Origin of the sequence: Desulfobacter hydrogenophilus (genome assembly GCF_004319545.1) — a bacterium.
In the GTDB taxonomy this organism is placed as follows: Bacteria; Desulfobacterota; Desulfobacteria; order Desulfobacterales; family Desulfobacteraceae; genus Desulfobacter; species Desulfobacter hydrogenophilus.
On record NZ_CP036313.1, the window covers coordinates 4,721,608 to 4,836,950 of the forward strand.

Sequence of the window (115,343 nt, forward strand, 5' to 3'; positions counted from 1 at the left end):
CAGCTCCCGAGTCGCGCTTGGGTCAAGATTGGCCGAAGGTTCATCCAGGATAACGATATCCGGGGCAATGCACATAATACCAGCCAAAGCCAGTTTCTGTTTTTCCCCCTGGGACAGGTCAAAAATCATGTTGTCCATAAGGTGGGTGATGCCGAATCTGTCAGCCTCATGATGGGTGATATTTTCGATCTTTTCAACGGATTGGCCCCGGCATTCCAGGGCAAACGTGAGTTCATCCCGGGCTCTGAGGGCGAAGAACTGGCTTTCCGGGTCCTGGAACATGGTGCCCACATGAGATGACAGCGCCTTGACCGGGGTTTGTGCCGTATCTTTTCCCGCCACCCGGACCCGGCCGGACAACGTGCCTTTGTGAAAATGGGGGGCAAGCCCGTTGATCAGGCGTATCAGTGTGGATTTGCCTGATCCGCTGGCCCCGGTACAGACAACCGTCTCTGCGTTGGAAACAGAAAATGATATATCCGCCACAGCCGGTTTTTCCTGGAACGGGTAGGTGTAAAATACATGATCAAATTCAATCAAAACAGTTTCTCCGCGGCAATGCTGCCAAAGGTAAGCACCAGCACACAGGCCGTCGCAACGATGTCCCAGGCACCGGGCTTGGGCGACGGCATTTTTGTCATGGGTGTATTTGCATCCATGCCCTTGAGTTCTGCGGCCACGGATAACGTATCAGCCGAGCGCAGGGCGCGAATGGTTAACGGTACCACAAGAAGGCGGACAACCAGGAAAGGATGCAGGGTGACAAATTGAATGCCCGGATTAAACCCCTTGATCCGCATGCTTTCACGGATAAGTTTTACGTCGTTTATAAATTCAGGGATAAACCGGATCATTACCGATGCCGGCAGATAAATAACAAAAGGCAGGCCAAGGGTTTTAAGGCCGGTCATAACATCCTGGATCCGGCTGGACACGGCCAGGGCAAAAACTGTGTTCACCAGGACCAGGACCCGTAGAAAAGGGTTGAAAAATGCGCCCGGGCCGGCTTCGCCGATTTCCGGCCAGAATATCAGCATGATGCGGATACAGCCCATGGCAATGGCAAACATGACACCCACACCGCACCATGTCACGGCCAAAACCCTGACCCGGCCATGGGCCAGGGCATAGATAAGGCTGGCCAGGGCCAGAACCCCAAGGGCCGGAGATGACTGGATAAATATGATGCCTGCGGAACAGACGAGGCAGATCAGCATCCGGGTCCGTACATCTATAAAATTTTTGGGCAGAAGGCTTGCAGAATTATTCACGGATAATGCCGGCATGGCGAAGCTCCTTAACAAATATAATGCCTGTACCAAGCCCCATGAGACAGCCAACGTAGCCTAATGCCACCACCATAACCCCCATGATAAACATGCCCATCTGTTCCTGGTACAGAAAATAGGAATATCCAAGGGAAACGGCCCGGGACAGAAAATCAAACAGGGCAATACCAAGGATCAGGCGTATGGGTTTGTGGAACCCGTTCCATGGCGCAATGAACAGATCGCACACAAAGCCTGAAATGATTACCCCTGCAATGCTCATGGGGTTGCCGCCCATCAGCAGTAGGGATACCAGGGTGCTGATGACTGAAAACAGGGTGAGTACACCAAATTTTCTGATTTTGTATACCAGGATGATGAGCAGGGATGTGGCCACTGTATTTTTAAGTACAAGGGTCACCGGGTTCATTCCACCGCCGGCCAGGGCGATGAGCATGGTTGAAATTTTGATCAGTCCTGTGAAGGTGCCGATGAGTATGAGTTCGGAAGGATCCCAGTAATCCGACGCAAACAGGTTCATGACGAAGCGGTGCTTATTTGTTTATAATAGTCAATCATGCCCTGGGCCAGGTTGATCTGCCAGAACTGTCCGGCCAGGGTCAAGGTGATCCAACCCTGGTCCAATGTGATGAGTCCGGCGCGTTCCCACTGGTCCGTCAGGGGGACAAAAATGGTTTCAAGGTCCAGTCCCAGGGTTTTTCCGGCACCCCGCAGGTCCATATATCCCAGTTCCAGGCTGCCTGAAATCAGGCGGATTAAGTTGGCATGGGCCGGCGGGCTCATGATGCGTGTCACGGGCTTGGTTTTCCCTGCTGTTGCAAGGTAGGTCCCAAGATTTCCGTCCAGAAAAATCATATGTCCGTTTACACTGCCACCTGCCCCGGAACCATAGGCCAGGCAGTCTGCCTTTTCCTTCATGGCCAGGTTATAGAGATTTCGCTCCCTGAATTTTCGACCCCAGTGGCTGATGGACAGCCTCCGGTATCTGGCAAGGTTCATGCGGTTCACGCCCGCTTCAAACATCAACGCCCGCTGGGCCTGGTCTGCCAATGTTTTGAATCGGCCGGCCCTGGCTGCCTTATCAAGGCCGCTGCCGGGGAAACGGATAAGTTGATAAAGATCCACGCCGTCCAGTTCCAGTTTCAAAAAGGTGTCAACGTCCTTTTCCCAGATTGTCATGGTTTGATCGGGCAGCCCGAAAATCAGATCAATGATGATGGCGGCATGGTTGGTCTGTTTAAGGCGTAAAAGGCTTTCCATGACGGTTTGTCTGTCGGCCAAACGGCCTAAGCTTGTACGGATGTTGGTATCAAAGCTCTGGACCCCGATGGAAAACCGGTTGGCCCCGCCTTCAATGCAGGCTTCAATTTTTTCATCCGTAAGGTCACTGGCCCTGCCCTCCACAGTGATTTCGCAGTCATTGGCCAAGGGCAGGCAGCGGTGCACGGTGTCAAGCACCTGTTTTAGATGATTACTTTCAAGGGCTATCGGCGTACCGCCGCCCAGATAGACGGAATTAACAGGATGGCTTTGCACCAAATCCAAATCCTGGTCAGCTTCAAGTTCCCGAATCAGGGCTTTGGCATATGCCTGCATTTTGTCTTGTTGGGCAAAGTTGGCAAAAAAACCGCAATAGAGGCAATGGGTGCGGCAGAAGGGAATGTGGATATATGCACTGGTTTTGCCCCGACGCTGTGTCTTTGAAAGGGTGTGCCATACCCCGGCAGTCTTTTCCTGTGGCACGGGCGTGCCCCCAAGACCGGCATGCACCACGGTTTTTTTCTTAAATGCGCCGGTGAGCGGATTATCACAGATTTCAGCAAAATAATGGTGGTCAAAAGAAGTGTTGCCAAAGGTCTCCAGCAGTTTGAGTTTTGCGTTGGCGTCCTGGTGAGCGGTGCTGATTTCCTGTTTCATGGATAGGGCCAAACTCCTTTTCAGGGTGTCGTTGGAAGGAATATCTCTTGATTTTTTTATTTCATGTGACTTCTAAAGTTATCTATATAAAACTATTTATCATGTCAAGAATGTTTTTGTGATAGAATTTATAAATTCACCCCAGCTGAATATCTTAGATATACAAGAACCCCCCTGGACATCAAGCATGAATATTTTATATGATGAAATTTTTGCCATGGTCGAAGCAAGAAAAAAACATGCCCACATAAAATGGGTGAAAAGTGGAGCGACCGAATTCGTACTTGAGCCTCAATACCTCTTAATTCTGACAACCACAGGACTGCCGGACAATTAATCTGCTTTTCAGAGTAACCTGTCGAGTAGAGCGATTCGGATTCTGAATTCTTTTGATGAGTAATTCGGTAGCCGTTCGGCCGATTTCATGGGTGGGCTGCTCGATTACGGTTAGGGCCGGTACGACAAGTTTGGCCCAGGTGGTTTCGTCAAAACTGGCAAAGGCGATTTCTTCAGGAATCGCTTTTTTGCTTTCTCGAAGTGCACGCAGCGCGCCAGCGGCCAGCAGACTGTTGCTGGTGAAAATAGCATCGGGCGGTTCAGGTAGCTGAATCAACTTTATGGTCGTGTTAAATCCGTCTTCTTCTCGGGGATTGGTGTATTTAATCAAATCGGATGATTGCTGGATATTGTGATCTTTTAGCGCCGATAGGAGGCCCTCCCTTCGTTCGCGGCCGGTGGTGCTGCCGATACCGAAGATAGCGCCAATGCGACGATGACCATGTTCGATCAGGTGGCTTATTATGGTGTAAGCCGACTGCACATTGTCAATCAAAATATTGTCAACCGCACCATTGTTCACCCTCCGGTCAATCACAACCATCGGGATATCAAGCTCGGATATTTTGGTAAAATTGTCAGCGGTTTGGCGTGTTGCAGATAAAATGATGCCGGCTACGTTTTCATCCCGGAGAAGATGCAGATAAAGAATCTCTTTTTCGGGATTTTCATCATTGTTGCAGAGTATTACGCTATAGCCTTGTTCGTAGGCGGCATCCTCAACGGCCCGGCTGATTTGTTGAAAAAATGGATTTTCAATATCGGAAACAATTAACCCGATCACCTTTGATGTCCTGGATCGAAGATTTCGAGCAATCCGATTCGGGCTATAATTCAATTCTTTAACCACTGCCTTCACGCGATCCCTGACTTCCCGACGCACATAGGGTTTCTCGGCAAGCACGCGTGACACGGTTGCCGTTGATACGCCGGCTGATATAGCTACATCTTTAATGCTTACCATTTTCCTTTGAGCCCCTTGCGCAAATAAAGTCGAGATTCCAGTTTTATTTGTCCTCTACACTTAATTTATGTAAACGTTATCATTAAATTTGTCAAGACAGATCTTTTGCCCTGCCGGTTGTTTCAGGCTTGTACGACGTCCATTGTTATGTAAAGTTATAATATACTATATTTATTATATTTATATCAGCCCCAAATATCTTTGATCGTTTTCTGTGACAAATAGTGGTCTATATTTTTTGGGGTTTTGTGGTTGTGGATTGGAATTTAACCAATACGATCTGTTAGACTTTACAAAAACATAATCGGCTGATAACGACTATAAAAAAACCATAAACAACTAAATATTTAGTATAATTTACTTATCTTAAATCATACTAAAAAAATATTTATTTTTTTCTTGACATCATTACTGCAAACGATTACATAAAAAAGACACGATTATAATTAGTGCGAATGACGGCTTTGTATATTTTCCATTTAAAACCTAAGGAAACTAGGAGGTACGTTTATGTCTGGAAACACTTTAAAGGTAGGTGTCCAGTCCTTTGGACGGTTTTTAAGTGGTATGGTAATGCCAAACATTGGAGCATTTATCGCATGGGGATTGATTACTGCGTTGTTTATACCGGCGGGTTGGTTGCCTAATGAAAAATTAGCGTCACTGGTTGGTCCTATTATTACGTACTTGCTGCCGCTTTTGATTGGTTATACCGGCGGTAAGATGGTTGGTGGTGACCGTGGTGCGGTAGCAGGAGCAGTTACGACAATGGGGGTCATTGTCGGCAGTGATATTCCCATGTTCATGGGGGCCATGATTGCCGGTCCACTGGGAGGTTTGGCTGTAACAAGATTTGACAAGAAGGTTCACGGTAAAATCAAACCTGGGTTTGAGATGTTGGTTAACAATTTTTCTCTCGGCATTATCTCCATGATAGTGGCCTTAATTGCCTACGCAATAATTGGCCCGCTCGTTTCTGCACTTACAAAGGCACTGGCGGCGGGTGTGGGTTGGATTGTGAACATGTCTCTCTTGCCTCTGGTGTCAATCATTGTGGAACCTGCAAAAATTCTGTTTTTAAACAATGCCATCAACCATGGTGTTTTCACGCCCTTGGGCGCAGAACAGGCAGCTAAGTTCGGCGCATCCATCTATTATATGATTGAAACCAATCCAGGTCCTGGTCTGGGAATTCTCCTGGCTTATATGGTGGCAGGTAAAGGCACGGCACAAAAATCAGCCTACGGCGCAGCTATCATTCATTTTTTTGGTGGTATTCATGAAATTTATTTCCCCTATATTTTAATGAAGCCAAGATTGATAATAGCCGTGATCGCCGGCGGTATGGTGGGTGTTGGTTTTAACATGATTACAAGTAACGCCCTGGTTGGTCCGCCATCTCCGGGTTCTGTATTTGCGTTGACCCTGATGTCCACGAAGGGAATGGGTATTGTCTTAACCTTAAGTTCCATTGCGGTTTCCACCGTCACTTCGTTTCTGATTGGATCGGTAATCGTTCGCAAAGACGCTTCGGAAAGTGATGACCTGGAAGCCGCCACAGCTGCTGTTGCCGCAAGTAAGGCTAGTGCAAAAGGTCAGGCGGCCCCCATCGCAGCAGGAAGTGTTCGATCAATTATTGTGGCTTGCGATGCGGGTATGGGATCCTCAGCCATGGGAGCAACGGTATTGCGCGGCAAAGTGAAAGATGCCGGCTTAACCATTGAGGTTACCAACGCTGCCATCAATGATCTGAAAGAAGCGGACATGGTTATTACCCAAAAGGAATTGACTGACCGCGCCCGGGCTAAATTGCCAAGTGCACAGCATTTCAGCATTGACAACTTCATGGACGCCAGCTTTTATGATGAGTTGGTGGCCAAGATCGTTCAGGCACCAGTAGAGCAAAGTGATCAAGCTGTCGCGGAAGAACCGTTAACGGTCAGTCCCCAACAGATTTTAGTCACTCCCCAACAGATTTTATTAAACGCTCAAGTCACGACGAAAGATGAGGTACTCGAACTGATTGCTCAACACTTGTCCTCTCTGGGTCTCGTCAGTGGAGACTATTTGGATGCACTCACTGCGCGTGAAGAAAAAGTCAGCACCTATCTGATTAATGGGGCAGCTATCCCACACGGTGTCAATGAAGCAAAAGAGCAGGTTGTTCAAACCGGTGTTTTTATTGTGCAGGTACCGCAAGGTGTGGTCTGGAATGACAAGGGAGACGTGGCTCGATTGATCGTCGGTATTGCAGCAAAAGGCAAGGATCATTTGAACCTGCTTCAGCGGCTGACCAATGTGGTCATGGATGAGGCAGTCGCCGAAAAATTGGCTACCACAACCAATAAAAACGATATTTTGGATGCGCTCAATGCAAAGGAGCAGACTGCACCGCTACAACAGCCGGATCAACAAGAAGATTATTCAGTTGTGACAGAGGCAACGGTAGTTGATGCCCAGGGTATGCATGCCCGCCCCGCCGGCTTGATTTCAGAACAGGCTGTAAAATTTTCAGAAACGGATATCCGCATTCGAAACAATCAGAGGACAGCAACTGCTAAATCCATGGCATCACTTTTGTCCATGGGCGCCAATCAAGGCGATGTTTTGACCATTTCGGCTCAAGGGCCTGAGGCGGAACAGGCCGTTCACGTTCTGGCTGCAATGATTGGTGAGGGGCTGGACAATGAGGCGGAACAGGCGAATGCGTCTTATAATCCACTGACCGTTTTATCGGCTCTGCCCGATGTTCAGTGCCGTTTAACATTAAAAGGTTCCGCCGCATCACCTGGTATTACGATGGCACCTGCATTTCGATTGCAGGGGAGAACGATGAGATATGAGGAGGAAGCACAAGATCCCAAAGCGGAGGCCAAACTGTTTAGCACTGCTCTGACCGAGGCCGCCCTGCAACTGGATAAACTGAAAGCCAACCTGCAAAGCAGGGCGCCAAATGAAGCCGCCATTTTACATGCTCAAAAGCAATTGCTGCAGGATGAACTGGTGTTAATCGACAGTGAAAAGTTTATTGTAAATGGTAAGACTGCCGCATGGTCTTTTAATCAAGCGATTGAAAAGCAGGTTGGGTCACTTAAAACAGTTGACAATGAGCGCTTGAGAGCAAGGATTGCAGACCTCATCGATGTCCGTGATCGGGTAGTGGCGTTGATGGTACCCGCTGTTTCAGCAGTTGAATATCCGCAAACTGATTTCATTTTATTGGCAAAAGATCTAACGCCTTCTCAAACTGCCGGATTGTATGGTCTGAAAGTTCGCGGCATTTGTACCGAGCTTGGCGGACCCAACAGTCATATGGCGATACTTGCCCGCGCCCTGGGGATTCCTGCCGTGGTTGGCCTGGGTGAGGGGGCGCTTGCTAACATTGAGGACGGTGAATTGATTGTTGTCGATCCACAGGCATCGTCCATTTACCTTGATCCGGATGAAGCAACGCAGAAAAATGGAAAAAAATGGATTGAGCAGTGGGAACAGATCCGCACAGCAGAAGATGCTCAAAGACATAAGGCCGCTGAAACGCTGGATGGTCGACACATTGATGTCGTATGCAATATCGCCAAACCGGAAGACGCAAAACTTGTTTTAGACGATGGTGGCGAAGGTGTGGGGTTGTTGAGGACTGAGTTTCTTTTTGAGTCTTCAGTAACAGAACCCTCCATTGAGACACAATGCAATGCCTTAAAAGCCATAATAAAGGAACTTGGCAGCCGTCAGTTGGTCGTGCGTACGGCGGATATTGGCGGAGACAAGCCTGTGTCCTGGCTGCATATGCCTCATGAAGACAACCCATTTTTGGGTATGCGGGGGATTCGTCTGTCGTTTAAATATGAAGACATATTCAAACGACAACTGGAGGCCATTTACCAGACAGCGATCTGGCAAAAAGAGACAACCGGCCTGACCGGGCTGCACATCATGTTTCCCATGATCGGTAGAATGTCGGAGTGGCGAAAAGCGCGGGATATTGCCGAAAAAATTCGGTTGCAGTTAAACGCACCTCAGTTGCCCCTTGGTATTATGATCGAGATACCATCCGCAGTGATGGTTGCGGAGCATTTGGCCAAAGAAGTGGATTTCTTCTCCATCGGTTCAAATGACTTAACGCAGTACACCTTGGCCATCGATCGTCTGCATCCTGATCTTTGCTCTGACGCTGACAGTTACCATCCTGCATTGGTGAAAATGGTTGAGCTGACGGTTAAAGCCGCACAGGCGCATGGTAAATGGGTTGGGGTGTGCGGTAATGCGGCTTCGAATCCTGGCCTTGCGACTCTGCTGGTCGGGTTGGGTGTGACGGAACTGTCGGTCAGCCCAGCCAATGTAGGGGCGGTGAAAAATATTATTCGTGCAGTGAGTTATAAAAAATTACAAGAGAAAGCGCATAAAGCATTACAACTGGAAAGTTCGGAAGCCGTTATGGCGTTATATAAAACAAACGACGATCTGTTGTAGCATCTATTATTAAATAGACCATCACAAACACCAAATTTTTCAATTTAACACCCTTAGGAGGTGTAACCATGACATCACAATACAACCGATACCGCGCGGCCAACCTCACCTTACCGGAAAAAACCTGGGCCTGGAATGTGTATGGCGCGGGCGAAGAGAACATCGGCCGGGATGATCAACCCGAACTTCTTCCCATCCCCAAACCCAATGCCGACCAGATGTTGGTCCGCATCGACAGTGTGGGGCTCTGCTTTTCCGATGTGAAAATCATCCGCATGGGCAGCAGCCACCCGAAACTCTACAATCGTGATCTGTCCCAGGAACCCACCCGGCTGGGACATGAGGCGAGCCTGACAGTCATCGAAGTGGGAGAAGATCTAAAGGGCCAGTACCACCCCGGCCAGCGACTGGCCGTACAGCCCGATATCTATCAAAATGGTAAAAGCACGGCCTACGGCTATACCATTCCCGGAGGGCTGATCCAGTACCACCTGATCGGCCCGGAAGTACTTGACACCGACGAGGGCGCGTGTCTGCTGCCCGTCGGCGAAAGCATGGGGTATGCCGAAGCCGCCCTCCTGGAGCCTTGGGGCTGTGTATTGGCGGCCTATACCCAACGCCGCCGTCTGGAGCCCAAATCCGGCGGCATCATGTGGATCACGGGTCAGCCGGGAGATGATCAGGCATATCTCTTCTCCTCTGGCCTGGACGCCCCGGCCACCATTGTGATAACGGATGTACCGGCCTCGGTGCAAAAGCTGGTGGAGCAAACCTCGGCCAAGAAAATCGTTCGTAATGGCATCGGCCCCGATGACTATCAGGCCCTGGTGGATGAGCTGACCGACGGCATAGGCTTTGACGATATTGTCATGCTCGATCCCCGTTCCGCGGCGACGGTGGGGTCTGTGGCCAAGCACATCGCCCGGCGTGGCACCCTCAACCTGGTGGGCCAAACCGCCCTGGACGGCCTGGTGGAGACCGATGTGGGCCGCCTGCACTACGACTACACCGCCTATCTGGGCGGTCAGGGACCGGACATCGCCGCCTCCTATGGGGAAGCGCGCAACCGCTGTGATTTACGACCCAAGGGCACCACCGTTTTCGTAGGCGCCGGCGGCCCCATGGGGATGATGCATGTTCAGCGGGCCATTCAGCAACCCGATGGCCCCCACAAGATTATCGCCACCGAAGTGAGCGATCTGCGCCTGAAGACACTCCATGACCGTTTGACTCCCCTGGCAGAACGTAACGGGTGTGAGCTATTGACCTTCAATCCCCAATCCCAAAACCAATCTCTGTATGATTTTGTGATGGAAGCCACCGGTGGACAAGGGGCGGACGACGTTGTGGTCAGTGTCCCCATTGCCGATGTGATGGCTGAGGCCGCCACAGTAATGAACCCCAATGGCATGCTGGTCTTTTTTGCCGGTGTGCCCAACGGCACCCTGGCGCCTTTGAATCTGAGCACGGTTTACCTCAACAATACCCAATACACGGGGACTTCCGGGTTGACTATGAACGATCAGCAGCAGGTCCAGGAACTGTCCAATAAAGGAGATCTATCTCCGGGGTGCAGCGTAGGAGCCATCGGCGGCATGCGGGCGGCCAAGGAAGGAATTCAAGCCATGATCGAAGGTCGCTACTCCGGTAAGATCATTATCTTCCCCCAAATTCATGACCTTCCCCTGATGGGACTCAACGAATTGAAAGAAAAGCTGCCGGATATCGCCGAGAAACTGGAGCCCGGGGATATGTGGACCGTTGAGGCGGAAAAAGCGCTCTTTGAAAAATATTGGAGAGGTTAAAAATGATTTACACCGTTACACTCAATCCCGCGGTTGATCGTGAGATGACAGTTGACACCATTGCGTTTGATACTGTCCTGCGAGCCTTGGAGTGGCGGGTAGACTGCGGAGGGAAAGGTTTTAATGTCGCACGTATGCTGAAGTCACTTGGTACTTCGAGTGTAGCCCTGGGGTTTGCTGCCGGTAAAAGTGGGGAGATGCTGAATGATAAGCTCCAGTCCCTTGGCATTGAGACAGAGTTTGTCTGGGTCGATGGAGAAACCCGGACGAATGTCTCCATTGTAAGCGCAGAAAATGGACAATACGTGAAGGTCAATGAGCCGGGTCCGACTATTAATGGGGCAGATCTTGCGCAGCTGGCACAAAAGATACGCGATCGGGTACAGGCCGGGGACTGGTGGGTACTGGCCGGCAGTCTGCCTCCGGGAGTTGAGCCAAGCTACTATACTGAGCTCATTACCATCATCCAGTCAGCTGGAGCAAAAGTCTTTCTGGATACCAGCGATGAGGCCCTGCGTCAAAACTGCAGTGCCAAACCCTTGCTGGTCAAACCGAATGATGAAGAAGCACATAAGCTTACTGGATTACCTGTCAACACGCCCGCTGAGATAGTAGCGGTTGGTATGGCAATTTCTGCCATGGGTCCTGTCAGCGTGATTATCTCCCTTGGAAAAGTGGGCGCAGTGCTGGTTGATAAAGGTAAGGCGTGGCTGGCTACCAGCCCCAAAATAGTTGCGGCCAACCCTATTGGCGCTGGAGATTCAATGGTTGCCGGTATTGTCTGGGGTCTCAGCCAGGGGGACAGCATGCAGGATGCATTGTGCAAAGGGATTGCCTGCGGTGCTGCGACCGCCAGCCAAAAAGGCACATCGGTTGGTTCCCGTGAGCAGGTGAACGATTTGTTATCACAGGTTCAGATACGAGAAGTGAAATAGGAGCATTGCATTTTAATCTGCGGTCCTAAGCAGGCCATCGTGATCGGCTGTGCACAATCCGATTCTCCGATGAGCCTGCAGGGCTCAGGCAGTGCCGAAAGGCCTGATCCGACCGGCAACGTCTATCCCGGACTTCACTTTGCTTAATAATGTTCCCGATCAGCCTGTCTATACCAATGCTCGCTTCTTCATACAGAGTAGTGCCCAAATTCACGGTATATTCATGGCTAAAGGGAAATTTATTGCCGGAATAGTCGTTGGTCCCGTCATTAAACGAATCAAACTCATACTCAAACATGTACCCGGGCCTCAATCTCCATGCCGCTGCTGTGGGCCTCAGCGGCATTGGCCTTTTCGTAAAAAGTGGTGCCTGGAATCCCAGGGTTGCAATCTGAAAATTAAGGAAGTTGTGTGAAAAACAAAAGCATACCACCCAAAGTATTGCTTGTCTTACTTTTTAAGGGTATACACGATTATAATATAGGATTTAACCCTGGATTTGATCACGGGATAATTGCAAGTCTAAAAGGAGCAGATATGCGTTTCAAACAAATAAGTCATGACCCCCAGTGAAACTGGGGGCTTGATTGTTAACCGCTCAAAGCGGTCTTTTAAAAGCGCCTAAAGGCGCGGTTTAATCAAACAAGTTCATCTGTTCGCAACGTTGATCCTCTTTTTCTTGATGCCGGATATATGCTCGAACAATTTGTTCGTCGATTCCTACTGTTGATGCAAAATAACCTCTGGCCCAAAATTTTTCACCATTATAGTTCCTTTTTTTACCACAAAACTGACGTGCTATCTGAATAGCACTTTTCCCCTTGATGAACCCAACTACCTGAGCCACGGCAAATTTGGGTGGAATGGAGATCAGCATATGAACATGGTCTGTCATCAAATGTCCTTCTTCGATCTCGCATTCTTTTTGTTTTGCCAAACCATGTAGTATTGACCCCAGTTCCCGACGTAATTGCCCGTAAATAACTTTCTTCCGATATTTTGGAATCCAAACCACATGATACTTGCAATACCACTTTGAATGCTTTAAACTTTTATAATCTTTCATACAACCTTCCTTTAATAGCTTTGAGCGGCTAACTTAAGGAAGGTTGTTTATTTTCAACTCCCGGAACTGTCAAACTTTTCGAGTCCTCCACCGGAGGTGGAGGTTTACCCAATAGAATTATGTTTTGTTCGCTTTTATGGTGCTGTTGTGCATATCCGGTTGCGCAGGTATTATATCAAAAAATATTCAGAATCAGGTGGAAAAAAATCTCAGTCTCAAAATGGTTCTTGAGGATACCCGGGACTATGCCGGAAAAATGGTTTTGTGGTCTGGAGAAATCATCAACACCGACAACGAAAAACAGGGTACCATGATGGAAATAATCCAAAAGCCTGCTGATATCAACGGCAGGCCCAAGGATGTCGATAAAAGCCAGGGCCGGTTCCTTGCGTTAAATAAAACCTATCTTGACGCAGCCATCTATGAAAAAGGAAGAAAGGTCACAGTTGCCGGCCGCATAAAAGAGAAACGAACACGGCCCCTCGGTGGCATCCAATATACCTATCCTCTGATTATGGTCGAAGAAATTTATTTGTGGCCCAGAACTGATCTGGACGGGCACGACAGGTATTATCATGGGTCCTTTATGGCACCATCCTTATTGGTGGTATTGACATGTCCTTTTACTCTCGATGATCGAGTTACAAGTATCCTACGGTAGATTGAATAAACACGAAAAGAGCAATGACTGCAAAAATATTTATCATTAGAACCATTATCGCCCTGGGCGCGGTGATCGGCCTTGCCATAGGCGGATTAAACGGCCTGGCATGGGTGAAGTGGCCGGGCTTTTTGCTTTACCTGGCCTGTTTTGCCATGTATGTAAGCGCCCTTTATCAGGCCCTGTTTAAAATGAAAACCGTGACGGCCGATCTGCTGGTTGTCACGGTCATGACCGTGTCCCTTTTTGCCGGCCAGCCCCTGAGCGGTGCTCTGGTGGCTTGGTTCATCAGCATGGGGCTTGCCATCTCCTTTACCATTATTGAGCGGACCGGCCGGAAAATCAACGCCCTGACCAGGCAGGGCCGCAGTACCGTCCGGATAATAAAGGATAATCAGATCGTATCATTGCCCGTTGAACGGATCTGCAAAGGGGATGTGGTGATGGTACCCCAGGGAGAAATGATCCCGGTGGACGGCCGGATTGTGGAAGGAGCCTCTTCCATTGATGAATCGGTTGTAACCGGCGAGCCCTTTGCTGTGTATAAAAAAGAGAGGGATTTCTCCATGTCATGGCCCGGGAGATTGAAGCGTCACTCAAGGTCAAACCCCGAATTCATGAAAATGCTCACCGCTTTGTTCAGTTTTTCATTGTCGGCGTGGTGATCTATGCGGCCGGCGTTTTTATTGTGACCGCCCTGGCGGCCGGTGATGCCGCAACCGGGCTGATGCGAATGGCCGCGGTGACAGCCGTGGCCTGCCCTTGTGCCTGGGCCCTTTCGGTACCCACGGCTTTTGCTGCTGCCATCGGCGGATTGAGCAGCAAAGGGATTCTGGTGCGGGGCGGCACGCCACTGGAACAGGCGGGCCGGGCAGAGGTTGTTGTCCTGGATAAGACCGGCACCCTGACCCTTTCCCAGCCAAAGGTATCGGGTATTACCGCTTTTGATTTGCCGGTTCTACTATTAACGACATTAAACCCAGATTTATTCATAATCCATCATTTTTCCCTTGATAAATTTAACGAAGTCCTCTGCAGTCAGGGGACGAAGGATTTGGGGTACGGAGATGTTGATTGAAAGATTCAGTGTATCCGCCCCATCGCTGCACGCATCAAGGATCTTCCGGAACTCGGCACATGAGGTGTCCAGGATGAAGGCTCCCAGGGAAGCCATGGCTCCAGACTCTTCGGCCACCCCGATGAACTGATCCGGCGGCACAAAGCCAAGTTCCGGACTTTCCCAGCGCACCAGTGCCTCAGCACCGTGGATGGTGCCGTCTCCGTGAACCTGGGGTTGGAACACCATGTAAAGCTCATTCTCCTCAACGGCGGTATGCAGTGAATATTCGATCAGGGTCTTTCGCTCCATTATTTCCTGGAGTTCACTGTTGTAAAATGCATAATTATTACGTTTTTTCTTTGCGGTGTACATGGCAAGGTCGGCTGAGACCATGAGCTGCTCTATGCCGGCCCCGTCCTCCGGATATCGGGATATGCCGACGCTGCATCCGATACGCAGCTTCAATCCGGAAATGTAATAAGGTTTCGAAATTTCGGAGACAATCCTATGGCCCAGGTGGCTGTTGTTAAAACCGGCCGGTTCTTTTTTTATGAAGACCGAAAATTCGTCCCCACCATTCCTTACGATTTCGGAGCCTTCCGGCACCAGTTGTTTGAGCCGCTGGCTCACTTCAATGAGCAGTTTGTCTCCCAGGGCATGGCCAAAAGAGTCGTTAATATTCTTGAAATTGTCCAGATCAATAAACAAGAAAAGAAACGGGGAGGCATCCCGGGTTATCCACTGGTAGGAAATAGCCTTCAAAGCCGCCCGATTGTAAAGGTCCGTCAGGGAGTCATGAACCGCCTGATAGGAAAGCAGACGGTGTGCCGCCGCTTCCTTGTGGTAAAGCATATGGAAAAGGATGAAAAAACCGGTCAAGACCAAAATAAAACCAGCTAACTGGATAAAAAAACCCTGCCCGAAGAAGAGCGTTCTAACCGTCCTCATCGGAATCAAAGTCTGCGCCCAAATTTTATACCTTGTATTGTATTTCACGAAGTAAAAGGAGCTCTCTTTGGTCAGCCATGACCAGGTTTCGTAGTGGACGCCTTTTTTAGATTTTCGGATTTCTTCAGGGCGCAGACCCGCCCCGGTTTCGACATTCAACGCCGCAATTTTAACCGGCGGCCGGGAGACCGGGGATGAAAAAAGCTTGTGATGCTCCGTTTCCGGCAAAAAATTGAGGTCAGCCTTATTTTTGTCTGGGGATTCTAAATAACAGCCGTGGGCTGATCTGGTCAATCCACAATCAGACTCAACTCACAACAAAACATGAAAGCATATCAATTAAGTTATTTTGACTTTCATATAAAGAAGAATCTGACTAGCTATTTATAATGCCAAAACACATGGCAAAGCGCAAGACAAATATTGGTATAAATAAACTATTAGCTCCCTCAAAGTTTTTAATTATTTCAGAGTTTTTTAGACTACGTAAAAATTTATAGTTGTAATCTCTTTATCTTTCAGTATATTTATCGAAGCTTTTTTTTGAACAGTGAATTAACAGCCATGAGCTGAATTAGTTTTTTACCGTAATTCAGCCCACCATAAAAATTGAAAGATCTATATTTGCTACACAGACTTTCTTATACAATTTGGAGGTACATATGCCAGGATTTAAAAGGAAAAGGCACCGTGGAGAAAACTGCTGCATGCTCAGGAATATTAAACCCGGACGGCGGGCCAAAATCCGCTGCCACCATGCCAAAGGAGCAGTGCGTCAACGCCTTCTGGATCTGGGATTTGTTCCGGACACTGATGTTGAGGTGATCCGCAAGGCCCCACTAGGCGATCCCATTGAATGCTGTGTGGCCAATTATACGGTTGCACTCAGAAATTCTGAAGCCGACCTCATTGAGGTCGAAAGTTATTAATTTACCCATGAATACAGAGAAATAAATAATGAATGAACCCCCTGAAGCCGATCCGAAAAAACTTTTGGTGGGCCTGGCCGGCCAGCAAAACGCCGGCAAATCAACCACATTTAATATGCTTACCGGGGCCAACCAGCACATTGCCAATTACCCCGGCGTTACCGTTGATAAAAAAACCGGATTCTACCGCTACCGTGAAACCCGGGTGGAACTTGTTGATCTTCCCGGTACTTACAGCCTGACCTCTTTTTCCCTTGAAGAGCGGGTGGCAAGGGATTTTCTGATTTCAGAACATCCTGATGTCATTGCCAATGTGGTGGACGCCTCTTCCCTGAAACGCAGCCTTTATTTCACCTTCCAGGTGCTGGAAATGGGCTTTCCCGTTGTGGTGGTCCTGAACATGATGGACGTGGCCAAACGCAACGGAACCCATGTGGATGTATCTGCTCTGGAACATTGCCTGGGAGTAAACGTCATCCCTACCGTGGGCCGCAAGCGCCGGGGCAAGACGGAATTGAAAGATGCCATTCTGGATACGGCGAACCGCAAAACCCATAATTCCCTTCGTATCAACTATGAAGAACTTGAGCCGGCTGTGGAGAACCTTCAAAAACGCCTGGATCAAAGCAAACAGGCCGAAAACTACCCCTCCCGATGGCTGGCCGTCAAGCTCCTTGAGGGAGATAGCGAAGCCGAGCGTATTGCCGGTGAACTTCTTGGGGAAGAGTGCGAAGAACTAAAAATGGCCGAAAGTGTCCGCCAGGAATTTGAAGAAGAACATTACATGAATGTCCCGGACTACCTGGTGGGCTGCCGGGACCGTCTGGCCACAAAGATTGTCAACACCTGCGTCACGGAAACCAAGAACGGCCGGGACCGGGTCACTGAAACCATCGACAGAGTAGTCCTGAATCGGTTTGCCGCCCCCTTTTTCCTCATTGCCACGGTATTTGTGATTTACCAACTTTCCATTGTCAAGGGGTATGAGCTTACAGTTTACTGGTGGCCCATTTTAGCAAAATTGCGGGCCATGGTTGCCGGCGTACTGCCCGCGGCCGGTATCCTGGAGGATCCATATATCCGGTCCATGGGACTATGGATGGTGGATTCAGCCAATGCCCTTCTCAACTATATCCCTATTTTTTTGATACTGTTTTCCCTCATCGCCATTCTTGAGGACAGCGGATACATGGCCAGGATCGCCTTTATCCTGGACAAGTTGTTTCATTCCTTCGGCCTCCACGGCCAGTCTACCCTGCCCTATATCCTGGGCGGTGTGTTTGCCGGAGGATGTGCCGTACCCGGGGTTATGGCCACCAAGGGGATACCGGACGAACGGTCCCGAATGGCCACCATCCTTACAGTGCCCTATATGAACTGTCTGGCAAAGATCCCCTTTTACACCCTGCTCATCAATGTATTTTTTGCCCCGTACAAATCCTGGGCGATGCTCTTTTTATCCACAGTGACTATTTTTGTAGCCCTGCTGGTAGCCAAACTTTTGACTTCGACACTGCTCAAATCTATGGAAACCGCCCCCTTTGTCATGGAACTTCCCAAATACCATTCCCCGACGCTGTTCGGCGTAGGCCAGCGGGCCATTGAGCGAACCTGGCAGTACATCAAAAAAGTAGGGTCCATTGTGGTGGCCGTCTCCGTCTGCGTATTTACCCTGCTTCAATTCCCGGGCATTTCCGATGAAAAGCAGGCCCATTTTGAAGAAGAAATAACCCAAGCTGTGGGCACCTTTCAGAAAAAGATCGCCATGACCCAATATGCAAACCAGTTCAAGGATGAAGCCGCCCTGGCGTCAATGATCAATCTGTATAACGATTTTAAAACCGCACGGCTTACCACAAAAGGGGCGAAAGCGTCCAAGGCCTTGTCCGCTAGATTCAAAGCCAATTACCCGGAACAATTTAAATTCCTCAAGCCCCAGAAGGATAAAGACGCCAAAAAGGTAAACAAGGCCCTGCGTGGGTTGGTCTCCAAGCGTAAATCCTTACGCCGCCAGATCAAGGAATCACAGATAGAAACCAGCGCCCTTGGTATGGTGGGGCGATCCCTGGAACCTATTACCCAGTGGGCCGGATTCAACTGGAAGATCAATGTGGCCATTCTTTCCTCCTTTGCAGCCCGGGAATCTTCAGTGGCCACCATCGGTGTTCTCTACCAACAGGGGGCTGATGAAAACAAAAGCCTTGAAGACCGTGTGGAGGCCGAAGCTGGAGAGGGAGGATTTTCCCCCCTGCACGCCCTGGCCATCATGGTCTTTTTTGCCCTGTACCCACCCTGTCTGGCGACAACCATCATGATCAAGGTACAAACCGCTTCATACAAATGGATGGTTTTTTCCATGATTTTTCCCACCACCTTAGGGTTTGTCGCGGCCTGCCTGATCTACACCGGCGGCAGGGCCTTGAATCTTTCCGGCATCCAGATGATGGGTGTGTTCTATGCCGCAGTACTTCTAACGACCGTGTGTACGGGCCTGTTCAGCTCATGGGAACGAAAACCCGGCCCCCCGCCTGTGCCCGATCTGCGCGAGGCTCCGAAACCGTTGTAGTTTTATGCATCGCCGGCACCGGCCTGGGATATAAAAGAGGCCATAAAACTTAAAAAAAACATTGACAAAAACCTTAAATAATGAAAATAAGTTGTCCGATTAGAGACTAGATGGAGCTAACAAGTATTTTATCCTACAAATATTTATATGTGCCAATGCAATCACTAACCCTGTTAAAAAGTGTAAGAATAAAAACTTGTTAGCTAAAGAAATAATTATGATTCAGGATAAACTTAAACCCCGCAACAGCGGAACATTGCCACAGGCTTTATAAAAATAGAACCAGAATTTGAAGATGCCCGGCAGGCCTTTGCCTGAATGGCTTGCCGGGCTAATTTTCACATCAACAAGGAGAAAAAAATGAAACTGAAATTGACTGTATTAATCTTTGCTGCCATGGTGTTTGGCTTTTTTGTAACGCCACTGTGCCAGGCCCACACGCCGCTGTGCTCCTGCTATGACAATGGAGACGGAAGCGTGACCTGCGAAGGCGGATTTTCCGATGGATCTTCGGCTGCAGGTGTCCAGATGCATGTTGAAGACGGTGCCGGGAAGGTGCTGATCCAGGGTAAAATGGATGACGACAGTGAATTTACCTTTGACAAACCCGCAGGCGCCTACAAAGTTCAATTTGATGCCGGGGAAGGTCACAAGATAACCGTGGACGGCAAGGAAATCACCGAATAGCTCGGTCACTGCATAATTTTTAAAAAGGAGAACATCTTGAAGATGAAACATGTTATCACCACCATCAGCACCCTGGCCATCCTGGCACTTACCGTACCGGCATTTGCCCACTTTCAAATGATCTATACACCTGAAAGCGCCTTGAACAAGGGGGGTAAAATTCCTTTGGCCATTGTTTTCACCCATCCCTTTGAAGCGGGCCACACCATGGACATGGGCACACCGGAACAGTTTTTTTCCATGCGTTCAAGGGGAGAAAACACTCCTAAAAAGACGGATCTTCTGTCAACCTTAAAACCCATTACATGGACCAGCCTGACCAATGCAGGCGCTGCCTATGAAACTGAATATTCTGCCAGGGGCGGAGATCATATCTTCTGCCTGGTACCGGCTCCTTACTATGAAGGCGAAGAAGATGCCTATATCCAGCAGTCCACAAAAATGATTGTCAATGTGGGTGGAGAGCCTGGTGCCTGGATGGAACCTGTGGGTCTTGACTGTGAAATCGTTCCCCTGTGCAAACCCTATGACCGCTGGACCGGCAATGTATTCCAGGGCAAAGTGCTGTTCAAGGGAAAACCTGTGGCCGGCGCAGAAATTGAGATTGAATTCATGAACCACAAACCATTGCTGGACAAAAAAGCATTTGCCAAGGAAGCGTCCGCTGTTGCCCCCCAGGCAGCCTTTGTACTGCAAACCATTTTTGCCGATGATAACGGCGTATTCACCTTTGGCATTCCAAAGGCTGGATGGTGGGGATTTGCAGCCTTAGGCCTTGACCCCGAAGGGTCGTTTAAAGGCAAAGAATGCTCCAGGGATGCGGTGATCTGGATTCAGGCCAAAGATATGAAATAGATAACCAAGCTTGCCGGTGCCGGTCCTTTTTCCTGTCTCTTAAACAAGATGTCATCTCTTCTCCCAATGAGATAATCAACACAAGGGCCGGCACTTTCCAGTTTTTAAATGTTACATTGTAAAAAAAAACATGAAACGCCGTGTTCATGCTGCCCCAGGATAAATCTTATGCCCCCTGTTATCCATGTTGACCATCTTTGCCACCGTTACGGCAACCGTTATATATATAAAGACCTGAATTTTTCCATTTCCCCTGGAAAGATATACGGCCTTTTAGGCAAAAACGGTGTGGGCAAAACCACATTGATCAAAATATTGATGGGTTTTTTGCGGCCGGTCTCCGGAACTTGCAAAGTGTTCAACGAACCTTCCCATGCCCTGACACCTGATGCCCGGGCCCGGATCGGGCTTTTATTTGAAGGCCATGTGGCCTATGAATTCCTGTCTATCTGTCAAATTGAAAAATTTTACGCTCCATTTTATCCTGACTGGGATACCGGTATCTACTACCGGATGGTCGACAAATTAAATCTTCGCCCCAATCATCTTATCCGACAGATGTCCTGCGGCCAGCGTTCCCAGGTGGTATTAGGACTTTTAATGGCTCAGCAGCCGGAACTGCTGCTGCTCGATGACTATTCCATCGGGCTTGATGCCGGATACCGAAGACTTTTTCTGGACGAAATGCGTGAATATTCAGGCCAAGGGAACCGCACGGTATTTTTAACCTCCCATGTGATACAGGATATGGAAGATTTTGTGGATGAAGTGATCTTCCTTGAACGCGGCGGCCGCTTGATGGTCACCTCCCTAGAACAGTTCAAAAATAGTTTTACCTGCTTCAGGCTGCCGGTTTCCACAAACAATGATACCCCCGGTATCTCCCAAAGCATAACCCGGGAACAGATGCTGAGCGCCTGCCCCATGCTGAAAAATATTGAAATCCATCATGATCACTGGGATCTGTTTACCTTTTCATCCGGCCGGAAACTTGCCGACGCGCTCAATCATATCAACATGCCCGGCAATCTTCTTGAACCGGTAGACTTAAGCCTTGAAGATGCATTTATCGGATATACGGGGAGATACTGATGATCCAGGCTATTTTCAGAAAAGAATTTTTTAAAATCAGAGTGTTAACTCTTCTTACGCTGATCGTCCACATCTGCATTCTTTTGTATATCTATGTTTCCACACGCAGGCTGTTTATCCTGGATCATCCGGAGGTGGTCTGGTACCGGGTACTTCACCTGGGCCAGATTTATTATGGCACTTTAAAATATATTCCGCTTTTATCTGGTATTCTGATCGCCTGTTTTCAGTTTCTTCCGGAAATGTGGGGGGAGCGGTTCCGCCTTTCCCTTCATCTGCCCGTGTCCCCGGCGCTTGTGGCTCTGTCCCATCTTCTGGTGGGGATGACCGTTTATTGCGCATTGGCTCTGATCGATCTTTGGGGGCTTGGTCTGATTATGGGCCTGTTCTTTCCCTGGCAGGGTATAAAAATAAGTCTGTTAACCGCCCTGCCCTGGGCCATGGCCGGGGCTGCAGCCTATCTTGGCATGGCCCTGGCCATGCTTGAACCCGATTTTCGGCTCAAAGCGGTCAACCTGATCATTACGGCCGGTGTGACAGGGCTTTACCTGCAAAATGTTGATCCCGGAGCATACGGCCCAAGCCTGGTGCTACTCATTGTGCCCCTAATATTACTGATGCCGGCTGTGCTTTTACCGGTATTCAGATTTCGCTACAGAAGGGTGGGATAATGAATCGCAATGCACTGGCTGTTTATTGTATTCTGGTCATACTGGTGTCCGCTGTGTATCTGCCCATACTTTATGACAAAATTTTTATTGATGATGTTGAAAAAACACACCTGTTTTTGAGCCCTGTGAGCCAGGATTTTATTTTAATGGAAAAAATTGTGGGAAAAGTGCCCGACGCTGCTAGAGGCTTTGCCTTTGACCACCACAGCAACCTTGCCTATATGAAAGCGGACGGCACCTACGTGCCCCGCAAGGCATTTGAACGGCATCTGCCCTTTATTTATTATAAAAATATGGAAATCATAGGGGTTTTACCCATCACTTTAAACGGGCAGACATTTGATAAAAAAACGATCAAGGCCCAGCGCCGGGTTCTGGAGATTAAGGCCAGGGACTTGGCTGACAGATATCCGGAAGTACCCTTCTATCCCCTGCTGGAATCCAACCCTGGTCAGGCCAGGCTTGTCTTTCCCGAAAACCGGTTTCGCATGACAGACAGTGATATGGAGTTTATCAATGCCGATGCCAATATTGTGGATACGGGGCTCACCGAAATGTACACCCATGCCCTTGAAAAAAAGGGATTTGTATTTCCTGCCCGGTCTGTGAACGGAAAATTTACCGTACTTAAACCCTTTGACGAAGGCGTGTTTCTTGTGGATCACAATTTTCATGTGTTTCATGTCAAACGGGTGGATGATAAACCTTCGATTGCTAAAACGCCTATTTCAACGGACTTGAAAATCCGGGCCATCAAGGTGTCGGAAAACAAACAGAAAAAATACTATGGTATGGCGCTTTCCGGGGACGGACGCATCTTTCTTTTAGGGTATAACAACTACGGGTTGACCCCTGTCCCCCTGGCAGATTATGACCCGGACCGCATGGATTTAAAGTTGATTTTCAATCCTTTATACTGCACGGCAATTTATTCCGATGACACCATCATCCGGGCCGTGGCCATGGATAAAAATTTTGTACCCATTAAAACCTTTGTCCACACCATGTCCCGGGCAACAATGACTGGTGCAGGAAAGGCCAGGGATCTGCTCTTTCCCTTTACCCTGAAACTTGGCACAACTTCAAGCTGCGGATATGTAACGGCCCGGGCCGTGCCCGGCACCATCTGGTCTCTGGCCGGCATGGGCATATGTGTGCTGCTCTTTACCGGCGGTACAAAAACAGCTACTGGTCAATGGCCCGGTAGGTTACGAATAATCACTGTGGCCTTTACAGGCCTTTACGGACTGATTGCCATGATTATCGCTGGGGTCAGTGAATAGGAGAAAAATAATGATTGGAAACCTTATTGTCGTTTTAATTGTATTTTGTGCGGTTTTTTACCTGTACCGGCACTGGAAAAAAATAAGTGATCCTGATTCCCCCTCATGTGGCGGATGCGGTGGATGCCAGGGCAGTAAACCAAACAACCGGAACACTATTTTCAAATCCATGGAAGATGCAGAAAAAAAAGAGGAATAAATGACACAATACATCAACGCCCATTTTCGTCTATCACACAAGTTTCTACTTTTTCTGGTCCCGGCACTGATCTGTTTTACGGCGGCCAGTGCATTGGCCCACACCCTTTATATCCAGCCCACCCGTTTTATGGCCGATAAAGGCAAATCCATCCCCTTCTTTTTCTGTTACGGCCACTTCATCCCTGTGGCGGATGGTATCCGTGGCAAAAAACTGAACAAGGTCCAGGTCATTGCACCTGACGGCCAGGCCCAAACCGTCGCGATTATGGACGGCAAAGGGCTGCATTCACACATGGTGGAATACAATGCCCCCGGTATCTGGGGTCTGACCGCTGAAACGACACCCGGGTATTACACCTTTTATAAGGATAAGAACGGCAAAGAACGGCATGCCATCAAATCCATTGACAAGATCAAAAACCGGCTGGGTGAAGTAATTAAAAGCTATTATTCCAAGCAATATGCCAAAACCTATGTTAGATGCGAGACCCCCACAGAGCCTTTCCCGGCCAACCTGGGCCTGCCCCTGGAATTGATACCTGTACAGAATCTATTTAAATTGAAACCAGGGAGCACGCTGGAACTTGATGTGTACCTGGACGGCAAACCCTATACAGGTAAGGGAACATGGGATGCAACTTACATGGGATTCTCCACCCAGTCGGAGGACAATTTTTACCCGCAGACACCAGTTGAGGGGTCAAGGGTTTCCATTTCCCTGCCCAACCCAGGCAGATGGTTTATCCGTTATTTTATTAAAGTGGATGCCCCTGAACAGGATAAAGACAAATATCTTCAGATGAAGCTGACCACCTCTTTGACATTACAAATTGATAATGAACGCAAAACAGCCAAACCCAAATCCCATTAAATCAGACGCCTGAATATTCATGCCTAACCGCACCGGCACAAGCCGGTCCCTGGTTCCGGGTGCCTTTTTATCCCATTTGCCGCATCCGGAACCAGTTAGGGTTTGATACACGCCTTTGCCAAAACATATTGACGCTATCACCCGGCTACATTATTCTGATCACGCTTCAAGCGGAAGCGGCCCCTGTCTTTATTTTACCGCTTTCGATATCAAAGGATTTGGTTCATGCAAAAACGCTTTTTATTTCTGTCAGACATCCCCTGGCCGGGCCTCTGTCTGATTTTCATTTTTATAACGCTGTTCACAGGCTGCAAAGCCGTGGGACCAGACTACAAACCGCCGGATCTTTTCCCTGAAGGGTCCTGGCATGCTCCCATGCAAAAGGGGGTGACCCAAGCACCGGCAGCCTCTGAAGAGCTGGCGCAATGGTGGACGGTACTCGATGACCCGGTGCTCACGGATCTGATTTCCCGTGCGGTTCAAAACAACCTGGATGTGAAACTGGCCCTGGCGCGCATTCGCCAGTACCGGCTGCTTAAGGGAATTGAAGAGGCCGATAGACTGCCCACCGTTAATGCCTCGGGCGGGGCGTCCTGGACCGGTACCAGCAATGAGGACGGTACCGGCACGGTTTTGAAAACCTATAGCGCCGGACTGGATGCAAGCTGGGAAATTGACCTGTTCGGCCGGATCCAGCGATCCATTGAAGCCGCGGACGCAAGTCTTTCAGCCCAGCAAGAGGCGCTGCGGGATACTCTGATCAGTCTTGTTGGAGATCTTGCCGACAGTTACATTGATGTACGCACAGCCCAGATACGCCTGGATGTGGTCCGGCAGAACATTGACTCCCAGACCGAATCCTTCCAGCTCACCCAGTGGCAGTACCAGGCTGGCCTGACCGATGAACTGGATGTCCACCAGGCCCGGTACAGCCTGGAAAGTGCCAAAGCCCAGATTCCGGCCCTTGAATCCGTCCTGTCCGAGGCCATGAACCGGGTGGCTGTGCTCTCGGGTCTTGCCCCCGGCACCCTGCACAAAAGCTTGGCATCCCCCACCCCCTTGCCCACCCTGCCGGGAACCATTGCCGTAGGACTTCCCGCAGATGCCCTGCGAAGGCGGCCCGATATCAGAGAGGCTGAATACGAACTCATTGCCCAGACCGCCCAGGTGGGGGTGGCTACGGCAGATCTTTATCCTGAACTGACCCTGTCCGGTTCCATTGGTATGGATGCTTTAAGCCCTGCCGAACTCTTTGACAATATTTTAGATCCATCCCACTGGGCCCGGTCCCTGGCCGCAAGCCTGTCCCACACCCTGTTTGACGCCGGCAGTATCCGTAAAAATATCGAGGTTCAGAATTCTTTGCAGGAACAGGCCCTGATCCAGTACGAATCTGCCATTCTGTCAGCCCTGGAAGAGGTGGAAAATGCCCTGCTGGCCTACGCCAAGGAGCAGACCCGGCTGGAACACCTGACCATTGCCGCCGAACAGGCCTTGGCCGCCGAAGACCTGGCAAAAAAGAAATACGAATCCGGCCTGATTGATTTCAACACAGTGCTGACATCCCAGCAGACCGTGTTATCCTATCAAAGTGATCTTGCCACAAGCCGGGGGACCTGTGTCTCCAATCTGATCACCCTTTACAAGGTCCTTGGCGGGGGCTGGACCCCGGTGGAATCTGATGCCCCAACAGGCGAACAAAACGAATCTGAAACACAACCAACCCCCTAACATCTTTGGAGTTCCCATGGATTTAACTGATGATATCAAGGCCACATTAAACGCCGGCTCCCGGAAAAAAAGCAAAAAGCGCATTTTCATAATTATCTTGATTCTGATTCTTGTCGCCGCAGGGACGTATTTTTTTCTGCTGTCCAAAGGCCCGCCAAGCGGCGGACCAGATGCTGGCATGTCTTTTAAGACGGCACCGGCCGCTGTCACCGATATTCACGTAACCGTGTCTGCCACAGGCACCCTGGAACCCACCAACGAGGTGGAGGTGGGCAGTGAGTTATCCGGCACCATCCAGGAGGTGTTCGTGGATTACAACGACCAGGTCACCGAAGGCCAGGTCCTGGCCCGGCTGGATATCACGGATCTGCAGGCCCAGGTGCGTAAAAGCAAGGCGTCTCTGGCTGCAGCCCGGGCATCGGTGCGCCAGGCCCAGGCCACGGTGGATCAGACAGACCGAAAATTAAAAAATCTGAAAAAAGTCCGGGAATTGAGCGGTGGCAAGGTGCCGGCCCAGACTGACATGGATGAAGCCCAGGCCAACTACACCCGGGCCGTAGCCGACCGGGCCAGTGCTGACGCCAGCGTGGCCGAAGTCCAGGCATCTTTGGACAGCACGTTAACCGAATTGTCCAAGGCAGACATTATCTCCCCTGTAAACGGGATTGTTCTGACCCGGGACATTGAAAAGGGCTCTACCGTGGCGGCCTCATTTGAGGCCCCGGTGCTCTTTACCCTGGCAGAAGACTTAACCAAAATGAAACTGAACGTGGATGTAGACGAAGCAGACATCGGTGTGGTCAAGGAAGGACTTTACGCCCACTTTACCGTGGATGCCTATCCCAAACGCAAATTTGCAGCAAAAATCCAGCAGGTCCGGTTTAATGCCACCACCACGGACGGAGTCGTTACCTATGAAACCATCATGACCTGTGACAACGCAGACTTAGCTTTGCGTCCGGGCATGACCGCCACGGCAGACATTATTGTTAAGCAGGCTGACCAGGTCTTGTCTGTTCCCAGTGCAGCCATGAGGTTCTCAATGCCCAAACCCGGGGAAAACAACAGCAAGCCATCGCTGTTAAGGATGTTCATGCCCGGACCGTCCAGACGCGGCAACCGGTCGGCCAAGCAGGTCACCATCACAGGCGGCAAAGATCAGGAGACCCTATGGATTCTGGATGCAAACAAACGGCCAAGGCCTGTGCCTGTCAAAGCGGGCTTAAGCGACGGGATTAACACCCAGATACTGAAAGGCGACATCACCCAAGGCACCCAAGTTATTGTCTCCGCGACCACAAAGGGCAAGTAACGCCATGGCTGACAAAAAACATGCGTTGATCTCCCTGACCGGTGTCACCAAGGCCTACGGCAGCAACGAAGCAAGGATTTTTGCGTTACGCGGTATTGATCTGTCCATTGACTCCGGTGAATTTATTTCGGTGATGGGGCCGTCCGGCTCGGGAAAATCCACCTGCATGAACATCCTGGGATGCCTGGATACCCCCACATCGGGCCAGTATAAATTTGGCGGGGTTGAGGTCAGCCATATGAGCCGCAAGCAGCTGGCCACCCTGCGCCGGTTTTACCTGGGCTTTGTGTTCCAGGGATTTAACCTGCTTAACCGGACCACGGCCATGGAAAATGTGGAACTGCCCCTGGTGTACAGAGGCATTCCGCCAAAGAAACGAAAAACGTTGGCGCGCAAGGCACTTGAACAGGTAGGGCTTGCAGGACGTGAAGCCCACACCCCCGGCGAACTGTCCGGGGGACAGCAGCAGCGAGTGGCCATTGCCCGGGCCATTGCCACCACCCCTTCGGTATTATTTGCCGACGAGCCCACGGGCAACCTGGACACAGCCAGAAGCCATGAGATCATGGAACTTTTAAAACAATTGAACCGGGAACATAACATTACCGTGGTCATGGTCACCCATGAATCGGATATGGCCGCTTACTCAGACCGGATCATTCACTTTGTGGACGGACAGGTGGCAGATGTTGAAAACGGACAGGCAGCGGCAGCAAAAGGAGGTCAGGACCGATGATCTGGAACACTTTTATCCTGGCATTGCGGGGTATCCGGCGTAATGTCATGCGCTCGGTGCTCACCATTTTAGGTATCATCATCGGCGTGGCCGCCGTGATTACTCTTGTGACCATCGGCAACGGCACCACGGCCCAGGTAACCCAGCAGATTGCTGCTATGGGTACCAATGTACTGCTTATTAACCCGGGCCAGCGCCGCGGTCCCGGCGGGGCAGCCAAGGCCCCGAGTTTCTCAATCAAAGATGTCCAGGCCATTGAGCGGCAGATCCATAATCTGTCCGGTGTGGCCCCGGCCGTATCCGCCTCTGCCGTGGCCGTGGTGGGCAACCAGAACTGGAGCACCAGCATTACCGGCACCACCAATGATTTCTTTACAGTCCGCAACTGGACCATAAAGGCCGGCCGCACCTTTTCAGACAATGAGATCAGTGCCGGCCGCACCGTTTGCGTGGTGGGGGACACCATCCGGGAGAACCTGTTCGGCGACGTGGATCCTTTGGGACAAAAACTGCGTCTGGGCAAGGTCTCCTGTCAGATCGTCGGCCTGTTGGAAGCCAAGGGCAACTCATCTATGGGTGGGGACCAGGATGATTGTGTGATCATGCCCATGAAAGCAGTTCAGCGCCGGTTTTCCGGCAACAAAGACATCCCCTTTATTCAGGTGGCAGTAAAAAGCGACGCCTCCACCACCAAAGCGTCAGCCACTATCCAGGCCCTTTTAAGAAAACGCCGGCACCTATCCGACAATGAAGAGGACAATTTCAGAATCATGGACACCAAGGAGCTTGCCACCATGCTCACCTCCACCACCAAAACCATGACAGCCCTTCTCGGCGCCGTGGCAGCGGTGAGCCTTTTAGTCGGGGGCATAGGTATCATGAACATCATGCTGGTTTCCGTGACCGAACGTACCCGGGAAATCGGCATCCGTCTTGCCATCGGCGCTTATGAACATGAAGTGCTGCTCCAATTTTTAGTGGAATCCGTGGTGCTCTCCTCCTTTGGCGGCATTTTTGGTATTATCCTGGCCCTGGCAGCCTCCTTTGGTGCCACAAAAATGCTGGCCATCCCCTTTGCCCCGGATATCTCCATCATCATTATTGCGTTTTTCTTCTCCGCCGCAGTGGGCGTGGTGTTCGGATATTTCCCGGCCCTGAAGGCGGCCCGCATGGATCCTATTGATGCTTTGCGCCATGAATAACACGCCGAAAAGGTAAATCGTATAAATTGAGTTTCAAACAACGTAAAGGAGTAAAAAAAATAAGAACAATGAATAAACCAATGCCGAATATCGGATTCAAGCTCATGAGGCTTATGTTCAAGGTCCGTGATTGCCTTCGCCCCCGCTTGGATGTTTTGAAGGAAGCCGGAATAGAAAAGGGATTTTCCGTGTTGGATTTTGGCTGCGGACCAGGTGGCTACATTATGCCACTCGTAAATATAGTGGGCCCTTCCGGCAAAATTTATGCACTCGACATACATCCACTTGCCATTCACGAAGTCAAAAAAATGGCGTCACGCAAGGGGCTCGAAAACGTTGAGACCATCAAGTCCGATTGCAGCACTGGGCTCCAGGAAAAGGGTGTGGATACTGTTCTGTTATATGATGTCTTCCACAATCTTGGTCGCCCCGATGAAGTCCTGCAAGAGATTCACAGGATATTGAAGCCTGGCGGCACCTTGTCGTTCAGTGACCACCATATGAAAGAAAAGGAAGTGCTCATGCGGCTGACTGATGCCGGAATGTTCAAATTCGTCAAAAAAGGCAAGACAACGTACAGTTTAACCAAAACCGACTGACAGACGAAGCTTGAAAAGTTACCGAGTAAAGTCTAATGGGCTCAGCTAAAGGAGTCGGCTCTTGAGTCATTTAATTGATTCAGCTATTATAATGGCATATATAGACCGTTCTTTGAGTCCTGGTATTCTCAGCTTAAAAGCTGATCGTCAAAGATTGTGGACGATTGATGTAAACCGCAACTGGCGAGTCGTTTTTGAATTCAAAGTTTCTCCAACGCCGAAGTTGGGCAAATTAACAAGAACTTGATCATCGAATAAAAGAACTTGATGAGCCAAAAACAGCCCTCCTTTTATTCAAAACTTTTAAACTCCATAGCATTCTATGGGCTTGCAGCCCATAATGCTTGAATCTATCAAAGGTATAAATCAAGCCCGTGAACAATACATCCTCGAAAGACCTAAAACCTGAAGCCATTGACTGGCACACCCTGGAACCGGACAGGGTCTTTGCCACCCTACACAGCAACGAGGCCGGACTCACCGCCGATGAGGCGACGGAACGGCTGCGCATTCACGGCCCCAATCTGATCCGCAAGACAAAGCAGGACGGGATACTCCGGCTTCTGTGGCGTCAGATCAATAATTCCCTGATATGGGTCCTGCTCGCCTCCGGCACCCTGGCGATCTTGCTCGGTAAAATGACCGACGGTCTGGTGGTGCTCTCGGTGGTGCTGATTAACGCCGTTATCGGCTTTGTCCAGGAATTCAAGGCCGGAAGGGCCATCGAGGCCCTTTCCGAGATGGTTCCGCAGAATGCCATCGCTATCCGGGAGGGGAAAAATTGCACCATTTCCGCCTCTGAACTGGTGCCCGGCGATGTGGTACTCCTGGCGGCAGGCGACAGCGTAGCGGCGGATATGCGTCTGGTCAGCATAAAAAACCTGCAGGTGGAAGAAGCGGCCCTGACCGGCGAGTCGGTGCCGGTTGAAAAAAACATCGTCTCGGTCAGCAGTGATGCCGTGCTCGGCGACCGGACCTGCATGGTCTACAGCGGCACCCTGGTCACAACAGGTACGGCTACAGCCGTGGTTACGGCCACCGGCATAGGCACGGAGCTGGGCCGTATCTCCGACATGCTCGAAAGTACCGTTGACCTGGAAACGCCGCTCACGAAAAAACTGGATGAGGTCAGTACCTACATTACCATTGGAATTTCGGTCATCTCCGTGGTGATCCTGGCTATCGGCATGAAACGGGCCCTGGATATCGCCATCCCGCTGGGTACAGCCCTGAAAGAAACCCTTATTTTTGCCATAGCGCTGGCGGTCGGGGCCATCCCCGAGGGCTTGCCTGCGGTGGTGACCATTGCCCTGGCCATCGGGGTGCAGCGCATGGCACGCCGAAACGCCATTATTCGCAAACTGCCCGCAGTGGAAACCCTGGGCAGTACCACCGTGATCTGTTCCGACAAAACCGGCACACTGACCTGCAACGAGATGACCGTGACCGAACTGCGGACCCTGCAGACCAGTTGCCGAATCAGCGGCAACGGTTACGATCCACTGGGCAGCTTCACCATCGAGGGCCGGAACGTGGTCCACCTGCCCGAAGACATCGAGGATCTGCTGACCAAGGCGAGCCTGTGCAACGATGCCACCCTGCATCAAGAGGCAACCGGGTGGAACATCACCGGCGACCCGACCGAGGCCGCTCTCCTGGTTGCCGCCGCCAAAGCCGAGATCTCCATTGAAACCGCCACCGCCCAATTTCCCCGGCTCGACAGCATACCGTTTTCATCGGAAAACCAGTATATGGCCACCCTGCACGGTGGCACCGAAAAAACCATTGTCCTCAAGGGGGCGCCCGAAGTTATTCTGAGCCGTTGCCATGCTGCAGGACAGGCCACGGATGTTTCGGAACAAATCATAGCGGAGATCAACCGCATGGGCACCCAGGGGATGCGGGTGCTGGCCATAGCGGACAAACAGGTGAACCAGGCCGCACCCGATGCGCTCTCGCCTGATTCGGTGGTGCAGGGGTTTACATTTCTGGGCTTGATCGGCATGATCGATCCGCCGCGTATAGAGGCGGTTGAAGCCATCAAGGCCTGCCATCAGGCCGGAATCGAGGTGAAGATGATCACCGGCGATCACCGCACCACGGCCCTTGCCATCGGCACGGAGCTCAACCTGGCAGGCAGCGGCCAAGTCGTGACCGGCGTGAAATTGGCAACCATGGATGCAGCAACCCTGCAACAGACAGCGCTGACCACCAACATTTTTGCCCGGGTGGCCCCGGAGCATAAGCTCCGCCTGGTGCGTGCCTTGCAAAAAGAACGGCACATCGTCGCCATGACCGGTGACGGCGTGAATGATGCGCCATCGCTAAAGCAAGCCAATATCGGCGTGGCCATGGGTATTACCGGTACGGCGGTGTCCAAGGAATCGGCGGATATCGTTCTAGCGGACGACAATTTTGCAAGTATCAGCGCGGCGGTGGAGGAGGGAAGACGGGTCTACGACAATCTGATCAAATCCCTGGCCTTTTTATTGCCCACCAATCTCGGCCTGGCGTTGATCCTGATTTACGGCATCATGTTCTTTCCCTTTGACCCGGTAAGCAAAATGCTGTTGCTGCCCATGCTGCCGACCCAGTTACTGTGGATCAATCTGGTTGCGGCGGTCGCCCTGGCCCTGCCCCTGGCCTTTGAGGTCAAGGAACCGGATATTATGCATCGGCCGCCCCGCAATCCGGACGCGCCGTTGTTTACCGGTTTTGTGGTCTTCCGGGTGGTAGCGGTCTCCTTGCTGATGACCGCCGGCACGATTGTGCTCTTTACTATGGAATATCAACAGGAACTAGCAGCGAGTATTGCTGAACCACTAGCCCTGGCCAAGAGCCAGACCATGGCTGTGACCTTTGTCATTTTGTTCCAGATCTTCTACATGACCCACTGCCGATCGCTGAAGGACAGTCTGCTGAAAATCGGATTCTTCAGCAATCCCACCGTATTCTGGGGGATTGGTGTGGTTCTTGCCCTGCAGGGGCTGTTTATTTACCTGCCCTTGATGCAGCGGGTCTTCCGCACAGCACCTCTGTCGTTCACCGAAATCGGGCTGACCACTGCTGCGGCGTTCATTATTTTTCCGGCGGTGTCCCTTGAAAAATGGATTCGCTCCCTGGTGCGGCGTTCGCTGAGAGACGGTGCCTGATAGTTGCAGTTGTCTTTCCGAGGAATAGGATCAGGTCTTGAATTATTACTTTTTAATCAAAAAATCTTATAGTTCAAGACCTTCCTTTCCAGTGGGTACAGCCGATACGGCTTGGACAGGAATTGAGGCAGTAGGAGTTGCGATTATGGGAATGATACTTTTTAACGAATCACGAGATGTTCTGAGAATAATATGTTTGTTATTAATCGTAGCTGGAAAGTTGGTTTTAAACTAGTTTCTTCGTCGTAGGAAAGTCCATAGCCATGTCTTTTGTGGATGCAAAAACTTGCACTATCGAAGGGTTGATACTCTCCCGCTATTACTTTGATGGCTCATGTTGCGTTTCGGGGTCCTAATTTTTGATACAAACACTATGCACCTGAAATGATTAATAATATTAACATGTCTTCTATATTGCAAGCCCGGAGCATTTTGTTATATTTCATATAGTTAAGCTTAATAACCCCCTAAAAAAATCCTGAAACGCAACATGAGCCTTAATTATTATGTACTCTCAGCTAAAGTCGACCCTGGTCCTGCTAAAGGTCTAAAGGTTTTTTTTGATGATTTGCAGAAAGGACATTCCCAATCATCCGGAAGATCTTTAAACGCTGTCCCCGGAGGGGTATTGGTCTTTGGTTCGCCTTTGTCAGGGTCATAAACATATCCGCAATTGTGTACTTGACATTGATACATATCTTTTGGATCAGCCATTTTAACTCTCCTTATTCTAAGTTTTTTTAAGTAATTAATATTAAACTACCCAAAGGGGCTATGTCGAAGCCTATCTTATAGAAGACATGAACCGAGCCATTTTCCATAAAAGAAAGTACGAAAGGAAATAATCTCCACATAAAATGAAGACGATGCAATGAATTAACTATAATCAGATCTTCAAATTTAGTCAAGGAAATTAACCCTAAACGAAATATTTGCCATAAGAATGGCTCAAATATGAGAACCCGGATGGCCTCTGCTGACTTCTCCTACGCGGTCAAGGCCGGTTGCCCGGCCTTCAGCCGTCTTCACAAGTTTACGGACACACTCTATAATGTGTAGAGGACGGTTTTGAATTCCAGCAGTACATAAGAGCCATGTTAGACTGAAACCTGATGTATAATCAGCGATCCTGCAATAAACCACATGGTTGCGCAAACCAGGCTGTCAAGGATTCGCCAGGATATCTGTTTTTGAAACAAGGGGGATAGCATCTGTCCGCCAAGGCTTAAGCTGATAAACCATATGACAGATGCGCAAACCGCCCCGATCCAAAAATACAGGCGCATCTGCCCGTGAAATTGACTGCTGATACTGCCCAGAAGAATGACCGTATCCAGATAAAAATGCGGGTTGAGCAAGGTAACCGCCAACGTTGCGATTACCGCAGTTCCCAATGACCGTACGGCTTTATCCCGGGCCTGCAGCCGCCCTCCTTTCACAGCGGAACGAAGTGACCCGAAACCATAAAAAATAAGAAAAGCTGCACCACCCCAGGTCACCCATTGCGAAAAAACGGGATTACCAGACACAAAAGAGCCGAAGCCTGCAACGCCTGCTGAAATAAAAATCGTATCACAAAGAATGCAAATAAATGCGACAATTAAATGATGATTTTTGCGAACTCCCTGGGAAAGAACAAAGGCGTTTTGTGCGCCAATGGCTACAATCAATCCGCCGCCGGTACCAAAACCCTGTAAAAAAGGTGCTATCACTTATTCTCCTTGAAATTTTCATATTTTACATGAGGCAAAAATATGACAATGGAATTCAAAAGTAAAATTAATAGTTTTTATTGCTCATAAATTCTGCTAATGATACTTCATGTTTGATTATAAACTCATTGAAGCGTTGGCCATGGTTTCCATGGAAGGCGGTTTTGACAAAGCCGCCAAGGTATTGCACATAACCCAGCCTGCTGTTTCCCAGCGCCTGAAGCAGCTTGAACAGGCAACAGGCCAGGTGCTGATAGCACGCACCACCCCGCCCAAAGTAACCGTTGCCGGTCAAAAACTGATCAAACACTATCTGCAGGTCAAAAGACTTGAGGATGATCTATCAAGGCAGATAAATGATTCCGGCACCAGGGAATTTTCATCCCTGACCATAGGTGTCAATGCAGACAGCCTTGCTTTGTGGTTTTTAGAGGCAGTCCGCCCGTTTTTAACCCGGGAAAAGGTGCTGCTTGATATTCGTGTTAACGACCAGGAACAGACCCATAAACTGTTTAAAAACGGAGAGGTAATGGGCTGCATCAGCACCCTGGAGCAACCCATGCAGGGATCAAAAATTGAATACATCGGCCGCATGCATTACCATATGACTGCAACACCGCAGTTTGCAGCCCACTGGTTTCCCAAAGGCCTGAATGCCGAAAATGTTCAGCACGCCCCGGCGGTTATATTTGACAGGCAAGACTCACTGCACCACAAACTTTTACTGAACGCCTTTGGCCTGAAATCTTCAAATATTTTCGCCCACTATGTCCCTTCAGTGGAGAAATTTGCAGATTATATCACACAAGGCCTGGCCTACGGCACCCTTCCGGACCAGCAAAGCAGACCACTTTTGAAAAGCGAAAAAATCATTAACCTGCTGCCCGACTTTAATGTACCGGTAGACCTTTACTGGCATTTCTGGAACCTGAAATCAGCTCTGCTGGACGATCTGACAGAGACCTTAACCGGATTCGCTAAGTTATTTTTCAAAATTGCTTAACCTGGGAGCCCGGGCGGATCGCCCGCATCTTTAGAATACTTGTAGTTCACAAAATCTGGCTCAGGAACAGCTTGGCACGGTCATTTTTAGTGTGATTAAAAAATTCATCCGGCGTCCCCTGTTCAACAATGGCACCATGATCCATGAAGATAATTCGGTCTGCAACCTCTCTTGCAAACCCCATTTCATGGGTGACAACAACCATTGTCATCCCTTCTTTGGCAAGTTTGGTCATAACAGCTAAAACTTCACCGATCATTTCAGGGTCAAGGGCTGAGGTCGGTTCATCAAAGAGCATTATTTTCGGTGTCATAGCAAGGGCTCTTGCTATGGCAACCCGCTGTTGCTGACCACCGGAAAGTTTACCCGGATATTCACCTGATTTGTCAAAAATACCCACTTTTTCAAGCAATTTTGTTGAAATCCCGGTGGCTTCTTCACGGGTTCGTTTTCTGACAACAACCTGGGCAAGGTTCAGGTTGTCCATGACCGTTTTATGGGGAAAAACGTTAAAAGACTGGAAGACCATTCCGACTTCTTCACGGACCTTGTTGATATCGGTTGATTTGTCGTAAATATCAACACCATCAATGATAATTTTACCGGCATCAATGGTTTCGAGCTGGTTGATGGATCTTAAGAGCGTACTTTTACCGGAACCGCTGGGTCCGAGAATAACCACTTTTTCACCATCATGAACGTCCAGTGAAACACTATCAAGTGCTTTTAAGTCGCCGTAGAATTTACTGACGTTTTCTATGTGTACAAGAATTTTGCTATTCATCGTCACTTATCTTATCCTCCATAATGCCCACAAATTTTGACAGGATCAATGTGATTACAAGGTAGATAAGAGCTACCATTGTGTATGTTTCAAAATAATCGAATGATTCGGACGCGAATTCTCTTCCCCGCCTTAAAAGATCGGAAACGGCAAGGATTGAAACAAGAGAGGAATCCTTTAAAAGGGCGATAAATTCATTGCCGACTGGCGGTAGTATGGTTTTTACTGCCTGGGGAAGGATAACGTGCTTGGTTGTCTGTGACGAAGTCATCCCAAGGGATCTTGCCGCTTCTGTCTGGCCTTTTGAAATGGCATCGATACCGGCTCTGAAAATTTCTGCCATATAAGCGCCGTAACAGATGGACATGGCAATAATTGCGCAGATTTCAGCAGGCAGTTGAACAAATTTTCCCAATGCAAAGTAGATGTAAAAAAGCTGAACCAGAAGCGGAATGCCTCTGATAATTTCAACATAAAGGGAAGCAATGCCGTTAATGAACCTATTTTTGGAGATTCTTCCAAGTCCAGCGATCAAACCAAATAGCAATGATAAAAAAATGGATGCGATGGTCACTTTGAACGTTACATAAATCCCATCCGGTAAAAATTTTAATCTATGATAGCAAATGACGGTTGGTATTGATCTTGCTCTTAAGTAGCGAATAAGGATGCCAATTTTTTCGGCAAATCAGGCCGCTGAATTATTTTTTTCATTTCAGGGCTAATTTTTCCATACGTTTTTTGTTCGTCGTTTAATTTTTCAAGAACCATGTTGTAGTCAATTTTTTCGAATCGTTCCTCCAAAGTAGCATTCCCATCAAGGATGGCTTCCATATATTCTGCTTTATCAAGATTCTTGATTAACGGCGTGTCTGTGAGCATGGTTTTGAGCCTTTTATTTAATGATATTGTTCCACTTCTTTTCCGGTTTCTACGTTTAAGTTCCCGGAAAAATCGTTCCAAAATATTGTTTGTGCGTTGAGGTTGGATGTGAACCTGCTGACCATTGGATGTTTCGATTGTAATTGGATCGGCAAAAAGTTTCTCCCAGTAAGTGTCGATCTGTTTGATCATTTTTTTATATGAGTCTGTTTGAGATAATTTCGGGTCTGCCATTATTTGCGCCCTGAATCTTTTCACTTTCTGAGCAATACGTTTTATATTGGTATTATTATCGCCGTCATCATTAAGTCCTTTCTTATTTTCAGAAACGGTTATGGATAAGGCGGTTCGGAGTTGTTTGAAGGTTTCCATCTTTTTTTCAATTTGCTTAGCGGCGCTTCTCAACTGTTGGTCATTGATGATTTTATTGAGAGGCTTCCAAAGATTGAAGAAATGTTTATCGAATTGATTGTAGCCAGAGGTGTCCACCATTTTATACAGGACTTTTAGCCGCTGGTAAAAAATAAAGTGCGGGCAATCAAATGGGAAACCATAACCCTCAAGTTGGCCAGTTGTGTCAAGAGCCCAATGGATCATGACATATGACGACACAATCGCCAGTTTTTCTGCGGGTATTGTGTTCGGCTGATTTTCAGCAATACACTCTAATAGCCCTGTCCCAAGTTGAGTATCGTTTCCCATGAGAGAGTCCAGCGCCTTTGCTTTTGCCCGAAGCACTGTTCTGATTTTATGCTTTGTTAAACGGATTCTAATCTTAGCGTATTCTGCTTCATATAAATCTTTTCCAATATCTCTTAAAAAATGGAAATGGCAGATGAAATCCGGAATACCTTTGAACACAACCTCTACTGCCGATAAAATGCCTTTACCCATATCATGGACCAGAGCAACCGGGTTGCCGTATTGCTTTTTTATTCTTTCTAAAAAGGGGATGATGGATTCTGCTTTTTCCGAGGGCAATTTGATATTATCCAATACTATTTGAGCAATGCCGTCCATACCGGTAAAAAGATGAGGACTGCCGCCTTCGCAAGTGCCATCTATATGCAGAATATAGCCGCCTTTGTGTGACATCAGTTGATTTAATCGTTGCTGTGCCTGCTGATGGGCTATGGCCAGATAAGCAATAAATTTCTTACCAAGGAAACCAATCTCTCGTTGAGAAATGGTTATATTTCTATCTGACAGCAGTGCAATGATTTGCTGTTCTGATAGACAGTGAACAAAAAGTCCATATCCGACAAAAACCAACACATCATACCCATACGTGCACCGATATGGGGTCAAAGAACGAAGCTGTTGACTTTGATGGACCGTGTTATCAATTGGATTGACCAAAACTGTTTCCTTTGCACAAAATGCCCCGATATCCAAAGTCACAACGTTTTTCTTCCTGGTTTTGAGCACTTTCAAATCCCGTTGGCCTACCTCCTGCGGATAAAAGGAAATAGTTGGCTCCTCCGGAAATAGATTCTGCGGACAAATCCCTTCAGTGATTTTGTCGATATACCCTGTGAGACATTTTATGGCTCTGTATCCGAAGTTTTTTTTAAAAGGTCATGGAATTGCAAAAATTGTTTAACAACAACTGGGTCAAAGCGCTCACCCGGAAGAGCAGATTCAATGGCAAGCCGGTCAACTTCAATACCTGGGTTTTTTATTATGTGTACTAAAATTTTAACTGCCTGGGTATCAGTGGGCCAACCATCGGTCTTGTGTCGTTCTGCACCCCTTTTTTGTAGTTGATATTTGTTGGGTGCCGCTGAAAAATAAACAAACCGGCCCTGATGTTTTTCTCGTTTGATTTCGTCGGATTGCTTGATTTGTGAAAAATAGGAACTACTTGAAGGGATCTCAATAATGCTCGAAATATCAGCGGCACTGAGCCCAGCTTCAGATCTTTTTACCAATTCAATAATTGTTTGTTTTAAATTGCCGTGCTTGGAAAATAGAGCAAATTGATATTTCCATAATCCATTATCGTCAAATTCAGGAATTTCGGGCAATGTGTAGTAGCGACCGTTTTGATTTATGCTTGTGAATGTTTTCCACTTTTTTAATCTTCTTCTCACTGTTATCGCAGAGCATTGGAGTAATTGCGCCAGCTTTTCAATTGCCATAATTTTGTCTTGCCTAAACTTTTTCCGAACGTCATATTCATCCATTCCCCCTCCGTGATAAAGTATGTGTAATTGTGAACGAATTACGCATACTTTATCATGGATATGGAAGGGGTTTCAAACTATTTTTCCCTGAAATTTTAGGTCGATAGGCTAAAAATGAACATATTGGAGTGAACTTTAAGGAAAACACATACTTTATCAGTTTCAAGTTCGAGGTAGGACGTCATTATTGATGGGGCTTTTCAAGATTCCAACCGTCATTTGCTGCCATAGATTTTAATATATCAAGATACGGATCAGGTTTAAAATAGACGAGTGCAGCAATAATTGATATGGCACCAACAAAAGTCACCCGCCAAGCAGTGAACAATCCGATATCATCTTTTTTTGGAATTGCCCCACCGTCGGAAAATTCTATCTTTTTTGGTTTTTCAGCACTACCGGACATTGGCATTTTTTCTTTCTTTCCTTGTCTATATTGATAGCCATACCATGGCTATGGAACTTTTCACGACGTCATAAAAAAAGCCTGACCCAAACGGATCAGGCTTTTTGTACAAATTAAATTACTGCAGCCATTTTTTTTCAAGTTCCTTGTCGATACCTTTGGCCTGTACAGCTTTGATACCTTTATTGATCAAGTCAACAATCTCTTTGTTTCCTTTTTTAACAACAATGCCATAGTTTTCTTGGGTAAACGGTTTACCGGTAATTTTAAATTGGCCTTTGTAGCTTTCTTTCTGAAGTGCATAATTTGCAGCGATGGGTGTATCACAAACAACGCCGTCAAGTCTTCCTGATGCCATGTCTTCAAAGGTAAGGCCGATTTCATCATAAGATTTGAGCTCAACGCCTTTGACTTTCTTGATCTCCATGGCACCGGTTGTACCAATCTGGGCACCTAGTGTTTTACCTTTAAGATCTGCAATGACTTTTGCAGAAGACGCAACAGGCACAACAAGTACCTGGCCTGCATTGACATAGGGCATTGAAAAGTCCATTGCTTTTTTACGTTTGTCAGTGATCGTTACCGACGAGATGATTGCATCGTATTTACCACCTTCTACGCCGGCAAAGATACCATCCCATGCAGTATTTTTGATGACGGCCTTAAATCCAGCTTCCTTGGCAACAGCATTCATGAAATCAATATCAAAGCCTACAAGATTTTTATTTTCATCAATCATTTCCATTGGCGGCCAGGTTGCGTCAGATGCAACGGTAATAACCCTTTGGGTTTCAGCGGCGAAAACGCTTCCGGGCATTGTCATCAAAAACCCGGAACAAATAGCGCACAGTACCGTAATTAATTTTAATAGTTTCATAATACTTTCCTTCCATAAGTTAAATTCAAAATAAATCAAGTCCAAAAAATACGCATTAGACTTTTTGAAGTCAAACGAAAAAAATCCAGCGCTTTTTTTTGTTTGCCTTTGTTTTTGAATTGTGATTAATAATCCAGCTTGATTTTTGTTGACGCTGGGACAACTTCATAAGAAAAAAAATATATTATATTCAATGCATTTTGTATCATGTGATAAAAAAAATAGCCTGAAAAGGCACAGCCTTTAAAATAAGTGATAATTTTATGATGCTTCAAAATAAAAAATTAAAAATTGCAGGTGCATATGTTCTTCTGATTTTAACAACATTTTTCTGGGGTGTTACATTTGTTGTTGTTCAAAATGCGGTTAACCAGGTAGACGTATTTGTTTTTCTTGCCCAAAGGTTCATTGCCGCCTCATTTATTCTTCTGCTCCTGTGGCCATTTTTAAAGCGGCCGATAGACGGTAAAACCCTTTTAAAGGGCAGCGTTTTAGGGGTGATGCTTTTCGGCGGTTTCGCGTTTCAAACGGTGGCTCTTTTATATACTTCGGCATCAAATACGGCTTTTTTAACCGGGCTGAATGTTGTTTTTGTTCCCCTTTTATCTGCCGTTATTTTTAGAAAAGCCATCTCGGCAAAATCTCTTGCCGGCGCAGTGTTCGCATTTATCGGGCTTTATTTTTTATGTGCCACAGGAACGAGTTGGTCTTTTAACAAAGGAGATCTTCTGGGCTTTGCCTGTTCGATCTGCATTGCGATTCACATTATATATACCGGCAAATATGCCAGGGAGTGTGATGTTTACTGGCTGACAACGGTTCAGTTGGGTGTAATCGGTCTGCTGAGCCTGCTTATCGCATATTTTACAGGACATGATGCACTTGCCTGGTATCCTGAAATCCGTAATGCGCTCATTATCTGCGTATTATTTCCAACGATATTTGCATTTCTGGTTCAAACAGCTATGCAGCGGGTTATCAGTGCACCCTCAACCGCCCTGATCTTCTGCCTGGAACCTGTTTTTGCAGCTGTTTGTGCCTATTTTCTGATTGATGAGAATATTGGTGTAACCGGCCTGATCGGTGCGGGACTGATCCTTTTTGGGATGATTCTTTCGGAAATTAAGCTTAAAAAATTAATGAGTTGGGGTCTATACCCACAAACGGAACACACCAAAAGTGCTTAAAAACAATGGGAGACGCGGAACGACCGGCAACAGCAACAATTTTGCCGGACTCGGGTCGCCATTGGAAAAACTGCCACGTGGGCTCGACCCGGCCGGTATCACTGAAAGTGATTTGAATGCCAGCTTCATTTGCATTAAAGGAAAAACTATTCAAGGGGATGGATAGTCCCCTGCCAACCGCCTTGATATAGGCCTCTTTCAAAGTCCAGATATCAAAAAACAACTTTCGTTTTTCAGCCTCTGGTGCCCTTGAGACAAGTTCTGCCTCACAAAAAGAAAAAAATCGTTTGGCAATGGAAAAATCTGTGTGTCGCCCCACATCCTCCACATCGACGCCCACGGGAGCATTCCGGCATAAGGCGCAGACTGCTGCGCCATGGCTATGGGAAAGGTTGAAATGAATATCCGGCAATCCGACAAGAAAGGGTTTGCCATGTTCATTGGTTAAAAAGTTAAGGGATTGCGGATCCTGTCGGGTCACCTCCCCGATCACATACCGCACCAACGCTCTGGACACCAGACTGAGGTGCCGGTCCGATGGCTTCATGTACCGGTCTGCCTTCTGAATTTCAGCGGGAGAAAGACAGGCCCTGTATTGCTTTAAAAGACAGGGATCAGATATCTGGTCTGCCCGGGTGTAGAATACGTGGATTGAACCGAAATCTGGAACGGGCGATTTTATCATAACGGTGACCTGCTGGTTTTTAATTTTTCGTATCATCAGATTTCAAAAGCATACTACCATACCATAAAAAGGGTCATTTTTAAGTTCTAAATTCATACACTCCAGACAAGTTGGCTTTGTGTGTGTAAATACGTTTATTTTTGTCGGCTCCTATGGGGATTTCCAGCCCGTATTGTGCATTGATCATGTCCAAAAACAACCCGACCATTATCAACTTGATGATAATGGTCGGGCGATGTTAATCTAAGATTTCAACAATGGCTTAATCTAAAGATTTCAGGGCCGGCTAAAGTGCTGCTGTATAGATGTCAATAACATCTTCCAAAGTCGGACGTCTTGGGTTGGTAGCACCGCAGGCATCTTTCTGGGCGTTTTCAGCCATGATTTTCAAATCTTCCTTTTTAACACCAAGCTGGGTGAGATCGGTGGGAATTCCCACATCCGCAGACAGGGTTTGAATCGCTGTCAATGCGCATTCTGCAGCGTCTCTGTCAGAAAGGCCATCGATATTTTCCCCAAGGGCTACAGCAATATCAGCATACCGCTCAAGCTTGGCAATCAAGTTGAAACGGGAAACATGGGGAAGAAGAATGGCATTGCAGACCCCGTGGGGAAGATCGTAAAATCCGCCCAATTGATGGGCCATTGCATGGACATGCCCAAGGCTTGCATTGTTAAAGGCCATGCCGGCAAGGTACTCGGCATAGGCCATCTTATCTCTGGCTCCAATATCTTCACCATTGGCAACAGCAGGCCTCAGGTATTGGGAAATCAGCTCAATGGACTTGATGGCACAGGCGTCGGTAATCGGAGTGGCGATGGTAGAAACATATGCTTCTACAGCGTGGGTCAACGCATCCATACCAGTTGCAGCCGTCAGGGAACTGGGCATGCCCATCATGAGTAATGGATCGTTGATGGCAATGGCCGGTGTTACCCGCCAGTCCACGATAGCCATTTTCACCTTTCTGCTGGTATCGGTAATAATGCAGAACCGGGTCATTTCGCTGGCTGTGCCTGCAGTGGTGTTGATGGCGATAAAGGGCGGCATGGCCGTGGTAGACAAATCAACGCCCTCATAGTCGTGGATAGTCCCGCCGTTGGTTGCCACAAGCCCGATTCCTTTACCGCAGTCATGGGAACTTCCCCCGCCAAGGGTGATGATCATGTCGCATCCGCTTTTCTCGTAGAGTGCCAGCCCCTCTTCCACGTTTTTGTCAGTGGGATTGGGCACCGTATCATCGTAGACCACGGCTTCCGATCCCATATCTGCTTTGATCAAATCGCAGATTTTAGCGGTAATCCCTGCCGCAGTAATCCCCTTATCTGCGACAATAAAAGGTTTATTTACCCCAAGGCTTTTCATTTGGGCGCAAATCTGTTTGTGAGCGCCAACGCCCATGAGGGTAACTGTGGGAATGTAAAATCCGTAAACTGCTTCTCCGTTTGACATTTTAATCTCCTTTGTTAAATTCATGTAAAATCCACAACCTCAACAACTGCCCACTTAACGAAAGCAATTTTGAAAGCAATTTTGAGGCCATGAAGGCGTATATAAGTCCTCACAAATTTATTTTTTTAATTAAATAGCTTTTATTTCAATCACTTAACTGTGATATTTTCTGCTTTTGCAGAACGCCCCAGGGCTTATCGGTCTTTTGGGACCCAAATTTTTTTTAAAAAAGTGTAGCAGGTTAACCCGACCATTAAGCCCGATGGGTCAAAAGGTAACATGATCAAGACATATCTGGATAGTAATAATCCATGCATCGGCAGCAGAGTCCGTGCGAAATATTTGGTATGCCTTTTTCCAATAGGGAAGGTACCCACAGCCATCTGTTCATATTAATCCCTGATTTTCCTGCAATTCATACACTGAATAATCACGCCTTTACCATTTACAAATTGTTTGTTGAAATCTATGCTTTTTTCAGTATAAAGACACTCTTTAATCAGATGATGAGATGTAACAAGACCTTTTTTTTTCCAAAATCGGATAAGCAGTTAGCCTGAATATTCTCAATAATTTTTTGGAAGAATACTCATAATTAAATCCAAACATTTTATTTAAAACAAGCGCTTCGCTATATTTTTTTTGATGAAACTTTTTATAGGCTCTTCGCCAACTTCAGTAATGTTGGAACCCAAAGAATATGTTTGCGTTATTTTATCTCCACCATTATTTATGGCAAAATTCTCCCAGGCGTTGTTATAAGCTTTTAGTTTCATTTCAGAGTCGACAATACATATAAGGTCCTCGCTGTTTTTAATGGATTCCAAATCCATGTAGAATACTTGTCTTTGAAAAATAGGGTCAATTCTCATATTAGAATTTCTCTGGTCGTCATATGGCAGGTAATATTATAAAGCAGATTAAATAATCCTTAACTGCTTTCCTCATCATAAATGTCTATATCAGGATAATATTTTTTTGCACATTCATTACAGATACTGTGGCTGAACTGTGCTTCTGAATGATTATCTATATACGCTTCTATCTGGTTCCAATAACCGGTATCATCACGAATCTTTTTGCAATACATACATATTGGCAAAAGCCCGCTTAAGTTCTTGACCTGGGATAATGCCTCCTTGAGCTCCGCCATGGTCTTGTGCAATTTAATATGCAGATCAACCCTGGCTTTTGCCATTACCGGGTTCAACGGCTTTTGTATAAAATCCACTGCACCGGCCTGGAACCCTCTTGCAGCATCTTCTATTTCAGTAACCGCCGTTACGAAAATAACGGGAATATGTTTTGTTCTTTCATCTGCCTTTAGCCTTCTACAAACTTCATATCCGTCAATACCAGGCATCACAATATCAAGTAAAATCAAATCAGGTAGAATATTTCCCTGGGTTGCTTTAAGGGCTTGTTCGCCATTTTTTGCGGCCATGAGCTTATAATGGTTACGCAGCAGTTCGGCCAGCACTTTAATGTTTTGTCGTTCATCATCTACGATCAAGATGCAGCTTTTCTTATCCATTTTTCTCCATTTGATTTGTGACAACCTGATTTTCTACAATTGACTGTGACGATTCTGCAGTATCCAGTTTATTCTTAAGTTTTTCCATTGTTTCAAGCGCTTCTCTAAAATCCAGATTTTCTGCGTAATTTAAAAGCGCAACACTTATCTTTTTAAGGGGACTGTCATGCAAATGAAGCAGCTGGTGTATCTCTTCTGCTTTACCGTCCATGTCGGGATCCATGTCTTCGGCCAGCCGTTGAAAGTCGTCCAGAAGAACTTTTAATCTTTCCATATCAATGGGTACTCTGCTGATTTCTTCTGTATCATCCAATGACGGTGCCATGATCTTTTTTTCCAGATCATCAACCACTTGAGTTAGATCTCTGACCAAGATGTTCATGAGGAGATCAAGCCGGGAGAGCCGGTTCTCTTTTAATGCCGTTTCAACTTTCTGAGCACTGTCATATAATGCCTGTGCCCCAATCCCCCCGGCAACACCCTTAAGCGTATGGGCCGTCCTTTGTGCCAGAGGCATATCATTCTGGATAACTGCCTGGGCGATGACCTGGTTGTCCTTGCCGTGGTCTTTAACAAAATGCTTTAAAATCGTCAGATAAAGATTCCGGTTGCCATTCGTTCTTTCTATTCCCGCGTCGATATCGATACCGGCCAAATCCAAGGGCAGGGATACGATTTTATCCATGCCCTTTTCTGATTCAACCATTGGCGGTCCACTTTCAATGGTCGGTATCCATTTGAGCAGGGTGTCAAACAGAACATTTGGGTCAATGGGTTTGGCAATATGGTCAACCATGCCAACCGCAAGGCAGCATTCGCGGTCCCCGGCCATGGCATTGGCTGTCATGGCAATGATGGGGGGATAATTTCCGTATTGTTTTTCCAAAATAGTACGTGTGGCTTCAAAACCATCCATTTCAGGCATCTGAAGATCCATCAGTATTGCGTCAAATCTGACTTTTCCGGCCAATTCAATCGCTTCTTTCCCATTCTTTGCAATAACTACCCCAAGTCCAGCCTGGGTAAGAAGGTCCTCTGCCAGAATCTGATTGATCGTGTTATCCTCAGCAACCAGTACTTTTGCACCTTTTATGGTTTCCAAAGGTTTAACCCTCCAGCTCTCAGAAATAGTTTTTGCAATTCTTATTCCCCCTTTGCCACCGAGCGTATTCATGACGGCATCCAGCAGATCGGAAGGAATCACAGGTTTTGTTAAAAAACCATCTATATCACCTTGCTGAACGTCATCCATAACATCTTCCTGGGCCAGGGCCGTCACCAGAATGATGCTGATATCGTCACTTTCAGGAAGTTTTTTAATATGATTGGATGCTTGGATTCCATTCATTCCGGGCATCATATAATCCATCAACACCAGCCTGAAAGGATCATCTGCAGGGGCGTTTTTTATCGCATCTAAAGCGACTTGGCCCGAGTCAACACAGGTCACCCGGAAAGAAAACGAGCCCAGGGTCTGGGCAAAAATCTGTCTGGCACTGGCCACATCATCGACCACAAGCACTTTAAGCTGTTCTATATTTACAGGAACGCTTAGTTCAGCGTTCTCTTGTCTTCCGGTATTCCTGCCCAGAACAACGGTGAAATAAAAACAACTCCCTTTGCCGGAATCACTTTCAACCCATATCCGACCGTTCATCAGCTCAACCAAATACTTACAAATGGTCAAGCCTAAGCCGGTTCCACCATATTTTCTGGTGGTACTGCTATCGGCCTGGCTGAAGGCCTGAAACAGTCTTGACTGTTGATCCGGAGTCATGCCGACCCCTGTGTCCTTTACCATCACCTCCAATTCTACCATATCCGCTTGTGCTTTAATTGATCGGACTTTCACAACAATTTCACCGGATTTAGTAAATTTGAGAGCGTTACTTGTTAGGTTGAGCAGAATCTGACCCAGTCGCAGAGGGTCTCCGATTAGCTGAACCGGTGTTTCGGGAACGACGTCAAATAAAATCTCAGGGCCACTTTCCTGGGCCTTGATGGAAACCATGTTGCGTAGGTTTGTTAAGACGTCTTCAAAATTGAATGGGATGGATTCCAGTTCCATTTTACCGGCTTCAATTTTTGAAAAATCCAGAATATCGTTGGTAATACCCAGCAATAACTGAGCAGACTGATGAACCATCTGGATATAATTACGCTGCCGGGGATCCAATTCAGTTCCCAGACAAAGGTGGGACATACCGATAATGGCATTCATGGGAGTGCGGATTTCATGACTCATATTGGCAAGAAAAGAGCTCTTGGTTAGGCTTGCTTCTTCGGCAATCCTGCGGGATGCGACAAGCTCACTGATATCCTGCAGGTTGACGACCATTCCGTTATAAGTCTTTGTATCATCCATAATCGGCGCAGCCGTGATTCGAATCTCTTTTTTCTTGCCCCCTTTTGTATTCCTCACAGTTTCCAGCCCATAACGAATTGTTCCTGACATGACCAGTTCAATGGTTTGCCTGGTACTTTCAGCAGCTTCTTCAGGCACAAAATCTATTTTCTTCCCAAAAAATTCTTCAGGTGTCCATCCGAAAATCTTCTCAAAAGCCGGATTAATATATTCCGCGTTTCCGTACTTGTCATAAACCACCATGGGCTCTGCACTGGTTTCCATGACCGTATAAAGTTTCTTTTCAGTGCGGGCCAGATCTCTTTCTGCCTTCTTTATTGGTGAAATATCCGTAAATGCTTCAAGCAGCACATTTTCATTATTCAAGGTGATTTGGATAACACTTTTCATTACGGGAATTTTGTTTCCGTCTTTATGGATGACTGACCTTTCCGACGAATCTACCGCCTTCCCCATATCAAGGATCGGGCAGTTGTGTTCCTCAGCAGGGCAAATGAAATTGTGACACACCTTCCCGATCAGGTCCTCTTCTTTGTCAAATCCCATCATTGAAAGAGCTGCGTTATTCGCACTGCGGATGATTCTATCTCTACCGACCAGAATCACACCAAAAGGCATCGCCTTCAGCAATTTCTGTTTTTTTATATGCGCTTGATCTGTTTCATCTTTTGATTTTTTTAACAGTTCGGCAGTCGTTCTATTCCGTTTATTCAGGCGGGCAAAAACAAAGGTAGCAATTCCCATAACCGCAACGAAAACACAGATCAAAATAATAATATACCAGTATTTTAAAAAAACCTGTGTCGGTGTAAATTTTCCATAATCCTCGTAGGGAGGTGCATGTAAAATTCTTAGACAGTCGTGTACTGATTGATAACTTTTGGGGATGGTCCATCCCGAACATGAAGCGGCAATGGCTGCTTTTGAATCAGGTTGAATTCCAATTAACCGATGTGCCACTGTTTCAGCAAGACTATCAGAGATATGAACAAGCTGTCCCATGGGCCACTCCGGATATTCTCTGGTGGAATGAAGGAATGGGAGATGACCCTTTCCACCCCCATGCGCATCAATCACAAAAAAATCATCCAGGTCAATTTTGCCTTCCAACTGCATTCTCTCCAAGGTATCGGTTCGCACCGTTCCTGCGTCTGTTTTTTTGTTTAAGACTGAAATGACAACCTGATCATGGGCCCCTTCAAAAGACAATTTTGAAAAATCCTTGTATGGATCAATGCCAGCTTCTTTTAATTCACGCCATGCCATAAGCCATCCACCGAATGAATTTTCGCTCACCGCTGCAAAATGTTTTTCCTTCAGGTCACTATATGTTCGAATATCAGATCTTTGTTTCAAGCAGAACACAACGCCGCCAAATGTTGTATAAGTCCCATTTAGTCGGTTATTTTTTAGTGTAGCTATCCGATTAACACCATACATAACTTCTAACTCAACATAAATAGCCGAATTTGCAAGAATAAAATCTATATCCCCATTTTTTACTTTTTGGTTAATATTTCCAAAATCAATGGGAATAATTATAAAAGAATAGTCTTGAACGACACGGGACAAATACTCCGCGGTCGGCGACCATTTTTTTAAGCAATTGTCTGTACTGCGTTTCACCAACACGCCAATTTTAATTACGTTTGTGCGGGAAAATGCGTTTGTTGGATGAAAATAAATTAACAGACATAATGCTACTAAAAAAAATTTCAAACGATTAGTTTGCATTATTCGCTCTCGGTGATTCAGTCATTAGGGACTTCGATAAAAATAAATGCCACAGATTTTGCGCCGACTTGTTATTCGTATTCGAGGCGCGGCTCAGGGAGCGTATTGAAATATGGGTCCTGAGTTGCAACAAAGAATAAGGATACTTTTATCTTTCTGAAATATGTTAAGCATTACACAACTGATATAAAAAAGCAATTATATCATTATAAATCCAGTGAATTAAAACCGAACATATAGGAGTTCAAAGGCGTGGAAAAATCGCGACCGTATGGGAAATTAGTTTCTGTAGAAAAACGATCAATTGGCTTCAAATTACAAACCGTTGTAAAAATAAAACCATCCCCTGTCCCGGAAAGGACTGGGGATGGTTTTTGTTTTTACCGGTTTCAGGCTGCTGTTTCTACCCCTGTCAGATCCTTTTCAAGCCCCATGGCCTGACCCAGCAATTGGGTAAGAAGTATGGCGGGTATGGGATTTGTTGAACCCGATTTCAGGATAAGGTCCCGGCCATGTTCAAATTGCATGTGGCAATAATTGCATGCTGTGCAGATGATATCCGCACCTTCCTGTTTTGCCGTTTCATATTTTTTCAGAATAAAATCCCGGGCCAGGGCACTGTTTTTGTCCAACAGGGGATTGCCGCAGCATTCCAGGCCTTTGGACCAGTTTACGGGTTCTGCCCCGGTCAGTGTGATAATCCGTTCAAATATCGTGGGGGCATTGGGACGGTCATCCAACCCGGTGATGGTTGAGGGACGCAAGGCGTGACATCCGTAGCTTGCGGCCACTTTTATTCCGTCAAGGGGATGAATGACGCTTCGCTGGATAACGCCTTTATCTATTTCCCGGTCCAAGAGGGTCAGCATGTGATGGATTTTGACGCCACCTTTATAATGAAGCCCTTCCTTTTGCAGCATCGAATTGATCAAGACCCGTTTTTCCCAATCATTTTGAAAATAATGTTCCGCCTGTTTAAGGGCGCCGAAACAGCACTTACACAAGGTCAGCACAGGCAGGTTATGGGCCTGGGCGATGGCCAGGTTCCGTATGGACAGCAAAAGAAAGGCATCCAGATTTTTTTCCTTAACAGGATATCCGCAACAGCCAAATTCAAGTTCTTCTACCTTAACATTGAGCCTGGATAAAACGGCTTTGGCCGACGTTGGATGCTGGGGAATATCAAATCCGGTTCTGCATCCTGAAAATAAAGCACATTTCATATTCCAAATTCCTGGTGGTATACCATGTTTTTAAGTTGATAAAAAATATCCGTAATCTTAACCCCCTGGGGACAATTTTCTTGACATTTATAACAGGTCAGGCAATCCCAGACAATGGCGGCATCCTTTGCCAGATCGGTTTGACCAAGAATAAGGGCATGGATGACCTGGTGGGGTGCTGACCCGAATTGTCGCAGATCGCCTGTAACACCTGTCACCGGGCATGAGTTGGTACATGTCAGACAGGTATAACATTGTGAAAAGGCACCCGCCTGGAGGGATTTTTTCAAGGACTCAACCACAGGGTTTTTCCCGGGTTTAAGCACCACAGGGGCTTTCAGTCCAGCTTTTTCAGGCTGATGTTTTTTGCAAAGCTCCCTTATACGGATAACAGGATCCGGAAGAAATTCCTCCGCCAATTGTTCTCTGGTTTCCGTCCAGATATCCTGCAGGTTCATTCCGGCAGTACAGACCTGGGAACATTTGTTGCACATGGTGCAGAGAAAACTGCCCTGGGAAAAGGCATCCCTTGATTCCTTATCCATTGGCCGGCCCCATGCCGACTCCCGGATGCGAATTACACGTTCCGAGGGAAACACCCATTGGTTATTAAAAATTTCAAATAAAGGTCCCACAGCACAATGGCTGGTGCAAGTGCCGCACTCGATGCAGGCGGAAAGATCAAAGACCCGGCGGGTGGCCCTGTTCTCATCTCGTTTTATTTGTTGTCCTGCAAGTCCCGAAATAATAAGGCTTATCGGGGTTGTCAGGATATGCCGGAATTTACTGAAAGGCAGGTAGGCCAAGCCGAGAAAACAGCTTAAAAAGTGGATATTCAGTAATAATAAATCCAGGCGGTTCCTGTTGAAAAAACCGGCAACAGGTGTCATGGCAATGGAAAGAGGATAGGATACAAAGGCCCATCTTGGATTGGAATGGCATGCTGCACAATTGTCTTCATTGACCAGCCACCCTTCTTCCATAAGTTCCGGGGTGGCCGGGATGGTCTCCCCGGGAAAATAGACATTGAATTCTTCCTGCCAGACGGCCTTAAGCGCCGGGAGTTCCTCATCGTAATCCATGGCGCCATATTCATCCACCATGTCGTAAAACACACCGGAGGAGATGATCTTGGCGGCTTCCAGGCCAAAACCGGACATCATGATGAGTGCAAGCAGGACGATTGCCAGGTAATCGTGGTGCTTGCTGATCTGTTTCAAGCGAAAATTGGTTTTCCTGCGATATACGGCAATGCCAACTCCCGTCATCACCATTACACCGGCGATATTCCGAAGGGCCATGAAGGGGTTCAGGGTGGATTGGTAATCTGAAAAAACCACTTCGCTGACATAGCCTTCAAGGGCATGGAAAAAAAACAACCCAAAAAATCCCCAGTAGAGACAGATATGCATAAACCACTTCAGGGGATCCTGACGCATCAGCGGCAATTGAAGCACTACATTCAGAATAACCGTCTTGAAAAAATGAAACATCCGGACAGGTGAGACCAGAATACCCAACAGGCCCGACAAAAAAGCTTTTATTCGGTCTGCCGTAGTGAATTCGGCCCGGTCCGGCCCGATGTTTAACCGGAAATATCCAATGATCCTGTAAATGATTCCAATGAGGAATACTGCTAACGCAATAAAAAAACTACAGGTATAAAGCACTGTTCCAATCCAATCCAATTTAAAATTGTCAAAATACAAAATTAAAAAGTAATATACTTATTGTGACTAATCCGGAATGTCAAGCGTGTTTTTTATTTTGACAAAGTCCATTTATCTAATCACCTTCCCCTCTCTTTGGCTGAAAACGAATTATTTTTGACACGTCGTATGACCTGTTCAAAATTGATATAAATTGCAGGTAAGTTACTTGTAGCGGACCTGCCTTCCTTACGAGCTTACCTTTACAAACCACAGACCAACACTTATATTAAGCCTTAAATTTTTAAAAAATATAATACTGCACAAGGAGCTTTCAGGTGAAACAGATCTTAGTACTGGCCTCGACCAATAAAGGCAAAACAAGGGAATTACAGGAAAGGCTGCAAGGCTATCCCGTTGACATAAAAAACCTGTCTGACTTCGGTCCCATTCCCGAGGTCATAGAAGACGGTGAGACCTTTGACGACAATGCATATAAAAAGGCGTCGTTTACGGCCAGAGTGCTGGGGTATCCGGCCTTGGCGGACGACTCCGGGCTTTGCGTGGAGGCGCTGGGCGGAGCACCAGGCGTGTATTCGGCCCGTTACGCAGGGGAAAATGCCACGGACCAGGACAATGTGGACAAACTTCTGGAAGACATGAAAAATAAAGAGAACCGCAAAGCAGCCTTTGAATGTGTGATATCCATTGCGGTTCCCACGGGTGCAGCGCTGACCTATGAAGGCCGCTGCGAAGGGGTACTCACCCGGGAACCTGAAGGAAACAACGGATTTGGTTATGATCCGCTATTCTTTTTTCCCGAATTGAATAAAACCTTTGCCCAGTTATCCATGGATGAGAAAGCAACGGTCAGCCACAGGGGAAAGGCGTTGCTGGAAATCACCCAGGAGATGGACAAAATTCTGGACTGGATAGATATCCAAATGTCTCGAATTAGCACTCAAACGGGATGCAGCTAAATTTTTTACCCAACAGGCTGTTACATAATGTTAATTAAGGAAAAAACAATGGATACATTCAAAGAACTGGTAAAATCCAACCGTTCCTGCAGACGGTTTGATAATACGTTTGCCCTGGATACCCCGACCTTGACTAAGCTTGTGGAGCTGGCCCGATATACGGCCTCCGGGGCCAACAACCAACCCCTGAAATATATTATTTCCAGTAGCCGGGAACAAAACGATCTGATCTTTTCCTGCCTGACCTGGGCCGCTTATCTCAAAGACTGGAAAGGGCCTGAACCTGCGGAACAGCCCACGGGATACATTGTCATCCTGGGGGATACCACCATTTCAAACAATTTCTGGTGCGACCACGGCATTGCAGCCCAAACCATGCTGCTCGGGGCCCGGGCAATGGGACTGGCCGGATGTATGTTTGCCGCCATAAATATCAAAAAACTAAAAGAACTGCTTGGTATCGGCAATCATCTGGAGGTCAAGCTGGTCATCGCACTTGGCAAACCCGCGGAAGAGGCCTGCATTGATGATGTGGATGACGGTGGAGATATCCGGTATTTCCGGGATGAAAATCAGGTTCACCATGTTCCCAAGCGTAAGCTTGACGATTTGATTCTCAAAGCCTGGTAGCTGTGAAGGTTCTATTTGTCAATCCATCCTGCCTGGATCCAAGGGTTACGGACCCGGATGCACTTCAGGTCCCCATCGGGCTCTATTATCTGGCGTCCGGGCTTCTGGACCAAGGCTGGGTATCCGGCATTTTAAATCTTGCACCGGCAGGTCCGGCCAATCCCTCGGCAAAGGGATCGGCAAAGCATGCACTTGATTTGTTCACCCAAGCCATCATGCAAGAACAGCCTGATATCATAGGGTTTTCCGTAACCAGCCCCACCCGGATCAATGCCATGGCATGTGCAGAGAAGGCCCGGCAGATCCTGCCGGACAGCCTCATTGTCTTTGGGGGACCCGGGGCCACCTTTATGGCGGATTTCCTGTTTGGCGCCTGCCCGGCCCTGGATGTGATTGTCAAAGGCGAAGGCGAAATCAGCACAACAAAACTGGTCAATGCCGCAAAAAAAGTAAAAGCGAATTTTGGGACCATCCACCAGGCCCAGATTATCAGAGCAGAATTGGCACAGGATCTTGGCCGGATTCCCGGCATTGTTTTCCGTAACGGACCGACCCTTCAAGACACTGGCCCAAGTGAGCTGGTCAAGGACCTGGACACCCTGCCCCACCCGTCCCGGTATTTCACTTACCAGCACCTGGCTATGTCCAGGGGATGCCCAGGGAAATGCACTTTTTGCGGATCTCCGAAATTCTGGGGCACCTCCCTTGTCCGCCGCCACTCACCCCAATGGCTGTTTGAAGAGATAAAGGCGCTTGCCCAAAAAGGTGTAACCCATTTTTTCATCAGTGACGACACCTTTACTATGGATTGTGATGCCGTCAGGGCGTTATGCGAAAAAATTATCCAGGCAGATCTTGGCATCACCTGGAATGCCATCTCCCGGGTGGATTATATTAACGAAAGCATACTTGTCCCCATGCGCCGGGCCGGATGTATCCAGATCAGCTTTGGTGTTGAATCCGGGGCTGGATCCATCAAAAAAATCCTTGGCAAACCCATCGACAATGCCACCTGCGTGGCAGCCTTTGAAAAGGTGCGCGCCGCCGGAATCCTGCCCCGGGCCTATTTTATCTATGGCTCACCGGGGGAGACGGATGCCACCATCCAGGACAGCATTGATCTTATGATCCGGTTAGGCCCGTTGAGCACGGTATTCTACATGCTGGTCACCTTTCCCGGCACAGCTTTGTATAACCGTGCCGTGCAGAAAGGATGGACCCATGATGGTGTCTGGCAAAAAAACATTGAAGATTTGCCATGGTGGGAAATAGATCCCAATATGGACTTCTCCCGGGTTAAGGGCTGGGGGGACCGCCTCAGGCAGGCTTTTTTTGACCACCTTGAGGATTTTGTCAACCGCATTGCCCTTCATCCGGATAAAGCAGTTGCGTCCTTACATGCTGATTTTTTATCAAGGCTTGCCATGACCTTTTCCCATGGGGAATATGCCCGGGATTCCCGGGTCACAAATGCAGAACAGATCGCTATGAATCTGTTTGAAAAGGCGTTGCAATTTTATCCTTGTCCCAGAGCCTTCCAGGGACTTGCTATGATCCTTCAGAAACAAAAAAAGTTTTCCAAGGCCATGGCCTTTCTTAACAAAGGCCTGTCCCATTTTCCAAAAGACAAGGATCTGTGTGTGTGCATGGGGGTGTGCCTGATGAATACTGGTGATTTTCACAAGGCCTTAAAATATTTCACCCCGTTTGCCGATGATCCGGCTTTAGGGCAGTACATCAGTATATGCAAACAGAAAACAACGCTTTAATTTTTTTTTACAAAACAGTTAACATTTTAATTTCTTCTTTACTTCATTTATCAATCTAATTCGGGGGAAATGTCCTTAATATGAACAACGATTATCAACTGGCCAATAAAACCAGAAAAGAACTAAAACTTAAGAATCTGCGCCGGGACATCCTTATCAGCGACGGCGCCAAAGCCCTTGATATGATCCTGGAGGCCCCCTCCCCTGCCACGTTAATCCAGTCCTTTCCGGATCAGGACCTGTACTATTTAATGCATAAAATCGGGGTTCATGATTTCATTCCGGTTCTGGCCCTGGCCGCATCCAGTCAGTGGGAGTATATTCTTGACGTGGAGGTCTGGGATGACGACCGGCTCAACACCCATATGATCACCCAGGTATTTTCTCTTCTGTTCAAAGCCGATCCCCAACGTCTTCTGCGTTGGACCATCACGGAAAAACCCGATTTTATAGAATATTATCTGTCACAAAAGATGTATATTTTTATTCGGGAACATGATGAAGTACCACCCGAGGATTTTGAGGACTACATCACCTTGGATGATAAATTTTATTTCAGATTTCCAGGCCTGCAATCCGGTACAAATGAAAACTCGGAAGGGGAACTTTTACCTCAGGATACCCCCCGGGAAAATGGTTTGCCCGATGACGCGCCGGAATTAATCGAACAGATGATAAGAACCCTTGCCGCCATGGACCTGTCGGTCCTCCACGGCCTGTTCCTTGAAACCCTAAGCCTTCTGCCGGCCGAAACAGAGGAAGAACAATTCCGGCAAAAAAATATCAGACTTGCAGAAAAAGGGTTTTTACCGGCCCATGAGGCCGTTGGAATTTACCAACCGGTTGCCGGAAAAGACTTAACACATAGACCTGCAATCACCAATAAATCCAAGGCACTTGATCCGGATATTCCCCTGCCGCCCATGTTTTTCACCCAGTTTTTAAAAGGTGACAACCTGTTTGCAAAAACATTGAAACAAATCAGTGCGCAAGGAGGAATACCAGACCTTGACAGCGAACTTGCGGCCCTGATCAACAAGGTCATCAGTGCAGACCGGATCAGAATCAGGAATCGAGAATCCATTGAAAAGCCACTTGAAAAAACCATGTCAACCTTAAGTTTAGGACTTGAGGTGCTTATGGAAGGCTCCAAAATCAGCGTGGAGCGTGCCGTGGATCTGATTACAAAATATTTTCTTGAAGATATTTTCAGAACCGGAAGCCGGGAAAGTGCAAGGCTGCAGGCAATGGTGCGCAAATGGTATGAGACAAGTTTTATCGGGGCAAAAGACCTGCCCTTAAGTTTTCTGGGGGAAACGTACCTGGGCATCATCGGAGGGCTCATGGTTCAGCGGCCCATGTTTTTTGCCAACTATGCAGACAAGATCTTGTACCGCAATTTTGCCGGCCTTTCCGATATCAGGGCCACCCAGCGACAACTGGATGAAATCATCTGCCTGGATGATTTTCTCAACCGCCTGAATGTGGACATTGCCACCTTTACCTTTGGGGTGCTCACATACAAAAGCATGATCCTGACCTTGTGGATCCGGGACCGTATGGGTCTGAATAAATCAAAGCCATTGAGTCTTGCGCCCATTGAAATTTCTAAATTCAAAGATTTCTTTGCCCAGCTTTTCGGGCCTGAGGGGACCATCGGCGATACCCAGGCAAAGGATTTGGGATTATGGGCAGCACAGGCATCCGGCGTACATGAGACAGATCTGCCCACGGCGCTCCAGGGCATTTTGTACGCACTTTTGCGGGAATTGGAGTCGGAATACGGTCATGTACGAGTCCAGGACCTGGATCCACGGTTTATGCCCATGTTTCTTCTGGCCGGGCAGAAGTAAACAAATTTACTCCCCGGGTTCAAAAATATAGCCCACAGACCTGCGACTTTTAAAATATACCGGGAATTTGGGTCTGGGTTCAAAATATTTCCTGAATCTGACAATGAAGTTGTCCACAGTGCGGGTGGAGGTATCCCTGGCATAGCCCCACCCGGCCTTAAGAAGCATTTTCCGGGACAGGGGCTTTCCCTGATGGGCGATGAAAATGCGCAGCAAAATGATTTCCTGCTCGGTCAGGACCACTTCACCGGATGCACACTGGGCCGTGGATGTCACAAAATCAATGTGGTTTGTCCCAAAGGAATAAGAATTGCCTTCAAATAAAGAACAGCCTGATTTTTCGTCATTTTTCCCAGGTTGTGCGTACCATTCTTTGCGTTTTACAAGCCGCGCCACACGCAAAAGAAATTCTTCGAGATCAAAAGGTTTAGACAGGTAATCATCCACCCCGTATTTCAATCCCCGAACTTTATCCCGGGTGTCCCCCCGGGCCGACAAAATCAGCACAGGAATTTTTTCATCCTCCCGGCGGATGGTCTGGAGAATGGAAAACCCGTCAACCATGGGCAGCATAATATCCAGAACAATAAGATCTGGGTGCCAGGTACGCCATTTTTCAAGACCTTCAATGCCGTCGGCAGCCACTTTGGCCGCATATCCCTGAAGAGTGAGGTTCAACTTAATTCCCTCGGCAATATGGGATTCATCTTCTATGATCAGAACACGTTTTTTTTCAGCCGTTTCCATAATTCTTTATCTCTAACGCCGGCTATGCTTGCCCGGGGAATGGTAATTGTAAATTTGGCGCCTTTTCCCTTACCTTCACTGGAAACCGAGGCCCGCCAGCCATGAATGGCAGCAATACTTGATACAAGATACAACCCAAGGCCAGAGCCTGTATTTGCCTGGTTACTATTCCTGTCTCCCTGGTAAAATTTTCGAAAAATCTTTTTTGCATCCTGTTTCTCCACACCTATACCATTATCAATAAAATCTATGGTAACTTTCTGCAAGTAACTTTTAAATAAAACGGTCAGACAAGGTGTGCTGCTTTGATTGTAGCGGAGGGCATTTGAAAAAATATTGGTCAGCAGAATATCCAATAAAAAGGCGTTCACCGAATACTCGAATCTGCCACCGGACGGATTTTCAATCTTTATCTCAAGATCCCTGAACAGGGAAGCATTTTTCAGACAGAACCTTTTTAAAAGTACCACAAGGCTTTCCCGGGTGACCTTTGATCCAAAATTTTGGCTCTCTATACGTGCCAAATTAAGAATCCGGTCTATATTCTCCGTGAGCCGGTCAATATCCTTGAGCATATCAGTACTGTATTTTTTTACATCCCCATGGTCCATGGGATGCCGGACAAAAGTTTCAAGATAAAGGCGAAGAGACGTGACAGGCGTTTTCAATTCATGGGTAAAATTATAGATAAAATTGTGCTGAAGCCGGAACAGGTTCACCGTTTTTTGATAATAGATAAAGGCTAGAAAAATGCCGGCCAAAACAACAAAGATCAAAAGGCTTAGGACAAGTATTGTCATACCTGTTTTGGAAGGAAAAATGGCCTGGGGCGCAATGTTGAACTTAAGCATCACCACCTCAAGGGCCGAACGGATCTCCATGTACAGACTGACCGTGAGGACCAGGAATGTGGCAAGGGCAAAAATGGAGCAGGCAAAAATAAACACCGGATGGAGATACCACCGGGAAGGGTTCAAAATCTGCATGGATCAGTCTTTTTCAGTATGAGATGTACCTTTTGCAACTTTCGCGTAAAACAGAAATAATCTCTCTTTTTACTGCGTCATTATTTCCCAAATTTTAAAAAAGTCAAGATATTATCTTTATTTCAGGAAGATAAACACCTCCAATTCTCCAAAAAAACGATTTGTATTCTAACAGCCCTCCAAGCATTAGTTGAGACTTACAGCGTCATCAGGAATAATCACCGCCTGGGTTACAGCTGAAAGGCTTGCGCTGTTAAGAATTTTTAATTCTTTGTTGTACCGTGTGCATAAATGCTTAACCTTTAGACAGGCATTATGGCTGTTGCAGCTCACGGGGCAGACAACAACATCACACCGTCTGACTTTAGCAGCAAGATCCTCATTGCTGCTTCTAAGATAGCCATCATGGTAGTCAAACTCGCCACCGGCCTTTTCAACAATCTGCCGGTAATAGGATTTCATCTTCGTAATTCCACCTATCATAAAAATCCGTCTGGCACACAGGCGGCGCCTTGGACAATTCTCGTTGGGGCAGGCCCCTGTTACCGGACAAGTTTTAGGCTCCCGGCGAGTGCATATATCATCCGTCCCGGCAGCAAAGATCGAAGATAGTTGTGCGAACTCACCCTTGAGCATTGCGTTCTCATTTTTGGCACTGAACAATTGAATCTCAAGTTGTTTTTTTTCCCGTTCCGCGCGAAGAGTCTCTTCCTTTTGACAGCTCAATACCTGTTCAAGACGTTCAACCTCCTGATTTAGGTCCGGGCCTGACGACTGCTGAAAAATCGTTTGGGTCTCAAGTTCACCAAGTTTCTTTTTCAGTCGGACGTTGTCCGTTTCAAGAGAAGTCTTTTCTTTATCTGCCTGCCTCAACTGACTAACCAGCTCCCGAATTTTTTTATTTTTTTCATTGCCCTTGTTTTTTTCCCGTATCAGGGTCTGATCAGCAGCTTCGAGTTTGCGTCGGATACTAAAAATTTCAATCATATTGGCATGGGAAAGCATATGAACTTCACCATGAATATCCTGGAGTAGATCAGTTTCTGTATCCTTATGAGACACAATGGCATACATCACAGGGCCGATGACACCCCGGGCCGAATAGTCATTCCATAAGGCCCTGACCTCTTTCGCATCTTTTTTTTTATACAGGACCGCAATTTGCTTCATATACTTTCTGGACTGATGCCGTATATAATTATTTGTCTTGATGGACACCGCATTTTCATCCCCCATACACCCCATAATATACGAGTGGTATTCATAGGGTTTGAGGCCGTTGACATCCCAGCCGCACTTTTTAAGAATATCTTTATGCTTGTCCACAGACAACATGGCACCAATCACCGGACATTTAAAATTACGTTCAATTTCCCATATATTTGAAAAACACTTCATCGCATCCATCAACTCCTCCAAACTTCATTTGATTGTAAAATTAAGTTAGATAAGACTAATAATTTTAAATTACATAACACTTCAGGAAATGTCAACAATGAAAATTTAAATTTATTAGCGAGGAAGGACTTTCTTTCAACCGAAGCTTAAAAACAAAAAACCCGACAACCATAGGTTGTCGGGATAATCTTTTTAGGTTGGCTCCCCAGCACGGACTTGAACCGCGGACTTAGTGGTTAACAGCCACTCGCTCTGCCAACTGAGCTACTGGGGAGCAGCGTCTCTCAATGAAGACTCGAGGGTTATATCCCAGTCAGATTCCTTTGTCAAGCAGATTCAATAAAAAATTTGACATCCTCTTTTCTTAAGATTATTCTTCACTTGTAACAAAAAAAAATTCAGCAAAGAAAGGACGCCAAATGAATATTGACAGTATTCAAGGAATGAACGCTTACACAGCCAATGCGCTAATGACGAACACGGCTTCTGAGCAGAATAATTATAAGGAAGCAACAGGCGTTGAACCCATTGAGAAAAGCCCCCAGGCTTCTCAAGAAGCCTTTCAAGTTGAGATCACACAACAAGCGTTAACACTGCAGGCTCAAAACACAGAAGACCCGGTCAAAAAAGATCAGGAGCAAACCGCTGAACAAATTCGGCAGACTCCGCAGACCCAGTCTCTTCCGGGCCGGCAGGGTAGTCAGCTTGACGTTATCGCCTGACATTAATATAATGACGAATTAAACTTGATAGGCATAGACAGGGGCTTGGCCCTGTCTGCTTTTTTTTGCAGCCTTAAAAGACCAACATGAACCCCTTTTTCATAAGAGCATATCATGATTACTGAAGACGGCATTGTCACCCACGCTACACCTGAAACAGCCTGGATTAAAACCACCCGCTCGGCAGCCTGCGAAAGCTGTTCTTCAAAGGATTCCTGCGGCGTCAGCCATCACCCTTCTGAAGAAATGACGGTTATTTTATCAAACACGCTTGGTGTAATAAAAGGAGACCGCGTGATTGTGGGCATTAATTCAGCACCCATGCTTTTTTTAAGTTTCCTCCTTTATGTATTCCCAATTATACTGCTCATCATTGGAGCACTGATCGGGGATGCCCTTGCCCCTGTTTTGGAAATGAGCAGATCCGCCCTTTCCATGGGTTTTGGTTTCTTACTATTTGCAGTCGCTTTTTTTATTATTAGAAAAAAACAAGCAGGCATGTCAAAAAAAGACAAATATAAACCCTTTCTCGTTAGAAAAAAAAGCCCGCTCAGTTCATAGAAATCACACCTTTTGTAATAAACAAATTTACACCACTTTTTCCTTGTAAATCTAAAATCAATATACTATATACGCTTCCAGTTGTGGGTTCGTCGTTAAACTCTAACCCCTAAAATATTGAGAGAAGAATTATGACATCACAACGCGACCTGAAAATAGCTGTATGGATCATGATCGTTCTTTTAGTCACAGGGATTGTATGTTACGCGTCCTTTTCCTCACCTGTTCCGGATAATCCAGTCAGACTGATGTTTCAGAACAAAGCAGGCAAAGTTTTATTCACTCATCTCATGCACACAGACGATTATTCTTTAGATTGTCTGGACTGCCATCACAACCTCGAAGATGGCGAAATCTACAACTGCAGCGAGTGCCATGAGCAAGAAGGTGATGAAGACATGCCGTCAAGGGCTGACGCATTCCACGCCCAGTGCAAGGGATGCCATGAAGATTATGGTGCGGGTCCGGTAGAATGTAATGCATGTCACGCACAATAATTTTTTCAGGATGACAGATATTGACCTGAATAAATTTAAGGCTTGGCTTAAGACTTTTACAACACTTAAGGACTAATTATGATTAAACGATCTCTTTTCGCTCTATCCAAACCCAGGCTGACGTATGATTTGCTTGATACGTCTGTGCAATCCGCAGATGAGATTGCAGTACCTGGCAGTCTTACCCTTCTTTTGCCTGAAAAAATTGACAGCGCAAAAAAGGCTCTGATCGGCCCGGGAGATGCTGTCAAAAAAGGGCAGAAATTAAAACTCTACGATGACAGCATACCTTATGTTTTATCTCCTGTTGCAGGTACGATTAAGGGATTTGATTCCTATTCCGATGACTTCGGCAACGCAGCGACCTATATATTGGTCAAGCCTGACCCATCGGCCAAAGGCGATGATCAATGGGCCCAGACAGATCTGGTACAAACGCTTGAGTTTGCAGCCGATTATCTTGGACAAATCCCCGGGGCATTGCCCGTTTCAACCCTGACAAACCCAAACTATAATATCAGGACCATTGTCGTGACAGGTGCAGACACAGATATTTTGTGTGATACCTGTCAATTTGTCTGCACCGCATATGCAGGCCTGATGGTCGCCGGGGCCAAAATTCTTAAGGCGATAACCCGGGCCGACCGAATCTGCATTACCGTGCCTGAAAATCTTTCAGCCCAGGTAGATCTTGATGGCTTTAATGTACTCAGAACGTCTGATACATACCCATCTAATTTGCCCGCCATGGTAATGAAAGATCACTTGGGTAAGGAACTTTCACCCGGTGCGACCCCTGAAGATGAGGGTGTCTGTTTTATTCGCCCCGAGGCATTGGTTTCCCTTGCCCGGACTTACGAAACCGGACAACCGGTGTTCGATAAGATCATTACCCTGATTGACAAAGGCGGAAAAAGATGTCGGGTCAAGGCCACCATCGGTACACCGATCAGTAAAATATTTTCCTGTTTTAATGTTCAGATCAATGAACGGGACCGGATCATCATCGGCGGCCCCATGCGCGGCTATGCCACCTATACGGTTCATCACCCCGTGGTTCCGGATATGGATACAATTATTGTTCAAGACAGGGATGTTGTTCCGGAACTTTCGGACAATGCCTGTGTTAATTGCGGTGAGTGCATCCGCGTCTGTCCGGCCAATATACCCGTGAACCTGCTGGTTCGGTATCTTGAAGCAAACCTTTATGAAGAAGCAGCAGACAGGTTCGATCTGGAGTCCTGTATCGAGTGTGGACTTTGCGGCTATGTATGCAGGGCCAGGATTCCTTTATATCAGTATATCCGCTTGGGTAAACATGAACTGTTGACCCTTCGTGAAAATGCTTGAAAGGTGGGAGAAAGCCAATGACAAACACTAAACTGATCGTTTCCCATGCCCCTTTCTGGCATAACGGAGACACCCTGTTTCAACAGAATCTGAATTTCATTATCGCCCTTATACCGGCCGCACTTTTCGGTATTTTACATTTTGGTGCGCCTGCTATAGGGGTGTTGACCCTTGCGACGTCATCAGCCATGCTCTGGGAAGTAATCATGTCGGTCCTCTCCAAGAAAAAAATGGCCATAGGCAATATGGAATCCGCAGTCATCGGCCTGCTGTTCGGTATGATGGTTCCGGCCACAATGCCTTGGTGGGTTGTAATCACCGGCACATTTATAGCAGTAATCCTGGGAAAATTTGTATTTGGTGGTACCGGCGGTAATCCTTTCCACCCAACGCTGGTCGGTATTGCCATTCTCACGATGTCCTGGCCCGCTTTCTTAGACTTTGATACGGCTTATGTATCGTACCAGTTTGATTTTACTGCCCTTGCACCCTTGGTCGCGCTGAAATCCCAGGGCACATCCGCTCTGGCCTCATTTTCCAATTATGATCTACTCATGGGCAATGAAGTAGGCGGTATTGGTTCCACCTTCGGGCTTGGCATCATCATAGGCGGAATTTATTTGATGCTAACGGGCTATTCCCGCTGGGAAATTGTAGTGGCGTTCATTGCTGGGGTATTAATTACCGCAACAATTTTCTTTGCGCTCCATCCCGACGCATATGCCCCCCCCCTGTTTCACCTGTTTGCAGGGTATACCCTTTTAGGTGCCTTCTTCCTGGCTGTGGAAAATTCATCTTCACCAGTTAATCGCATTCCTATGCTGATTTACGGATTTTTAGGTGGATTTATGGTTATCCTGGTCCGCAATATCGGTATTTATCCGGACGGAACGGTCCTGGCCATCTTGTTGATCAACCTTATCAATCCGCTGATTGATATAATAAGACCCAAAGCACTTGGAAAGGGGGTATCCAATGCGTGAGATGTTAAGTATGATAGTGGTGCTAACCGTTCTTACGGCAGTATCCGGCGGCCTCCTGGCAGCTGTTAAGGTGAAAACTGAGCCTCAAATTGAAGAACAGGTACTTAAATTTCAAAAAGCGCCTGCCATCGAAGCAATTTTTGCGGATGCCACCAATGACCCTATCCAAGAACGATTTAACGTCAAGGCTGAAGGCATTGAACTACAGGTTTTTCCAACCACTTTGACAGATGGGGTAAAAGCTGTTGCATTTGAAGCAAAAGGAACCGGATTCGGCGGTCCCATCGGGTTGATGATGGGTGTAAACCTTGACACCGATGAAATCATTGCCGTTCGGGTGACCACCCACTCTGAAACACCGGGTATCGGTTCCAGAGCCAAAGAGGACCTCTCTTTTGTCACCCAGTTTGCCGGCATGACCATGGCATCAAATTTTGGTATAAAAAACCAGGGCGGCGACATTGATGCCATGTCCGGGGCTACGGTGACATCCGTTGGTGTCAGCCAGGCCGCAGTGGCAGCCCAGGATTTATATAAGAAACTGAAACCTGAAATTGTTAAACATATGAATTAATAAGGTCGTTCAGGAGAGATAATTATGGCACAATCCCTGGTAAAAGAATTCACAAAAGGACTTTGGGTTGAGATACCTCTATTCCGCCTTGTCCTTGGGCTATGCCCCGCCCTTGCCGTGACCAAAACGTGTGAGAACGGCATCGGTATGGGAGTGGCGACTACCTTTGTCCTTTTGTTCTCAAACATTTTAGTCTCCATGCTTAGAAATATAATCCCCACCAAGGTCAGAATTGCCTGCTACATCGTTATTATTGCCACCTTTGTAACCATCGTGGAATTCATGATGCAGGCATATATGTATGAACTGTTCCTGAAACTGGGTATTTTCATTCCTCTAATCGTTGTAAACTGTATCGTACTTGGCCGGGCCGAGGCATTTGCCGGAAAAAATACCGTGCTGCCGTCTGCTGCCGACGGTCTTGGCATGGGTATTGGGTTTACCTTAGCACTGTCCTCCCTTGGGGCGGTACGCGAGCTTATCGGTGCAGGCACCCTGACCGTGTGGGGCGGTACCCCGCTGTTTACAATCGGGCATGGCTATATTCCCTTTCAATTCATGGTTGAAGCTCCGGGCGCATTTATCGGCCTGGGCCTGATGCTCTGCCTGATGAACCTCATCGGACAAAAATAAGGTAAGGAGATTTATAACATGGGTGATTTATTTGTTCTGGCAATTAGCTGCATTTTCATCAACAATATTCTCCTTGCTCAATTCTTAGGCAACTGTCCCTTTTTGGGTACCTCCAAAAAGATGGAAACTGCTGTGGGCATGGGCATGGCGGTTGTATTTGTTCTGGTCATGGCAGGCATGATAACCTGGATCGTAGACACGTATCTACTTAAAGCGCTGGATGTTGAATTTCTACGGACTGTGTCCTTTATTTTGGTTATAGCCTCTCTGGTTCAATTCGTGGAAATGTTTTTAAAAAAGAGTATCCCGGGGCTGTATGCAGGCTTGGGCATATTTCTTCCACTGATTACAACTAACTGCGCGGTGATGGGCGTGTGTCTGATCAACATCAAGGACGAATACAGCTTTATTGAAGCCTTGGTGTCCTCGTTTTCCTATGCCGTGGGTTTTGGTCTTGCCCTGGTTCTGTTTGCAGGCGTCAGGGAACGGGTCATCCTCGCCAGGGTGCCCAAACCTTTACAGGATACCTCCATTGGTCTTATGACCGCCGGCATGATCGCATTGATCTTTACCGTCTTCAGGGGCATGGTTTAGTTTAACACAAAAAATAATATAAGGTGATTGTATGATTCCAGCTATACTGCTAATGCTGGGCATTGGCGCAACATGCGGCATCGTGCTCAGTCTTTCCTCCAAAATCTTTTATGTGTATGAAGACCCCAGAATTGCACAGGTAGAAAACAATCTTGCAGGCGCCAACTGCGGTGGCTGTGGATATGCGGGTTGTTCTGCAGCCGCAGAAGCCGTTGTGTTAGGCAAGGAACCCCCAACCGTTTGCGTTATCAATTCCAAAGAAGGGGTTGAAGCTGTTTCTCGTATCATGGGTGTGGATGCGGGTGCTGCTGAAGCTCCGTTATCCTACAACATGTGCGAGGGCGGCAACCGGGCTGCTAACAAGTACCATTATATGGGTGTGTCATCATGCAAAGCCATGGCCGCTGTCTTTGGCGGACACAGGGTTTGTACAGTTGGTTGCATTGGTCTTGGGGACTGTATCAAGGCATGCCAGTTCAGTGCGCTTCATATGGGACCGAATGGTTATCCCGTGGTTGATGACAATAAATGCGTTGGCTGTGGCGCCTGCCAGAAAGCCTGCCCCAAAGATATTATTCAAGTCAAGACCCTGAGCGAAAAACTAATGGAATTCAACCAGGAGCAAGGTGCTTTGGCACCGTGTTCCCAGACTTGTCCTGCTGAAATCAATATTCCAAAATATATCAGTGAAATAAAAGCCGGTAAATATGACGAAGCGGTTCAGACCATACGCATGAGAAACCCCCTTCTCCTTTCCTGCGGAAGGGTATGTCCTCATCCTTGTGAAGATATGTGCAGAAGAGGTATTGAGGATGAACCGGTTTCCATTAACCAGCTCAAACGCTTTGTTGCTGACTATGAAATGAATTCTGGTTCCCGGATCCCGATTACCTGTGCCCCTGATACCGGTAAAAAAGTGGCTGTAATTGGCGGCGGACCTGCCGGACTTTCCTGTGCATATTTCTTAAGACGGATCGGTCATCAAGTCGATATTTTTGACGCTATGCCAAAACTTGGCGGTATTATTAGATACGGCATCCCAGAGTACAGACTTCCTAAAAAGGTTCTGGATTGGGAAATCCAGGGAATTCTCGATTTAGGAATAAATGCCTTTACCCAAGTTAAATTCGGATCAGACTTTGGACTAAGCTCTTTGGTAGCCACGGGATACCACGCCGTTTTCATGGGAATTGGTGCCTGGAAAGATTATGCCCTTGGCATTGAAGGGGAAGACCTTAACGGATGCTATAAGGGAATTGACTGGCTTTCGAAATTTGCTAGTGGTCAGGAAATGAAATTAGGGAAAAGCGCTGCTATCGTCGGTGGTGGAAACAGTGCCATTGACTGCGTCAGGACACTGATGCGGCTGGGTCTTGAAAAAGTGTACATTGTTTACAGAAGAACCCGGAATGAAATGCCTGCCAATGCAGTGGAAATTGTTGCAGCAGAAGAGGAAGGCATTGATTTTGTATTCCTTGCAGCCCCCACACGGGTCATTGGAGATGATGAGGGCAAAGTTAAAGGCCTTGAATACCTGCAGATGGAACTAGGTGAACCGGATGCATCCGGTAGAAGGCGGCCTATACCGATTGAAGGGTCTGAAACGGTACTGGATGTTGATATGGTCATCTCTGCCATTAGTCAGGCACCGGACCCCTCTTTTAAGGACAATGATTCAACTCCGAGAATGAAAGATCTGGAGATGACCCGTTGGAATACCATTGACAACAATCCTGAAACCCTGCAATCTTCAATCCCATATATTTTCACTGGGGGGGATTCTGCAACCGGGCCTTCCCTTGTTGTTACTGCCATTGGCGGCGGAAGGCGTGCAGCCCGCTCCATTGACCTGTTCCTGAAAGGAAAACCGGTTGAACCGGTCGAAAATTCCTTACAAGGAAAAAGAATCCCTGAATCTATTTTCAAAAAAGTTGACGGCATAACGCCCAGCAAACGGGCTAAAATGCCGGAAATACCGGTTAGCCAGAGGCTGGATTCAATGATTGAGGTCGATCTGGTTCTGCCCGAAGACCAGGCTCTTGCCGAGGCCGATCGCTGTCTGAACTGTTGCAGGATCTGCTACAATCCTGATACAGAATTTCCCATTGCCAAATAATTTGGCACCAAGAAAAAGTTAAACATACGGGTCTGACCGCATTTGCGGCAGACCCGTTTTAATTTCAACGCTTAAAGACAAACACATAATTAAACGATTCCCAAGAAAAAATTGAAATGCCGAAACAGGACCAATCGCCAAAAAAAAAGCCGGATAAGCCCCATAAAAAGATAAAAAAAACCGTCTTGTTTTCGGCTATATTCTGTGTGTGCTTTGCTGCGGTAGCCGGTGCCGCTATGCTTTGGATGTTTTTTTTTATTAAGGCCCCCGCAGGGACACGTTCTCAACCGGTTACCTTCACGGTATCTTCCGGCCAACATTTATCCATCATAGCCCAAAATCTTAAAGACCAGGATTTAATTTCAAATCTAATTGCATTTAAACTTTATGTCCGAATAAAAAAGGCAACGACTCGGATAAAGGCCGGAGAGTACGAAATGAACACCGGTATGAGCCCACAAACCATCGTAAACATTCTAACGTTAGGTAAGAACAAACTATACCGGCTAACGATCCCCGAAGGGCTGAACATGGAAGAAATTTCGACGCTCGCCCAGGAAGCCGGTTTGTGTTCCCGGAAGCAATTTTTATCTTTATGCAATGATCTTGAATTTATCAATCAGTTGGAATTACCGGGTATGACATTAGAAGGCTATTTGTTTCCGGATACCTATTTTTTTTCCAAGGAGACCGACTGTAAAACCTTAATCAAAAAAATGATATATACCTTTAACAAAACATTTAATGACAAGTGGAAAGCCCGAGCGAAAAAGATAGGCTTAAGCGTCCATGAAGTTATCATCCTTGCCTCAATAATTGAAAAGGAGACCGGCAATGGGAAAGAAAGGTCTATCATTTCATCGGTCTTCCATAATCGACTAAAACGCCAGATGCGACTTGAAAGTGACCCTACAGTAATTTACGGGATTTCTGATTATCACGGAAGAATTCGATATAAACATTTAAGGCGTGTCACACCCTATAACACCTACAAGATAAATGGACTTCCGGCCGGACCCATTGCCAATCCAGGCGCCCAAGCCCTAAAGGCAGCCCTGTATCCTGCCCAGACAAACTACCTTTTCTTTGTATCAAAAAACGACTCCACGCATAAATTTTCAACCAACCTGAAAGACCACAACAAGGCAGTTAAAAAATACCAGCTTAACCAGTGACTACCCCAGATTTAATGATCAAACCTTTTAAGATAAACAAGCACGGCACCGAATTTTGATTTCTTTGCGCCCTCCCATTTAAAATATAGGACAATATTTTCCTTTTTCATCTCCTTTAGCAGGTCCTCCACCACATGGGGAAGCACAGGAGCGCCCTCGGAGTGAAGTCCTTTGCCCACAATAATGCGCAGTGTAAAAAAACCCTGAACATGGGCACTTGAAATAAAAGAGCGGGCTTTGAGCTGGGCGCCGATGGCTGTGAACCCGTGGAGGTCAAGATTTGCTTCGGGTGGCGGGTAACGCTTGAGCCTTCGTTTCAAGGGCATAGGCTTAGGTGTATGGCGGGGGGGACGATTATGTTCAAGAAAGGCTTTCAGCAGGGTTGAAAACGGCTCTTTGGATTCAGGCGCTGTCAGCCCCTGTTCTGCAGTCTTATCATCAGATGACGTATGGTGGCCAATATTTTTATTCATCCAGGTCTCATAATCATCCAGAAAAGGCAGGCCATGTTTATTTAAATTTTTTTTGGGTTCAACAGAATTTTTTAACTTCTCCTTATTTTCTTTTAAATCCTCTTCGCCATCCATTAAAAATGCTTCTATAAAATCTGTGTCCGATGCCAGCTTAGGCAGATCCTTTTTATGCTTTAATTTTTGTTTATTTTTCCTGGTATTTTTCTTTGTCATAATAGCTATCTTACTTGAAAAACAGGTTGTTTTCAAGGTGCTACCTTTGTTTGCCGGATTTGACTTTAATGCACCTTCCTGCTATTGTCCCTGCATGAATATTGGCAACATTGTTGAATATATAGACCAGCAAAAAATTATTTCTGCGGTTATTTTAAGTGAAGCAAAAGGAAAACTTCGGCTGCTCAATGAAAACAGTCGGGAAGTCAGCTTTTCCGAAAAACGTCTTGCACATGTTTCCGAGACAGAGCTGGATACAAGACTGCCCAAAACAACTTTGGTATCCCACCTCAAACAGGTAACAAAAACCCGCAGAGAACTATCAGCGTCTATTGATATCAAGGGTTTATGGGAAATCCTTCATGATGATCCCCAGGAAATTGATATTTCCGCCATGACGTTATTCTGCTTTGACCCCCCTTTGACCCCAGATCACGAAGCAGCCGTTATTCGAGCCTTTTTTAATGACCGCCTCTATTTCAAATTTAACAAAGTAATTTTTTTACCTTTCACACAAGCTCAGGTTGAGGCAAAAAAACGGCAAATCAGGGATGAAGAACGAAAGAATGCCCTAATCACAAAAGGCGCAGATTGGCTGGTCCGGCTTCGGGATCAAGATGATGTCAGTGAAGAACAGGATCCTGTTCTCCTGAAAATTTTAAAAGACTATTATATTTTCGGCAATGATGCAGAAAAAGCATTTATAGCAAAAAAAATCATCAAACAAGCAGGCCTTAGCTCCCCTGATCGATTGTTTGAACTTTTTGTAAAAGCCGGTATCTGGGATGTGGATGAAAACCTGGACCTGTTATCCCTGCAAATTCCCACTTCATTTTCAACCAAGGAGAGCCAGGCAGCTGACCAACTGTGCAAAACTGCCCCCCTGGTATATAACGATCCCAAGCGCAAGGATCTGACAAATCTGCCCTTAATTACCATTGACGGCCAGTCCACCCAGGATTATGACGACGCCATCAGCCTTGAAACAACGGAAAACGGATATCGGCTTGGCATTCATATTATTGATGTCGGGGCCTGCATCCGTAACGGGGACACTATTGATATGGCCGCCAGGGAGCGTGCCTCGTCCATTTACATGCCCGACGACAAACTGCCCATGATTCCACCCAGTCTGTCCGAAGATCTGTGCAGTCTCAAGGAGGGTCAGTTGCGGCCGGGGGTTTCAACCCTGGTACAGATGAACCGTTTTTTTGAAGTACAGGACTATCAAATTGTTCCTTCGGTGATCAAGGTTCACCAGCAGATGAGTTATACCGAGGCCAATATTGTAAACGGTAAAAACGACCCCATCACTACACTTTACAAAATGGCAACCGTACTGCGGGAAAAACGGCTCAAAGCCGGGGCCATCCAGATCACCCTGCCCGAGGTCAATGTATGGCTGGATGACAATAAAAATATCCATTATACAAAAGTGGACCGGGAAAATCCGTCCAGGATGCTGGTCTCAGAGATGATGATTCTGGCCAACACCCTGATGGCTGAATTTTTAAAAAATAACGACATGCCTGGGGTTTTCCGCTCCCAAGCTCAGCCTAAACAACGTATTTTCAAGGGTATTGAAACGGAACTAATGCCCAATTTCCTCCAGCGCAAACAATTAAGCCGGGCTGTTATCACCACCCATGCCGAGCCGCATGCAGGCCTTGGGGTACCTGCCTATGTTACCGCCACCTCCCCCATCAGGCGCTACCATGATCTGCTTACCCAGCGCCAGATCAAAGCGATATTAGGTATCGGCACCCCCTATTCATCCAAGGACCTTGACAATATCCTTGCATCTATTTCCGTTGCTGTGTCCAATACGGGACGCATCCAGGCAGCCCGTAAACGCTACTGGGTGATCAAATATCTGCAGGATTTAAGAGGAGAAAGCTTTGAAGGACTGGTGCTTGATGCATACAGGGACCATTACAACGTTTTGCTCAAGGAATTCATGCTTGAATCCAGGCTACCGACATCCGGGCTCAAACTTAAATCAGGAGACCGGATTCAAGTAACAATCCAGCATGCGGATGCACGGCGCGGTCAGTTGACGCTATTTGCTGTCTAAGCCCAATGTTCATACACTCAAGCTGAGCTGAGACTGTTGTTTACCATGAAGAACATGGAGAACACGAAAAATATATACCGGAAAATAAATCTTCATGCTCTTCATGGCTTTGTTTTAATTTGGAAGCATCTTGACGTTTAGTGTTTAAAACTTCTCTGGCCTGTGTATACCATGCTGGCGCCATTTTCATTGCAGGCCTCAATGGACTGGTAATCATTCATGGAGCCGCCGGGCTGGATAATGGCTGTTACCCCCTGTCGCAAACCCACATCAATGCCGTCCCTGAACGGGAAAAAAGCATCTGAGATCATGGAAGAACCAATAAGCCCACCCTTTTGTTTTGCCACATCCGCTTCAATTTCGGCTTTTTTATCTTCATCGGTCATGTCGGCAAATGAAATATTGTAGCGTTCAAAGCAGTATCGGTCACACAATTTGCGATAGGCCTTGTCCACGGCGATTTCCGCAACCCCCACCCGGTCCTGTTCACCGGTGCCGATACCCACAGTGCAGTTGTCCTTGACATATATTACGGAATTAGACGTAATACCGGACTCCACCAGCCAGCCAAAAAGCATATCCTCGTATTCCTGGTCCGTGGGTACCCGGTCTACTTTATATGTTGTTCCCTTGTAGTCTGTGGAAGCAATAAAAAGATCTTCTTTTTTGAGTGTCTTGGGCACAAATGACCACTGGGCCACAATGCCGCCGTCCATAAGGCTTTTGAAATCCACCACCCGCTCACCAATAAAGGATTGTAGTTTGTCCATGGCGTTGATCCGGATCACACGCAGATTTTTCCGCCGACCCAGAATCTCAATGACCCCATCCTCAAACTCCGGAGCCACCACCACTTCAGCGTACTGATCGGCAATGCCTTCGGCGGTTGCTTTGTCCACGGCCTTGTTCAGGGCAATGCATCCGCCAAACGCCGCGATACGATCTGCCATATAGGCTTTGGCATAGGCCTGTTCCAGGCTGTCCGCCCGGGCAGCCCCGCAGGGATTGTTGTGCTTAACAATGACGGCACAGGGGGTATCCGTAAAATACCGAAGGATATTCAGGGAGTTGTCTGCATCCGTTAAATTGGTTTTGCCCGGGTGTTTACCCGATTGCAGCAGTTCAATATCGGACACAAGATGTTTACCCGGCACGATGGTTTTTGCGTCTCCGAGTGCCAAATTCCCATTTACCAGCCGATATAATGCGGCTTCCTGGCCCGGATTCTCCCCGTAACGAAGGCCCTTTTCCACGCCATCAATAATCCAGGAGGCCTTTTCATAAAACAGGGTCTGCCGGCTATCTCCATTCACAAAGGAAATTTCCATGGCCGGAGTAAAATGGTCATCCATTATGGTTTTATACATTTTTTTAAGATCTGTGCTCATATCATTCCCCTGTTTTATAACACAATTGAACGTCTTGTTTTGAAAGTCCAGTCAGGTAATCAGCAATGGCCCGATCGTACTGGGCGGTATGCTCAAAAGCCTTGGATGCAAGTGAATATCGGTCTTTGAGCCCCAAAGCCCCGTCCTTTGTTTTAAGAACGTCCAGGATACCGTCATAGGATTTGGGATCCACCACCGAGGCCACCCGGATAAAATTTTTAGCAGCGGCCCGAATCATGGTCGGCCCACCAATATCAATATTGCCCCGGGCATTTTCCAGGGTAACATTTTCCTTGGCAATGGTCTGGGCAAATGGATAGAGATTGACCACAACCATATCAATGGGTAGCGCATGGGTTCTTTTCAGATCATTCTGGTGGGCAGTATTATAAGTTTCAGTCAAAAGGCCCAGATAAATTTTAAAATCAAGGGTCTTAACAAGCCCTCCCTGGGTTTCGGGCTGGCCGGTATAATCAGAGACCTGTTTAAGGTTGTCTTGGGCATCAGATCCAAGAATCTCTTTTATTTTGGAATAGGTTCCGCCGGTGGATAAAATGATGATATCCGGATTGATCCCAAGCAGCTCCGGAATGAATGTCGCAAGTCCGCTTTTATCGGATACGCTGACCAGAACAGTCTTAATTTTCACCAAATCATCAATGCTTTCTACCACGTTTTTCGTCATGGTTGTTCCTTCTCGTATATAATTAGGTTGGTGCTATATATTTTAAATGCAGGCATGCTTTAACCCATTCTTACGGGTGAAGTCAAGTTGAGGAGCTGTCATTTTCCCGGATCATGCGTCCAAGAGACTGAACAAGAGTTCGGGTCTTTTCGACATGCTCAGGCGGAATCATAAGCGCAGGAATCTTTAAATTTTGGGCGATTTCGGAAATCTTGTCATTCTCCTTCAATCGATTACAACCCAAGGCATTCTTTCCTGCATATTCCAGCAGATCAAGGAAGCTGCCGTATACACCACCTGCATCCAAATGTTCCACAAACTGCATGAAAATAGTTGTTATGGTTAATGCAAGAAAGGGCATATCCGCCTGCCCTGTCTGCCGACAAGGGGTTGTGGACATCATCACCCGACACCCCAAGGGGCGGACAGGATAGATGGAACAAATCCCATCTTCAAGCAAAGGACAGGTTCCCCAGGACGGATCGTTTTCTTCCTCATCGGCATCACGGCCCTCCATACAGGCCAGAGCAAATCCGTTGGTGGTCTGAAGAGGCCGGTACCGGCGGCTTTGCCCGGCACGGTCCAGCCGCACACGGATATCGTCCAGCGCCCCGGCATCCAGACGGTCTTGGATATAGGCAATTTCAAGACCTGTGGCCGTGACATTACAGGTACAGCAGTCTGCACACTGTTTTGCGCAGGCAAATGGAAATGCAGCCATAGCCGTGTCAAACAAGGCGTAGATCTCCTCAAGGGTCTTAACAGCTTTATCGAATTTTGCAATACATGTCATGGGCTATTTTAATCAACCAAAAAGGAGAACGCAAACATAAACGCTTTATCAATCATGATCCTATCCTTTGCAGGGTATCTTATCATGTACAACCTTTACGGTCGATACATCGGCAAAAAGATATTCAACCTGGCCCAGAAAGCAGGTATCCCTGCCGTAGAAATGGAAGACGGGGTGAATTATGTGCCCACTAAAAAAGAGGTGATCTTTGGGCATATTTTTACGTCCATTGCCGGCACAGGTCCCTTTGTATGACCGGCCATTGCCATGATGGTGCTGACCATCTGGGCGCTTCTCCTGAATCAGACCACATATGGCGCCAACCACAATGTACTGTTGCAAACAGTGAACGGCATCAGTCTGGTGCTGGCTGTCTGGATTTTTATTGAAGGCCTGATCAAAATTGCAACGGTGAAAATCAATGTAAACGATTATAAATACGAATGAATGAATAATCTTTCTGGGTAGGATGCTTCCCGCCCGGAATCCTAATTTTTCCATGGTTTCTGATTTAAAACGTTTAAAACTAATAGCACCCCTTTAAGCCTCTTTACTGGCTGATGACAGGTCCGGCTGTATTCATTCTTGCATGCCTTCTTGTAACCCGTAATTTCAGCGGACTACCCCCGGCTCCCACCATCCGGCAGTTGCCTGAAATCTGGCATGCGATCCTTTTCACAAGCGCTGCCGTTACAGCCATTGCAGGGCCTATCATGATACGGGTGATATTTGCCCATAGGGTCAGACAAAACACCCGGGTGCAAATTTCTGCAATCACAACACTCCGGGCGAAGGATCAAAGAACCACCGATCCCCTTCGCCCATGCCGAATTTTGATGGATCATCTACCCTACTGTACCCATCCTCTGGTGGGAATTGGCACACTGACCCGGTTTACCAGGCAGTCTGATCTTAATCTGCCTGGAGCATTGAGAAAATAAATTATTCACCGACCTTTTCAATGTCCAAACCGATCATAAAGTGATCTTTAAATCCACTGGGTGTACCGTCAAGGATATATTTAATGCGAGTAGGTTTACGAACTGCAGGAATGGTCTTGTCCTGGTAATGAAAAATCATGGGAACAAGGTCACCGCTTTTAAGACTCTCCAACGCCCTTGAGTGCTTTGTCACCAGAGCGAAAAAAGGCTCTGATTCATTTTTTCTCAACTTGAACTGATAAAAAATTCCCGGATTATCCAGTTGAAATTCAGCACTGAAATACATATTGTCCTCCTGTTGCATCTTCACTGATCAATAGCCTCCTTTTCAAACTTTTACAAAACACATAACTATTATTTTTATATCTTCAAATTCAATTAGGATTTAATGAGAACGTCAGCAACTTATGTACCATCCGCCCCTGCCCCAAAAACACAAAAAAATTCAGGCAGATCTAAAAGGTTATTTTCAGGATAAAAACCCCCCTATCAAATAGCAGGTATCCGGTTACCAAAAAGGTGTTAAAAGTTACGAAAATTGCATCTTGGTATCAAAAAACGCCTGGAAGTGATTGTTCCAAAAACATGATACGAACAAAATTGATACCCGTGAAGATTAGGTACTCGGAAAAAATAAATGTTACAGATTTTGCGCCGATTTTTATTCGTATTCAAGATGCAACCCAGTCATCATATTGTTCCTGGTGCACTGAGTCGCAACGAAAAATACGGATAAGGAGGCAAATAAAATAGAGGATTTATTTTTTCCCGTGTTCCTCATTTCGTAACCATGACGCCTTTTTACTTTATTTATAGACTGTAGGATCAATATCGTACTTTCTGACCTTATAATGCATGGCCCGTTTACTGATACCCAAAAGATCGGCCGCATCTTTTTGAACTCCCCTTGATTCTTTCAAGGCCCTTATAATGGTATCCTTTTCACTCTGTGCAATGGAAAACGCCTGGGAATTGGGCAGATCTGAAGTCAGTACCGCATTTGCCCTGATGCTTTCAATCTGAAGGTCCCATGGTTCAATAACCTGATTTTGGCACAGAACAGCCCCGGCTTCAATGGTATTTTTCAATTCCCGGACATTGCCGGGCCAGGGATGTTCTTCCAGCACTTTAACTGCGGCATCGGAAATACGTAACTGATCAGTACCGTGTATCTGGCCATAGTTGCCGGCGAAGAACTCGGCCAAAGGATAAATATCTTCTTTTCGCTCCCGCAAAGGCGGAATGGTCAGGGTGATTCCCTTGAGCCGATAGTACAGATCCTGTCGGAAGCTTCCCTCATCAATGGCCTGGGCAAGATCGGCATTGGTCGCGGCAATCACCCGACAGTCCACAGATGTTTCTTTTACCGCGCCTACCTGGCGGATTTTTTTATCCTCCAGGAATCTTAACATACGGCATTGCATGTCATGGGAGATATTGCCGATCTCATCCAGGAAAAGAGTCCCGGAGTGCGCGGCCTCGATAAGCCCGACCTTATCCTTTACGGCATGGGTAAACGCCCCTTTCAGATGGCCGAACAATTCACTTTCAAGGATACCTGCCGGCGTTGATCCACAGTCCACAACCATGTAAGGCTGTTTTTTTCTTGGGCTATTTTTGTGAATACATCCGGCAATACACTCCTTACCTACCCCACTCTCCCCGAGAATTAGCACGTTGACCTCGGTGACAGCCACCTTTTTTACCGTGGTATAAAGATGCTTCATGACAGCGGACTTTCCCCAGTAAAATCCGGATTCAAACAGAGGCACAGGTCCCGTGCCGACACCTGTGCCGCGCAAGGCTATCACAGCATTGATTTTTTCAATCAGTTCCAAACCGTCAAAAGGCTTGGAAATATAATCGGCAGCGCCCAATTTTATAGCATCCACAGCATCCGGTATGGTGCCGTAGGCAGTCAAAAAAATCACAGGCAGATCCGGCAGGGACCTACGTATATCAGTGAATAACTCCATTCCGCCTTTTCCCGGCATTTTTATATCTGAAAGCAAAAGATCTATGCCCTTCTTCGCTTTGAGAATCTGTTCAGCCCCTGCTGCATTCTTTGCTTTCAAGACCTTGAAGTTGGATGCGGAAAGCCTTTCCTCCAAGACTTCCAGGATATTGGGGTCATCGTCAACAATGAGTATTTTATATGCTGCCGTCACTGGTTCTCCCTTTGTTCCTGCCGTTCCTTATCAATTTTTTCAAGCACGGTTATCTGGTGCAAAAGATCAGTTATCCGTAACTCCTGCTCCATGTTCTGCTCTTCTAAGGCTGTTGTTTTTTGCCCGAGGGAATCAATTTTTTTTTGCATGTTAAGACGCTCTTTTTTATAAATTTCCTCTCTGGTATAAAGCGCATTAAGCTTTTTCAAAATACCCGACCGTTCGGATTCGAGCAAGACCATACCGTGGGCCAGGGCTTTCTCCAGCATCCCGGGGTGCATTTTTGACCGCGGATTGCAAACGGTTTCCCGTCCAGAAGGATACTGGCCCCCGGAAGTTGAAATCCGGCAGGGCAGTTGTGAAGGCAAAAGCAGAAGCTGCTCCACAGCGACTCTAAAGGCCGGGGCATTTTCGGCAAGGACCATGTCAAGACAAACATTTCCATAATGGCCGACTGCCTGACATTGTGCATCACGTTCATTTAAAGCAAGTTGTGAAAAAATCTGACGGGAAAGGGTATAATCTTCATTTAAATATGCCTCCTGACCTTGTATTGCCATCGTATTCCGGCAAACGACAGTGCAGACAGGTATCATGCTGCACCCGCTGAAAAACACCCCGATACACCCGATAAGAACCAGGGCCCTGAAAACAAGAAGGAAACGCTTGAGCACTCTTTCCATAAACAATTTCAGGTAAAAATCAGATATCCATAAAAACCGCATATAAAAAAATCCTTAAGATTCATTTATTAAAAGGTGTTGAAAACGAAGTCTCATTTTGACTATTATTTTCTGTAAAAGAGATCGTCGATTTCAATACCCTTTATTAAAACACTGGTAAAGTAAAGGAAAAAGTACACCCTTTATCCGGTTTATTCTCCACAAAAATTTTTCCGCCATTGGCCTGAATAATCCGCCGGGCAATATTTAAACCAAGCCCTACCCCGTCCATGTGTTTGCGAACCTCCCTGGCCCGGTAATATTTCTTAAAAATCAAATTTTTTTTATCGTCGGGAATCCCCGGCCCTTCATCACTGATACCACATGTCAGAAAATGCTTTCCCGGTCCACGGGTCAAACGGATATCCACCCGGCTGTTGTCCGGTGAAAATTTCAGCGCATTATCCAGGATATTTATAATGACCTGCATAATTTCCTTTTCATCGCCTCTGACCATGGGCGCCTGTCCAAGGGCCTTAAATTCCGTGCGGATGCCCCGGGTCTTTGCCCCGGGCGTAATACTTAAAATAGCGGATTGCACAAGCTGGTTGGGATCAAAAGGGGCAACCTGTCTTTTCTTAATACCTGAAACCAGGAAGGACGCATCCAGCAAGTGGTTTAAAAGGCCTGTAATCCGGGCAATCTCATTGCCGGAGATGGTTAAAAATTTCTTCTGCTTCTCATTGACCGGCCCAAGAACCTCTTCGGTCAACAAATTCACAGATTCACGGATGGAAGACAAGGGACTTCTGATTTCATGGCTTAAGGTGGCAATAAAATCCGAACGAATTTCGTCATCGGCTTTAAGTTGCCGGTTCATATCATTGAACGCCGCAGCCAGCTCCCCAAATTCATCGTTGGAAGTAATATCCATCTCATAAGTGTAATTATCATCAGAGACCCGCTTAAGCCCGGATTTCAATTTATTCAGGGGAACAATAATGGATCTGGAAATAAACCCAACGCCCATAACGCCCACCAGTATTGAAATACCAAACCCGATTATGCAGTTTCTTATCACTTGGCGGCTTAAACGGTTAATCAGGATCAGCGCCTGCTCAATTTTGTCTTCATTGTCCTTTCTGACCGCGGCAATGGTGTCCATCCATTGGTCCATCACATCGGCATCAATCCAGGTATAATCCTCACTCATAATTTGTTCCATGGATACATCCGACTTGATATAGCCACCAAAGGCCCGATCAATGTTACGCCAGTATCCCGCAGGTGTTTCCCGCCTTGCATCCAGCCCAATGATCTCGACAAGCACCTTTTGGTAATTGCGCCTGGCCGTTCCAAAATAGTCAAAATAAACATCTTTTTCCAGCAGTTTCAATTTCTTGATATTGGCGTCCATATCAAGAAGATTATTTTTAAGATCATTGGACAATACCGCAATCCGGTTGCTGATGCTCACAATCCGGGCAGAGGTATCGGACATTTCCCGAACCTTCATAAACAGGCCATAGACTGTGCCATAAAATATAAAGATAAAAAAAAAGAGAAAAATAAAAAGCTTTTTTGATATACCAGGTGTCATGAATATATTGTTACCATCTGCATAGGTGGAAGCCCTTTTAGCATGCCCGAACAGCCAAGTCAAATCCCGGCTGGGGCAAGCATATTTAGAGAATTTAATCAAAACCGCGACCAAAAGCAATCAACAACATTCACCTGTATTGAATTTCCATGATGGATACTTTATCTTTATGAGGTTAAGGGACTCAGAATAACGTAAAAAAGGAGAATTTAATGGGTGCTGATGTATTTTTCATGGACATAACCGCCACATCAAGGGAAAACCTGCCTGCCAAGTTGGAACGTCTGGTAACCACGGCAGGGCTTCACGCAATCCTGGACAAAAATGACCTGACCGCTGTAAAGGTGCATTTCGGTGAACAGGGAAATACGGCTTATATCCGCCCTGTCCTTATCCGTAAAATTATCCGGGCCATCAGAAAAGCAGACGCCACACCTTTTCTGACCGATGCCAACACCCTTTACGTGGGCACCCGCTCTGATGCAGTCTCCCATATCAAAACCGCTGTGGAAAATGGATTTTCATATTCATCCATGGATGCAGCCCCGTTGATCATTGCCGACGGCCTGTTCGGAAAAAGCGAGACTGCTGTAAGGGTGAATCTCAAACACAACAAGGAAGTATTTATCGGGTCGGAAATCATCAATGCCAACGCCCTAGTGTCACTGGCCCATTTCAAGGGACATGAGCTGTCCGGATTCGGCGGCACCCTTAAAAATCTGGGGATGGGATGTGCATCCCGCCGGGGCAAGTTGGACCAGCATTCCAATGTAAGTCCTAAAATCAAACGCAAAACCTGCATTGGTTGCGGCCTGTGTGCCCAACATTGCCCGGGGCAGGCCATAACCATTGAGAACAAAAAAGCCTATATGAATAAAACGGCCTGTATCGGATGTGCCGAATGTATTGTGCGTTGCCCCACCCAGTCCATCAACATCAACTGGAACCAGGATGTCCCCGTATTTCTTGAAAAAATGATGGAATATACCGCCGGCGTACTGAAAGATAAAACCGGGAAATGCCTGTTTGTTAACTTTATCACCAATATCTCCCCGAAATGTGACTGCCTACCCTATGCCGAGGCTCCCATCTGCAACGATATCGGCGTGGTGGCATCCTGTGATCCCGTAGCCATTGACCAGGCCAGTGCAGACCTTGTTAACCAGGCCCAGGGTCTTGCCTCTTCGGTGTTGACCACCCACCTGGACCCGGGGGAGGACAAATTCAAAGGACTTTATCCGCACGTGGACTGGGAACACCAACTTGCGTATGCCCAGGAGATCGGCCTTGGTAAAAGACGTTACAACCTGATCAAACTGGAGACCCTGGCATATAAAAATCCAGGGGCACACAGCTAACCATGTATCTGGCAAAAGTAAAAAAAAACGGACAGACCACCTATATCCTCCGGGAATCTGTCAGACAGGGTGAACAGATAGTGGCCCGGGACATTTTTGACATAGGTCCCTGCCCCGGAGCCTGGATTGATTATCCCGGCGGAAATGCCTGGTACTTAAATCCGGATCTGGAATCAAGGATTTCAAGTCTGGCCGGCACCTTTGACAGCGACCAGTTTGAAGACCTGTTCCGGCCTTTTATGCGACCCGCCATCCGCAGGGCCACCCAGACATTCAGGCAACGCGCCTTTAAGCAGTATACGCCGATGACCCGGGCGCAGAAAGAGACCATTGCAAGACAGGTTCATGCCTTTGACAAACGCCGGGCCCATTTTCTTAAATTCGGCAACATGGACCAGGGGCCCATGGTTAATATGCCGGCAGTAATTTTCAGGCAGTTACACAACAAATCCCGGGATGAAATTGAACAAGGCTTCATGGACCAGGAGCGGGTTTTAAAAAGAAAAGATCTTAAATCCTACATTTATACGGCGCTTGATCTCCATCGCTTTTTCAAAGGGTTCATGGCCAAGCAGATGCCCCATGCACTGGACCAGGATAAAGTAGAGGCATTTTTTATCCAGGAGTTATGTCTGCTGAATAAGGAACTTTTCGGACTGACCAGCCGGCTGCATGAATATTTGATCCGGTATGCCGTCATGTTTTTTGATCACACTTACGGGGATTCGGTGCTGTTGGATGATATGGTTAAAGATTTCCAGTTCCGTCAAAGAAGTCGCGGGTTTAAGCCGCCTGCGGCCACCCGGCAACTTGCGCTATCCCAGGCATTCAAAATCTTTAATCTCACGGCCAAGAGCTTGGAAACCATGGATAAAAAAGATCTCGCCCGAAAATTCAGGCGTCTTGCAAGACAACATCATCCGGACAGGGGCGGTAGCCACGACAGGTTTGTGGAACTTAACAACGCCTACCAGGCCCTGCTTGAAAAAATATCATAACGGTGAACATCCCGGAATTGATTGACAAGAAAAGGTGTTGACGTTAAATATGTAATTATTGCTTCAGATTATAGATGTTTCATACAAAATTATTCATAATCTAAAAAAGAGGATTCGGGTGTTACGCGTTTTCCTGAAAAAAATAATTCTGCCGCTTTTGTTTCTACCAGGTCTATTCCTTATTTTACCTGCCAGATGCCCAGCCGCACAGGACCAGGACCTAACTGAATTTTCCATTGAAGAACTCATGGACATCAAAGTAACGTCCGTGAGTAAAAAAAGCCAACGGCTGTCTGATAGTGCGGCCGCAATTTTCGTGATCACCCGGGAGGATATCAGACGGTCCGGTGCCACCAGTATTCCTGATGCCCTGCGCATGGCCCCGGGCGTGAATGTGGCACGCATTGATGCCAACAAATGGGCAGTAAACTGCAGGGGATTTAACAGCCGGTTCTCCCCAAGTCTTCAGGTGCTTGTTGACGGACGCAGTGTGTATACCCCCAGTTTTTCAGGCGTTTACTGGGAAGTAACAAATGTGCTGCTTGAGGATGTGGACCGCATTGAGGTGATCCGCGGCCCCGGAGCGACCATCTGGGGATCCAATGCTGTCAATGGGGTGATCAATATCATCACCAAGCGTGCCGATGATACCCAGGGGGGGGGTTTTACAGGCGTCTGCTGGATCAGTAGAAAAAAATATGGTCGCCGCAAGATATGGGGCCGGCATGGGTAAAGACAAATTCTGGCGGATTTACGCCAAACACAGGGCCAGGGATGAATTTGATCGTGTTTCCGGAGAAAATGCAAGTGACGACTGGCAGATCAATCAGGCCGGGTTCCGCATGGATGCCCAAATGTCTTCGGCTGACGATTTCACACTCCAGGGAGATATCTACGACGGGCATATCCACCAGGACCTCTATCTTTACAGTCAGGCGTCGCCATACATGGATGAATTTCCCGTAAAAACAAAGGTCTTTGGGGGTAATATCATGGGCCGGTGGACAAAGATACTTTCCGGGACATCGGAAATGTCTGTGCAGATGTATTACGATGTGATGCATCGTTCCGAGGATATGCTCAACGAAGACCGGCACAACTTTGATGTGGAATTTCAGCACCGCTTCGGGCTGGGTTTGGGGAATGATATTATCTGGGGACTTCGGCTGCGCCATTTATATGATGATTATTCAGGCTCAAAAGTTGCATATATGGATCCTATCAACAAAAGAAATCTTCTATACTCGGCCTTTATCCAAGATGAGATATCTTTACTTGAGGATAAAATTAAATTGACCATTGGTTCAAAATTTGAGCACAACGATTATACCGGCCTTGAAATTCAGCCTTCCACGAGGCTATTGTGGACGCCCGGTGAGCACCACAGGGTGTGGGCGGCCATTTCCCGGGCCACCCGGATTCCCTCCCGAATTGAAGCCGATGCGATCGTCTATCTCTCTGGAACGGATATCACCGGCAGCCCGTTCCCTTTGTATACCAGATTCGTAAACAATAAGGATCAATCGGCAGAAACACTGTGGTCATGGGAAGCAGGATACCGCTTTATCCCGCAACAAAACCTCTCAATTGATTTGGCGCTGTTTTTCAATGATTATCAAAATCTAAGGATATATTCACCGCAGGGTTCTGCCTATTTTGACGACGAGAGCCAAATGCTTATTCAGGATGTTGGGTTAAGCAACATGTCCAATGCCCAATCCTGGGGGGCAGAGATCTCCGTGGATCTGGCCACAAGCAGGAAAGTCAAATGGACCCTTGCTTATTCATTGACATTCCATGATTATGATAATGACGAGGATTTTGAAATCGATTTTGGTTTTACAAAACATCAAATTTCCTTGAGGGGCCGGTTTGATTTAACGAAAAATTTGACCCTGGACGCCTGGTTTAGATATGTGGGCAAAACAAAAGCAAATGACGTATTTTCAGACACTCTAATCTATGAAATTGACGATTACGTAACCCTGGATCTGCGCTTGGGATGGAAAATCCGGCCGGATCTGGAATTTTTCCTGACCGGGCAAAATCTGCTCCAGGACAGCCACCTTGAATTTGTCCAGGAAGCATTCAGTTATCCTGTGGAAGTCCCTCGTAGCGCTTATGCCGGACTGACCTATAAATTCTAACGACATGCCCTATTCCCCATGGCAATAAAAACAAAACGGATGCAAATTTTAAAAAATAAAGGAATACAAATATTCATCCCGGTCTGCATCTGTCAGTTTCTGTTATGTATTATTGCCATAGGAACAGTCCAGTCACAAAACCTTGAAGAATATAGGGTCAAGGCAGCCTTTGTTTATAATTTCACCAAACTCATTCAATGGCCCGAAACTGCATTTGACAGTGAAGGAAAGAACTTTAAAATAGCGGTGTTCGGTAATGAATATCTTAAAGAAGGCTTCCAGACCATTGACGGCAAAATCAGCACCGGACGCACCATATCCATCCAGTATCTTGACCCTGAAACTAATGATTATAAAAAAACGCTGGCAGAAAATCAGATTGTATTCATCAGCAGGCATACGCGTTTGCCACAAATCTTAAAAATTTTAAGTAATATTGGAGACAGACCGATTCTAACTATTGGTGAAGTGAAAAATTTCAGCCGGGCCGGGGGCATTATTCAGTTTTTCACAAGAGAGGATCATCTCCATTTTGAAGTTAATATTAACAGAGCTGAGGCACACCAGCTCAAATTCAGTTCCCGGCTGCTAAAACTGGCTGTTATCGTAAATGAAAAAGAATGAAACCCCAAAAAATATCAAAGCATAGCGTCGTTTCCATCAGGACAAAACTGATCCTGACCCTTGGGTTTACGGCATTACTGGCCCTTTTTATGATGGCCGCTTCCATGGTGGCCTATGAAACTCATAATGCCAGAAACAATCTGGTTGATGAACTTGTATCCATGGCGAACCTGATTGCGTTGAATTCTTCGGTTGCCATGATGTTCAATGACCGGAATGCGGCATTGGAGGATCTAAGCGCGTTGTCTGCAAAACAGGGCATTATCGGCGCAATCCTTTACGACACCCATGGGAAAATTTACGCTGAGTTCTCAAAAGGAGCCGTTTCCATTGACACGCTGGCCCATGAAGTCAAACAGGTATGCACACCAGGCATGTCCCCAATTGAAATAGTTACTGCCCAAAAAACGTTCAGCGGGGTTACAAACAGCCATACCCATGTGATCCTCCCGGTCAATTTTAAAGACAATTTTTTAGGGGCCATTCATTTGATTGATGATATGCAGCAACAGAAAAAAAGACTGGCTGCCTATTATCTGATTGTTGCGAGCATTGTTATCGTCTCGTTGGTAGTGGTCTTGATTCTGTCTTCGAAACTGCAGTCCATCTTCACCCGACCATTATTTGATGTCATTGATTCCATGCGGCAAGTGACCCAAAAAAAGGACTATCAGGTCAGGGTAAAAAAATATAGTGACGATGAGTTTGGTGTGCTTGTGGAACAGTTTAACCAGATGATTAAAGAAGTCCAGGCCAGGGACAACGCGCTAAAATCATATAGTTCAAGCCTTGAAGCCAGGGTCGAACAAAGAACCCAGGACCTGACCCAGGCCAAGGAAGCACTCGAGTCTACGGTCATTCGCCTGAAAAAGGCCCAGAAGAAGGCAGAAGAAGCCAGCCAGGTAAAATCCCAGTTCCTTGCCAACATGAGCCATGAAATCAGAACGCCCATGAACGGCATTATCGGCATGACGGAAATTTTGCTTTCGTCCAAACTTTCGAGTGACCAGGAAACATTTGCGATCAATATCCAAAAATCAGCCCAGATGCTGCTTGCAATCATCAGTGATATTTTAGATTTTTCCAAAATTGAAGCGGGCAAACTTGAAGTTGAATCCATTGCCTTTGATATAGGCAGCCTGCTGACGGACATTAAAACACTTCTGATGTCTGTAGCCAGGGATAAAAACCTAACGTTAACCGTTGAAATCCAAAAGGGTGCACACCTTTTCCTGATGGGAGACCCCACAAGAATCAGGCAGGTGCTGATTAATTTAGTGGGCAATGCCATAAAATTTACAGAAAAGGGGGGGGTAACCATCATGGTGTCCACGACCCTGATAGAGGACAGTGAATTTCACAGCGTTGGTGACCGGGAATCCCGGGTTGACCTGACCATTTCCATCAAAGATACCGGTATCGGTATCCCACCTAAAAAGCAACATCTCTTATTTACACCCTTTTACCAGACTAACGCCTCTTTTACGCGCAAATACGGAGGTACCGGACTTGGTCTTGCCATTTCATCGGATCTGGTGTCACTTATGGGAGGTACCATCAGGTGCACCAGCAAGCCGGGACAGGGAAGCATATTCTCTTTTGTTCTTCCTTTAAATAAGGCAAAACAAAGCGTTAATGAGATGTCTGTAGCCGTCAATACCCGTCCCAAAAAAACAGACAAGATCAATCTTCATGTGCTGGTAGCCGAAGATAATATCACCAACCAGGATGTTTTTTCAGCCATGCTTAAGAAATTTGGTTGCAGGGTGGATATTGCAGCCACGGGTGTTGATGCCAGAGATAAGTTCATTTCTTTAAAACCGGACATCATCCTCATGGACTGCCAGATGCCGGAAATGGACGGTTACCAGGCCACCCAGGAAATCAGAAGACATGAGACAACCCTTGACACCCATACCCCAATCATCGCCATCACCGCCCATGCCATGACGGATGATAAGGAGAAGTGCCGAAATGCAGGCATGGACGATTTTTTAACCAAACCCTTCATGATGAACGATCTTTTGGAAATACTAAAGAGATGGGGGCCTCATCCGAATCTGTCCGGCCCCGATTCTGCAGATATTGCCGACAACACGACCCGATAGTCAAACAGCGTAATATCTCCCGGCGCCTCCAGCTGTTCCTTAATCCGCTTGCGTTTTATTTGTTCTGCGGTCATCAGATATCTCATCTTTTTACCCCCCGGGGACTAAACAGATAAGCACAATATTTTTCATAAGAAATATATGTTAATCAAAAGTTTGTATCAAAAAAGTTCAATATTATTCTCTGGATCTCTCCCTTTGCCGTCTTCATTTGAAACGATAACATTTTCTTCGGATATATCGTCCAACTGGATAGGAATTTGATCAATGAAGAATGTTATTTCACCCAATTTCGCAACCAACGCTTCAAATTCGCCCCCAAAGAACCTGGAACATGGCTATAGCAAACCTGTTACAATATGTCCTTTGAATCGAATGTTCATCCCGGCAGAAAAAAGATTTTTATAAAAGTATCTATGGCATTCTAATGAATTACACCTGGCCCAAAATCGGATATTTCAAATACTTTAAACCCTGGGGCAGGCACCACCACAAGAAAACTCCATATCCAAGCCAGAACAGACAAATGATAGCCGGGAGAGTCATGATCCAAAAGCTATGACCATTACCAACAGACAGGATACACTGGGCCAGGTTCAGGGTGTTATGCTGGACATGGGGGATGATTCCCCGGATAAGGATTTTGAAAAAAAATTAGACAAAATTGATGTCAGGTCACCATCTAATTGCTTGACTCTTTAGGAAAATCGATTAATATATTCCAAGTTCTTTCAATCTAAACTAAAAAAAAGGCTGCAATTTTGACCTGTACCAAATCAACACTCATCGAAAAAATTTCAGAGACATTTGACCAAAACCCATCTCAGTCCAAAGAGGTCCTTGAAACCCTGATTGAAATCATGAAGTCCACCCTGGCTTCCGGTGAAGATATTATGGTTTCCGGATTCGGGAAATTCCAGGTAATTGAAAAGTCGCCAAGAAAGGGGAGGAATCCGGCTACAGGGGATGCCATGATCCTTGAAAAAAGGCGGGTTGTCACGTTTAAATGTGCGGGAAAGCTTAAAAATAGAATCAACGAAAAAATACAATAACAACCATGGGCTGACTTGGTCTATCAGCGTCCAGGCTCAGCCCATAACGAAACAAGAAAGTAATTCAACAACTTATTGAAATTTTCATATAACGGCCATGGCTGACCTGGTCTTTCACCGAGGTCAGATCACAACAAATCATGAAAGAAACTAATAGGTTAGTTCAATTCTTTCATATAAAAAAAACCAAAAATCACACGATTTTCATGTAACCGAATTTATTTTTTTCCATGCAGCGGCTATAATTTTACCTCTTTTGTGAGCAAAACCTGGAGCGCGGTCTGGCGGCGACTGATATCCTGGTTTCCCACTGCCATGCCTAAAGCCCTTCGAGTGCCTACAAAAACGGCCAATTTTCTAGCACGGGTAATTCCTGTGTAAATCAGGTTGCGGAAAAGCATTTTAAAGTGCTGGGTCAAAACCGGAATGATCACCACCTCAAATTCACTGCCCTGGGATTTATGGATGGTGATGGCATAAGCCAGGTCAAGTTCCATGATGTCTGCCTGCTGATAGTGCACCACCCGGTTATCCGGTAAAAAACGGACCGTGCAGGTAATATCCATGGTGTTAATCCGGTCGATGATGCCGATATCCCCGTTAAATACCCCCAGATCATAGTTGTTTTTTCTGTGAATCACCCGGTCACCGGTTCTGAATACCCGCCGGCCCACGGTGAGCTGGGCCTTGCCCGGGCCCATGGGATTATAGCCGTCCTGAATTTCACGGTTCAAAGAAAGGGTACCAAGACTGCCCCGGGTCATGGGGGAAAGGATCTGAATTTCCGTATCTCTTCCCAAATATTTGGGAATCCACTCCAGATATAATTTTTTTACCGCATCCAAAGCAGATAGACCATAATGCAAAGAGGACCATGGGTGAACCTTCTCCACCACTGCCATAAGTTCTTGAATACGATTTTCAGTCCCTGCCAGACGGGCCAAATCCACATGAGCAAACTTTTTAGGAATCTCAATTTCAGTCTCCCAGGGTGAACACGACTCATTAACCCTGAATTCATATAAATCACCATGATCATTGTCCCGGGCATCACCGGGGATAGAAATCTCTTGAACATTACTGCTGTTTGGCGTTTCCGGGTCAACAGGTGTATATAAACGTTTAACCCGGCCGACAAAGTTGAGCTGTTCTTTGGTGACTTCATCGGAATCAATAAACATACAGTCGGTTCCGTCCTGCCAGATGGACGGATACTTAAACGGACTTTTGATCCATGGTATCCGGCCCTTATTGATCTGGTGGGCAAACTTTATGATCATAGAAAACCGGGCCTGGCGAAACACCTGGGTAAGCCGAAAACAGGGCACGGCTTGAGACGCAATGATATCTTTAAGTACGTTGCCAGCCCCCACCGAAGGCAATTGGTCATAATCACCGATAAATACGACCTGGCTGTGCCGTGGCACGGCTTTAAGCAAAGAGGCCGTCAGATTAATATCCAGCATGGAGCATTCGTCCACCACCAGAAAATCTGTTTTTAAAGGGGAACTTTCATCGCGTTTAAATCCCCCGGCTTTCCAGCCCAAAAGCCGGTGAATGGTTTTGGCCGGTTTTCCGATCACCTCGCTCATACGCTGGGCAGCCCGGCCCGTAGGCGCGGCCAGCATCACCTTTTGTCCCATGGCCTCGAGCAGGCGGACCATCACCCGTGTGGCCGTGGTTTTACCGCATCCGGGACCACCTGTGAGAACGGAAAAATGCTGCTGCACCGCCCCCTTGACCGCCGCTACCTGTTCAACGGAAAGCTGCATCTGAAAACGTTGGCAAAACAACGCTACCCACCGGTCAATCCGGGCCTGGTCAAAGGTGCGTTCAGGCCCGGGATCTAAAAGACGTTTGGCCACATACGCCTCGTCAAAATAAAGAGAGCGGGCATAGTAACAGGCCACAGGCTGCCCGGTGTCATCGAACAGGTCCCTGCGCATCAAAAGTCGCTGGGCTTCCATCTGTGTTAAAAGGGATTCAAGCTGCCGAGACAGATCAAGCTCGAGCAGATCTTTTACCTGTTCTTTGATCTGGGGAAACGTAAGATAACAATGCCCGAACTCCCGGGCTGCAGACAGTACGTGGCGGATACCGGCGGTGATTCTTGGCGGACTGTCCGTTTCAAGGCCAATGCTCAAGGCCACCTTATCCGCAGTAAAAAAGCCAATACCGAAAAAATCAGCAGCAAGACGATACGGGTCCTGGGTGATCCAGGCAATGGCATTATCGCCGTATTCTTTAAATATGCGAACGGAAAACAACGTGGAGATCCCGTGGGACTGCAGAAACATCATCACATCCCGGATGGCCCGGTGCTCCGCCCAGGCCGTTGAAATCATTTCAAGCTTTTTATGGGCAATCCCCGGCACCTCCACAAGGCGCCCAATATCGGATTCAAACACATCCAGGGTCTGGTCCTTGAAATATCCCACAATTTTTTTTGCGGTTTTGGGCCCCACCCCTTTGATCAGCCCGGAACCGAGATATTTTTCCAGGGCCGATGCCGTAGCAGGCTTTTTCTCCCTGGCATGCACGGCCTTGAACTGCCGGCCAAATTTTGGGTGCATCGTCCATGCCCCCTCAAATTCCATGGAGGCACCGGCAAACACCTTTGTCTGATGGACCACAACAGTTTCCCGGCTACCCGGACGATCAAAGGGCTGTACTTTAAGAATGGACCAGCCATTGTCCGGGTTATGGAATGTGACCCGGTCCACGACACCTTTTAAGACCTCGTTGATGTGGCCGGAATCAGACAATGTATCTGTTCTCTGGTTCATATCGGGTCACCATACAGGACACGGCAGACCAAAACAACTTATTTTGGTGGCGTTTAATCTGAAACAAAAAAGGTGAACAATATAGACAAATGTGGTATTTGAAGTTTCTGATATAAATAAAAAATGATTTTAAGGAGAGGAAAAATGAAAAAAACATCACTTCGGTTGATATTATGCCTACTAATGACATGCATGCTTGCGTTTACCGGCTGCTCAGGAGAACAGAAAAAACCAAAACCCAGCCCGGACGAATCCCTTCAGATGCTCAAGGATGGCAATGAACGTTTTCTCAATGGAAAATCCGAACAGCCGCATCTGGACAAAAACCGGATGATGAAGGCCGGTCTGGAAGATCAGGGGGATCATGCCTATGCCACCGTCCTGGCCAATTCTGATTCCAGGGTCCCTGTGGAAGCAATCTTTGACGCCGGAATCATGGATATTTTTGTTATCCGGGTGGCCGGAAATGTATGTGATAACAATGAAGTCGGCTCCATAGAATATGGTCTTGCGCATGTTCGCACACCGGTTGTGGTTGTATTGGGCAATACACAATGCGGCGCAGTGACAGCCGTCACCCGGGCGATCAACGGAAACGGCCATGCCATGGAAAGAAATATTCCAACGCTGTTCGATAACATTGGACCTGCTGTCAGAAAGACCATGGAAAAGTATCCCCAGGCAAAAGGTGATGAAATAATTCCCCTTGCCATTGAAGAAAATGTCTGGACCAGCATTCGGGATCTGTTCATGAAAAGTCCTGCCACACGGGGTCTTGTCAAATCCGGCAAAGCCAAAGTGGTGGGTGCCATCTATGATGTCAGTGACGGTAGGGTCTACTGGCTTGAGGATGGGACAGTAGACAGCATTTTACAAGAAGTGGAAGCTGATCCGAACCGTGCCATGGAAGCCATGGCAGACCTCATCCTGCCCCCCGAACCATCACATGATGCCGCACCTGAAACTCATGAAGTAGCGCCTGACGCCCAGGATGACGCGACTGACGCCCAGGAAATCGCACCTGAAGCGAATGAGGCAGCGCCTGAAGCCCAGGAAGTTGAAGTCGCACCGGAAGCTGATGAGGCTGCCACTGACGCCCAGGAAGTAGCGCCTGAAACCGATGATGACGCGCCTGAAGTTTTAGCGCCGTCAGAGGCTGAGGAAACGCCTGCTGACCCAGAAACCCATGACAGTGACAGCCATCTTTAAATACATGACAAGCCGGGGGGCGCACCACGCGCCTTCCGGCATCATTCGACACAGCAGTTCGTAACAATACTTGACATCTTTTATTTTGAAATGATAAATCAGCTTCAAGCCACACAATTCAAAAAAGAGTGTATTCCATGACGACGGCAACTGACAATTCCAGTAAATCAGCCAAAAATATTTCACCTGCGGATATTCAAAAACAGAATCTGATTTCCCAATGGGCCTTTGATACCCGCCCCATATTAGGCCGGTTCCATTTATGGCTCGAAGATGTGCGCATTCACTGGTACAGCGACGAATCCCAAAAAAAAATCAAACGCCGCCACATGGATGAGATCTCCTTCACCGACGGGCGTACCGAAAAAATGCTGGCCGTCACCGCCGCTGTTACGGCCTTGGGCACCCGGCTTTTTGGCCGTTACGGGGAAGGCAAGGGGCTGCCCAAAACAGAACTGAATCTGGTGAAAAAAGATGCCGATGCCATTTCCGCCTACGCCATGAGCGAAAGCCTGTGGTACCTGTCCCGCACCCTGCCGGAAAACCATGCCATCATGGTCTGTTTAGGGGAAGGGCTGATGCCCAAAGCCGGTGAAACCGCTGAAATGGGCGCCAACCCCCTGCTGGGATTCGGCAGAATCTATGCCCGGCCCCAGGTGGCTAAATTCCTTGAAGACCGGGTGCTGCGGCTGATCAATGAGCCCGAATACGCCTGGGAAAGATTTTCCCGGGATATCCAGAAAAGGGACATCACCGTGTGGGGAGCTGCCATCGACACCCTGGAAAACACCTCGAGGTTTGCCAAGGGCGAAACCACCGGCCCCATGAGTATATTCCATCTTTTTGACCAGCCTTTAATCATCAGCGACCAGTATGAAGGGTACATGGGGTGCCTTGTACTCCCGAAACAGGTTGTGGAAAACGCAGCGTTGAAATCCGTTCTGGTCAATTATTTCACTCCGCGTCATATGGTTATGAATGCCATTCAAGAGACCTTTGACGGAATAAAAGCGGAAAATGTCCATGTCTGGACCCTCACTGGGGACGCCCGGCGGGAAAGAATTGAAAACCTCTGGGACCAATGGCGGGATGCCGGCGCACACCTTATTGACGAAAACTGGATTCTTCCCACAGGGATAGCGCCGTTCACCGATTCTGGCACCTATGCGCCGACCTTTGCAGTCAAGCTATGGACCGATAACAAGGATGATATTCACCTGCTGGTGGTGGATGGATATGCCGCGTCCGCCGAGGCCATGCAGGCAGCCAGCCTGTCCGGCATTCTGGGCCTGGATGTATCCCTTGCCGTGCTCTCCTCAAAATTCAAGCTGCCCTATAATAAGGATGCCGTTGCCATGAAGCTGGATCCCCAAGACAATAATTTTGCCACAAAACTTGAACAGGATCTGTTTGAAACCGATGTGCCCCAGGAAATGATTGAAATTTATCGCGACAGCATCATGGAAGCTAAAAACGCCGGCATCCCCTTAAAACCGCGCACCATCAATGCAAGCGATCTGATTGCCGCCAAAAAATGGCAGACCCTGGCCGTGTCGGGATACATGCTTCAGGATCCCTACAGTGGTGCCCCCGGCGTAAAACAGATCAGTGAGGACACTTGGGAAGTAACTGTTCGGTTAACGTCAGAATTCGGGGACAAGGCCATTACCTTTGCCCTTCGCCTGTTAGAGCCGTTGCCGCAGAGTAAGCTTGTTTTCTCGCCGCTGCTCAATCGATTTTTCAAGGGAGAAGATTTCAAGACCCGGGCCGTTAAAATTTCAGACTCCGGTAGAATCCGCAACGAACTTCAGACACTGTGTACCGAAGCCCTGGAACATTTTGGAGACAAGATCGTGGTACGTTTTGACAAAATTACGCCAACCACCATTTCAGCTGTGGAGCAGGAAATGCTCAAACAGATTCTGGCCTGGTACAAGGAAAATTATCCCATCTGGTTTGAGTGGCTTGAGCTGTCAGTATAGAATGCTTTATATTTTTGCATTCTTTTCACGATTCATCCGTCCAATGCTTGAAATGGCGTGATGCTTAACATTGGCAATGAGGCCGTTGTCAGGGGTCATGGCAACGGGCTGCATTTTTTTTGCAGGCTACCCCATTCATTACCCCGGCCACCACAATTTTCAATAATATGCTTAAAATGCTGCCTCCCCAAGGCGGCATATGTATTCAGGGCGAGAATGAAATTGCCTCCATGGGATATTGCATCGGCTTCCATGGCCGGGAAAAAGGCACTCACCGCCACCTCAGGCCCCGGTATCAGCCTGTATTCGGACCATATTTCCTTTGCCGTCGGCATCCCGGACACCCCACCCAGGTGAAAGAAATTGATTTCAAGGCATTAAAAATCAGCAGGCCGGACTGGGCCCTGGCATCTCTGGAGAATCCTAGCTAAACAAGAGCTGTGCCTGAAAACGGATATGTTGCTGTCAGCTTTTAAATCACGTTTCAACCCCAAGGTATTTGCCCTGGCCGAAGAGACCATCAGTAAAGTGTCCTGATATAAAAAATTACCAATCGCACGCATCTTTCCATTGACAAGGCGAATATATTATTAGATTCTTACTAAACAGTTCCACCATATGATGATATAGGTTTCTTTTTATTCCTGTCTTAAAAACCGCAGATTAAATAAGTCGGGCAAAAATAACGCTAAAAGGCAAGCTATTTTGTTCAAGTTATTTAATCTGCGGTCCTAAGTGTAACGGGATTTATAAAAAAAAACTGAGTTAACCTTTTAATTTATTTAATGATTTGTTGTGGTCTATCCTCGGTGAAAAACCAGGTCGGCCATGACCGTTATAAAAGATTTAAGGTCCCCTTTTTTTTGAAATAAACAAAAATGAGTCCTTTTGGGAGATTGGATGCGCTGGAGATTCTGGATATCTGTAACTTTTGTCGTCTGTTTTTTATCGTATTCCATGGTCGCGCCTGTTTTCGCAAATGCAGGTGACGAAGATATACTGGAGATGGATCTGGATAGTCTGATGGATGTCCAGATTACATCTGCCGGTCGCAAGTCCCAGGTCCTTTCAGATGTTCCTGCTGCAGTCTATGTCATCCACCGGGAAAAATTACTTGAGTCCGGCGCAACAACCATTGCCGAAGCTCTTCGGCTGGTCCCGGGACTTCAAGTGGCCCGGATCAACGCCAATCGGTGGGCCATTTCCTCAAGAGGGTTCAACGGTACTTTTTCCAATAAACTGCTGGTACAGATTGACGGCCGCAGCGTGTATACCCCAAGTTATTCAGGGGTATACTGGGATCTTCAGCATGTGATGCTGGAGGATGTGGACCGGATCGAAGTGATTCGAGGACCCGGGGCAACCTTGTGGGGTGCCAATGCCGTAAACGGCATTATCAATGTCATTACCCTGCCGGCATCGGACACCCAGGGGGGATTGGTCAGCCTGGGAACAGGAACTCATGAAAAATTCATGGCCGGTGCAAGGGTGGGGACCAAACTGAATACAGATACCTATGCCCGGTTCTATGCCATGGGAAATGACCGGGATTCCTTTGTAAAAGCCTCCGACGGCAGTGACGGGAACGACGGATGGAAGAACAGTCAGGCCGGCTTCAGGATTGATGGAGACAATGGGGTTCGCCATACATGGACCCTCCAGGGAGATATCTTCCAGGTGGATAGTGAGCAGGACGTTACCCCTCCCTTCCCTCCAGATAGTGGCTCTTTAGTGGACAGTGTGAAATCCCACGGGGGAAATATTTTAGGCCGATGGACATTGAAAGATTCTAACCATGATATCTGTACGGTCCAGGCGTATTATGATTTCAACACCAGAGATGAGTTTTCTCTGGAGCAGACCCATCATACCTTTGATATGGATTTTCAACATAGATTTCAGCCAGCACGCGGCCATGACGTGGTCTGGGGCATGGGATACCGGATGGTCCGGGATGATTTTGCCAACACCTTTCAGGTTCAAATTATACCGGAAACCCAAACCACGCATCTGTTCAGCGGGTTTGCCCAGGATGAGATTACCATAATTGATGACCTGCTCTGGCTCACTATAGGATCAAAGATCGAACATAACGATTATACCGGGGTAGAAATTCAGCCGAATGTAAGAATACTGTGGCGGCCCGGGGAAAGACACAGCTTTTGGACATCTGTGGCACGGGCCGTCCGGACACCGTCACGGATGGAGGCTTCCGGGAAAATTATTCAGGGCATTATCCCCTTCCCGGTGTATACTCAAATTTCCCTGAACGGTAGTCCGAAATATGATGCTGAAAAGCTTATTGCATTGGAAACCGGTTACCGGTATGCCGCCGGTAAAAATTTCTCAGCGGATATTTCTTTGTTTTACAACCGGTATACTGATCTTGGAGGAATAGTTTCGGGGGAAAACCAGTGGAGCATGTATTTTGCCAATAATATGGAAGGCAATACCTATGGAATGGAAGTCTCCGTGACTTGGCTGCCGGTGGAATGGATGGAAACCGAAGTCACCTACAGCTGCCTTCAAATGGATATTACCGGCGATGAATACTCAAAGAAAACAATAGAAGAAACCTCTCCCTCACACCAGGCAGGCCTGAGATTGGGCATTGATTTGACAAAAAATCTTCGGCTGAATCTCTGGGCAAGATATACGGGAAAAATTAAATTTGTGGATTTCACCAATACCGATCTCTACCGGCATGTGATTGACGACACCTTTTCACTGGATGCAAATATTCGATGGCGAATCAACGGCGATATTGATTTCACGGTGGCAGGACAGAATCTGTTGGATGGTGACTTCATGGAATACGGATCCGACGGTTACCTGACCCCGATTGAAATTCAACGGATTCTGTATGCCAAAATTACGTGGAAATTTTAAAGCGATGAGCAGGGCAGTAATGTCCATACCCGTAATCGTTTTCTTGGTTCTATCTTTTACTTTTATGCCCGGCGTGGTAGCCGCACAGAATTGGACCGGACGTTTGAGCGTGTCAGAATATAAACTTCGAGCGGCCTACCTCTATAATTTCAGCAAGTTCATCCGTTGGCCGGAATCTGCGTTTGAAAGTAAAGAATCCGCATTTGTCATCGGGCTTCTGGGGGAGGATGTACCCATGGCAATTTCAGAATTGTTGAAGTCAAGGACCATTGGCTCCCGCCCCATTAAAGTAAGGGAGTATCGAACCGGGGAGAGCATGGATGGCTGCCACTTGCTTTACCTGCACTCCAGCCAGAAATGGAAGCCTGTTCTCAGGACACTGAAATCGTCAAGGGTGATTACGGTGGGGGATGCCCCATCCTTTGCGGACGACGGCGGTGCCATACAATTTGTCACCATACGCAACCGGCTGCGGTTCATCATCAATTTGAAAGCCCCAGGTTTCGCCGGGGTTGATCTTGATTCCCGGCTTTTGTCCCTGGCCCTGGAAATAAAGAAATAGGGGAAGCATGCATGAATAGTTGGTTTAAAAAAATGTCCATTAAAAACAAACTCAATATTGTTATCTTAGGCGCCTGTTCCGCAGTACTTTTGCTGACCGTTCTGATTGTATTTGCCACCCAGTGGTTCCTTTACAAGCGCAACGCAATGGAAGAGCTTAGCAGTCTGGCTCGGATCGTGGGGGATAACAGCGCCGCGGCCCTGATGTTCGAAGACCGTCAGGTGTTGAGTAAAAGCCTTGAATCCCTGGGGCAACGATCTTCACTTTACAGGTCTGCCTTTTATGGCATCGACGGTATGGTGATTGCGGAACTGTCCTATACGCTTGAACCTGATACGTCCCGTTCTCTGAACATTCCGCCATTCCCAAAAAATTATTTTAAAACCAATGAAACGATGAGCTGGGTTGAAAAGCATCACCTCAATATCCTCCAGCCCGTCATCGTGGATGGGGAAAAAATTGCATTTTTATTCCTCCAGGCGGGCGTGGAGGAATTGTATCGTCTTCTGCTTGAGTGGACAGGATATCTGGCCTTGGCCGCCCTTGCAGGTATGTTTCTTGCGAGCATAATGGCCAGCAGTCTGCAACGCATATTTACCGTACCTGTAATCAGGTTGACCCAGGCGATCAGGCAAATTTCAGAAGAAAAGGATTACACCCTCCGGGTGGCGAGTGATACCGGGGATGAATTGGGGGTGTTGGCAGCCGGATTCAACCAGATGTTGGAAAAAATTGAGGAGCGGGATGCTCATCTTGAAGAGCAGGTCCGGGACAGAACCTTAAAGCTCCAGAAGGCCATGGAAAAGGCCGTGATCCTGGCTGATCAGGCCCAGGCCGCTAACCGAAGTAAATCCATGTTTCTGGCCAATATGAGCCATGAGATCAGGACCCCCATGAACGGGGTGCTGGGCATGGCGGAACTGCTAATGGATACCCCTTTAACCCGGAATCAAAAAAAACTTATAAATACCATCAAGGTGTCCGGGGACTCCCTGCTGCTCATCATCAACGATATTCTTGATTTTACAAAGATTGAAGCCGGAAAACTGGCACTTGAATCAACGCCCTGCAACCTTGAAAAGCTGGTAAAAGACACCGTGGATCTCGTCGCAGGCCAGGCCGAGAGCAAACAATTAAAGCTGATTGTAGACATGGGGCAACTGGCTTATCCTTTTGTGAAAGCCGATCCTTTAAGGATACGCCAAATTATTTTAAATCTACTTTCCAATGCCCTCAAATTCACCAATGAAGGCACAATACGGATCCGACTGAAGACCCTGGAAGAAAAAGGTCCCTTCACGAAGGTCCGTTTTTTGGTTAAGGATTCTGGAATTGGGATGGAAAAAGATGTCTGTGCGCGGTTGTTCAAACCCTTTACCCAGGCAGACGAATCCACCACCCGGGAATTCGGAGGTACCGGACTGGGCCTGGCCATTTCCAAACAGCTGGTGGAATTGATGGGCGGCCAGATTTCATGTGAAAGCCGATCCGGCATCGGCAGTGAATTCATGTTTCAGCTTAAGTTTGAGAAAGTATTGGAAGATAATGTGACTCCAGTTAAGTTTTCAAGTGAAACCAGTTCTATAATGGCGGACCCGGATGTGTACGACCGGCTTTCTGAAGCAGAGGTCCTCCCGGAAAAGGCACCGCTGGTGTTGGTGGTGGAGGATAATACCATCAATCAGGAGGTCTCTTCCGGAATTTTGAAAAATCTTGGCTGCAGAGTGGATCTGGCCGAAAACGGTGAAATAGCGCTGGCTGCCGTGGAGGATAAATCTTACGATATAATTTTCATGGACTGCCAGATGCCGGTCATGGATGGATATGATGCCACCCGCAGAATCCGGGCCATGGGTAACAGCTCCAGGAACGATGGCGAGTTGCCGATTATCGCACTGACAGCCCACGCCCTGGCCGGAGATCGGGTTAAATGTATTGAAGCCGGTATGGACGATCATTTGGCAAAACCCTTTGGCAAATCCCAAATGGCGGAGATCTTGAGGCGCTGGCTGCCTGAATGGAAGGACAATACTATAGATCAGCCCCCCCGGGAGGATGATCATACCGATGCTGAACCCAACGAAGGGGTAATTTGCATGGCGTCCCTGGATGTGATCCGTGGAATGCAGCCCCCCGGTGCAGATGATATTCTCACCAAGATCATCAAAATATTTTTAAGGGACGCCCCTGAGCGGACACAAAAAATATCCCTTGCCATGGCGGCCGGGGATATAGAATCTATCAGGGACCATGCACATTACATGAAATCCAGCAGCGGGAATCTTGGCGCTGTTTATCTATCCTCCCTATATAGAAAATTGGAGGAAAACAGCCGGAAAACCGATTCTTTGGACCGTTTATCTCACATCATAACGGAAATCGGGCCGGCCCTTGACCAGGCGATGAATCAATTAAAGGAATATATGGTGGAAATATGAATCAACACGGGGACAACGAAAATCGAGATCTTACAGCTTCTGAAAACCCATTGATTTTGGCGGCTGACGACGACGAAGCCATCCGTATGCTCATGAAAGTTGCCCTTGAGGGATATGGGTTCCGGGTGGAGGTTGCGGAAAACGGCCGGGAGGCTGTTGACGCGTTTGAAAAATTGAATCCCCATGCCATTCTCATGGATGTGAACATGCCTGAAATGGATGGGTTTACGGCATGCAAAACCATTCGTTCTCTCCCCAGTGGCAAGCATGTTCCTGTTTTGATGATGACGGGCCTGGAGGACGTGGAATCCATTGACCGCGCTTTTATCGCCGGGGCCACGGATTTCATCAGCAAACCCATTAACTGGGCGGTTCTCAAATATCGTATCAAATACATGCTCAGGGCCAGTGCAGCTTTTAATGACGTGATCCTGCAGCAGAAACAGATCCAGGAATTGGCTTATTATGACCACCTCACAGGCCTTGCCAACCGGGCCATGTTCCGGGACAACCTGCTATGTGAAGTGGAAAACTGCGGGAAAGATAAATTGCTTGCGGTGCTGTTCCTGGATCTTGATCGGTTCAAGTTGGTAAATGACAGTCTCGGACACAAGGCTGGTGACACCTTGCTCCAGCAGGTGGCGGAGCGGATTAAAACCTGTATCCGGAATACTGACAGCCTGGCATGGTTAAAAGAGGACGCAAAGCAGGTGATGGTTTCACGCCAGGGTGGGGATGAGTTTACCGTACTCCTCCCAAGCCTAAAAGCGCCTGACAATGCCGGTTGGGTGGCGAAACGGATAAATGAAAAATTGTGCCGGGTATTTTATATTGACGACCACGAAGTTTTCATCTCTGCCAGTATCGGCATCAGTCTGTTTCCCATAGACGGCAACGATGCCGAGTCCTTGATCGCCCATGCGGACTTGGCCATGTATCATGCCAAAGAAATCGGAGGAAACCGGTTTCAATTTTTCGAGCAGGAATTAAATATTCAGGCAAAGGAACGGCTGGAGTTTGAAAACGATTTAAGAAAAGCGATAACCGGAGATGAATTTTCCCTTTTTTACCAGCCCCAGGTCTCTTTGCTGGATGGCAGGATCATTGGCGCCGAAGCCTTGAGCCGGTGGCATAATCCCCGGATGGGCAATGTTTCTCCGGCTGAATTTATTCCGGCCATAGAAGAGATGGGACTGGTCATCCCCTTTACCGACTGGGTGATCCGGGAAGCCGGCCGCCAGCAACTGGAATGGTATAACCATGGGATTAAGGCGGTCCGGGTGGCGGTGAATATTTCAAGTAAGCATTTTGTTGAACAGGATATCCCGGATAAAATAATTAAAATGCTCGAGGCGCATAACTTGCCGTCTTCATGCTTGGAGGTGGAACTCACCGAAAGTGTTATGGCCGCTCACGGCTCCAAAACTCTGGACATACTGAATCAGCTCAAGGAGATAGGCCTGACCATTTCCGTGGATGATTTCGGAACGGGTTATTCCTCCTTGAGCTATTTGAAAACATTTCCCGTTGATGTGGTGAAGATCGATAGATTTTTCATCAAAGACATTTTAACGGGGAAGAAAGACGAATCCATTGTTAAAGCCATGGTATCCATGGCTCACAGCATGGGCATGAAAGTGGTGGCCGAAGGCATTGAAAACAGGGAGCAACTTGAGATACTGCATCGCATGGGATGCGACTACGGCCAGGGGTTTCTGTTCAGTCCGGCGATTACCCGGGATGAATTTTCCGGTATGTTGGAAGCAAAAAAACGGTTTCTACTCTAATATTTTTCTCTGTGGGTTCCCCGGTTTTAGAGCCATGAAATAAATGGAATAAGCGTGAAAACAATTATAATAAAATCAAGGTGCTATCCATGTTACAATTTAAGATTATTTTATCTGAATTATTTCATTTGAACTATTATTTTGTTTTTTTATGTTTTTTGACGCTCTGCCCATTTCAGGCCTTGGCCGCACAGAAGGATATTTTTGAACTGACCATGGAAGAGTTGATGGATATTGAAGTCACCTCGGTGGGGAAAAAAAGCCAGAATCTTTCGAACAGTGCCACGGCCATCCATGTCATCACCAACAAGGAAATAAAACGATCGGGCGTGACCAATATTCCGGATGCCCTGCGCATGGTACCCGGGATTACCGTGGCAAGGATTGATTCCAATAAATGGGCGGTGAGCGCCAGGGGATTTGCTGGCCGTTTTGCCAATGCGCTGCTGGTCCTCATAGACGGTAGAAGTATCTATACCTCCGCTTTTTCAGGGGTTTACTGGGAGGTTAACGATGTGCTGCTGGAGGATGTGGACCGGATTGAGGTGATCCGGGGGCCCGGGGCCACTGTCTGGGGGGCCAATGCGGTGAACGGGGTCATCAATATTATCACTAAACATGCTGGCGATACCCAGGGGGGATATGTCGCCCTTGGTTCCGGAAACTATGAAAATGTAATTTCAAGCGTTAGATACGGGGATTCGATAGGGAAAGACACTTTCTGGCGGTTCTATGCAAAACATCAAAGCAGAGATGAATTCACTCTGGAGTCAGGATCGGATGCTGGTGATGCCTGGTCCAAAACCCAAGCCGGATTCCGGCTGGATTCCATGCTTTCAAGTAAAGACAGCCTCACCGTCCAGGGGGATATCTATGAGGCTGACATTGATCAGACCTTGCTCCTGGCCGACCTGACTCCGCCAACGTACATGACGGCCACCCCGAAAGAAACAGATACCAAGGGATGGAATATTTTATCCCGGTGGCAGCGAACCATTTCCCCGGATTCTGATTTCACCCTCCAGGTTTATTATGACGGAAAAAATCAGGCCGAGGAGATCAACGAAGCAGACCGTGATACCTTTGACTCGATGATCCAGTTTTTTTGAGGGAAGAACAGGTAATCAGTATTGAAAAATGCAAAGGCTGGTCAAGTCGATGCTATAATACCAATTTTCCAAACTGATATCTCACTCATCGGTTGGCCAGCCTTCAATGAGCAGAGTAAAATAAATGTTATTTGAATACAATAGTTCAATTGCAGTATAACACCTCATTTATGAAAATAAGGAATGAGGCGGATGTGTTAATAAATAAGCTGTTGCCGTTTGTTGAAAAGTATACTGATTCACTGAATACTGAATTAACACAGTCATCCCCAGGAATGACCTTAAGCAAATCACAAAAATTCTGGCTGGGTTTCTGCATCACTGGAATCATCTTGACCAGCAGCATCAATTGGGCTGCTTTTTCACGTATCAGTGTGGGATTGTATAAAACTACAGCTCTTTCCTGGATGTTTCGCCATTCTAAAATTGCTTGGGAGCATCTGTTTCATCTCAGCCTTAAAATTATTTTCAAAGTATATGGCATTACCAAAGGTGTTGTCAGTATTGATGATTCCGATAAAAAGCGTAGTAAATGCACAACAAAAATTTTTGGAGTCCACAAAATAAAAGACAAATCAACGGGTGGTTTTTGCATGGGGCAAGGCTTAGTATTTTTGGTGTTGATAACACCAAAACTCAGCTTTCCAATTGGCTACGCCTTTCATATTCCTGATCCAAAAATCAGCGAATGGACCAAGGAGGATAAAAGATTAAAAAAGGCTGGCGTACCAAAATCAGAACGCCCAAAAAAACCGGTGCGCTCAGAAGAATATCCTACCATTCCAATGATTGCCAAGGCTCTTTTAAAAATATTTGTAGAGAAACACCCGGAAATAAAAATAGAAGCGATTGTTGCAGATGCCTTATATGGGAATGCTGAGTTCATGGATGAAGCGTCTAAAATTGCAGGAAACGCCCAAGTTATCAGCCAAATAAGGTACAATCAAAATATTTTACTCAAGAGCGATAAAAAATCAGTTGAAACATATTTTAAAAATATTCAACCAATTCAAAAGACCATACATGTACGTGGAGGTAAAGAGGTTGTTGTACTCATTAAAAGTGCCAGAATACATGTGTGTGCTCATAAGAAAAAAAGATTTGTCATTGCAATAAAATACATTGGAGAAAAGGACTATCGGTATCTTGCCGCTTCGGATCTGACCTGGCGATATCCTGATATCATAGACGCATTTACACTCAGATGGTTAGTAGAGGTTTTTATTCAAGACCATAAGACGAATGAAGGCTGGGGAAATTTGACCAAACAACCTGATGAAGACGGGTCTTACAGAAGTTTGACCCTGAGTCTGTTGGTTGATCATTGTCTCCTGCTTCATCCTGACCAGGTGGCCTCGATAAATAACAAACTGCACGCAAGAACTGTTGGCAGCCTATGTGACACCGTCAAAGTTGACTGCATCTTATCCTTTGTCGAACAAATCATTCATAGTGATGACCCAGAATCCCATTTCAAGCAGATCTCGGTATTTTTAAAAGAGCATTTTGTAAAGGCAAACGATTCTCAAAAGCACATGAATCTAAATTCTTGGGGGAATTATCAATCCGCCCCATCATTAAAATACAAAGCATTCTGTTAGCATGGGGATAATAACTGCCAGCGAGGTCTCATGTCAATTTTTAAAAACTGGATCATCGAGTTTGACATTGATGCCACCCACCGGTTTGCTTTAGGGACGTGGAACGATATTGTCTGGGGAATCCGGTACCGGTATACCCGGGACCGGTTTTTTGAGTCGTATATCGTTTCCATGGATCCCACGGAAAAAGAAGATCATCTTTTCAGCGGATTTATTCAGGATGAAATATCCCTGGCCGACGATGCCGTGAAGCTGACCCTAGGGTCAAAAATAGAATACAATGAATACAGCCACATGGAGATTCAGCCCAGCATCAGAGCCCTGTGGAAGGTAAACAATGAACATAAAGTCTGGGGAGCGATCTCCCGGGCGGTAAGGACCCCCAGCCGGTTTGAGTCCGATGGAGAAATTAAAAATGCTGCTTTTAACACATCCCAGATCATTCCCGACCTGCCGGGACTTCCCTTTACCCTTGTCACCCAGGGAAACGACAACTACGATTCCGAAGAAGTGATAGCCTATGAGCTGGGGTATCGGTTTATCCCGACCGAGTCATTGTCAATGGATCTGGCAGTATTTTTCAACGACTACGACCATCTTAGAACCGGGGAGTTAAATCAGGTTTTCACAGGCAGCGGGGTTACCCAATATCTAACCCTTGGCAATGAGGCCTCCGCAGAAACCTACGGATTGGAGTTGTCTTTGAAATACAAATACTCTGATTTTTTTCAAGGGCACCTGGCCTATAGTTTTCTTGAAAACAAAATGGAAGGATTCAATAGTTTCGGGTTTCCCCGTCATCAGATTTCGCTGCAGGGTGATTTTGCCATCTCAAAAAACATGCAGCTCAATCTTTGGTTCCGTTTTGTGGATAAGATGGACACTATTTATTTCTTTGATACCAGCGGGAAATATGAAGCCGATCGTTACCTGACCATGGATGTCCGGTTTGCCTGGCAGATTCGACCTAACCTGGAGCTCTCTGTGGTGGGCCAGAATCTATTAAGAGGGGACCACGTGGAATTTGTACAGGAATCTTTTTCCACTCCGGTTGAAGTGGGGCCATCGGCTTATTGCAAATTGACTTATCGTTTTTAAGGGGATTATCCAATTAAGCACTGCTGGGGCAACCAACGGGCTTGCTTTGGTCAACGTCCGCCCACAAGTAAGTTTAAAACTTATATACGGCGAATATATAAACCTACAACATACCATAAGAGCCACTGACATAAAAATTAAGCCTTCAACCGATTGGTAGAAAACTGCCGGCCTGGTATAAAAGACAGTTTACTAAATTACAGACCTTTCTTGCGGGTTTTGTCTCTAAGGGCAAGGCAGGAGCGGCCTTAAAACCAGGATGTGGAATAAACTTAACCGGGAGAGAACCAATGACGTTGAAAAGCTTTTATAAAGAGGTGATGGCACTCAATGGGATCCAGGATATGGGCCAACGTGAAGTCCAAGCAAAAACGTTTTTTGAAAAACTGAATTCAGCCGAACTGCCCAAAACATTTAACTGGGCCCAGGAAATTTTTGAAGATATACACGTCAAAGAGCGGCCGGACCAGCCGGCGCTTATCTGGGCCGACCTGCATACAGATGAACAAGAGCAGTATACATACACCCAGTTGGCTGAAAACGGCAACAAGATGTTAAATTATCTGCGTAAAAAAGGGGTTGAAAAAGGTGATAACCTTTATATGCTGACACCCATTGTCCCCCAAACCTGGTTTGCCTCCTTTGCGGCCATCAAAGGCGGTCTTGTTGCTGTCCCCACGGCCACCACCATGACCGAACGCGAAATCCAGTTCCGCTTTGAAGCGTATCCACCCGATGTTATTATTGCCCATGAGAGCCTGGCCGACCTGGTGGATGACGCCTTGGCCAAGGCCGAATGTACACCCAAGGCCAAAATTATCCTTGGTGCAAAAAAGGGATGGACATCCTATCCTCAGATTGCAGAGGAATCACCCCAGGCATCACCTGCGACCATTAACAGTGAGGACGTTCTGTTCTGCTTTTTCACCTCCGGTACCACAGGGCTTCCCAAACGGGTAGGCCATTCCGCCCTCTCCTATCCTTTGGGCCATATGTCAACAGCCGTGATCCTCGGGCTTGAGCCCGGAGGCGTTCATCACAACTTGAGTGCGCCCGGATGGGCTAAATGGGCATGGAGCAGCTTTTTCAGCCCCTTTAACGTCGGCGGCACGGCCACAGGCTTTAATTTCACCACGCTGGATATTAAAAAATACTTAAGCTTTGTGGCTAAATATAAAATCAATTCATTCTGCGCACCACCCACGGCCTGGCGCGCCTTTGTGGGCCTTGATCTGGCAGGGTATGATTTTTCGGCCCTGAAGTACTCGTTGAGTGCAGGCGAACCGTTGAATCCGGAAGTCATTGACCAATGGCGGGACGCCACGGGTACTGAAATCCGTGATTTTTACGGCCAGACCGAATCCACAGCCATGATCGGCAATCCGCCCTGGATGGAAGGCAAAATGCGCTTAGGTTCCTTTGGATATCCCGCATTCATGTATGATGTCATTCTAGCCGACGATGAAGGCAAAGAGATTAGAGAACCTGACACCACCGGCCATATTGTAATTCGTCTTTCCAACTGGCGCGCCATTGGACTGTTTCAGGAATATATCGACAATGAGGCAACAACATCTCAAGCATTTAAGCACGGACTGTATTTCACCGGTGACAAAGCCACTTTTGACAAGGACGGCTACTGGTGGTTTGTGGGCCGCGCTGATGATGTCATCAAAACCAGTGATTACCGGGTTGGCCCCTTTGAGGTGGAAAGTGCGTTGATTGAGCACCCGGCCGTTATGGAGACTGCCGTGGTAGGCGTGCCTGATCCCAACCGTCACCAGTTGGTAAAAGCGTTTGTTATCCTGGGTGCCGGTCAGAAACCATCAAGGGAACTGGCTTTGGAACTGTTCAAGCACACCATTGATGTGCTGGCCAAATTCAAGATTCCCAGAATTATTGAATTTGTGGAGGTACTGCCCAAAACCATCTCCGGAAAAATCCGTCGTATAGAGCTCCGGGAAAATGAGGAGAGCAAAACCGAAGACCAGGTAACTGAATTCTTTTATCATCAGTTCCCGGAATTAAGCTCCAAAAACAAATAACAACCATGGGTCGGTCTCGCCTATCGACACCTTGGCCCAACTCGCAACAAAAAAATGGAAGTAAATTAACAATTTATTATAATTTTCATACATACCCAATACTGTAAAACCGTTACAGGCAGCAGGTTTTAAAAGACCTGCTGCCTGTTTTTTTAAGTATTTGTCATAAAACAGTACGGTAAAAGTTGCCGATAAACCAAGCAATTATTGCTGTGCCCCCAAAGTTATAAATACGTATATAATCAGGCACACCATGAGCACCCTGTATAACAGTTCCAATTGATTCAATTGTTTTTTTAAGCTAAAAGAAGATTTTTATAATGCAGGCACGAAGCCTGTGGTTCAAATTAAATTTCATTATTTTTTCGGACCCGGCCAAGAAGGTTGAAACTTAAGCTGGTAAGACTATTTGCGTAATTGTTTAACACTTCAAGAATTCCCAGGAGGAAAAAATGATGAAAAAATCAGTGATCACATCAGGGCTCATGTTTTTTGTTCTTATTTTTACTGCCGTAAGTGTCCAGGCACATTACGGAATGATTATCCCTTCGGACAACATGTTTATGCAGAATGACGACCGCACTGTTCATATCATCGCCTCTTTTTCCCATCCCTTTGAAGGACACGGGATGGAACTTGTCAATCCCAATGTATTTGCCGTGCGTGCCAATGGCCAGACCCAGGATCTTTTAGGCACGTTGAAACAGACAAAGGTTATGGATCACACGGCCTGGACAACAGATTACAAAATCAAAAGGCCCGGCGTTTATATGTTCTACATGGAACCTGAACCCTATTGGGAACCTGCCGAAGACTGCTTTATCATTCATTACACTAAAACCGTGGTTACCGCTTTCGGGGATGACGAAGGATGGGACCAGGAAATCGGGCTCAAAACAGAAATCGTTCCGTTGTCAAAGCCGTTTGCACAGTATGCCGGCAACGTGTTCCAGGGTATTGTTAAATTAGACGGCAAAGCCGTACCTTATGCAGAAGTTGAAGTGGAATATTACAACGAAGACGGAAAAGCCCAAGCCCCCACAGATTACATGGTTACCCAGACAATCAAGGCTGATGCCTACGGTGTATTCACCTATGCTGCACCCAAGGCCGGCTGGTGGGGCTTTGCAGCACTTAATGAAGCTGATTTCACCCTTAAAGCTGACGGGCAGGATAAAGGTGTTGAGTTGGGTGCGGTGATATGGGTAAAATTTGAAACCTGGACAACGAAATAGAAGGTATTATGCATATTTCTGACGGTGTTCTTTCTGCACCGATTTTAGGGGCCGGAATGGCCCTGGCTGCGGCCGGCACTGCCGTAGGCTTGAAAAAACTTAAAGAAGATAAAATTCCCCAGGCCGCTATTTTGTCGGCCGCTTTTTTTGTGGCGTCCCTTATTCATGTGCCCATCGGGCCTTCCAGCGTCCATCTGATTCTCAACGGTATTCTTGGCCTGATGCTTGGCTGGACCGCTTTTCCATCCATTTTGATAGCGCTACTGCTCCAGGGGGTGCTGTTCCAGTTCGGCGGTATCACCACCCTGGGGGTCAACACGGTTATTATGGCCACACCAGCAGTGGCCTGTTATTACCTGTTTGCAGGAGTTGTCCACAAACCTGGCGCGATATCCTATATAGCCTCCTTTGCCTGCGGATTTTTAAGTGTTTTTTTCAGTAGCCTGCTTGTGGGCACTGCCTTGATGTTTACCCAAGAAAGTTTTTTCGAGGTGGCTTGGGCCGTTGTTATAGCCCATCTTCCGGTTATGTTCATTGAGGGTCTTGTGACAATTTTCTGTGTCGGTTTTCTTAAAAAGGTGCAGCCTGAACTTCTGCCTAAATGGTCTGCGGCACAGCATCAGGCCGCATTGGACAGCAGAACGAAAATGGTTGAAAAACAGGTATAAGGACCATGGAAACAATAATGATATATCGAAAATATTTTATAATGTTTTCCTATCTGATGCTCTTTTTCATTCTTTCAAGCGGCAATGCCTTGGCACATAAAGTCACAGTGTTTGCATGGGTGGAAGGAGGCACCGTTCTGGGAGAAGGTAAATTCAGCGGCGGCAAAAAAGCACAGAACGCAGAGATTATTGTCTGGAGCTTAAATGGAAAAGAACTTCTACGCACCCGAACCAATAAAAAGGGCGAATTTTCATTTCCCATACCGGCAAGGACCGCCATGCGCATTGAGCTCACCGCCGGCATGGGACACAAGGCCGAATGGACCATCCCGCTTGAAGATATAGATGAAACCGCTGCAGCGAAAAGCGCCCAGGATACCGGGCCCCCGCCACATGAACCCGCCCCCCCCGGACAGGCGGCGCAGCCAGCAATATCCATTGACCCGGTCCAGCTTGAAGCCATCGTGGAAAAGGCTGTAACAAAGGCGCTGAATAAAAAAATTACACCATTGACCAAAATAGTGGCAGGTCTGGAACAAAAAGGCCCGACCATGAATGAAATTCTTGGCGGCATTGGATACATATTCGGCCTGATGGGCGTGGCCATGTATTTTTCTTTCCGCAAAAAAAAACCTTGATATAAAGCAGATGCACGAAGTCACTATAAAATAAAAAAAGAGAATCGAGTCAGGCCCGAGCCGCCCGTGAATAATACATCAGTATTCACAATAATAAATCATATTTGAACGGCTTATAGGAGGGACGTCCAAACACCGGTATTCTGTTTGGGACCGCAGATTATAAAACAAAAAATTGAAAATTATTGCATGAACGGCCATGTCAGACTATAACTTTGCGGACATCATTAAATGAAGAGAAGCAAAAGGGAGGAAAAAGCTTTGAACAAAACCATTCGTTTTTTTGCGGTTATATCATTGACATGTTGCCTGGCGTTAGGATTAACCACCCAGGTTTATGCCAAAAACGTTTTACTTAAAGTGCCCTGCTCGGTGCCGTTCAGTGTACCCATTTTAGGACATGATATTGTGGGCACCATTGCCGACACCATTAACAAATCATCAAACGGCACATTAAAAGTCAAACTCTATGCGCCAGGAAAACTGGTACCGTCTCTGGAAGTGCTTGATGCGGTCAGCTCAGGAAAAACCAATGCCGGGTATACGGCAGCGTTCTACTATGCAGGCAAGAACCCGGCCAGTGTGCTTTTCAGTTCTTTCCCCTTTGGACCGGATCCTGAAGAATATATTGCCTGGTATTACTATGGCAACGGCTTAAAGCTTTACCAGGAGATGTATGACCATTACGGATATAACGTTAAGGTAATCCCGGCAGGTATCATCAGCGCCGAGACCTCGGGCTGGTTCACCAAGCCCATTGAAAAGGTTGAAGACCTGAAGGGCATTAAAATGCGTATTTCCGGCCTTGGCGGCAAGGTGTTAACCAAGCTGGGCGTATCGGTCACCATGCTTCCCGTAGGTGAAATCTTCCAGGCCCTGGAAAAAGGGCTGATTGATGCCACGGAATTTTCCATGCCCGTATGCGATGCGCCTTTAGGCTTTTATAAAGTAGCCAAATACAACTATTACCCGGGCTGGCACCAGCCTTCCACAGTCCAGGAACTATTGATCAACAAGGAGACTTGGAATGCCCTGGATGAATCCCAGCAGACCCTGATTGAGACCGCCTGCATGGCAGCCACCCTGAAATCATTGGCACTAAGCAACGGTATGCAGGGCAAAATTATCAAAGAAAATACGGAAAAACACGGTGTTAAAAACCTGTACTGGTCCGACGAGATGCTGGCTGCCTTTGAAGCAGCCTGGAAAGAGGTTGTTCAAGAAGAAATCGCCAAAGATCCCATGTTCAAAAAAACCTGGGAAGACCTGGAACAGTTCAGAGCCGAATATAAAAAATGGGCGGATGTGGGATTTTTGCCCCGGTAATTTATTGTGAATATATTTGTTAATATAATTGAAAAAACCATTATCCACATAGGCAAAGCCGTATCATGGCTCAATGTCCTGCTGATCCTGGTTATTCTGGTCCAGGTGGTCATGCGCTATCTGTTCTCCTTCAGCTCGGTGGCTTTGGAGGAACTGCAGTGGCATCTGTATGCCGTGGGTATCATGGTCGGTCTCTCCTATGCCCTGACCGAAAATATCCATGTGCGCCTGGATCTACTCCATGGTCGATTGCGAAAGAAAACCCGGGCATGGATCGATATCATCGGCCTGACCGTACTGGTGCTGCCCTGGTGTTATGTGATCATCCTGCACGGCCTTGATTTTGTGGCAGCTTCATGGCGGGTTAAGGAAGCATCTGCGTCTCCCACAGGGCTTAGTTGTTATTATATTATAAAGTCTGTGATCCCCGTAAGTTTTGGCTTGCTGACCCTGGCTGCCCTGGCCCGCATTTTAAAACAAATTCTGGTGATAGCCGGAAAAAAGGTGCCCCATGACGCATGAAGATATCCTAGTCATTGCCATGATGGTCTCCTTTATCGGGCTGCTGTTCACCGGTTTTCCAATTGCACTGATTCTTGGCGGGGTCTCCATTCTGTTTGCCGGTATCGGCTACGTTTCGGACCTGTACTTTGACACCATGACCGGACTGGACTTCATGTCCATCGGCATGGAGGTGAACCGGATATTCGCCATCATGAACAACTGGATTATGGTGGCCCTGCCCATGTTTATCTTCATGGGTCTGATGCTGGACCGATCCGGCATTGCCGAAAATATGATGCAAAACATCCAGGTCCTTTTCGGCAGGGTCCGAGGCGGGCTTGCCATCACAGTAACATTTATCGGCATTATCCTGGCTGCCAGCACCGGAATCATCGGGGCCTCGGTGGTCCTTCTAGGGCTTTTATCCATGCCTGTAATGCTCAACCAGGGATATTCCAAATCTTTGGCCTGCGGCACCATCTGCGGTGCAGGGACGTTAGGCATTCTCATCCCGCCCTCCATTATGCTGGTCATGATGGCGGACAGACTGGGAGTGCCCGTGGGGGATCTGTTCATGGGCGCGCTGTTCCCCGGCCTTTTACTGGCAAACCTTTACATGGTCTATATCCTTGTTCTGGCCTGGCTTTCACCCCGAAAAGCGCCACTGATCCCGAACCAGCCGGACTTGACCTGGAACCTGGTGGGATCAGCTTTGAAAACCTGTATTCCGCCGGTGATCCTGGTATTCGCCGTTTTAGGTACCATCTCATTTGGTATGGCAACGCCAACCGAAGCCAGCGGTATCGGGGCCCTGGGCGGCCTAATTCTCACCATTGTCAACGGCCGATTCACTTTCAAAGTTCTAAAGGAAGTGGTCCACCAGACTTTCAGTATCACGGCCTATATTTTCGCCATCGTAATCGGGGCCACCTGTTTTGCCCTGGTATTGCGGGAACTGGGCGGCGACGCCCTGGTGGAGGAAACGCTGACAAGCCTGCCGTTCGGCCCCTACGGCATAGTGGCCTTTATTCTTGGTATTGTATTTTTTCTGGGATTTTTTCTGGACTGGATTGAAATCACCTTGATTATCCTGCCCCTGCTGGCACCGGTAATCCCGTCACTGGGCATAGATCTTGGCGTCTGGCCCAACATAGACAATCCCGCCCTGATCTGGTTTGCCATTCTGGTGGCCGTGGTGCTCCAGACCTCGTTTCTCACGCCGCCCGTGGGATTTGCCATCTTTTATCTAAGGGGGGTATGTCCGCCCGAAGTGAAACTCAAGCATCTATACAAAGGCGTTATTCCTTTTATCATTCTCCAGCTCATCGGTCTTGCCGTCATTGTGATCTGGCCTGAAATCATCCTGTGGCTGCCTTCGGTTACCTACCAGTAGATTCGGTTTATATGAAAGAACTGAACTAACCGTTTAGTTTCTTTCATGATTTGTTGTGGCCTAACCTCGGTGAAAAACCAGGTCGGCCATGGCCGTTATACAAAAAGATTCAGAAGGTCTATAAATCCTTACTGAAACTATAACATGGACCGTTAATACGCAGGTCTTGAATTATTATTTTTTAATCTGGCGTAAAAATCCTG

At 47.1% G+C, this 115,343-nt stretch carries 103 protein-coding genes, 1 tRNA gene and 1 pseudogene (1 of these 105 running past the window's edge); 66 read left to right on the forward strand and 39 right to left on the reverse strand.

Annotation, left to right across the window (positions count from 1 at the left end; genetic code table 11):
• The 5 genes from EYB58_RS21000 to EYB58_RS21020 form a co-directional block, all read right to left on the reverse strand.
• Positions 1 to 540, reverse strand: the 5' end (the start) of a protein-coding gene (locus tag EYB58_RS21000; protein ID WP_111960232.1) for an ABC transporter ATP-binding protein. 876 nt of this gene lie to the left of the window's left edge; only the first 540 of its 1,416 coding nucleotides appear in the window; it begins with the start codon at positions 538 to 540; its stop codon lies off the left edge, out of view.
• Entirely contained in the window at positions 537 to 1,286 is a 750-nt protein-coding gene (locus tag EYB58_RS21005) for an energy-coupling factor transporter transmembrane component T family protein (protein ID WP_111960230.1), read from the reverse strand. Before EYB58_RS21005 ends, EYB58_RS21000 begins: the two co-directional genes overlap by 4 nt.
• The gene (locus EYB58_RS21010) at positions 1,264 to 1,809 is read right to left on the reverse strand and encodes an MptD family putative ECF transporter S component (RefSeq protein WP_111960228.1); all 546 of its coding nucleotides are present in this window, start codon (positions 1,807 to 1,809) and stop codon (positions 1,264 to 1,266) included. Before EYB58_RS21010 ends, EYB58_RS21005 begins: the two co-directional genes overlap by 23 nt.
• Positions 1,806 to 3,206 carry a heme anaerobic degradation radical SAM methyltransferase ChuW/HutW gene (gene hutW, locus EYB58_RS21015; protein ID WP_111960226.1) on the reverse strand — a complete coding sequence of 467 codons (1,401 nt, stop codon included), beginning with the start codon at positions 3,204 to 3,206 and terminating at the stop codon, positions 1,806 to 1,808. Before hutW ends, EYB58_RS21010 begins: the two co-directional genes overlap by 4 nt.
• Positions 3,207 to 3,507: 301 nt before the next feature.
• Positions 3,508 to 4,506: a LacI family DNA-binding transcriptional regulator gene (locus EYB58_RS21020; protein ID WP_111960224.1), complete on the reverse strand. Its 999-nt coding sequence runs from the start codon at positions 4,504 to 4,506 to the stop codon at positions 3,508 to 3,510.
• A gap of 510 nt (positions 4,507 to 5,016) precedes the next feature.
• Here EYB58_RS21020 and ptsP point away from each other — a divergent pair.
• The gene (gene ptsP / locus EYB58_RS21025; protein WP_111960222.1) at positions 5,017 to 8,976 is read left to right on the forward strand and encodes a phosphoenolpyruvate--protein phosphotransferase; all 3,960 of its coding nucleotides are present in this window, start codon (positions 5,017 to 5,019) and stop codon (positions 8,974 to 8,976) included.
• Positions 8,977 to 9,086: 110 nt separating this feature from the next.
• Here ptsP and EYB58_RS24935 read toward each other — a convergent pair whose 3' ends face one another.
• The gene (locus tag EYB58_RS24935) at positions 9,087 to 9,317 is read right to left on the reverse strand and encodes a hypothetical protein (RefSeq protein WP_423201865.1); all 231 of its coding nucleotides are present in this window, start codon (positions 9,315 to 9,317) and stop codon (positions 9,087 to 9,089) included.
• On the opposite strand from EYB58_RS24935, the pseudogene EYB58_RS24300 reads away from it, so the two are divergent.
• Positions 9,237 to 9,404 (forward strand): annotated as a pseudogene (locus tag EYB58_RS24300) (hypothetical protein); the annotation flags it as partial. The gene EYB58_RS24935 and the pseudogene EYB58_RS24300 overlap by 81 nt on opposite strands.
• Here EYB58_RS24300 and EYB58_RS24305 read toward each other — a convergent pair.
• The gene (locus tag EYB58_RS24305; protein WP_242637683.1) at positions 9,354 to 9,746 is read right to left on the reverse strand and encodes a hypothetical protein; all 393 of its coding nucleotides are present in this window, start codon (positions 9,744 to 9,746) and stop codon (positions 9,354 to 9,356) included. The pseudogene EYB58_RS24300 and the gene EYB58_RS24305 overlap by 51 nt on opposite strands.
• Between EYB58_RS24305 and EYB58_RS24310 the strand changes: the two genes are divergently transcribed.
• The gene (locus tag EYB58_RS24310) at positions 9,738 to 10,781 is read left to right on the forward strand and encodes a zinc-binding dehydrogenase (protein WP_242637673.1); all 1,044 of its coding nucleotides are present in this window, start codon (positions 9,738 to 9,740) and stop codon (positions 10,779 to 10,781) included. The two genes, EYB58_RS24305 and EYB58_RS24310, sit on opposite strands and share 9 nt — an antisense overlap.
• Before the next feature lie 2 nt (positions 10,782 to 10,783).
• Positions 10,784 to 11,716, forward strand: a complete 933-nt coding sequence (pfkB, locus tag EYB58_RS21035) for a 1-phosphofructokinase (protein ID WP_111960218.1) — start codon at positions 10,784 to 10,786, stop codon at positions 11,714 to 11,716.
• A gap of 25 nt (positions 11,717 to 11,741) precedes the next feature.
• On the opposite strand, the gene EYB58_RS21040 is transcribed toward pfkB, so the two are convergent.
• Together EYB58_RS21040 and tnpA are read right to left on the reverse strand one after the other, a co-directional pair.
• On the reverse strand, positions 11,742 to 12,014 hold the full coding sequence (locus EYB58_RS21040; protein WP_111960216.1) for a hypothetical protein: 273 nt from the start codon (positions 12,012 to 12,014) through the stop codon (positions 11,742 to 11,744).
• A gap of 336 nt (positions 12,015 to 12,350) precedes the next feature.
• Positions 12,351 to 12,782, reverse strand: a complete 432-nt coding sequence (gene tnpA / locus EYB58_RS21045; protein WP_131071982.1) for an IS200/IS605 family transposase — start codon at positions 12,780 to 12,782, stop codon at positions 12,351 to 12,353.
• Between the two features lie 124 nt (positions 12,783 to 12,906).
• Here tnpA and EYB58_RS21050 point away from each other — a divergent pair, with 124 nt between their 5' ends.
• On the forward strand, positions 12,907 to 13,443 hold the full coding sequence (locus EYB58_RS21050) for a Slp family lipoprotein (RefSeq protein WP_131072131.1): 537 nt from the start codon (positions 12,907 to 12,909) through the stop codon (positions 13,441 to 13,443).
• 23 nt (positions 13,444 to 13,466) lie between these two features.
• Entirely contained in the window at positions 13,467 to 14,108 is a 642-nt protein-coding gene (locus EYB58_RS25040) for a P-type ATPase actuator domain-containing protein (RefSeq protein ID WP_207309096.1), read from the forward strand.
• A gap of 1 nt (position 14,109) precedes the next feature.
• On the opposite strand, the gene EYB58_RS25045 is transcribed toward EYB58_RS25040, so the two are convergent.
• Positions 14,110 to 14,436: a hypothetical protein gene (locus EYB58_RS25045; protein ID WP_479723402.1), complete on the reverse strand. Its 327-nt coding sequence runs from the start codon at positions 14,434 to 14,436 to the stop codon at positions 14,110 to 14,112.
• Positions 14,429 to 15,679: a putative bifunctional diguanylate cyclase/phosphodiesterase gene (locus EYB58_RS21060; protein ID WP_131072132.1), complete on the reverse strand. Its 1,251-nt coding sequence runs from the start codon at positions 15,677 to 15,679 to the stop codon at positions 14,429 to 14,431. The genes EYB58_RS25045 and EYB58_RS21060 overlap by 8 nt, the downstream gene beginning before the upstream one ends.
• A 434-nt stretch (positions 15,680 to 16,113) precedes the next feature.
• Between EYB58_RS21060 and EYB58_RS21065 the strand changes: the two genes are divergently transcribed.
• The 16 genes from EYB58_RS21065 to EYB58_RS24940 all read left to right on the forward strand — a co-directional run bounded on the left by EYB58_RS21065 (position 16,114) and on the right by EYB58_RS24940 (position 33,573).
• Positions 16,114 to 16,380, forward strand: coding sequence for a FeoA family protein (locus EYB58_RS21065; RefSeq protein ID WP_242637468.1), 267 nt, complete (start codon positions 16,114 to 16,116; stop codon positions 16,378 to 16,380).
• Positions 16,381 to 16,408: 28 nt separating this feature from the next.
• Positions 16,409 to 18,946, forward strand: coding sequence for a ferrous iron transport protein B (feoB, locus tag EYB58_RS21070; protein ID WP_165477790.1), 2,538 nt, complete (start codon positions 16,409 to 16,411; stop codon positions 18,944 to 18,946).
• A 360-nt stretch (positions 18,947 to 19,306) separates the two neighbouring features.
• Positions 19,307 to 19,633, forward strand: a complete 327-nt coding sequence (locus EYB58_RS21075; protein WP_111959990.1) for a hypothetical protein — start codon at positions 19,307 to 19,309, stop codon at positions 19,631 to 19,633.
• Positions 19,634 to 19,675: 42 nt separating this feature from the next.
• The gene (locus EYB58_RS21080; RefSeq protein WP_111959988.1) at positions 19,676 to 20,488 is read left to right on the forward strand and encodes a DUF4198 domain-containing protein; all 813 of its coding nucleotides are present in this window, start codon (positions 19,676 to 19,678) and stop codon (positions 20,486 to 20,488) included.
• A gap of 168 nt (positions 20,489 to 20,656) precedes the next feature.
• Complete coding sequence (locus EYB58_RS21085; protein WP_111959986.1) at positions 20,657 to 21,580, forward strand: ABC transporter ATP-binding protein; 924 nt, start codon at positions 20,657 to 20,659, stop codon at positions 21,578 to 21,580.
• Positions 21,580 to 22,251 carry a hypothetical protein gene (locus EYB58_RS21090; protein ID WP_111959984.1) on the forward strand — a complete coding sequence of 224 codons (672 nt, stop codon included), beginning with the start codon at positions 21,580 to 21,582 and terminating at the stop codon, positions 22,249 to 22,251. Before EYB58_RS21085 ends, EYB58_RS21090 begins: the two co-directional genes overlap by 1 nt.
• Positions 22,251 to 23,534: a DUF4857 domain-containing protein gene (locus EYB58_RS21095; protein WP_111959982.1), complete on the forward strand. Its 1,284-nt coding sequence runs from the start codon at positions 22,251 to 22,253 to the stop codon at positions 23,532 to 23,534. Before EYB58_RS21090 ends, EYB58_RS21095 begins: the two co-directional genes overlap by 1 nt.
• A 10-nt stretch (positions 23,535 to 23,544) precedes the next feature.
• Positions 23,545 to 23,733: a FeoB-associated Cys-rich membrane protein gene (locus tag EYB58_RS21100; protein ID WP_111959981.1), complete on the forward strand. Its 189-nt coding sequence runs from the start codon at positions 23,545 to 23,547 to the stop codon at positions 23,731 to 23,733.
• Positions 23,734 to 24,606 carry a DUF4198 domain-containing protein gene (locus EYB58_RS21105; RefSeq protein ID WP_111959979.1) on the forward strand — a complete coding sequence of 291 codons (873 nt, stop codon included), beginning with the start codon at positions 23,734 to 23,736 and terminating at the stop codon, positions 24,604 to 24,606. It abuts the gene before it with no gap.
• Between the two features lie 225 nt (positions 24,607 to 24,831).
• Complete coding sequence (locus EYB58_RS21110) at positions 24,832 to 26,337, forward strand: efflux transporter outer membrane subunit (RefSeq protein WP_111959977.1); 1,506 nt, start codon at positions 24,832 to 24,834, stop codon at positions 26,335 to 26,337.
• Between the two features lie 16 nt (positions 26,338 to 26,353).
• The gene (locus EYB58_RS21115) at positions 26,354 to 27,649 is read left to right on the forward strand and encodes an efflux RND transporter periplasmic adaptor subunit (RefSeq protein ID WP_111959975.1); all 1,296 of its coding nucleotides are present in this window, start codon (positions 26,354 to 26,356) and stop codon (positions 27,647 to 27,649) included.
• 4 nt (positions 27,650 to 27,653) lie between these two features.
• Positions 27,654 to 28,385, forward strand: coding sequence for an ABC transporter ATP-binding protein (locus tag EYB58_RS21120; protein WP_111959973.1), 732 nt, complete (start codon positions 27,654 to 27,656; stop codon positions 28,383 to 28,385).
• Complete coding sequence (locus EYB58_RS21125) at positions 28,382 to 29,587, forward strand: ABC transporter permease (RefSeq protein ID WP_111959971.1); 1,206 nt, start codon at positions 28,382 to 28,384, stop codon at positions 29,585 to 29,587. Before EYB58_RS21120 ends, EYB58_RS21125 begins: the two co-directional genes overlap by 4 nt.
• A 113-nt stretch (positions 29,588 to 29,700) precedes the next feature.
• Complete coding sequence (locus EYB58_RS21130) at positions 29,701 to 30,186, forward strand: class I SAM-dependent methyltransferase (protein ID WP_211318003.1); 486 nt, start codon at positions 29,701 to 29,703, stop codon at positions 30,184 to 30,186.
• Positions 30,187 to 30,560: 374 nt separating this feature from the next.
• Positions 30,561 to 33,338: a cation-translocating P-type ATPase gene (locus EYB58_RS21135; RefSeq protein ID WP_111959969.1), complete on the forward strand. Its 2,778-nt coding sequence runs from the start codon at positions 30,561 to 30,563 to the stop codon at positions 33,336 to 33,338.
• Between the two features lie 91 nt (positions 33,339 to 33,429).
• Positions 33,430 to 33,573 (forward strand): DMT family transporter, encoded by a 144-nt coding sequence (locus EYB58_RS24940; RefSeq protein ID WP_368733862.1) that lies wholly within the window; start codon positions 33,430 to 33,432, stop codon positions 33,571 to 33,573.
• 269 nt (positions 33,574 to 33,842) lie between these two features.
• Here EYB58_RS24940 and EYB58_RS21145 read toward each other — a convergent pair whose 3' ends face one another.
• Together EYB58_RS21145 and EYB58_RS21150 are read right to left on the reverse strand one after the other, a co-directional pair.
• Positions 33,843 to 34,052, reverse strand: a complete 210-nt coding sequence (locus EYB58_RS21145) for a rubredoxin (RefSeq protein WP_111959967.1) — start codon at positions 34,050 to 34,052, stop codon at positions 33,843 to 33,845.
• Between the two features lie 383 nt (positions 34,053 to 34,435).
• Entirely contained in the window at positions 34,436 to 35,050 is a 615-nt protein-coding gene (locus tag EYB58_RS21150; RefSeq protein WP_111959965.1) for a LysE/ArgO family amino acid transporter, read from the reverse strand.
• Positions 35,051 to 35,159: 109 nt separating this feature from the next.
• Between EYB58_RS21150 and EYB58_RS21155 the strand changes: the two genes are divergently transcribed.
• Positions 35,160 to 36,053 (forward strand): LysR family transcriptional regulator ArgP, encoded by an 894-nt coding sequence (locus tag EYB58_RS21155; RefSeq protein ID WP_111959963.1) that lies wholly within the window; start codon positions 35,160 to 35,162, stop codon positions 36,051 to 36,053.
• 46 nt (positions 36,054 to 36,099) lie between these two features.
• Here the strand turns inward: EYB58_RS21155 and EYB58_RS21160 are convergent, their stop codons facing one another.
• From EYB58_RS21160 to EYB58_RS21185, 6 genes are all read right to left on the reverse strand, one after another.
• Complete coding sequence (locus EYB58_RS21160) at positions 36,100 to 36,837, reverse strand: amino acid ABC transporter ATP-binding protein (RefSeq protein WP_111959961.1); 738 nt, start codon at positions 36,835 to 36,837, stop codon at positions 36,100 to 36,102.
• Positions 36,830 to 37,513 carry an amino acid ABC transporter permease gene (locus EYB58_RS21165; RefSeq protein WP_341273400.1) on the reverse strand — a complete coding sequence of 228 codons (684 nt, stop codon included), beginning with the start codon at positions 37,511 to 37,513 and terminating at the stop codon, positions 36,830 to 36,832. Before EYB58_RS21165 ends, EYB58_RS21160 begins: the two co-directional genes overlap by 8 nt.
• A complete protein-coding gene (locus EYB58_RS21170; RefSeq protein ID WP_111960817.1) occupies positions 37,489 to 39,153 on the reverse strand; it encodes a transposase in 1,665 nt (554 codons plus the stop codon). The genes EYB58_RS21165 and EYB58_RS21170 overlap by 25 nt, the downstream gene beginning before the upstream one ends.
• Before the next feature lie 110 nt (positions 39,154 to 39,263).
• Entirely contained in the window at positions 39,264 to 39,905 is a 642-nt protein-coding gene (locus EYB58_RS21175) for a hypothetical protein (protein ID WP_111960815.1), read from the reverse strand.
• 184 nt (positions 39,906 to 40,089) lie between these two features.
• Entirely contained in the window at positions 40,090 to 40,311 is a 222-nt protein-coding gene (locus EYB58_RS21180; RefSeq protein ID WP_207309100.1) for a hypothetical protein, read from the reverse strand.
• A gap of 118 nt (positions 40,312 to 40,429) precedes the next feature.
• Positions 40,430 to 41,188 (reverse strand): basic amino acid ABC transporter substrate-binding protein, encoded by a 759-nt coding sequence (locus EYB58_RS21185; protein WP_111958666.1) that lies wholly within the window; start codon positions 41,186 to 41,188, stop codon positions 40,430 to 40,432.
• A 263-nt stretch (positions 41,189 to 41,451) separates the two neighbouring features.
• Between EYB58_RS21185 and EYB58_RS21190 the strand changes: the two genes are divergently transcribed.
• A complete protein-coding gene (locus tag EYB58_RS21190; protein WP_111958664.1) occupies positions 41,452 to 42,375 on the forward strand; it encodes a DMT family transporter in 924 nt (307 codons plus the stop codon).
• On the opposite strand, the gene EYB58_RS21195 is transcribed toward EYB58_RS21190, so the two are convergent.
• From EYB58_RS21195 to EYB58_RS21225, 7 genes are all read right to left on the reverse strand, one after another.
• Positions 42,317 to 43,096, reverse strand: a complete 780-nt coding sequence (locus tag EYB58_RS21195) for a 4'-phosphopantetheinyl transferase family protein (RefSeq protein WP_242637470.1) — start codon at positions 43,094 to 43,096, stop codon at positions 42,317 to 42,319. The genes EYB58_RS21190 and EYB58_RS21195 overlap by 59 nt on opposite strands.
• A gap of 250 nt (positions 43,097 to 43,346) precedes the next feature.
• Complete coding sequence (locus EYB58_RS21200; RefSeq protein ID WP_111958662.1) at positions 43,347 to 44,513, reverse strand: iron-containing alcohol dehydrogenase; 1,167 nt, start codon at positions 44,511 to 44,513, stop codon at positions 43,347 to 43,349.
• Between the two features lie 614 nt (positions 44,514 to 45,127).
• Positions 45,128 to 45,385 carry a hypothetical protein gene (locus EYB58_RS21205; RefSeq protein ID WP_111958658.1) on the reverse strand — a complete coding sequence of 86 codons (258 nt, stop codon included), beginning with the start codon at positions 45,383 to 45,385 and terminating at the stop codon, positions 45,128 to 45,130.
• Between the two features lie 59 nt (positions 45,386 to 45,444).
• Complete coding sequence (locus EYB58_RS21210; protein ID WP_111958656.1) at positions 45,445 to 46,047, reverse strand: response regulator; 603 nt, start codon at positions 46,045 to 46,047, stop codon at positions 45,445 to 45,447.
• Positions 46,040 to 50,146 carry a response regulator gene (locus EYB58_RS21215; RefSeq protein WP_111958654.1) on the reverse strand — a complete coding sequence of 1,369 codons (4,107 nt, stop codon included), beginning with the start codon at positions 50,144 to 50,146 and terminating at the stop codon, positions 46,040 to 46,042. The genes EYB58_RS21210 and EYB58_RS21215 overlap by 8 nt, the downstream gene beginning before the upstream one ends.
• 389 nt (positions 50,147 to 50,535) lie before the next feature.
• Positions 50,536 to 51,369 (reverse strand): CoB--CoM heterodisulfide reductase iron-sulfur subunit B family protein, encoded by an 834-nt coding sequence (locus EYB58_RS21220; protein ID WP_111958652.1) that lies wholly within the window; start codon positions 51,367 to 51,369, stop codon positions 50,536 to 50,538.
• Positions 51,366 to 53,039 carry a 4Fe-4S dicluster domain-containing protein gene (locus tag EYB58_RS21225; RefSeq protein WP_111958674.1) on the reverse strand — a complete coding sequence of 558 codons (1,674 nt, stop codon included), beginning with the start codon at positions 53,037 to 53,039 and terminating at the stop codon, positions 51,366 to 51,368. Before EYB58_RS21225 ends, EYB58_RS21220 begins: the two co-directional genes overlap by 4 nt.
• 317 nt (positions 53,040 to 53,356) lie before the next feature.
• On the opposite strand from EYB58_RS21225, the gene EYB58_RS21230 reads away from it, so the two are divergent.
• The 4 genes from EYB58_RS21230 to EYB58_RS21245 all read left to right on the forward strand — a co-directional run bounded on the left by EYB58_RS21230 (position 53,357) and on the right by EYB58_RS21245 (position 58,250).
• A complete protein-coding gene (locus tag EYB58_RS21230) occupies positions 53,357 to 53,998 on the forward strand; it encodes an XTP/dITP diphosphatase (RefSeq protein ID WP_111958650.1) in 642 nt (213 codons plus the stop codon).
• A gap of 48 nt (positions 53,999 to 54,046) precedes the next feature.
• Complete coding sequence (locus EYB58_RS21235; protein ID WP_111958648.1) at positions 54,047 to 54,628, forward strand: nitroreductase family protein; 582 nt, start codon at positions 54,047 to 54,049, stop codon at positions 54,626 to 54,628.
• Positions 54,629 to 54,630: 2 nt separating this feature from the next.
• Positions 54,631 to 56,397, forward strand: coding sequence for a B12-binding domain-containing radical SAM protein (locus EYB58_RS21240; RefSeq protein ID WP_111958646.1), 1,767 nt, complete (start codon positions 54,631 to 54,633; stop codon positions 56,395 to 56,397).
• Between the two features lie 80 nt (positions 56,398 to 56,477).
• The gene (locus tag EYB58_RS21245) at positions 56,478 to 58,250 is read left to right on the forward strand and encodes a DUF6178 family protein (RefSeq protein ID WP_111958644.1); all 1,773 of its coding nucleotides are present in this window, start codon (positions 56,478 to 56,480) and stop codon (positions 58,248 to 58,250) included.
• A gap of 6 nt (positions 58,251 to 58,256) precedes the next feature.
• Here the strand turns inward: EYB58_RS21245 and EYB58_RS21250 are convergent, their stop codons facing one another.
• From EYB58_RS21250 to EYB58_RS21265, 4 genes are all read right to left on the reverse strand, one after another.
• On the reverse strand, positions 58,257 to 58,997 hold the full coding sequence (locus EYB58_RS21250) for a response regulator transcription factor (protein ID WP_111958642.1): 741 nt from the start codon (positions 58,995 to 58,997) through the stop codon (positions 58,257 to 58,259).
• A complete protein-coding gene (locus EYB58_RS21255; RefSeq protein ID WP_111958640.1) occupies positions 58,967 to 59,983 on the reverse strand; it encodes a sensor histidine kinase in 1,017 nt (338 codons plus the stop codon). The genes EYB58_RS21250 and EYB58_RS21255 overlap by 31 nt, the downstream gene beginning before the upstream one ends.
• A 186-nt stretch (positions 59,984 to 60,169) precedes the next feature.
• Positions 60,170 to 61,390, reverse strand: coding sequence for a DUF2325 domain-containing protein (locus tag EYB58_RS21260; RefSeq protein WP_111958638.1), 1,221 nt, complete (start codon positions 61,388 to 61,390; stop codon positions 60,170 to 60,172).
• A 189-nt stretch (positions 61,391 to 61,579) separates the two neighbouring features.
• Positions 61,580 to 61,655, reverse strand: a tRNA-Asn gene (locus EYB58_RS21265).
• Between the two features lie 145 nt (positions 61,656 to 61,800).
• Between EYB58_RS21265 and EYB58_RS21270 the strand changes: the two genes are divergently transcribed.
• The 10 genes from EYB58_RS21270 (at position 61,801) to mltG (ending at position 70,586) form a co-directional block, all read left to right on the forward strand.
• On the forward strand, positions 61,801 to 62,103 hold the full coding sequence (locus EYB58_RS21270; protein ID WP_111958636.1) for a hypothetical protein: 303 nt from the start codon (positions 61,801 to 61,803) through the stop codon (positions 62,101 to 62,103).
• A 114-nt stretch (positions 62,104 to 62,217) separates the two neighbouring features.
• Positions 62,218 to 62,664, forward strand: coding sequence for a SoxR reducing system RseC family protein (locus EYB58_RS21275; RefSeq protein WP_111958634.1), 447 nt, complete (start codon positions 62,218 to 62,220; stop codon positions 62,662 to 62,664).
• A gap of 131 nt (positions 62,665 to 62,795) precedes the next feature.
• Positions 62,796 to 63,161 (forward strand): cytochrome c3 family protein, encoded by a 366-nt coding sequence (locus EYB58_RS21280; RefSeq protein WP_111958632.1) that lies wholly within the window; start codon positions 62,796 to 62,798, stop codon positions 63,159 to 63,161.
• 78 nt (positions 63,162 to 63,239) lie between these two features.
• Positions 63,240 to 64,511, forward strand: a complete 1,272-nt coding sequence (locus tag EYB58_RS21285) for a 4Fe-4S dicluster domain-containing protein (RefSeq protein ID WP_111958630.1) — start codon at positions 63,240 to 63,242, stop codon at positions 64,509 to 64,511.
• Positions 64,512 to 64,528: 17 nt separating this feature from the next.
• Positions 64,529 to 65,494 carry an RnfABCDGE type electron transport complex subunit D gene (locus tag EYB58_RS21290; RefSeq protein WP_111958628.1) on the forward strand — a complete coding sequence of 322 codons (966 nt, stop codon included), beginning with the start codon at positions 64,529 to 64,531 and terminating at the stop codon, positions 65,492 to 65,494.
• On the forward strand, positions 65,487 to 66,068 hold the full coding sequence (rnfG, locus tag EYB58_RS21295; protein WP_111958626.1) for an RnfABCDGE type electron transport complex subunit G: 582 nt from the start codon (positions 65,487 to 65,489) through the stop codon (positions 66,066 to 66,068). The genes EYB58_RS21290 and rnfG overlap by 8 nt, the downstream gene beginning before the upstream one ends.
• 24 nt (positions 66,069 to 66,092) lie before the next feature.
• Positions 66,093 to 66,701, forward strand: a complete 609-nt coding sequence (gene rsxE / locus EYB58_RS21300) for an electron transport complex subunit RsxE (RefSeq protein WP_111958624.1) — start codon at positions 66,093 to 66,095, stop codon at positions 66,699 to 66,701.
• A gap of 18 nt (positions 66,702 to 66,719) precedes the next feature.
• Positions 66,720 to 67,295, forward strand: coding sequence for an electron transport complex protein RnfA (locus EYB58_RS21305; protein WP_111958622.1), 576 nt, complete (start codon positions 66,720 to 66,722; stop codon positions 67,293 to 67,295).
• A gap of 31 nt (positions 67,296 to 67,326) precedes the next feature.
• Positions 67,327 to 69,411 carry an FAD-dependent oxidoreductase gene (locus tag EYB58_RS21310; RefSeq protein WP_111958620.1) on the forward strand — a complete coding sequence of 695 codons (2,085 nt, stop codon included), beginning with the start codon at positions 67,327 to 67,329 and terminating at the stop codon, positions 69,409 to 69,411.
• A gap of 116 nt (positions 69,412 to 69,527) precedes the next feature.
• Positions 69,528 to 70,586 carry an endolytic transglycosylase MltG gene (mltG, locus tag EYB58_RS21315; RefSeq protein ID WP_111958617.1) on the forward strand — a complete coding sequence of 353 codons (1,059 nt, stop codon included), beginning with the start codon at positions 69,528 to 69,530 and terminating at the stop codon, positions 70,584 to 70,586.
• A gap of 11 nt (positions 70,587 to 70,597) precedes the next feature.
• Here the strand turns inward: mltG and EYB58_RS21320 are convergent, their stop codons facing one another.
• A complete protein-coding gene (locus tag EYB58_RS21320; protein ID WP_111958672.1) occupies positions 70,598 to 71,272 on the reverse strand; it encodes a Smr/MutS family protein in 675 nt (224 codons plus the stop codon).
• A gap of 37 nt (positions 71,273 to 71,309) precedes the next feature.
• Here EYB58_RS21320 and EYB58_RS21325 point away from each other — a divergent pair, with 37 nt between their 5' ends.
• Positions 71,310 to 73,346, forward strand: a complete 2,037-nt coding sequence (locus tag EYB58_RS21325) for a ribonuclease catalytic domain-containing protein (protein ID WP_242637471.1) — start codon at positions 71,310 to 71,312, stop codon at positions 73,344 to 73,346.
• Positions 73,347 to 73,483: 137 nt separating this feature from the next.
• Here EYB58_RS21325 and EYB58_RS21330 read toward each other — a convergent pair whose 3' ends face one another.
• The 3 genes from EYB58_RS21330 to EYB58_RS21340 form a co-directional block, all read right to left on the reverse strand.
• Complete coding sequence (locus EYB58_RS21330; protein ID WP_111958615.1) at positions 73,484 to 74,734, reverse strand: IMP cyclohydrolase; 1,251 nt, start codon at positions 74,732 to 74,734, stop codon at positions 73,484 to 73,486.
• 1 nt (position 74,735) lies between these two features.
• Complete coding sequence (locus EYB58_RS21335; protein ID WP_111958613.1) at positions 74,736 to 75,419, reverse strand: hypothetical protein; 684 nt, start codon at positions 75,417 to 75,419, stop codon at positions 74,736 to 74,738.
• 82 nt (positions 75,420 to 75,501) lie between these two features.
• Positions 75,502 to 76,212 (reverse strand): YkgJ family cysteine cluster protein, encoded by a 711-nt coding sequence (locus EYB58_RS21340; protein ID WP_111958611.1) that lies wholly within the window; start codon positions 76,210 to 76,212, stop codon positions 75,502 to 75,504.
• A gap of 51 nt (positions 76,213 to 76,263) precedes the next feature.
• Here EYB58_RS21340 and EYB58_RS21345 point away from each other — a divergent pair, with 51 nt between their 5' ends.
• From EYB58_RS21345 to EYB58_RS21355, 3 genes are all read left to right on the forward strand, one after another.
• Positions 76,264 to 76,467 carry a carbon starvation CstA family protein gene (locus EYB58_RS21345; RefSeq protein WP_423201864.1) on the forward strand — a complete coding sequence of 68 codons (204 nt, stop codon included), beginning with the start codon at positions 76,264 to 76,266 and terminating at the stop codon, positions 76,465 to 76,467.
• Between the two features lie 12 nt (positions 76,468 to 76,479).
• Positions 76,480 to 76,659, forward strand: a complete 180-nt coding sequence (locus EYB58_RS21350) for a hypothetical protein (RefSeq protein WP_111958609.1) — start codon at positions 76,480 to 76,482, stop codon at positions 76,657 to 76,659.
• A gap of 113 nt (positions 76,660 to 76,772) precedes the next feature.
• Positions 76,773 to 77,153 (forward strand): hypothetical protein, encoded by a 381-nt coding sequence (locus EYB58_RS21355; RefSeq protein WP_111958607.1) that lies wholly within the window; start codon positions 76,773 to 76,775, stop codon positions 77,151 to 77,153.
• Between the two features lies 1 nt (position 77,154).
• Here EYB58_RS21355 and EYB58_RS21360 read toward each other — a convergent pair whose 3' ends face one another.
• The 4 genes from EYB58_RS21360 to EYB58_RS21375 form a co-directional block, all read right to left on the reverse strand.
• Positions 77,155 to 77,457, reverse strand: a complete 303-nt coding sequence (locus EYB58_RS21360) for a hypothetical protein (RefSeq protein ID WP_111958605.1) — start codon at positions 77,455 to 77,457, stop codon at positions 77,155 to 77,157.
• A 502-nt stretch (positions 77,458 to 77,959) separates the two neighbouring features.
• Positions 77,960 to 79,321, reverse strand: coding sequence for a sigma-54-dependent transcriptional regulator (locus EYB58_RS21365; RefSeq protein WP_111958603.1), 1,362 nt, complete (start codon positions 79,319 to 79,321; stop codon positions 77,960 to 77,962).
• On the reverse strand, positions 79,318 to 80,046 hold the full coding sequence (locus tag EYB58_RS21370) for a coiled-coil domain-containing protein (RefSeq protein ID WP_111958601.1): 729 nt from the start codon (positions 80,044 to 80,046) through the stop codon (positions 79,318 to 79,320). Before EYB58_RS21370 ends, EYB58_RS21365 begins: the two co-directional genes overlap by 4 nt.
• Before the next feature lie 103 nt (positions 80,047 to 80,149).
• Entirely contained in the window at positions 80,150 to 81,484 is a 1,335-nt protein-coding gene (locus tag EYB58_RS21375; protein WP_242637473.1) for a HAMP domain-containing sensor histidine kinase, read from the reverse strand.
• Positions 81,485 to 81,795: 311 nt separating this feature from the next.
• Here EYB58_RS21375 and EYB58_RS21380 point away from each other — a divergent pair, with 311 nt between their 5' ends.
• The 7 genes from EYB58_RS21380 to EYB58_RS21405 all read left to right on the forward strand — a co-directional run bounded on the left by EYB58_RS21380 (position 81,796) and on the right by EYB58_RS21405 (position 89,870).
• Positions 81,796 to 82,941 carry a DUF362 domain-containing protein gene (locus EYB58_RS21380; RefSeq protein WP_111958599.1) on the forward strand — a complete coding sequence of 382 codons (1,146 nt, stop codon included), beginning with the start codon at positions 81,796 to 81,798 and terminating at the stop codon, positions 82,939 to 82,941.
• Between the two features lie 2 nt (positions 82,942 to 82,943).
• Positions 82,944 to 83,939 carry a DnaJ domain-containing protein gene (locus tag EYB58_RS21385; protein WP_111958597.1) on the forward strand — a complete coding sequence of 332 codons (996 nt, stop codon included), beginning with the start codon at positions 82,944 to 82,946 and terminating at the stop codon, positions 83,937 to 83,939.
• Positions 83,940 to 84,057: 118 nt separating this feature from the next.
• Positions 84,058 to 84,672: a TonB-dependent receptor plug domain-containing protein gene (locus EYB58_RS24320; RefSeq protein WP_242637474.1), complete on the forward strand. Its 615-nt coding sequence runs from the start codon at positions 84,058 to 84,060 to the stop codon at positions 84,670 to 84,672.
• Positions 84,638 to 86,086 (forward strand): TonB-dependent receptor plug domain-containing protein, encoded by a 1,449-nt coding sequence (locus EYB58_RS21390; RefSeq protein ID WP_242637475.1) that lies wholly within the window; start codon positions 84,638 to 84,640, stop codon positions 86,084 to 86,086. The genes EYB58_RS24320 and EYB58_RS21390 overlap by 35 nt, the downstream gene beginning before the upstream one ends.
• Positions 86,087 to 86,125: 39 nt before the next feature.
• Positions 86,126 to 86,710: a YfiR family protein gene (locus EYB58_RS21395; RefSeq protein ID WP_242637476.1), complete on the forward strand. Its 585-nt coding sequence runs from the start codon at positions 86,126 to 86,128 to the stop codon at positions 86,708 to 86,710.
• Positions 86,707 to 88,818 carry an ATP-binding protein gene (locus EYB58_RS21400; protein ID WP_111958593.1) on the forward strand — a complete coding sequence of 704 codons (2,112 nt, stop codon included), beginning with the start codon at positions 86,707 to 86,709 and terminating at the stop codon, positions 88,816 to 88,818. Before EYB58_RS21395 ends, EYB58_RS21400 begins: the two co-directional genes overlap by 4 nt.
• A 761-nt stretch (positions 88,819 to 89,579) precedes the next feature.
• Positions 89,580 to 89,870, forward strand: coding sequence for an integration host factor subunit alpha (locus tag EYB58_RS21405; RefSeq protein ID WP_111958591.1), 291 nt, complete (start codon positions 89,580 to 89,582; stop codon positions 89,868 to 89,870).
• A gap of 239 nt (positions 89,871 to 90,109) precedes the next feature.
• Here EYB58_RS21405 and recD2 read toward each other — a convergent pair whose 3' ends face one another.
• Positions 90,110 to 92,656 carry an SF1B family DNA helicase RecD2 gene (recD2, locus tag EYB58_RS21410; RefSeq protein ID WP_111958589.1) on the reverse strand — a complete coding sequence of 849 codons (2,547 nt, stop codon included), beginning with the start codon at positions 92,654 to 92,656 and terminating at the stop codon, positions 90,110 to 90,112.
• A gap of 144 nt (positions 92,657 to 92,800) precedes the next feature.
• On the opposite strand from recD2, the gene EYB58_RS21415 reads away from it, so the two are divergent.
• From EYB58_RS21415 to EYB58_RS21495, 17 genes are all read left to right on the forward strand, one after another.
• Positions 92,801 to 93,865: a carbonic anhydrase gene (locus EYB58_RS21415; RefSeq protein ID WP_111958587.1), complete on the forward strand. Its 1,065-nt coding sequence runs from the start codon at positions 92,801 to 92,803 to the stop codon at positions 93,863 to 93,865.
• Between the two features lie 137 nt (positions 93,866 to 94,002).
• Positions 94,003 to 95,847, forward strand: a complete 1,845-nt coding sequence (locus EYB58_RS21420) for a hypothetical protein (protein ID WP_111958585.1) — start codon at positions 94,003 to 94,005, stop codon at positions 95,845 to 95,847.
• 216 nt (positions 95,848 to 96,063) lie between these two features.
• Positions 96,064 to 96,204: a hypothetical protein gene (locus tag EYB58_RS24325; RefSeq protein WP_242637477.1), complete on the forward strand. Its 141-nt coding sequence runs from the start codon at positions 96,064 to 96,066 to the stop codon at positions 96,202 to 96,204.
• A 543-nt stretch (positions 96,205 to 96,747) separates the two neighbouring features.
• A complete protein-coding gene (locus tag EYB58_RS21430) occupies positions 96,748 to 98,736 on the forward strand; it encodes a TonB-dependent receptor plug domain-containing protein (RefSeq protein ID WP_111958583.1) in 1,989 nt (662 codons plus the stop codon).
• A 19-nt stretch (positions 98,737 to 98,755) separates the two neighbouring features.
• On the forward strand, positions 98,756 to 99,298 hold the full coding sequence (locus tag EYB58_RS21435) for a TOL_0243 family YfiR-like periplasmic protein (RefSeq protein WP_163354470.1): 543 nt from the start codon (positions 98,756 to 98,758) through the stop codon (positions 99,296 to 99,298).
• Between the two features lie 11 nt (positions 99,299 to 99,309).
• Positions 99,310 to 101,736, forward strand: coding sequence for an ATP-binding protein (locus EYB58_RS21440; RefSeq protein ID WP_111958579.1), 2,427 nt, complete (start codon positions 99,310 to 99,312; stop codon positions 101,734 to 101,736).
• Positions 101,733 to 103,523, forward strand: coding sequence for a two-component system response regulator (locus EYB58_RS21445; protein ID WP_111958577.1), 1,791 nt, complete (start codon positions 101,733 to 101,735; stop codon positions 103,521 to 103,523). The genes EYB58_RS21440 and EYB58_RS21445 overlap by 4 nt, the downstream gene beginning before the upstream one ends.
• A gap of 89 nt (positions 103,524 to 103,612) precedes the next feature.
• Complete coding sequence (locus EYB58_RS21450) at positions 103,613 to 104,632, forward strand: TonB-dependent receptor plug domain-containing protein (protein ID WP_111958575.1); 1,020 nt, start codon at positions 103,613 to 103,615, stop codon at positions 104,630 to 104,632.
• A 170-nt stretch (positions 104,633 to 104,802) separates the two neighbouring features.
• Positions 104,803 to 106,233 (forward strand): transposase, encoded by a 1,431-nt coding sequence (locus EYB58_RS21455; protein WP_170299865.1) that lies wholly within the window; start codon positions 104,803 to 104,805, stop codon positions 106,231 to 106,233.
• Between the two features lie 30 nt (positions 106,234 to 106,263).
• Complete coding sequence (locus EYB58_RS21460; RefSeq protein WP_111960542.1) at positions 106,264 to 107,331, forward strand: TonB-dependent receptor plug domain-containing protein; 1,068 nt, start codon at positions 106,264 to 106,266, stop codon at positions 107,329 to 107,331.
• A 290-nt stretch (positions 107,332 to 107,621) separates the two neighbouring features.
• Positions 107,622 to 109,376: an AMP-binding protein gene (locus EYB58_RS21465; protein WP_111960544.1), complete on the forward strand. Its 1,755-nt coding sequence runs from the start codon at positions 107,622 to 107,624 to the stop codon at positions 109,374 to 109,376.
• A 455-nt stretch (positions 109,377 to 109,831) separates the two neighbouring features.
• The gene (locus tag EYB58_RS21470; RefSeq protein WP_111960554.1) at positions 109,832 to 110,611 is read left to right on the forward strand and encodes a DUF4198 domain-containing protein; all 780 of its coding nucleotides are present in this window, start codon (positions 109,832 to 109,834) and stop codon (positions 110,609 to 110,611) included.
• Between the two features lie 8 nt (positions 110,612 to 110,619).
• The gene (gene cbiM, locus EYB58_RS21475) at positions 110,620 to 111,279 is read left to right on the forward strand and encodes a cobalt transporter CbiM (protein ID WP_111960546.1); all 660 of its coding nucleotides are present in this window, start codon (positions 110,620 to 110,622) and stop codon (positions 111,277 to 111,279) included.
• Positions 111,280 to 111,296: 17 nt separating this feature from the next.
• Positions 111,297 to 111,917 (forward strand): transthyretin-like family protein, encoded by a 621-nt coding sequence (locus tag EYB58_RS21480; RefSeq protein WP_111960548.1) that lies wholly within the window; start codon positions 111,297 to 111,299, stop codon positions 111,915 to 111,917.
• Positions 111,918 to 112,178: 261 nt separating this feature from the next.
• Entirely contained in the window at positions 112,179 to 113,243 is a 1,065-nt protein-coding gene (locus EYB58_RS21485) for a TRAP transporter substrate-binding protein (protein ID WP_207309101.1), read from the forward strand.
• A gap of 6 nt (positions 113,244 to 113,249) precedes the next feature.
• Complete coding sequence (locus tag EYB58_RS21490; RefSeq protein WP_207309102.1) at positions 113,250 to 113,765, forward strand: TRAP transporter small permease subunit; 516 nt, start codon at positions 113,250 to 113,252, stop codon at positions 113,763 to 113,765.
• Positions 113,755 to 115,140 (forward strand): TRAP transporter large permease, encoded by a 1,386-nt coding sequence (locus EYB58_RS21495; protein WP_111960552.1) that lies wholly within the window; start codon positions 113,755 to 113,757, stop codon positions 115,138 to 115,140. The genes EYB58_RS21490 and EYB58_RS21495 overlap by 11 nt, the downstream gene beginning before the upstream one ends.
• The last annotated feature ends 203 nt before the right edge of the window (positions 115,141 to 115,343 follow it).

Coding starts and splice junctions, on each gene's coding strand:
- rnfG (WP_111958626.1), top strand. CDS start 65,487: ATGCGTGAGATGTTAAGTATGATAGTGGTGCTAACCGTTCTTACGGCA.
- EYB58_RS21005 (WP_111960230.1), bottom strand. CDS start 1,286: ATGCCGGCATTATCCGTGAATAATTCTGCAAGCCTTCTGCCCAAAAAT.
- EYB58_RS21270 (WP_111958636.1), top strand. CDS start 61,801: ATGAATATTGACAGTATTCAAGGAATGAACGCTTACACAGCCAATGCG.
- EYB58_RS21105 (WP_111959979.1), top strand. CDS start 23,734: ATGACACAATACATCAACGCCCATTTTCGTCTATCACACAAGTTTCTA.
- EYB58_RS21390 (WP_242637475.1), top strand. CDS start 84,638: ATGGTCGCCGCAAGATATGGGGCCGGCATGGGTAAAGACAAATTCTGG.
- EYB58_RS21125 (WP_111959971.1), top strand. CDS start 28,382: ATGATCTGGAACACTTTTATCCTGGCATTGCGGGGTATCCGGCGTAAT.
- EYB58_RS21160 (WP_111959961.1), bottom strand. CDS start 36,837: ATGAATAGCAAAATTCTTGTACACATAGAAAACGTCAGTAAATTCTAC.
- EYB58_RS21375 (WP_242637473.1), bottom strand. CDS start 81,484: ATGTCCGATACCTCTGCCCGGATTGTGAGCATCAGCAACCGGATTGCG.
- EYB58_RS21220 (WP_111958652.1), bottom strand. CDS start 51,369: ATGAAATGTGCTTTATTTTCAGGATGCAGAACCGGATTTGATATTCCC.
- EYB58_RS21130 (WP_211318003.1), top strand. CDS start 29,701: ATGTTCAAGGTCCGTGATTGCCTTCGCCCCCGCTTGGATGTTTTGAAG.
- EYB58_RS21455 (WP_170299865.1), top strand. CDS start 104,803: ATGAAAATAAGGAATGAGGCGGATGTGTTAATAAATAAGCTGTTGCCG.
- EYB58_RS21010 (WP_111960228.1), bottom strand. CDS start 1,809: ATGAACCTGTTTGCGTCGGATTACTGGGATCCTTCCGAACTCATACTC.
- EYB58_RS21395 (WP_242637476.1), top strand. CDS start 86,126: ATGCAAATTTTAAAAAATAAAGGAATACAAATATTCATCCCGGTCTGC.
- EYB58_RS21095 (WP_111959982.1), top strand. CDS start 22,251: ATGAATCGCAATGCACTGGCTGTTTATTGTATTCTGGTCATACTGGTG.
- EYB58_RS24325 (WP_242637477.1), top strand. CDS start 96,064: ATGAAATTGCCTCCATGGGATATTGCATCGGCTTCCATGGCCGGGAAA.
- EYB58_RS21185 (WP_111958666.1), bottom strand. CDS start 41,188: ATGAAACTATTAAAATTAATTACGGTACTGTGCGCTATTTGTTCCGGG.
- EYB58_RS21310 (WP_111958620.1), top strand. CDS start 67,327: ATGATTCCAGCTATACTGCTAATGCTGGGCATTGGCGCAACATGCGGC.
- EYB58_RS21100 (WP_111959981.1), top strand. CDS start 23,545: ATGATTGGAAACCTTATTGTCGTTTTAATTGTATTTTGTGCGGTTTTT.
- EYB58_RS21020 (WP_111960224.1), bottom strand. CDS start 4,506: ATGGTAAGCATTAAAGATGTAGCTATATCAGCCGGCGTATCAACGGCA.
- EYB58_RS21120 (WP_111959973.1), top strand. CDS start 27,654: ATGGCTGACAAAAAACATGCGTTGATCTCCCTGACCGGTGTCACCAAG.
- EYB58_RS21285 (WP_111958630.1), top strand. CDS start 63,240: ATGATTAAACGATCTCTTTTCGCTCTATCCAAACCCAGGCTGACGTAT.
- EYB58_RS21090 (WP_111959984.1), top strand. CDS start 21,580: ATGATCCAGGCTATTTTCAGAAAAGAATTTTTTAAAATCAGAGTGTTA.
- EYB58_RS21250 (WP_111958642.1), bottom strand. CDS start 58,997: ATGGAAACGGCTGAAAAAAAACGTGTTCTGATCATAGAAGATGAATCC.
- pfkB (WP_111960218.1), top strand. CDS start 10,784: ATGATTTACACCGTTACACTCAATCCCGCGGTTGATCGTGAGATGACA.
- EYB58_RS21445 (WP_111958577.1), top strand. CDS start 101,733: ATGAATCAACACGGGGACAACGAAAATCGAGATCTTACAGCTTCTGAA.
- EYB58_RS21460 (WP_111960542.1), top strand. CDS start 106,264: ATGTCAATTTTTAAAAACTGGATCATCGAGTTTGACATTGATGCCACC.
- EYB58_RS21175 (WP_111960815.1), bottom strand. CDS start 39,905: ATGGATGAATATGACGTTCGGAAAAAGTTTAGGCAAGACAAAATTATG.
- tnpA (WP_131071982.1), bottom strand. CDS start 12,782: ATGAAAGATTATAAAAGTTTAAAGCATTCAAAGTGGTATTGCAAGTAT.
- EYB58_RS21320 (WP_111958672.1), bottom strand. CDS start 71,272: ATGACAAAGAAAAATACCAGGAAAAATAAACAAAAATTAAAGCATAAA.
- EYB58_RS21380 (WP_111958599.1), top strand. CDS start 81,796: ATGGGTGCTGATGTATTTTTCATGGACATAACCGCCACATCAAGGGAA.
- EYB58_RS21440 (WP_111958579.1), top strand. CDS start 99,310: ATGAATAGTTGGTTTAAAAAAATGTCCATTAAAAACAAACTCAATATT.
- EYB58_RS21245 (WP_111958644.1), top strand. CDS start 56,478: ATGAACAACGATTATCAACTGGCCAATAAAACCAGAAAAGAACTAAAA.
- hutW (WP_111960226.1), bottom strand. CDS start 3,206: ATGAAACAGGAAATCAGCACCGCTCACCAGGACGCCAACGCAAAACTC.
- EYB58_RS21360 (WP_111958605.1), bottom strand. CDS start 77,457: ATGCAACAGGAGGACAATATGTATTTCAGTGCTGAATTTCAACTGGAT.
- EYB58_RS21115 (WP_111959975.1), top strand. CDS start 26,354: ATGGATTTAACTGATGATATCAAGGCCACATTAAACGCCGGCTCCCGG.
- EYB58_RS21205 (WP_111958658.1), bottom strand. CDS start 45,385: ATGAGAATTGACCCTATTTTTCAAAGACAAGTATTCTACATGGATTTG.
- EYB58_RS21215 (WP_111958654.1), bottom strand. CDS start 50,146: ATGCAAACTAATCGTTTGAAATTTTTTTTAGTAGCATTATGTCTGTTA.
- EYB58_RS21370 (WP_111958601.1), bottom strand. CDS start 80,046: ATGCGGTTTTTATGGATATCTGATTTTTACCTGAAATTGTTTATGGAA.
- EYB58_RS21275 (WP_111958634.1), top strand. CDS start 62,218: ATGATTACTGAAGACGGCATTGTCACCCACGCTACACCTGAAACAGCC.
- ptsP (WP_111960222.1), top strand. CDS start 5,017: ATGTCTGGAAACACTTTAAAGGTAGGTGTCCAGTCCTTTGGACGGTTT.
- EYB58_RS21235 (WP_111958648.1), top strand. CDS start 54,047: ATGGATACATTCAAAGAACTGGTAAAATCCAACCGTTCCTGCAGACGG.
- EYB58_RS21290 (WP_111958628.1), top strand. CDS start 64,529: ATGACAAACACTAAACTGATCGTTTCCCATGCCCCTTTCTGGCATAAC.
- EYB58_RS21335 (WP_111958613.1), bottom strand. CDS start 75,419: ATGACGAAAAACGTGGTAGAAAGCATTGATGATTTGGTGAAAATTAAG.
- EYB58_RS25045 (WP_479723402.1), bottom strand. CDS start 14,436: ATGAATAAATCTGGGTTTAATGTCGTTAATAGTAGAACCGGCAAATCA.
- EYB58_RS21470 (WP_111960554.1), top strand. CDS start 109,832: ATGAAAAAATCAGTGATCACATCAGGGCTCATGTTTTTTGTTCTTATT.
- EYB58_RS21145 (WP_111959967.1), bottom strand. CDS start 34,052: ATGGCTGATCCAAAAGATATGTATCAATGTCAAGTACACAATTGCGGA.
- EYB58_RS21210 (WP_111958656.1), bottom strand. CDS start 46,047: ATGGATAAGAAAAGCTGCATCTTGATCGTAGATGATGAACGACAAAAC.
- EYB58_RS21040 (WP_111960216.1), bottom strand. CDS start 12,014: ATGTTTGAGTATGAGTTTGATTCGTTTAATGACGGGACCAACGACTAT.
- EYB58_RS21080 (WP_111959988.1), top strand. CDS start 19,676: ATGAAACATGTTATCACCACCATCAGCACCCTGGCCATCCTGGCACTT.
- EYB58_RS21305 (WP_111958622.1), top strand. CDS start 66,720: ATGGGTGATTTATTTGTTCTGGCAATTAGCTGCATTTTCATCAACAAT.
- EYB58_RS21465 (WP_111960544.1), top strand. CDS start 107,622: ATGACGTTGAAAAGCTTTTATAAAGAGGTGATGGCACTCAATGGGATC.
- EYB58_RS21075 (WP_111959990.1), top strand. CDS start 19,307: ATGAAACTGAAATTGACTGTATTAATCTTTGCTGCCATGGTGTTTGGC.
- EYB58_RS21385 (WP_111958597.1), top strand. CDS start 82,944: ATGTATCTGGCAAAAGTAAAAAAAAACGGACAGACCACCTATATCCTC.
- EYB58_RS21450 (WP_111958575.1), top strand. CDS start 103,613: ATGTTACAATTTAAGATTATTTTATCTGAATTATTTCATTTGAACTAT.
- EYB58_RS21355 (WP_111958607.1), top strand. CDS start 76,773: ATGACAGGTCCGGCTGTATTCATTCTTGCATGCCTTCTTGTAACCCGT.
- EYB58_RS21495 (WP_111960552.1), top strand. CDS start 113,755: ATGACGCATGAAGATATCCTAGTCATTGCCATGATGGTCTCCTTTATC.
- recD2 (WP_111958589.1), bottom strand. CDS start 92,656: ATGAACCAGAGAACAGATACATTGTCTGATTCCGGCCACATCAACGAG.
- EYB58_RS24935 (WP_423201865.1), bottom strand. CDS start 9,317: ATGTCCCAGCCGGGTGGGTTCCTGGGACAGATCACGATTGTAGAGTTT.
- EYB58_RS21430 (WP_111958583.1), top strand. CDS start 96,748: ATGCGCTGGAGATTCTGGATATCTGTAACTTTTGTCGTCTGTTTTTTA.
- EYB58_RS25040 (WP_207309096.1), top strand. CDS start 13,467: ATGACTGCAAAAATATTTATCATTAGAACCATTATCGCCCTGGGCGCG.
- feoB (WP_165477790.1), top strand. CDS start 16,409: ATGAATGAACCCCCTGAAGCCGATCCGAAAAAACTTTTGGTGGGCCTG.
- EYB58_RS21400 (WP_111958593.1), top strand. CDS start 86,707: ATGAAACCCCAAAAAATATCAAAGCATAGCGTCGTTTCCATCAGGACA.
- EYB58_RS21350 (WP_111958609.1), top strand. CDS start 76,480: ATGATGGTGCTGACCATCTGGGCGCTTCTCCTGAATCAGACCACATAT.
- EYB58_RS21200 (WP_111958662.1), bottom strand. CDS start 44,513: ATGTCAAACGGAGAAGCAGTTTACGGATTTTACATTCCCACAGTTACC.
- EYB58_RS21330 (WP_111958615.1), bottom strand. CDS start 74,734: ATGAGCACAGATCTTAAAAAAATGTATAAAACCATAATGGATGACCAT.
- EYB58_RS21065 (WP_242637468.1), top strand. CDS start 16,114: ATGCCAGGATTTAAAAGGAAAAGGCACCGTGGAGAAAACTGCTGCATG.
- EYB58_RS21480 (WP_111960548.1), top strand. CDS start 111,297: ATGATATATCGAAAATATTTTATAATGTTTTCCTATCTGATGCTCTTT.
- EYB58_RS21420 (WP_111958585.1), top strand. CDS start 94,003: ATGACGACGGCAACTGACAATTCCAGTAAATCAGCCAAAAATATTTCA.
- EYB58_RS21255 (WP_111958640.1), bottom strand. CDS start 59,983: ATGCAGATTTTGAACCCTTCCCGGTGGTATCTCCATCCGGTGTTTATT.
- EYB58_RS21180 (WP_207309100.1), bottom strand. CDS start 40,311: ATGTCCGGTAGTGCTGAAAAACCAAAAAAGATAGAATTTTCCGACGGT.
- EYB58_RS21190 (WP_111958664.1), top strand. CDS start 41,452: ATGATGCTTCAAAATAAAAAATTAAAAATTGCAGGTGCATATGTTCTT.
- EYB58_RS21435 (WP_163354470.1), top strand. CDS start 98,756: ATGTCCATACCCGTAATCGTTTTCTTGGTTCTATCTTTTACTTTTATG.
- EYB58_RS21085 (WP_111959986.1), top strand. CDS start 20,657: ATGCCCCCTGTTATCCATGTTGACCATCTTTGCCACCGTTACGGCAAC.
- EYB58_RS21110 (WP_111959977.1), top strand. CDS start 24,832: ATGCAAAAACGCTTTTTATTTCTGTCAGACATCCCCTGGCCGGGCCTC.
- EYB58_RS21260 (WP_111958638.1), bottom strand. CDS start 61,390: ATGGATGCGATGAAGTGTTTTTCAAATATATGGGAAATTGAACGTAAT.
- EYB58_RS21155 (WP_111959963.1), top strand. CDS start 35,160: ATGTTTGATTATAAACTCATTGAAGCGTTGGCCATGGTTTCCATGGAA.
- EYB58_RS21415 (WP_111958587.1), top strand. CDS start 92,801: ATGAAAAAAACATCACTTCGGTTGATATTATGCCTACTAATGACATGC.
- EYB58_RS21195 (WP_242637470.1), bottom strand. CDS start 43,096: ATGATACGAAAAATTAAAAACCAGCAGGTCACCGTTATGATAAAATCG.
- mltG (WP_111958617.1), top strand. CDS start 69,528: ATGCCGAAACAGGACCAATCGCCAAAAAAAAAGCCGGATAAGCCCCAT.
- rsxE (WP_111958624.1), top strand. CDS start 66,093: ATGGCACAATCCCTGGTAAAAGAATTCACAAAAGGACTTTGGGTTGAG.
- cbiM (WP_111960546.1), top strand. CDS start 110,620: ATGCATATTTCTGACGGTGTTCTTTCTGCACCGATTTTAGGGGCCGGA.
- EYB58_RS21280 (WP_111958632.1), top strand. CDS start 62,796: ATGACATCACAACGCGACCTGAAAATAGCTGTATGGATCATGATCGTT.
- EYB58_RS21340 (WP_111958611.1), bottom strand. CDS start 76,212: ATGACATGTATTGCAAAATTCGATAAAGCTGTTAAGACCCTTGAGGAG.